78 protein-coding genes, 3 pseudogenes and 1 riboswitch are annotated in these 103,624 nt (G+C 66.8%); of the genes and pseudogenes, 29 read left to right on the top strand and 52 right to left on the bottom strand.

From position 1 onward, the window contains the following. Positions 1 to 374 (top strand): annotated as a pseudogene (locus tag EV292_RS23405) (amino acid decarboxylase); the annotation flags it as partial. Positions 375 to 498: 124 nt separating this feature from the next. Here the strand turns inward: EV292_RS23405 and EV292_RS20050 are convergent. The 4 genes from EV292_RS20050 to EV292_RS20035 are packed head-to-tail and all read right to left on the bottom strand — an operon-like array spanning position 499 to position 3,906. After that, entirely contained in the window at positions 499 to 1,251 is a 753-nt protein-coding gene (locus EV292_RS20050) for a class I SAM-dependent methyltransferase (RefSeq protein WP_132911041.1), read from the bottom strand. Next, the gene (locus EV292_RS20045; RefSeq protein ID WP_132911040.1) at positions 1,248 to 1,907 is read right to left on the bottom strand and encodes a PIG-L family deacetylase; all 660 of its coding nucleotides are present in this window, start codon (positions 1,905 to 1,907) and stop codon (positions 1,248 to 1,250) included. The genes EV292_RS20050 and EV292_RS20045 overlap by 4 nt, the downstream gene beginning before the upstream one ends. After that, on the bottom strand, positions 1,898 to 2,872 hold the full coding sequence (locus EV292_RS20040; protein ID WP_132911039.1) for an acyl-CoA dehydrogenase: 975 nt from the start codon (positions 2,870 to 2,872) through the stop codon (positions 1,898 to 1,900). The genes EV292_RS20045 and EV292_RS20040 overlap by 10 nt, the downstream gene beginning before the upstream one ends. Continuing rightward, entirely contained in the window at positions 2,869 to 3,906 is a 1,038-nt protein-coding gene (locus EV292_RS20035) for a glycosyltransferase (protein ID WP_132911038.1), read from the bottom strand. The genes EV292_RS20040 and EV292_RS20035 overlap by 4 nt, the downstream gene beginning before the upstream one ends. 357 nt (positions 3,907 to 4,263) lie before the next feature. Here EV292_RS20035 and EV292_RS20030 point away from each other — a divergent pair, with 357 nt between their 5' ends. The 3 genes from EV292_RS20030 (at position 4,264) to mgrA (ending at position 8,062) form a co-directional block, all read left to right on the top strand. Then, positions 4,264 to 5,595, top strand: coding sequence for a DUF4062 domain-containing protein (locus tag EV292_RS20030; RefSeq protein WP_132911037.1), 1,332 nt, complete (start codon positions 4,264 to 4,266; stop codon positions 5,593 to 5,595). Then, complete coding sequence (locus EV292_RS20025; protein ID WP_132911036.1) at positions 5,592 to 6,566, top strand: SDR family oxidoreductase; 975 nt, start codon at positions 5,592 to 5,594, stop codon at positions 6,564 to 6,566. The genes EV292_RS20030 and EV292_RS20025 overlap by 4 nt, the downstream gene beginning before the upstream one ends. Before the next feature lie 392 nt (positions 6,567 to 6,958). Continuing rightward, entirely contained in the window at positions 6,959 to 8,062 is a 1,104-nt protein-coding gene (gene mgrA / locus EV292_RS20020) for an L-glyceraldehyde 3-phosphate reductase (protein WP_132911047.1), read from the top strand. Between the two features lie 160 nt (positions 8,063 to 8,222). On the opposite strand, the gene EV292_RS20015 is transcribed toward mgrA, so the two are convergent. Further along, positions 8,223 to 9,350, bottom strand: a complete 1,128-nt coding sequence (locus EV292_RS20015; RefSeq protein ID WP_132911035.1) for an epoxide hydrolase — start codon at positions 9,348 to 9,350, stop codon at positions 8,223 to 8,225. Positions 9,351 to 9,544: 194 nt separating this feature from the next. On the opposite strand from EV292_RS20015, the gene EV292_RS20010 reads away from it, so the two are divergent. Both EV292_RS20010 and EV292_RS20005 read left to right on the top strand, forming a co-directional pair. After that, entirely contained in the window at positions 9,545 to 10,447 is a 903-nt protein-coding gene (locus EV292_RS20010; RefSeq protein ID WP_132911034.1) for a LysR family transcriptional regulator, read from the top strand. A 246-nt stretch (positions 10,448 to 10,693) separates the two neighbouring features. Continuing rightward, a complete protein-coding gene (locus EV292_RS20005; protein ID WP_132911033.1) occupies positions 10,694 to 12,475 on the top strand; it encodes a YbhB/YbcL family Raf kinase inhibitor-like protein in 1,782 nt (593 codons plus the stop codon). A 98-nt stretch (positions 12,476 to 12,573) separates the two neighbouring features. Here EV292_RS20005 and EV292_RS20000 read toward each other — a convergent pair whose 3' ends face one another. From EV292_RS20000 to EV292_RS19985, 4 genes are all read right to left on the bottom strand, one after another. Then, positions 12,574 to 13,602, bottom strand: a complete 1,029-nt coding sequence (locus tag EV292_RS20000; protein ID WP_132911032.1) for a ferritin-like domain-containing protein — start codon at positions 13,600 to 13,602, stop codon at positions 12,574 to 12,576. Between the two features lie 10 nt (positions 13,603 to 13,612). Continuing rightward, positions 13,613 to 14,605, bottom strand: coding sequence for a ferritin-like domain-containing protein (locus EV292_RS19995; protein ID WP_132911031.1), 993 nt, complete (start codon positions 14,603 to 14,605; stop codon positions 13,613 to 13,615). A 1,044-nt stretch (positions 14,606 to 15,649) separates the two neighbouring features. Beyond that, positions 15,650 to 16,585, bottom strand: a complete 936-nt coding sequence (locus EV292_RS19990; RefSeq protein WP_132911030.1) for a hypothetical protein — start codon at positions 16,583 to 16,585, stop codon at positions 15,650 to 15,652. Between the two features lie 1,020 nt (positions 16,586 to 17,605). Continuing rightward, positions 17,606 to 18,238 carry a TetR/AcrR family transcriptional regulator gene (locus EV292_RS19985; protein WP_132911029.1) on the bottom strand — a complete coding sequence of 211 codons (633 nt, stop codon included), beginning with the start codon at positions 18,236 to 18,238 and terminating at the stop codon, positions 17,606 to 17,608. A 106-nt stretch (positions 18,239 to 18,344) separates the two neighbouring features. Here EV292_RS19985 and EV292_RS19980 point away from each other — a divergent pair, with 106 nt between their 5' ends. After that, the gene (locus tag EV292_RS19980) at positions 18,345 to 19,280 is read left to right on the top strand and encodes an alpha/beta hydrolase (protein WP_132911028.1); all 936 of its coding nucleotides are present in this window, start codon (positions 18,345 to 18,347) and stop codon (positions 19,278 to 19,280) included. Positions 19,281 to 19,780: 500 nt separating this feature from the next. Here the strand turns inward: EV292_RS19980 and EV292_RS19975 are convergent, their stop codons facing one another. Next, the gene (locus EV292_RS19975) at positions 19,781 to 20,185 is read right to left on the bottom strand and encodes a helix-turn-helix domain-containing protein (protein WP_279432446.1); all 405 of its coding nucleotides are present in this window, start codon (positions 20,183 to 20,185) and stop codon (positions 19,781 to 19,783) included. Between the two features lie 99 nt (positions 20,186 to 20,284). On the opposite strand from EV292_RS19975, the gene EV292_RS19970 reads away from it, so the two are divergent. Continuing rightward, positions 20,285 to 21,211, top strand: coding sequence for an NmrA/HSCARG family protein (locus EV292_RS19970; RefSeq protein ID WP_132911027.1), 927 nt, complete (start codon positions 20,285 to 20,287; stop codon positions 21,209 to 21,211). Between the two features lie 358 nt (positions 21,212 to 21,569). On the opposite strand, the gene EV292_RS19965 is transcribed toward EV292_RS19970, so the two are convergent. Then, positions 21,570 to 22,181 (bottom strand): TetR/AcrR family transcriptional regulator, encoded by a 612-nt coding sequence (locus EV292_RS19965; protein ID WP_165927207.1) that lies wholly within the window; start codon positions 22,179 to 22,181, stop codon positions 21,570 to 21,572. A 119-nt stretch (positions 22,182 to 22,300) separates the two neighbouring features. Here EV292_RS19965 and EV292_RS19960 point away from each other — a divergent pair, with 119 nt between their 5' ends. Both EV292_RS19960 and EV292_RS22800 read left to right on the top strand, forming a co-directional pair. Continuing rightward, positions 22,301 to 22,834, top strand: a complete 534-nt coding sequence (locus tag EV292_RS19960; protein ID WP_132911025.1) for a nuclear transport factor 2 family protein — start codon at positions 22,301 to 22,303, stop codon at positions 22,832 to 22,834. 521 nt (positions 22,835 to 23,355) lie between these two features. Then, positions 23,356 to 23,493: a hypothetical protein gene (locus EV292_RS22800; RefSeq protein WP_165895571.1), complete on the top strand. Its 138-nt coding sequence runs from the start codon at positions 23,356 to 23,358 to the stop codon at positions 23,491 to 23,493. 163 nt (positions 23,494 to 23,656) lie between these two features. Here EV292_RS22800 and EV292_RS19955 read toward each other — a convergent pair whose 3' ends face one another. Both EV292_RS19955 and EV292_RS19950 read right to left on the bottom strand, forming a co-directional pair. Next, on the bottom strand, positions 23,657 to 25,147 hold the full coding sequence (locus EV292_RS19955; protein ID WP_132911024.1) for a PepSY domain-containing protein: 1,491 nt from the start codon (positions 25,145 to 25,147) through the stop codon (positions 23,657 to 23,659). Between the two features lies 1 nt (position 25,148). Continuing rightward, positions 25,149 to 27,317: a TonB-dependent siderophore receptor gene (locus EV292_RS19950; protein WP_243693882.1), complete on the bottom strand. Its 2,169-nt coding sequence runs from the start codon at positions 27,315 to 27,317 to the stop codon at positions 25,149 to 25,151. Between the two features lie 106 nt (positions 27,318 to 27,423). Beyond that, positions 27,424 to 27,631: riboswitch (cobalamin riboswitch) on the bottom strand. A gap of 111 nt (positions 27,632 to 27,742) precedes the next feature. Here EV292_RS19950 and EV292_RS19945 point away from each other — a divergent pair. From EV292_RS19945 to EV292_RS19935, 3 genes are all read left to right on the top strand, one after another. After that, the gene (locus tag EV292_RS19945; protein WP_243693881.1) at positions 27,743 to 28,180 is read left to right on the top strand and encodes a DUF2946 family protein; all 438 of its coding nucleotides are present in this window, start codon (positions 27,743 to 27,745) and stop codon (positions 28,178 to 28,180) included. 81 nt (positions 28,181 to 28,261) lie between these two features. After that, a complete protein-coding gene (locus EV292_RS19940; RefSeq protein WP_132911022.1) occupies positions 28,262 to 30,607 on the top strand; it encodes a TonB-dependent receptor in 2,346 nt (781 codons plus the stop codon). 368 nt (positions 30,608 to 30,975) lie between these two features. Continuing rightward, a complete protein-coding gene (locus tag EV292_RS19935; protein WP_132911021.1) occupies positions 30,976 to 31,725 on the top strand; it encodes a nuclear transport factor 2 family protein in 750 nt (249 codons plus the stop codon). 350 nt (positions 31,726 to 32,075) lie between these two features. Here EV292_RS19935 and EV292_RS19930 read toward each other — a convergent pair whose 3' ends face one another. The 5 genes from EV292_RS19930 to EV292_RS19910 form a co-directional block, all read right to left on the bottom strand. Continuing rightward, positions 32,076 to 33,098: an IS110 family transposase gene (locus tag EV292_RS19930; protein ID WP_132911020.1), complete on the bottom strand. Its 1,023-nt coding sequence runs from the start codon at positions 33,096 to 33,098 to the stop codon at positions 32,076 to 32,078. Between the two features lie 260 nt (positions 33,099 to 33,358). After that, a complete protein-coding gene (locus EV292_RS19925; RefSeq protein ID WP_165927206.1) occupies positions 33,359 to 34,126 on the bottom strand; it encodes a TorF family putative porin in 768 nt (255 codons plus the stop codon). Then, positions 34,053 to 35,141 (bottom strand): S8 family serine peptidase, encoded by a 1,089-nt coding sequence (locus tag EV292_RS19920; RefSeq protein ID WP_132911018.1) that lies wholly within the window; start codon positions 35,139 to 35,141, stop codon positions 34,053 to 34,055. The genes EV292_RS19925 and EV292_RS19920 overlap by 74 nt, the downstream gene beginning before the upstream one ends. Before the next feature lie 107 nt (positions 35,142 to 35,248). Beyond that, positions 35,249 to 35,887: a zf-HC2 domain-containing protein gene (locus tag EV292_RS19915; RefSeq protein WP_132911017.1), complete on the bottom strand. Its 639-nt coding sequence runs from the start codon at positions 35,885 to 35,887 to the stop codon at positions 35,249 to 35,251. A 12-nt stretch (positions 35,888 to 35,899) separates the two neighbouring features. Next, the gene (locus EV292_RS19910; RefSeq protein WP_132911016.1) at positions 35,900 to 36,481 is read right to left on the bottom strand and encodes a sigma-70 family RNA polymerase sigma factor; all 582 of its coding nucleotides are present in this window, start codon (positions 36,479 to 36,481) and stop codon (positions 35,900 to 35,902) included. A gap of 202 nt (positions 36,482 to 36,683) precedes the next feature. On the opposite strand from EV292_RS19910, the gene EV292_RS23220 reads away from it, so the two are divergent. Then, on the top strand, positions 36,684 to 37,343 hold the full coding sequence (locus EV292_RS23220) for a PEPxxWA-CTERM sorting domain-containing protein (RefSeq protein ID WP_243693879.1): 660 nt from the start codon (positions 36,684 to 36,686) through the stop codon (positions 37,341 to 37,343). 858 nt (positions 37,344 to 38,201) lie between these two features. On the opposite strand, the gene EV292_RS23460 is transcribed toward EV292_RS23220, so the two are convergent. From EV292_RS23460 to EV292_RS19870, 7 genes are all read right to left on the bottom strand, one after another. Next, the gene (locus EV292_RS23460; RefSeq protein WP_347812609.1) at positions 38,202 to 38,426 is read right to left on the bottom strand and encodes a type II toxin-antitoxin system RelE/ParE family toxin; all 225 of its coding nucleotides are present in this window, start codon (positions 38,424 to 38,426) and stop codon (positions 38,202 to 38,204) included. Between the two features lie 274 nt (positions 38,427 to 38,700). After that, positions 38,701 to 39,339, bottom strand: a complete 639-nt coding sequence (locus tag EV292_RS19895) for a glutathione S-transferase family protein (protein ID WP_132911014.1) — start codon at positions 39,337 to 39,339, stop codon at positions 38,701 to 38,703. A 106-nt stretch (positions 39,340 to 39,445) separates the two neighbouring features. Next, entirely contained in the window at positions 39,446 to 39,766 is a 321-nt protein-coding gene (locus EV292_RS19890; protein ID WP_132911013.1) for a YdeI/OmpD-associated family protein, read from the bottom strand. Positions 39,767 to 40,445: 679 nt separating this feature from the next. Further along, positions 40,446 to 42,032: a hydantoinase B/oxoprolinase family protein gene (locus tag EV292_RS19885; RefSeq protein ID WP_207913496.1), complete on the bottom strand. Its 1,587-nt coding sequence runs from the start codon at positions 42,030 to 42,032 to the stop codon at positions 40,446 to 40,448. After that, positions 42,029 to 44,083 (bottom strand): hydantoinase/oxoprolinase family protein, encoded by a 2,055-nt coding sequence (locus EV292_RS19880; RefSeq protein WP_132911012.1) that lies wholly within the window; start codon positions 44,081 to 44,083, stop codon positions 42,029 to 42,031. The genes EV292_RS19885 and EV292_RS19880 overlap by 4 nt, the downstream gene beginning before the upstream one ends. Positions 44,084 to 44,104: 21 nt before the next feature. Continuing rightward, the gene (locus EV292_RS19875; protein WP_132911011.1) at positions 44,105 to 44,944 is read right to left on the bottom strand and encodes a PfkB family carbohydrate kinase; all 840 of its coding nucleotides are present in this window, start codon (positions 44,942 to 44,944) and stop codon (positions 44,105 to 44,107) included. Between the two features lie 12 nt (positions 44,945 to 44,956). After that, complete coding sequence (locus EV292_RS19870) at positions 44,957 to 45,970, bottom strand: SIS domain-containing protein (protein WP_132911010.1); 1,014 nt, start codon at positions 45,968 to 45,970, stop codon at positions 44,957 to 44,959. A gap of 184 nt (positions 45,971 to 46,154) precedes the next feature. Between EV292_RS19870 and EV292_RS19865 the strand changes: the two genes are divergently transcribed. The 4 genes from EV292_RS19865 (at position 46,155) to EV292_RS19850 (ending at position 52,969) form a co-directional block, all read left to right on the top strand. Further along, complete coding sequence (locus tag EV292_RS19865) at positions 46,155 to 46,889, top strand: GntR family transcriptional regulator (protein WP_165927204.1); 735 nt, start codon at positions 46,155 to 46,157, stop codon at positions 46,887 to 46,889. A gap of 287 nt (positions 46,890 to 47,176) precedes the next feature. Beyond that, complete coding sequence (locus EV292_RS19860) at positions 47,177 to 50,038, top strand: TonB-dependent receptor (RefSeq protein WP_132911008.1); 2,862 nt, start codon at positions 47,177 to 47,179, stop codon at positions 50,036 to 50,038. 76 nt (positions 50,039 to 50,114) lie between these two features. After that, on the top strand, positions 50,115 to 51,644 hold the full coding sequence (locus EV292_RS19855) for a gamma-glutamyltransferase (protein ID WP_207913495.1): 1,530 nt from the start codon (positions 50,115 to 50,117) through the stop codon (positions 51,642 to 51,644). Continuing rightward, a complete protein-coding gene (locus EV292_RS19850) occupies positions 51,644 to 52,969 on the top strand; it encodes an MFS transporter (protein WP_132911006.1) in 1,326 nt (441 codons plus the stop codon). Before EV292_RS19855 ends, EV292_RS19850 begins: the two co-directional genes overlap by 1 nt. Positions 52,970 to 53,174: 205 nt before the next feature. Here EV292_RS19850 and EV292_RS19845 read toward each other — a convergent pair whose 3' ends face one another. The 4 genes from EV292_RS19845 to EV292_RS19830 all read right to left on the bottom strand — a co-directional run bounded on the left by EV292_RS19845 (position 53,175) and on the right by EV292_RS19830 (position 60,741). After that, positions 53,175 to 53,774: an FMN-binding negative transcriptional regulator gene (locus tag EV292_RS19845; protein ID WP_132911005.1), complete on the bottom strand. Its 600-nt coding sequence runs from the start codon at positions 53,772 to 53,774 to the stop codon at positions 53,175 to 53,177. 177 nt (positions 53,775 to 53,951) lie between these two features. Further along, complete coding sequence (locus EV292_RS19840; RefSeq protein ID WP_132911004.1) at positions 53,952 to 55,694, bottom strand: amidohydrolase; 1,743 nt, start codon at positions 55,692 to 55,694, stop codon at positions 53,952 to 53,954. A gap of 66 nt (positions 55,695 to 55,760) precedes the next feature. Next, positions 55,761 to 57,863: a TonB-dependent siderophore receptor gene (locus EV292_RS19835; RefSeq protein ID WP_165927203.1), complete on the bottom strand. Its 2,103-nt coding sequence runs from the start codon at positions 57,861 to 57,863 to the stop codon at positions 55,761 to 55,763. A gap of 199 nt (positions 57,864 to 58,062) precedes the next feature. Then, complete coding sequence (locus tag EV292_RS19830; protein WP_132911002.1) at positions 58,063 to 60,741, bottom strand: AAA family ATPase; 2,679 nt, start codon at positions 60,739 to 60,741, stop codon at positions 58,063 to 58,065. A gap of 240 nt (positions 60,742 to 60,981) precedes the next feature. Here EV292_RS19830 and EV292_RS19825 point away from each other — a divergent pair, with 240 nt between their 5' ends. Genes EV292_RS19825 through EV292_RS19815 form a run of 3 tightly spaced genes read left to right on the top strand, consistent with a single transcriptional unit; the run spans position 60,982 to position 64,926 of the window. Next, positions 60,982 to 62,565 carry a hydantoinase/oxoprolinase family protein gene (locus EV292_RS19825; RefSeq protein ID WP_132911001.1) on the top strand — a complete coding sequence of 528 codons (1,584 nt, stop codon included), beginning with the start codon at positions 60,982 to 60,984 and terminating at the stop codon, positions 62,563 to 62,565. Beyond that, on the top strand, positions 62,555 to 63,661 hold the full coding sequence (locus EV292_RS19820) for a DUF917 domain-containing protein (protein WP_132911000.1): 1,107 nt from the start codon (positions 62,555 to 62,557) through the stop codon (positions 63,659 to 63,661). The genes EV292_RS19825 and EV292_RS19820 overlap by 11 nt, the downstream gene beginning before the upstream one ends. Continuing rightward, entirely contained in the window at positions 63,658 to 64,926 is a 1,269-nt protein-coding gene (locus tag EV292_RS19815) for a cytosine permease (RefSeq protein WP_243693877.1), read from the top strand. The genes EV292_RS19820 and EV292_RS19815 overlap by 4 nt, the downstream gene beginning before the upstream one ends. On the opposite strand, the gene EV292_RS19810 is transcribed toward EV292_RS19815, so the two are convergent. The 6 genes from EV292_RS19810 to putA form a co-directional block, all read right to left on the bottom strand. Further along, entirely contained in the window at positions 64,913 to 65,788 is an 876-nt protein-coding gene (locus EV292_RS19810; protein WP_132910999.1) for an alpha/beta hydrolase-fold protein, read from the bottom strand. The two genes, EV292_RS19815 and EV292_RS19810, sit on opposite strands and share 14 nt — an antisense overlap. A gap of 97 nt (positions 65,789 to 65,885) precedes the next feature. Further along, positions 65,886 to 67,220, bottom strand: a complete 1,335-nt coding sequence (locus EV292_RS19805; RefSeq protein WP_132910998.1) for an MFS transporter — start codon at positions 67,218 to 67,220, stop codon at positions 65,886 to 65,888. 46 nt (positions 67,221 to 67,266) lie between these two features. Next, positions 67,267 to 68,004, bottom strand: coding sequence for an IclR family transcriptional regulator (locus EV292_RS19800; protein WP_132910997.1), 738 nt, complete (start codon positions 68,002 to 68,004; stop codon positions 67,267 to 67,269). Between the two features lie 8 nt (positions 68,005 to 68,012). Continuing rightward, positions 68,013 to 68,777, bottom strand: coding sequence for an SDR family NAD(P)-dependent oxidoreductase (locus tag EV292_RS19795; RefSeq protein WP_132910996.1), 765 nt, complete (start codon positions 68,775 to 68,777; stop codon positions 68,013 to 68,015). Between the two features lie 11 nt (positions 68,778 to 68,788). Continuing rightward, entirely contained in the window at positions 68,789 to 70,267 is a 1,479-nt protein-coding gene (locus tag EV292_RS19790) for an aldehyde dehydrogenase (RefSeq protein ID WP_132910995.1), read from the bottom strand. A gap of 68 nt (positions 70,268 to 70,335) precedes the next feature. Then, positions 70,336 to 73,953 (bottom strand): bifunctional proline dehydrogenase/L-glutamate gamma-semialdehyde dehydrogenase PutA, encoded by a 3,618-nt coding sequence (gene putA, locus EV292_RS19785; protein ID WP_132910994.1) that lies wholly within the window; start codon positions 73,951 to 73,953, stop codon positions 70,336 to 70,338. Positions 73,954 to 74,070: 117 nt separating this feature from the next. On the opposite strand from putA, the gene EV292_RS19780 reads away from it, so the two are divergent. Both EV292_RS19780 and EV292_RS19775 read left to right on the top strand, forming a co-directional pair. Continuing rightward, positions 74,071 to 74,544 (top strand): Lrp/AsnC family transcriptional regulator, encoded by a 474-nt coding sequence (locus tag EV292_RS19780; RefSeq protein WP_132910993.1) that lies wholly within the window; start codon positions 74,071 to 74,073, stop codon positions 74,542 to 74,544. Positions 74,545 to 74,720: 176 nt separating this feature from the next. Beyond that, positions 74,721 to 75,314, top strand: coding sequence for a cupin domain-containing protein (locus EV292_RS19775; protein ID WP_165927202.1), 594 nt, complete (start codon positions 74,721 to 74,723; stop codon positions 75,312 to 75,314). Positions 75,315 to 75,321: 7 nt separating this feature from the next. Here EV292_RS19775 and EV292_RS19770 read toward each other — a convergent pair whose 3' ends face one another. After that, positions 75,322 to 75,813 carry a lipocalin-like domain-containing protein gene (locus EV292_RS19770; protein ID WP_132910991.1) on the bottom strand — a complete coding sequence of 164 codons (492 nt, stop codon included), beginning with the start codon at positions 75,811 to 75,813 and terminating at the stop codon, positions 75,322 to 75,324. A 57-nt stretch (positions 75,814 to 75,870) separates the two neighbouring features. Further along, a pseudogene (locus EV292_RS19760) lies at positions 75,871 to 78,240 on the bottom strand (TonB-dependent receptor). 452 nt (positions 78,241 to 78,692) lie between these two features. Here EV292_RS19760 and EV292_RS19755 point away from each other — a divergent pair. Together EV292_RS19755 and EV292_RS19750 are read left to right on the top strand one after the other, a co-directional pair. Then, positions 78,693 to 79,928, top strand: coding sequence for a CoA transferase (locus tag EV292_RS19755; protein ID WP_132910988.1), 1,236 nt, complete (start codon positions 78,693 to 78,695; stop codon positions 79,926 to 79,928). Continuing rightward, on the top strand, positions 79,922 to 81,580 hold the full coding sequence (locus tag EV292_RS19750) for an amidohydrolase (protein WP_132910987.1): 1,659 nt from the start codon (positions 79,922 to 79,924) through the stop codon (positions 81,578 to 81,580). Before EV292_RS19755 ends, EV292_RS19750 begins: the two co-directional genes overlap by 7 nt. Before the next feature lie 42 nt (positions 81,581 to 81,622). Here EV292_RS19750 and EV292_RS19745 read toward each other — a convergent pair whose 3' ends face one another. The 5 genes from EV292_RS19745 to EV292_RS19725 all read right to left on the bottom strand — a co-directional run bounded on the left by EV292_RS19745 (position 81,623) and on the right by EV292_RS19725 (position 87,690). Beyond that, positions 81,623 to 82,963: an amidohydrolase family protein gene (locus tag EV292_RS19745; RefSeq protein ID WP_207913493.1), complete on the bottom strand. Its 1,341-nt coding sequence runs from the start codon at positions 82,961 to 82,963 to the stop codon at positions 81,623 to 81,625. A 44-nt stretch (positions 82,964 to 83,007) separates the two neighbouring features. Continuing rightward, complete coding sequence (locus tag EV292_RS19740; RefSeq protein WP_132910986.1) at positions 83,008 to 84,282, bottom strand: FAD-dependent oxidoreductase; 1,275 nt, start codon at positions 84,280 to 84,282, stop codon at positions 83,008 to 83,010. Between the two features lie 122 nt (positions 84,283 to 84,404). Beyond that, complete coding sequence (locus EV292_RS19735; protein ID WP_132910985.1) at positions 84,405 to 85,517, bottom strand: S-(hydroxymethyl)glutathione dehydrogenase/class III alcohol dehydrogenase; 1,113 nt, start codon at positions 85,515 to 85,517, stop codon at positions 84,405 to 84,407. Positions 85,518 to 85,612: 95 nt separating this feature from the next. Then, positions 85,613 to 86,554 (bottom strand): LysR family transcriptional regulator, encoded by a 942-nt coding sequence (locus tag EV292_RS19730; RefSeq protein ID WP_132910984.1) that lies wholly within the window; start codon positions 86,552 to 86,554, stop codon positions 85,613 to 85,615. 74 nt (positions 86,555 to 86,628) lie between these two features. Beyond that, on the bottom strand, positions 86,629 to 87,690 hold the full coding sequence (locus EV292_RS19725) for an ornithine cyclodeaminase (RefSeq protein WP_132910983.1): 1,062 nt from the start codon (positions 87,688 to 87,690) through the stop codon (positions 86,629 to 86,631). 152 nt (positions 87,691 to 87,842) lie between these two features. On the opposite strand from EV292_RS19725, the gene EV292_RS19720 reads away from it, so the two are divergent. Then, a complete protein-coding gene (locus EV292_RS19720; protein WP_132910982.1) occupies positions 87,843 to 88,280 on the top strand; it encodes an Lrp/AsnC family transcriptional regulator in 438 nt (145 codons plus the stop codon). A 166-nt stretch (positions 88,281 to 88,446) separates the two neighbouring features. Here EV292_RS19720 and EV292_RS22795 read toward each other — a convergent pair whose 3' ends face one another. Together EV292_RS22795 and EV292_RS19710 are read right to left on the bottom strand one after the other, a co-directional pair. Further along, entirely contained in the window at positions 88,447 to 88,623 is a 177-nt protein-coding gene (locus EV292_RS22795) for a hypothetical protein (RefSeq protein WP_165927199.1), read from the bottom strand. A 254-nt stretch (positions 88,624 to 88,877) separates the two neighbouring features. Beyond that, positions 88,878 to 89,495, bottom strand: coding sequence for a hypothetical protein (locus tag EV292_RS19710; protein WP_132910980.1), 618 nt, complete (start codon positions 89,493 to 89,495; stop codon positions 88,878 to 88,880). Positions 89,496 to 89,787: 292 nt separating this feature from the next. On the opposite strand from EV292_RS19710, the gene EV292_RS19705 reads away from it, so the two are divergent. Next, on the top strand, positions 89,788 to 89,970 hold the full coding sequence (locus EV292_RS19705) for a hypothetical protein (RefSeq protein ID WP_132910979.1): 183 nt from the start codon (positions 89,788 to 89,790) through the stop codon (positions 89,968 to 89,970). A gap of 167 nt (positions 89,971 to 90,137) precedes the next feature. Here EV292_RS19705 and EV292_RS22790 read toward each other — a convergent pair whose 3' ends face one another. The 6 genes from EV292_RS22790 to EV292_RS19680 all read right to left on the bottom strand — a co-directional run bounded on the left by EV292_RS22790 (position 90,138) and on the right by EV292_RS19680 (position 98,649). Next, positions 90,138 to 90,293, bottom strand: coding sequence for a DUF6771 family protein (locus tag EV292_RS22790; RefSeq protein ID WP_165927198.1), 156 nt, complete (start codon positions 90,291 to 90,293; stop codon positions 90,138 to 90,140). A gap of 85 nt (positions 90,294 to 90,378) precedes the next feature. Continuing rightward, complete coding sequence (locus EV292_RS19700) at positions 90,379 to 92,388, bottom strand: GGDEF domain-containing protein (RefSeq protein ID WP_132910978.1); 2,010 nt, start codon at positions 92,386 to 92,388, stop codon at positions 90,379 to 90,381. A 603-nt stretch (positions 92,389 to 92,991) separates the two neighbouring features. Beyond that, positions 92,992 to 94,209 carry a TolC family protein gene (locus EV292_RS19695; RefSeq protein ID WP_132910977.1) on the bottom strand — a complete coding sequence of 406 codons (1,218 nt, stop codon included), beginning with the start codon at positions 94,207 to 94,209 and terminating at the stop codon, positions 92,992 to 92,994. Further along, positions 94,206 to 94,505, bottom strand: coding sequence for a DUF3240 family protein (locus EV292_RS19690; RefSeq protein WP_132910976.1), 300 nt, complete (start codon positions 94,503 to 94,505; stop codon positions 94,206 to 94,208). The genes EV292_RS19695 and EV292_RS19690 overlap by 4 nt, the downstream gene beginning before the upstream one ends. Beyond that, complete coding sequence (locus tag EV292_RS19685) at positions 94,502 to 97,570, bottom strand: CusA/CzcA family heavy metal efflux RND transporter (protein ID WP_132910975.1); 3,069 nt, start codon at positions 97,568 to 97,570, stop codon at positions 94,502 to 94,504. Before EV292_RS19685 ends, EV292_RS19690 begins: the two co-directional genes overlap by 4 nt. Next, positions 97,570 to 98,649, bottom strand: coding sequence for an efflux RND transporter periplasmic adaptor subunit (locus EV292_RS19680; protein WP_132910974.1), 1,080 nt, complete (start codon positions 98,647 to 98,649; stop codon positions 97,570 to 97,572). The genes EV292_RS19685 and EV292_RS19680 overlap by 1 nt, the downstream gene beginning before the upstream one ends. A gap of 62 nt (positions 98,650 to 98,711) precedes the next feature. Between EV292_RS19680 and EV292_RS19675 the strand changes: the two genes are divergently transcribed. Further along, positions 98,712 to 99,353 carry a response regulator transcription factor gene (locus EV292_RS19675; protein WP_243693876.1) on the top strand — a complete coding sequence of 214 codons (642 nt, stop codon included), beginning with the start codon at positions 98,712 to 98,714 and terminating at the stop codon, positions 99,351 to 99,353. Continuing rightward, the gene (locus tag EV292_RS19670) at positions 99,350 to 100,684 is read left to right on the top strand and encodes a HAMP domain-containing sensor histidine kinase (RefSeq protein WP_132910972.1); all 1,335 of its coding nucleotides are present in this window, start codon (positions 99,350 to 99,352) and stop codon (positions 100,682 to 100,684) included. Before EV292_RS19675 ends, EV292_RS19670 begins: the two co-directional genes overlap by 4 nt. Positions 100,685 to 101,054: 370 nt before the next feature. Here the strand turns inward: EV292_RS19670 and EV292_RS19665 are convergent. After that, positions 101,055 to 102,089, bottom strand: a pseudogene (locus EV292_RS19665) (IS110 family transposase). A gap of 260 nt (positions 102,090 to 102,349) precedes the next feature. After that, complete coding sequence (locus EV292_RS19660) at positions 102,350 to 102,883, bottom strand: VOC family protein (protein WP_132910971.1); 534 nt, start codon at positions 102,881 to 102,883, stop codon at positions 102,350 to 102,352. Positions 102,884 to 103,624: the final 741 nt, after the last annotated feature.

The following is a 103,624-nucleotide window of genomic DNA, read 5'->3' as shown; positions in this document are numbered from 1 at the left end:
CGCTCGGCACTACCCGCGCCGATCTTCGAGCGTTGGAGCATGCGCTCAGCGATCTCCTCGCCCGTCTCGAGGCCGAGCCTGACTTGCTGCCACCGATGGGATCGATACCGTCGGTCGCGACGCTGTCGGTTGACATGGCCATGCCCGGACCGCGCGCGCTGAACGGCCCGGCGGAGATGGTGCGATATGAAGACGCCGCCGGACGGATCGCAGCGGAGATGATCGTCCCGGCCCCTCCAGGCGTGCCTCGGCTCGTTCCAGGCCAGCGTATCTCGGTCGAGCACGTCGCCTGGTTGGTCGCGCAGCGTGACGCAGGTGCCTTTATCATGGACCCGGTAGATCCGACCGAAGCTACATTGAGAGTTGTTCGCTGACGTGACGCTTCCCGTTAAGCGACCTGATCTGGCATACGACTTCCGGTGGCATCGTCCGCCACGACGACGTAGCGTAAGGCGTTCACCAATAGAGACGAGCAGCAGACGAACGAAACGGCTACAGCTACGCGGGTACACCGCGGTCCATGATCCGGCCGCTCAGCGCTCGAGCTCGGTGCCCGTAACCGGATGCTCGTGCTTCTGCTGAAGCGGCCGACTTCGTACGGGCACCTAGGAGAGCAACTCGGCGGGACGCGCACAGGCGAGCGTCAGGTGCTAGAGGCTGGTCGGAACATCGCCGGTCTCTGAGATTGCAGGACAGCACGACCCAGCGTCTGGTCCGCCGCACAACGCGCACCTGCCAGCGGCGACCTGTAACTCGGAGGAAGGCACGCTGCAGATGCGGGGCATGCTGCGCGAAGTCGGGGTAGTCGACGCGGTGGTGCGCCAGGACCAGCATGCCGCCGGGCCTGAGCGCGGTGGCGACGTCCCGGGCGGTTCGCGCCATGTCGCGTGCGGATAGATAGTAGATGACTTCGGCCACGACGGCGATGTCGTAGCGCAGGCGTGGCAGTGCCGCAGGAACGATCAGCTTCAGCGCACGCGCTCGCCGCCGCCCTTTCAGCGCCCTCGCCACCAGAGTTGTGCCGCTCGCGGTGCCCTCTGTCGCGTCGAGACGTAGGGCGCGTTCAGCGATCGCCGCACTGTTGGAGCCGTTTCCCGCCGCCAGCTCGAGTACGCGCCCCCAGGGGCCTGGCCCCATGGCGTGCAGGATGGCACGACGCTTCAAGGCCTCGTCCCGGTTCGTGAACGTGGACCAGGGATCATCGTCATCGACGAACTTGCGATCGAACCCGTCAAGCGTGATCGGTCTCACTGCCGCACTTCCACAAACATTTCCTGTTGGCGCGTGAAGGCCGCGATCTGGCGACGGGTCATCGCAAAGCCTGCGGGATCGTCCATGATGCGGCCGGCCTGGGTGCGATAGCTGCGCACCGCTGCTCGTTTCGCGAGCCGCTCTTGCGCTGTCAGGAAGAGGCAGCAAGCGCCGGCTGGCTGCCGGCCCGCCGGCCACACGGGGTAAGCGAGGCGGCGCAGATTCGGGCGGCGCAGCGCCGCCACGCACGCCGCGACCGTACGATGGTCGGGATGATCGTCACTCGCCGCCGGCGCTGCGATCAACGCCGAGCCGACATGGCCCAGCGCGCGTGCGAGGCCGCGGCGGGCCGCGAAGATGCGTGTGTGGAGGCGACCGTCGGGAAGATCGAGAAACGTCATGGCCCCCGCAGCCACGCCGATCCGGCGCAGGGCACGACGGCTTTCCCGTCGCCGCTCCGCCACCAGTCGCTGACGTGGCCACCTGTGGCTATTTGGGTGCGAGGCAGCCCCGTCGGTCATTACAACCACCCGAACCGACACACCGCGCCGGCGCAGTCGAGACATCAGCGCATAGGCGCCGATCGCCTCATCGTCGGGATGGGGAGCGATGACCAGCAGACGTCGAGGCGCGCCGACGCGGAGTCTCACAGGCATGGCGTCAGCGTCCCCGTCGCCACTGCGGCGCCAACGATCATCCGCTGCGCGTCAGGCGCGGGCTGGCGCAGGTACATCGCCAAGTCGGTGATCGCTGCCGCGAGCGGATGATTGGCAAAGAGCGATTGCACCCCCACCGCCTGCTGGACGAGTTCAATCGCCGGGCCGCCAGCGGCGTAGACGGCAGCGCGCGCAGCGGCGACCAGCGGCAGGCGCTTCTCCTCTTCAGCGAACCAGCCGGCCGCGGCGGTACGGATAGCGCCGGTCGCCGTCTCGGCCAGACCGTAGAGCGCGGCGAGCCGTCCCGCTTGGTGTGGATCGCCCGCTCGGCCTGCAGCGATTAGATGCGCGGCGCTATGGTCGAGCAGCGCCGCGATACCGCCTGCCTGAACCGCCGCGAAACGCAGCGCGCCGCCGCTGAACCATGGCTCGCGTATGTAGTCGCCTGGCGAGCCGATCATGTCATCCGACGCAACCTTCGCGGCGTTCCATCGCACCACATGAGTCTCTGACCGCTGCATGCCTGCCACTCGCCAGAAGGAGCGATCGATCGACGGAGGGGTGCGGTCCAGATCGAGGAGCAGCAATTGTCGCCTGCCCTCGACATCAACGGTGACCAAGGCGTGGGACAGCAGGCCGGCACCGCTGGCAAAGCTCTTGCCTCCAGTCAACCGCCCACCATCCAGTCGCAGAGGTTCGCCCGTTAGATCCGCGTTCCAGACGCCGAAGGCAGCACCGCTCGCGACCGCCGCGGTCGCGCGGATACGCTGTGCCGTATCGCCGTAGCGGTGGATGATCTGCAACGCGTCGACATGCCCCTCCAGCAGTCGCCCGAGCGGCAGGTCGGCTCGGCCGACGGCGTAGAGAAGGCGCAGCAAACGCAGGAGAGTATCGGCATCTGCGGGATCCGCGAGGCCAGGCAGCAGCGTCGATCGTGCAGCCAGAGCACGGCGCAGGTCGCTCATGCCGCGCGCCGACCGGCGGTTATTGCTGCCAGCTCGAGCTCGGCGATCCCCAACGACACTCGCCGCATCCCACCGGGTGGGGTCGGAACGATCCGCATGGCGAAGGCCTCTGCGTTGGGGCAATCGCGGGCAACGCCGACAAGATGGTCGATCGTCAGTCCGACGGCGACCGACAGCGGAGCGAAGTCGGCCTTAGCAAAGGCGAGACGTGCAATCCCATGATTGCGGTACTGCCAAGCGGCGTCGCGAGGATGGGCCACGTCGATCGTGTCACCATCGCGGTCGAGCGTGCGAAGCGTGCCGGCCAATCCGTGCGCGACGCGGCCGAAGCGGCGATCGGAGGTGTGGACCACACACGCCGCATCGCGTCGCACGCGTAGGCCCGCACGTGCCGCGTCGTCGACCAACCGTCCATCCTCTCCGTTTGCCAGCGGCTCGAACCCGCCGAGGCTGCGGTAGCTGGCGACACGCAGCCCGAGGTTCGCGCCGCTTGCATAATGGTGCGTTGCCTTTCCCTCCCACTCTACCGCGTCGAGCGAGCGCCGCAGCCTATGAAGCGCTTCGTAATAAGCCTCCAGGCGGTCCAGCAACGGGTTCGATCGAGTGACGGTCCGCACTACCTTTCCAGCCACTACGTCAGCCTGGCGCAAGCCCGCCACCATCGCCTGCAACCAGTCGCACGATGGAATGCTATCCGCATCCGTCGTGAGCAGCACGCCCTCACCGATCAGGCTGCGGTCGCCCAGCATCATGGCCCGGTGCCGTGCGCGGCCCGCGTTTGCGTCGGATGCTGCCACCTCCTCAACGATCACGGGCATCGATGCGCGTGCGGCATAGTCGCATGCTAACGCGACGCTGGCGTCATCACAGCTATCGAGCAGCAGGCAGAGCCTAGGAGCAATGCCCACTCGCTCCAGTCGCTCCACAGCTGCAAAAAGCTTCGGCAGCTCCGCAGCTTCGTTACGAGCGGGCACGCAGATCGCGAGCGGCAGCGCCTCTACATGCGAGAACGACCTTGGATTGATCTTGGGCACTTACCTGAATTAGCGGGATCGCAGACGCGTTACGCTGATCTTGATCAGGTTGTAAGGCCGCTTGCTCCGGCGTGCAGCAGAAGCAGCTCGGAGCACAAAACAGCGGCGCTGGACCCCCTCTCAAGCGTGCGATCGAGCTGACTGTAAGAGGGCATCTCGCCTTCCTCGCGCATGACCCAGTTCCGGCCGTTCAGTGTACCGGGAGCGCTTCCCAACTTCGGTCATTCGTTAAGCCGATGGGCCCATGCAGACTGCTAACGGCTGAGCGGGCGACGATATGTTTCCGATCGCCGCAGGGCCGCGTATCACGGTCGCATGAAGATTTTCATCAGCTCTCTCATTTCCGGCTAGGGCCCGATTCGCGCCGCCGCTCGTCGTGCCGTCGAGACGCTGCGGCACACACCGATCATGGCCGAGGACTTCGGCGCCATGCCGAGCTCTCCGCAGGTGGCCTGTCTCCAGGGTGTCCGCCAGTCCGACATCGTCGTGCTTGTGCTCGGCGAGGGCTACGGGCCGGTGCAGCCGGGCTCGGGCCTGTCCGCTACCCACGAGGAATATCGCGAGGCACGCGGCACAAAGCAGGTGCTCGCCTTCGTCCAGCACGGCGTCGCGCCTGAGCCTCGGCAGGCCGAATTCATTGCCGAAGTCCAGGGTTGGGAGGGCGGCCTGTTTCGCGGCGGCTTCGCCGACGCCGAAGAGCTGCAGGGAGGAATAATCCGGGCGCTGCACGACGTGGCCCTTAACGAGGCGTTCGGCAGCGCCGATCCCGACGAACTCGCCGCCCGCGCGTCGTCGGTGCTGCCGGCCGAGAGCCGCAACATGGTCGTTCCTGCCACCGTCGACCTAGTCGTCGCCGCCGGTCTCCGCCAACAGGTTCTGCGACCGGTCGAGATTGAGGCACCGGCGCTCGCTGACCACCTCCTTCAAGCCGCGCTGTTCGGCCCCGACCGGCTGTTCTCCTCCGAACTCGGCAACCAGCGCCGGCTCGACGGCGGCGTGCTGTCGATGGCCCAGGAGGGCGGCGCCGCGCTGAGCCTTGCCGAGGACAGTTCGATTGTCATCCGGCAGCCGCTCGACCAGCCGCTTCAGCGCAATCCCCGCGGCATGGACCTCGGCGCGACGATGGTAGTGATCCAGGAGACGGTCCAGCAGCGCCTCGCCACGGCACTGGGCTTCGCCGAGGCCGTGCTAGACCGGATCGATGCGACCGAGCGCATCACTCACGTCGGCGTCGCCGCGCAGGTGGCCGGCGCTGAGCACCGAGCCTGGCGCACCCGGGCGCAGAACGACACCAGCCCCGGCTCGGTCAGCATGGGCATGGGCGCGCGTGACCGCGGCCCCGTTGTCAAGGTCGTGCGGCGAGCGGCGCTCAGGGTCAATCGCGCCCGGCTCGTTGTGGATCTGCTTGTGCCTCTGAGACGGCATTTTCCGTGGGATGACAACGTCGACCCATGTCTGCAATGGGCGCTTCCGGCCCCCTGCCCTCTCGTGCCGAGAACCCACAAGCGGTCATTGCGCTCTCGAGATCGTTCTCCCACCTTCCGACGCTTGCTCATCCCAACTTTTCCATCTGGAGGTGCCCGCGGCACTCGACTGCCAACCCGGACCGCTCGCCTGAGCGCGCCAGTCGGAACGGCGACGCCCCCGGATCGTCCGGCTCCTGTCGATCGGACGAGGCAGCAGACATGACAGGCAGAACGACAGCGATCCGGGTGGTCATCACCGGAGCATCGAGCGGGATCGGCGCGGCGACCGCTGTCGCCTTCGCCCGGCGCGGGGCGCATCTGGTACTCGCCGCGCGCGGCGTCGCCGGGCTGGAGGATATCGCCGCGCGCTGCCGGGCTTCAGGCGGCGAGGCGCAGGTCCAGATCGTCGACGTGACCGATGCCGACGCCGTCGCGCAGCTGGCCGCCACAGCCCGCGACACGTTGGGCGGGATCGACGTGTGGTTCAGCAACGTTGGGGTCGGCGTCGTCGGCCGCTACGAGGACGTGCCGATCGCCGAGCATGCGCAGGTCGTCACCACCAACCTCGTTGGCCATATGAACGATGCGCATGCGGTGCTACCGATCTTCCTGGCGCAGGATCATGGCATCTTCATCAACATGATCTCGGTCGGCGCATTCGTTTCCACGCCCTATGCGGCGGCCTATGCGGCGAGCAAGTTCGGGCTTCGCGGGTTCAGCGAGGCGCTGCGCGGCGAGATGTCGAAGCACCCGCGGATCCATATCTGCGATGTCTTTCCCACCTTCGTCGATACGCCGGGAATCGATCACGCCGCCAATCACACCGGCGCGAAGCTGTCGCTGCCGCCCGGCTCGCTGGCGCCCGAAACGGTGGCACAGGCGGTGGTGCGGCTCGCTGATCGGCCGCGCAACACCACCGTCGTCGGTGCGCCCGCCCTCGCGCTAAAACTGAACCAGCTCCTAGTCCCCAACCTGTCAGCCGCGCTCATGAACGGCTTCATGGATCGTTGGACGCGCAAGGCCGATCCGGGCGCGGATGGCAGCGGCGCACTGTTTGAGGCCCCCGCCTACCCAGCCGGCATCGATGGCGGACGACGCCATCCGGAGCGGCGCCGCACCGCCGCCGTGCTGGGGATCGGCGTCGCGGAGGTCGCGCTGGTGGCCCTAAGTGCCGGCGCTTGGCGACGCCGGTAGCCGATCCGCCGACGACGCCCGATGGTCGCTACCTGGTGGTGCGCGGGCGCTTGTGGCGCAAAAGCGACCCCGCGCTCCCGCCCGACACGCGGCCGGCGCTGGTCAAGGAATTGATGGCCGCGCGTCGCTCGGTGCAGAGCGCGCTGCGCCGCGACGATCCCGTCGCGCTCCGCGCCGCCCGCGCGCGCGTCGACGCGGCCAAGGTCGCGCTGTGCGAGCGCGGCCCGGTGTGGTGGACCGACGGCGCGCCCGACCTCAACCGCCGCCTAGCACGCAACACCGGCTATGCCGACTGGTACGCACAACTCACTACATCCGCCGCGCCGGGTCGACACGCCCCGGCTGGAACCCGCGTGCCTTCGTGCGTTAACCTGTTAAAAACAGGAGCCTCCATGCCCTTTACCCCGCCCTATGCCGCATCTTTCGACCGCTATGACGGCCGGATGCCCTACCGCCGTACTGGTCGAAGCGGTCTGCGTCTGCCCGCGATCAGCCTCGGCATGTGGCAAATTTTTGGCGGCGCGGACGTGTTCGAGACTGGCCGCGCGATCCTGCGGCGCGCCTTTGACCGCGGCGTCACCCATTTCGATCTCGCCAACAATTACGGCCCGCCTTACGGATCGGCAGAGGAGAATTTCGGGCGCGTACTCGCCGCCGATCTGCGTGGTCACCGTGACGAACTCGTGATCTCGACCAAGGCCGGCTGGGACATGTGGCCCGGCCCGTACGGCGACATCGGCTCGTCGCGGAAATATCTGATCGCCAGTTGCGACCAGAGCCTGAAGCGGATGGGGCTCGACTATGTCGACATCTTCTATTCGCACCGCGTCGATCCGGCGACCCCGCTGGAGGAGACGATGGGTGCCCTGGTCCAGCTCCACCGGCAGGGCAAGGCGCTGTACGTCGGCATCTCCTCCTACGATCCGGGACTGACCCGCAGGGCCGCGCAGATCCTCGCCGAGGAGAGGGTGCCGCTGTTTATCCACCAGCCGAGCTATTCGATCCTCAATCGCTGGATCGAACGCGAGCTGCTTGCCACGCTGGATGACCTCGGCACCGGCTGCATCGCCTTCTCGCCGCTGGCACAAGGCATGCTGACCGACAAATATCTGCACGGCACCCCGCAGGGCGCACGTGCCGGCCGCGGCGGCTCGCTGTCGCAGGGAATGCTGTCCGACCAGAACATGGCGGCGATCCGTACGCTCAACGACATCGCGGCGGGGCGCGGGCAGACGCTGGCACAGATGGCGATCGCATGGGTTCTGCGCGATCCGCGCGTCACCTCCGCGCTGATCGGAGCGCGCACGGTCGAACAGCTCGATGGTTCGCTCGATGCGGTGAAGGCGCTCGACTTCTCGTCCGACGATCTTGCCGCGATCGACAAGGCGGCCGAGGACGGCGGGATCAATCTCTGGGCTGAATCATCCGACATCACCGTCCTGCCCTCAGCGCAGGGAGCGCCCGCCCGCTTCCCCACTGCGCCCCGACTTGAATGAGTGACCGCGAACCAGCACGATCACCTCCACCAGCGCGTCCTTGCATCCGAGCGGCATCGAGGGCGCGCCAGGTAGGCTCGCGACTGTCAGATTGGCGAGCGCCTCCACCTACGAGCTTCAGCAGCCTTGAGCACCTCGTAGGAGAGCGGCGCCCGCGGCGTCATCGAACGTTTTCCACGAAGGCGCGAAGATCGGCCAGCAGCAGATCGGGCTGTTCGAGCGCCGCGAAATGGCCGCCACGTTCCATGTCCGTCCAGGACTCGATCCTGTAGCTGCGTTCGGCGAGCGCGCGCGGCGGAAGCGGGAAGACCGGATCGGGGAACGCCGCCACCCCTGTAGGAACGGTGACGCGCGAGCCGGCCGGGAAAACGTGGGAGCCTTCCAGGACCCGCCCACGATAAAGCCACGTCGACGTGACGAACGATCGTGGCGCCACGTAGAGCATGATGTTGGTGAGAAGTAGATCCTCGTCGAAGGCAGCCCAGAGGTCGGGACGACCGGCGTCGTCGCGAGCAACGTCCGCCCAAACGCCGAACTTCTCGAGTATCCAGGCGGCGACACCGACCGGGCTGTCCGACATGGCGATGCCGAGCGTCTGAGGGCGGGTGCTTTGTTCGAGGAAGTAGCCGCGCTCCTCCCCTGCCAGCTTGCTGACGCGCTCGCCCCAGGCCTTCTCTTCGGCGGTCTCGGGGTCAACGCCGTCTGCCTGCGCTGTCATCATGTTGATGTGGAGCGCGGCGACGCGATCGGGATAGTCGTGAGCCATCCAAGCGCCGACGGCGCTGCCCCAATCGCCGCCCTGAACGATATAGCGCTTACCCGGGAAAAGCTCGCGCATCAGCCTGTCCATCAGCGCGGCCGTGCGTCGCGGCCCGATGGGCGCGTCTGGACGGCCGGAGAACGCGAAGCCGGGCAGCGATGGAACGACAACGTCGTGCCCGTCTTCCGCCAGCGGATCGATCAGCTCCTCAAACTCGATAAACGACCCGGGCCAGCCATGTAGGAGCAGGATCGGGAGCCGCGAGCCGTCTCCGCGCGCCCTGACGAAGTGAAGCGTTTGCCCGTCAACATCGGTGAGATAATGCTGCCGCCGATTGAGTTTTGCTTCTTGAGCGCGCCAATCGAAGGTCTTTATCCAATTATCAACGAGGCGTCGAAGATCAGTAAGGCCTACGCCAGACTTCCAGCCGCCGGCATCGGGAAAATCCTTCCACTCGAAATCTTCGATCTGCCGACGGATCCGAACTAGGCGGTCATCTGATATGGCGATTCTAAATGAACGGGTCATGTTGCATCTCTTCCTCGTGGACCGATCCGTCGCTAAACTATTCCGATATAAGCGCGGCTCGTCGCGCAGCGACGGAATGCCGGGCGGCGCTCGTTCGTTGGTCGGCCAGCCGCGTGGCCGGTACAAACTTAAGCGCTGGAAAGGGTCGAGACTATTGGTGCAATCGTGCATGGTCCGGTAAGCGTGTCTGGACAATGAACCTCGACCTCAACGCTCTCAGTACGCTCGCGGCGGTTGCTCGCGCCCGCAGCTTCAGGGGCGCGGCCGATCAGCTCGGCGTCACCCGCTCGGCGGTTAGCCAAGCCGTCCGCAAGGTGGAAGACGTGCTGGGGGTGGCGTTGCTGCGTCGGACGACGCGCAGTGTCGCGCTGACGGAGGCGGGCGAAGCACTGCTGGATCGCGTCGCGCCGGCGCTCGCCGACATTGAAGCGGCAGCTACGGCCGCAGCTGCCCATGAAGGCAGGCCTGCCGGCCTTCTGCGCCTCGCGGTATCTTCTATCGCGGAAACCTTTCTGTCGGGAGACCTGCTGGCGTCCTTTCGCGCCGCCCACCCGCATGTGCGTCTCGATGTTCTCGTTACCGATGCCAGGTTCGATATCGTGGCACGTGGGTTCGATGCTGGCGTGCGGCTCGGTGAGGTGATCGAACGCGACATGATCGCGGTGCCGGTGAGCGAGGAGCAGCGCCAGATCGTCGTTGCCTCGCCCGCCTACCTGGCAGCGGCCGGAACACCGCTTCACCCGCGCGAGCTGACACAACACCGCTGCATCGGCTGGCGTTCGTCCGAGGGCACGGCTCCCTATCGCTGGGAGTTCAGCGAGCTCGGGCGCGACTTCGCCGTCGAGGTCGAGCCTGAAGTGACGAGCAATGACATGCCGCTAATGGTGAAGATGGCGCTCGCCGGCAGCGGCTTGACCATCGGCATGTCCGAGACATTCGCGCCGTGGCTGCGCAGCGGAGAACTGATTGAGGTGCTAAGGCCGTTCTGTCCGCCACTTCCGGGCTTCTTCCTATACTACCCCAGCCGCAGCCACATGCCGCTCAAATTACGCGCCTTGGTGGATCATGTGGCCGAATGGCGGAACGGGCGAAGATGAACGCAATTTGATCGCGAGTTGCCGGAACGGCTGACACTGGAAGGCTGCGCCGACCTACCGAAGGGCCGGGAACAAGTCGGTAGCCGTCTGCCAGCTGCGCGGCGGAGAGAAACCCGAATGGGTCATTCAGCGGCTCAGAGATCAATCGCGAAAGCAGCCGATCGTTCAGCGGAGTGGATGCTCCCCCGAGTGCGCCCATCGGGGCGACTCGCGCATTGTCTCCCTGAAACAAGGGGATAGCATTTCATGAAGGTCGCACCGCTCGCCGCCGCGCTCCTCCTCGCCGCCGCGCCTGCGCTCGCGCAGAGCAGTCCCGAAGACAATGACAAGCGACCGGTGCAGGCGCATTTCTACGAACTCACACCGCTGAAGCCTGATCTCGATTTTGCCGCATCGCTGAAGCTAGCTCGCGGTTATCGCGCCGCCGTGTGGGCAAGCGACCTCGGCAACACGCGCGTGATGGCAGTGGCGCCGGACGGCTCTGTCTACGTCAGCCGCCGGTCGGAGGCTGACATCGTCAGGCTGGTCGACGCGAACCGGGACGGTCGCGCGGACGGTCCACCGACCGTCATCGTCAATCGCCCCGGCTTGCACGGGCTGACGATCCACGACGGCATGCTCTACTTCATGACGGCCAAGGAGGTGTTCCGCGCGCCGCTCCGTCCCGACGGCGGCATCGGCACCGTGGAGACGCTGATCAACGACCTGCCTGATGCCGGCCAACACCTCAACCGCACGCTCGCGGTTGGCCCCGACAAGATGCTCTACATCAGCACGGGCTCGACCTGTAACGCCTGCGACGAGTCCAGCCAGGAGAATGCGACGCTGATCCGGGCGAGCCTCGACGGCAAGACGCGGCGTATTTGGGCGTCGGGGCTGCGCAACACCATCGGCTTCGGCTGGCACCCCCGCACCGGCGAGCTGTGGGGCTGGGACCAAGGTATCGACTGGCTGGGCAACGACCTTCAGCGCGAGGAGGTGAACAAGATCGAGCGGGGCAAGCGGTACGGCTGGCCCTATGTGTTCGAGGACGGCAAGCGAAACCCGCAGGACGAGCCGCCAGGCGGGCTCACCGCGGCGCAATGGGCGGCAGCGTCGGCGAATCCGGTGCTGATGCACGTCGCACATTCGGCGGGCATGCAGATGGCCTTCCACCCGGGCGGCGGGTTCGGGCCGGACGTCGCAGGCGACGCCTTCGTCGCGCTGCGCGGAAGCTGGAACCGCAAGCCCGCGTCCGGCTATGAGCTGGCTCGCATCCGCTTCGACGCGAACGGCCAGGCGACCCGCGTCGAGACCTTCGTCAGCGGGTTCAAGAGCCGCGACGGCACCGGCCAATTTGGCCGACCGTGCGGCGTGGCGATCATGCGCGACGGCTCGATCCTGCTCTCCGATGACGCCAATGGCGTGATCTACCGTATCACCTACGACGGCGCGCGCGGCCAGGCCGCGCCGCTCACGCCGCCACCCGGCCCGATGCTGAAGCAGGCGGCGCGCGGCAGCAACGTGCCGCTGGCGCTCCAGCGTCCCGAGACCCGGGCGAGGGGCGCGGCACGGCTCACGGTCGGCTCGGCGGGCTTCGTCGCCGATGGCGCGATCCCGCGTGACCACAGCGAATATGGCCTCGGCATCTCCCCCGCGCTGAACTGGTCCGCGGTTCCTGACGCCGTCTCCTATGCGATCCTGGTCGAGGATCCGGACGGCTCGGCCAAGCCGGTCGTTCACTGGGTCGCTTGGAACGTGCCAGCAGGTACCACCCAGCTGCCTTCAGGGCTGCAGGAGCGCGACCGCCTGAGCGGTGGGTCACTCAAAGGCATCATGCAGGGCACGAGCGGGCGCGGCACCGTCGGCTGGTATGGACCACGGCCGCCGAAGGGCGACACACCGCACCACTATCACTTCCAGGTGCTCGCGCTCGACCGGCAGCTTGACCTGCCGATCGGGGCGACGCGCGACCAGTTGCTCGCGGCCGCGGCCGGGCACGTCATCGCGACCGGGGAGCTGATCGGCACGTACAAAGAACCGAAGTGACGAGAGGCTCTGCATCGCGAGCACGCGGCGGACGATAAGTCCGCCGCGTGTACGCCAGCTACCGGCGCGTCCGCTGCTGGTGCGTCGCCAGCTTCTGCTCAGGCATTGGCTTGGCTCGTCCTGATCGCTCCGTTCAGGCCGGCGGGGAAGAAGCCGCCCGACGATACCGCTGCCTTGTTCTGGTAAACGACGTTGAGCACCTGCGCGGCGTTTCGACCCAACACCAGTCCGCCGGCGTTGGTGGGAACGAGGTTGGCGGTGGTGGCGTCGCCGATGTCCTGGTCGTTCTCGGTCGAGCCGTCGAGATCGTCGCGCGTGTTCGAAATGCTCGTGAGGCGCGTATAGATGCTCGGCACGGTCAGCCCACGCCGCCAAAGCTCGGAGCGGATCACGCCGTCGTGGTAGCATTCCGTGGCGAGAATGCCGGCCGACGCCTCCAGGAAGGTCTTGTTCGTGATCAGCCGAGCCGACCCGCGATAGGCCGTCACGCCGACGTCGGTCAGCAGGTACGATCCGATCAGGAAGTTCTCGTCGTTGAGGAAGGGGTCGAAGATCTCGCTCGCGCCGATCACCCCCGCCGCGCGCGCTGCTGCGGTGAAGGCGCCGACCGCCGTGGCGCCGCCGATCGTCACGCTCGCGCTGCCGGAAAGATTGATCGTGGGCTGCGCCACCGCAGCGCTGCCAAGGTTGGCGCGCAGGAAGCCGATATGGCCAAGCTCGTCGAACGCGATCTCGCGCGCATATTGCTGCACCACCGCGTCGGTGAAGGTCACCGCCCGTGCGGCTCCGTCGCCGCTGCCGGTCACCACCGCACCTTGCGTGCCCGCGCCCGTCTGCAGGCTCGCCGCGATGCCCTGACCGGACACGGCGTAGGAATAGTAATTCCCCTCGAGATACTCGAGCTGCAGCGCGAAGTTGAGGACGTCGACGTCGCTCGCGGTCGGCGCCGGCGTCGGTGACACGGAAGGAGCAGGCTCCCCGTCATCGTCGTCGTCACAGCCCGACAGCAGCGCTAGGCCGCCGGTCATCGCCGCCGCACCGCCGCATAGCCGAATGAAGTTGCGGCGCGCGCGACGCTGATGCTCGGCGCGTTCCATGAGGTCGAGAAACTCGGTCTGGTTGCTCATCGCCGCCTCCTCAGTTCGCGCCGGAGCGGCGCAGCGCCGCGTTGGGGTTGTTGGTACCGTTGGGGAAGAAACCGCCCGCCGTGGCGGCCTGACGGGTGAGATAGGCGATGTTGTGCACCTGCTCGGCGGTCCGGCTGAACACGATGCCATTCTGGTCGGTCGGCACGATGTTCGCGGCGAGGCCGAACTGGTTCTGCACCGGTGTGACGCCCTGGTCGTCGTCCGCCACGCGCTGCGGCGGCCCAGCGGACACCGCAGTGCCGTCGAGCGTGTCGCGCGCGTCGGAGATCTGGTCGGTGATCGTCCACACGGCCGGCACCTCGACACCGCGGCGGTAGAGTGCGCCGCGGATGATGCCCGCGTGGAACGCCTCGGCGGCGAGGATCCCGGCTGCCGCGTCGACGATGTCGGGATTGCTCAGCAGCGGCGAGCCGCCCTTGTAGGCGGTCACCCCGACGTCCTCGAAGATATAGGCAGCGATGAGGAAGTTGTCGTCATTGGCATAAGGGTCGAAGATCCCGCCGCTGGCGCTGAGGTCGACCCCGGCAGCGACCGCCGCGGCGGTGAACACATTGGCCGAGAGGTCGATCGCTGGCTGAGCTACGGCGGTCGTGGTCAACGCCTGACGCAACGACGCGACGTGCGCCAGTTCGTCTGCCGCGATCTCGCGCGCATATTGGATCACTGCCCGGTCGCTGAGATTGGCCTTGCGCGCGCCGGTCACCGCGCCCTGTGTCTGCGTGCCGGTGAGCTGGGCCGCGGGCAGGCCCTCGCCGCTATAGGCGTAGCTGTAGAATTGCGCCTCGAGATACTCGAGATTGAGCGCGAAATTGAGGATGTCGGTGTCGCTCGGCGCGCTCTGCGCCTCGGCGCGGCCGGAGAGCGCGAGCCCGGCGGTGCCCAACGCGACCCCTGCGATCGCGGTCCTGAAGAAATCTCGCCTTTGGCCGCGCCGTGCCACGCGCGCGTCCAAAGCATCGATCAGATGCTCACTTCCGGCCATCGCCATCTCTCCTGCCCCGGATCAGCGCGAGGCGACGCACTCCCGCTCAGACGGGCGCCGCCAGTCGATACGCTGAAAACGAGGAAAGGATGCGTGCTATCAATAACTTAGTCGGCCGCGGCCTGAGGTCCCGGGACCCCGGTTCAGCGAAACTGGCGGTTCGCCTCCTCAACAGGCTTGTTCCAGCCGAGCAGATCCGGTCTGGGATCGCCAGGATCTTCCCGTCGACCAAACCGCGCGTGATGAGCGCCTCGACCTAGCTCAAACCGCGCGCGGCGGCGCCAGCTACGAGCACGCATAGTTCAGCGTTCTCATCTAAGTTCCGTCGATCCTTACGCTTGACCACCGAGGGAGACCCAAACCAGCCACTCAGGACCAACTTCCCGCCCTTCAACTGCGGCCATTTGTTCATCTTGGCGTTCGGCTCATACGAGCGTTCCGCGCAACTAGAAGGGCGCTCGAGCGACGAATTGAGTAGCGGAACGGTTCGGTTGGTTTGCCCGGGGGCATGCGCCTCCCCTACTCCGCCCACTGCTGCAGGTGCACAGCCGTGAAAAAGCCGCCAAGTCCTTCGCACATGCGGAATTGAACCGATGCGAGTGTAAACGCTTGCAGAATACGACAGCGATATTGCCATGTACATCGAGGCGCCTACGCTAAGGTGCCGGGCACGACTCGGCGCACCGGGAGGTCGCATTATGAAAGTAGCGAAAATTATCGCAGCGGTTTACGCTGTGTCACTCTGCTCCACGTCGGCTTTCGCCCAGTATAACGATGGCGACGTGTGGTCGAAGGATCGCTGCATGCAGGTCGCTCAGCGCTGCATTGCGCAATTCGGCAGCGGGACGCGAGAAGCCTCAGAGTGCTGGACGCAGGCGGTTGGCGATCACTGTCCCGATGGCGGGAGTGATGCCGATTACCCGAGCCCCTTCCCGGACTGCTGGGCTGGTCCGAGCGCTTGCCATTGGGAGCCGATGCCGTTCTAACTAAACGAGCTGCGCGCTCCTACTTGGGCGCGCAGCTTAGCCCCCACGCACTGGCAAGTCACGCGACGTACCACCACTTGCGGTATCGACGACGCTTGGCGCGATCCTCGAACGAGAGCCCGGTTGGCACAAGCTCTTTGTACCGAGCGATCGCACGCCGAAGCTTTGAAGCCTCGCCAGACCACTCGTTCGAGATGTCGTAGAGTGGCTGGATAAGCTCCACGTAGAGGGTGTGCTTCTCTTCCTGCCACTCGGCAGCCGCGTAGCGGGCAGCGTCATCCTCAAGGGCCCTTTGCTCGTCTCGAAGCGCCTGCTCATGGTCAAGAAGTCGCTGCTCCTCCTCATCCCCAGTGCGGCGACGCCATGCGTCCCGCATCAAGCGGCCCCAGTCCTCACCCCCTGTGCGCACGACGACCTCGCCATCGTCCATGTCGCCGAGGAACTCCTCGTCCTCCTCATCGGCACGCGCCGCAGCCGCCGCAGCAGCGAGCCTACTGTTATGAACCGCCTCCATCTCCAGCGCCTGCTTGGCGACCTGCTCGGTGGCCGTGAGCTGGAGTTGCTTGAACTGGCGATCAAGACCGATAAAAGCCTCGTTGAACAGGCTGGCAAACTCGACGTCTGGCCATTCCTTCAGCTCCATGTTGCGGAGCTTCTCGAAGCGCTGAATGATGTAGCGGTCGAAGCGCTCCAGGGCCTCTTCGCAGGCTTGAACGAGCTGACCGCGACGACCGGCGGACTCGATGTCGCTGGCAATCGCCTCAATCGTCCCATCGATGTCTTTCAGAAAGCGCTCGATGAACTCCGCGAAAGCCGCGTCGCGCTCGACGGCCGCGTTTTCCTGCTGCCGACGTTGATCTGACACCGTCCAGACTGCCACCAGAATCGCGGCAATCGATCCTACCGCCTGCACCCACGCGGGCGCATCGAGGGACGTCGGTCCTACCGAAAGCGAGTACCCAGCCGGGCCGGAGAAAACTACCTTGTCGAGCATGCCAGCCTCCCTTTGACGCGGGAAGTAGCGACGCCTTCGTAAACCGATCTCTAATCCCGCCAGATTGGGTGAAAAAGCTGAAGGTCAGACCTCCGACTGGCTTCATGTTGAATAGGACTCTGTTAGGCAATCTGCGGGCGCTGGATCCAGAAGCGGCCGTTCCCGCCGCCCTGCCCGCATCCCACCTCCGCTCACTCGTTCACGTCGGTGTTCCAAGCGTGCGGCCATTCCGCGTAGCTGTCTGGTTGGCTTACTCTGGCAGGAAAGCGGCTGATCGGGCTTCGGGAAGGCGACCGGCGATACGCCGCGGCGATTGACGTTCCATCTTTGCGAAGGATCCGTTTGGGACCTTTAAGGTCTGGATGCCTTGGTAAGAACCGCGGATAGTGGTACGTCGAAATGGTGAGATGTGGCGTGGCTATAACCCGAGCGGCTCTTCTGGTTTGCACAGCCACCCTCGCCGATGCTTCGATAGCTGAATCAGTCACCACAAGCTCGCCACCGCAGGGCGAAGCGTCCGGTTTCCCAGCACGGCCGTCGACCTACCCGCTTACTCAATCCGACCTGATTGTGCTTCGTCAGGCTCTGAGGCCAAAGGATGAGCGAACACCGAGGCAGCGCTGCTTGGACAAAGAGCGGCGCATCCTGGGCGGACACGTTTCGGATCTCGCTGCAGCCGTTATTGACCTGAAGTGCAGTCATCTGTGACATGCCGCGTGAGGGCGTTTGCGAACGAACGACCTCGTTAAAGCGGCTGGATTGCGTGTCCGGTGGCAAGGTTTGGGCGATCGAAGCCCCTCTCCCGCTCACGCGAGGACCCATTTCCGGTCACCCAAGGCTACTCGTCGGCCACCCAACTCCGGCCATCCATTCAGCTCAACTGCGCTCGTCCCATCGCAGCCCTACGGCTGTGGGAACAGGGCACCAGGAAACGAGCCCGTCCGCAGAGCGAAGGCTGCTGCGGGGTCGACCCTGGGTTTGTAATGAATGAGAACCCACGCAACCGTCTGATAGGGCTAGCTAAGATCGTTCCGGCGCCAGGTTCCTATCGAGCAGCGCGGACCCAACCTCGGCCATCACGAGCAGATCAGCAAGCGGCACGCCGTCGCGGGCGGCGACGGCCATGCCGACGATCACTGCATTCAGGTACAGCGCTCCTATGCGCGTGTCCGCGGTGCTGCCGATCTGACCATCTGCGAGACCTTGATCGAGCCGCGCTTTGATGATGGCCACCGTCGCCATGCGTTGAGCCGTCGCGTGAAGCGCTATCTCCTCGTTATCTCGCGAGGTCGCGATCCCGGCCGTCGAGCGCATGCAGCCGAGCGGATATTCACCCCCGGCAAACAGCCTTGCCGATGCCTCTAGCGTGTTGCGGATCGCCCGGGCGACGTCCCTCTCGCCAGTGAGTGCGTCGCGAACCGGCTGCGAGACCTCTCGCTCGTACCAAGCCAGTGCCTCCTCGTGCAGCCTCTTCTTCGATCCGAAAGCGGCATAGAAGCTCTGGGTAGTGATACCCATCGCCGTCGTGAGCTGGTCGACAGACACGCCCTCGTAGCCGTGCACCCAGAACAGCAGCGCCGCTTTCGCGACGGCCTCGTCGACGTTGAAGCTCCTCGGGCGGCCGCGTCGGCGTGGTAGGCTCTCATTTTCCATAACGATCACTCTTGTATTCGGCTGGCTTGCCGCGTAATTACGGAACGGCCGTTACCGATATAGGTTACGGGTCAGTTCCGTCATCGACTTACCGAGGATCCTAGCCATGGACACGCTCCATCTCGTCGCGCCCGCCTATCGCGATGCCGCTGCCGTCATCCCCGTCTTCGACACGGAAACACAGTCTATCGATCAGATCCGTGAGGGACTGAGCCGCGCTTACGAGCAAGCGTATGGATCGCCGGATCTCGTGGACAAAGAGGAGGTCTTCATCGAGCGCACCGTCGACGAGCCTGTACGCGCACTCCTTTTCCAGCCCCAGGGCAGGCCGGTTCGCGGTGCCATCCTCCACATTCACGGGGGAGGGTGGCTTGCCGGCTCACCCGACATGTTCGCCGCCTTCTGCGCCGACATCTCCGAGCGACACGCGGTCGTCGTACTCTCGGTCGATTACCGCCTCGTTCCTGAAGCGCCGGGTGACGCAGCTCTGGACGACTGCTTCGAAGCGTTGAGCTGGCTGCACGCCCACGCTGTGCAGCTTGGTTTCACGACCGATCGGGTGTCGATCATGGGTGATAGCGCCGGGGGCAACCTGTCCGCGGCCACCGCCCTGCGCGCGCGCGATGCCGGGGTGCCGGTCCGCTCGCAGCTGCTGATCTACCCGGCGTTCGATGATCGAACCGCCGGACCCGACGCGCCGGTGCAGAACCCGTTCGCAGGGGAGTTCGTTCTGACACCGAGATACACCCGTCAGCTGTGGAAGGCGCGGCTGGCTAAGGTAACACCCGAGAGCCTGCCCTATCTCGCGCCGGCTCGTAACGAGCACCTCGCCGGCCTCGCACCGGCCTTCATCGCGATGGGAAGTCTCGATATCCTGATCGACGAGGCGCTCGAGTACGCCGGCAGGCTGATCCGATCGGGCGTGCCGACGGAGCTGCACGTCTATGACGGCGTCTTCCACGGCTTTGACCTGGTGCCGGGGCCTGAGACAAATGCCTTCAGAGCGGATCTGGCCCGGGCGATCGAAAGAGCGCTCATTTGACGAGCAACGACGACCGGGCGGCAGCGGCTGCTCGTGCACACGCTGTTGTCGAACTCTGCATCATCGAAGCAGGGCGCCGCCTCCGGAAGCTTCCGGAGGCGGCTAGCTATCACAGGCTCGATGCAGGTTTCGCACGGTCGCGGACGTTCACGTTAAGGCGCTTTCGACTTCGGCTCAGCGACATCCCAAAAGCAAGCATCCCGAAGAAGAAGGACGTAAGGCTTGATCATACGACCTTCTACATTGGCGCCGCATTTGAACCAACGTCCGCTTACGCCGGGGGCGCATTGCCGGTGAACGGCTACGTTTGGGCGCTAGCGGGCCGGCCGCTTCTGGCAGGAGAGCGGACCAGCCGCTCTCGGGCGAGGGAGCGTGCATCGGCGACGTTGGCTGGCCCGCCTGCTTTCCCGCAAACGATGGCAGAACGGGAAAACCTCAGGACGCTGAGTGCAAGGGCTTGGCCCGTTGCCCGTCAGTCGGCCGAGCATCCGCAGATCGACTCATTGACGGGCTTCGTCGAACGCGCGTCGGCACGCCTCCATAAGCGGCCAGTTTTCTCGGATCCAAGAGGTGAAACTCTCGAGTGCCGGCAACATACCTGATCCCATTTCCGTGAGCTGGTATTCAACGCGGGGCGGAACCTCGGTAAAATAGTGTCGCGTCAGCAGGCCATCGCGTTCCAGGTTTCGAAGCGTCAGGGTGAGCATGCGCTGCGTAATGCCCTCGATGCTGTTCTTCAGGGTTGAGAAACGCGCCCGGTGATCCGGTGCGACCGCCAAGTGCGACATAACGAGGACGGTCCACTTGTCGCCAAGCCGCGCGAGAACACCTGTCGGCGCGCACGGCTTGAAGCCGAGGCGTTCCTCGATTTCCACAGCGTCGCTGGCCATCGTCGCCTTCTTCAAGAGTGTCATCCTTGTGCCTGCGGCTCAGAAATGTGCCGTCTTCCGTGGCCCCTTCATGGGTATATATGAGTAACCCTTGACCAAAATCGAGGGTGTCTCATGTCCCACAATACTGAAACGCTTCTGGTGTTCGGAGCGACCGGTCAGCAAGGCGGATCGGTCGCCAACGCGCTTCTGAGCGCTGGATGGCAGGTTCGGGCGCTGGTTCGCGATCGAGCATCGCCGAAGGCGGCCAGCCTCGCCGAAGCGGGGATCGAGCTTGTGGAGGGAGATTTCGACGACGCCGACGCGATCCGCTCCGCGATGGCTGGCGTTCACGGCGTCTTCAGCGTCCAGCCCAGCTCCGGCCAAGGAGCCCTGTACAATGTGAGCGACGAAGACGAGGTGCGCTACGGCAAGGCGACTGCCGACGCGGCCGTCGAAGCCGGGGTCCAGCACCTCGTCTACAGCTCCGCCTCAGGAGTAGGAGAGCAGCCGATCGGCTTGCCGCACTTCGATACGAAGGCACGCATCGAAGCGCATATACGCTCGCTGCCGGTCACAGCGACCATCGTGCGGCCGGTCGGCTTTATGGACATGCTGGTGATGCCGGGCTTCGGCCTCGACATCGGGCACTTCCTGTCGTTCGCGGAGCCGAAGCAGTCGGTACAGCTGTTGGCGGTGGAGGACATCGGCCGGTTCGTGGCGGCGATTTTTGCGGATCGGCCGCGCTTTGGCGGAACGGTCTTGGAGATCGCCAGCGACTCCATCATCGCAGGCGACATCGCTACCTACTTCACGGAGGCGGCAGGTCGGACGATTACCTATTCGCGCTTCCCCGACGAAGTTCTGGCGAGCAATCCGTTCCTGGCGAAGCTTGTTGAACGGATGACAGACGGCACGCTGGCGGGCAATGCCGATATGGAGGTGCTGCGCGCCATCAACCCGGACATGCGGACGTTTCGCTCGTGGCTCGCTGGAAGTGGCCGAGATGCATTTCGGAAGGCGCTGGGTTCCGCCAGCGCGTGGGACTACACGCAAGCATGATGCCCGCGATGGGTCGCTTGCCGCTGAGGCAGCGGCCTTTCGGCGGGGGTTCACCAGCAGATGTGAGCGAGCCTTCCCGCAAACGAAATCGTATCGTGAAGGTGGCTGTGCTGATCGCGCTGAAAAGCGTCCGGAGCATACCCTTTACCGAAATCTGTTCCCGATTGCTCTTTCCCTGAACCGGCATTCGACGATGGGGAAACGCGAATGATCGCGGTGAACGAGTGGCTGCTTGCGGGCAGACCTATAGCCCACCTAAGCGTCAGGTTTGGGCGGAAAACCCTCTTCCCTCTCGTGCCGAGGATCTATTCGCGGTTACTCAGAGGCTTCTGCTCGCCTCCGCCTTCCGGCCGCTTGTTCATACCTCTCCCCGAGGCTCGCGCTCTGCCGGCTGGTGGACAAAAAGGCCGGACAGCATAACGTCCACAAACGCGTAAGTCTGCTCCTTCCAGTTCTGGCCTTGGCGGACTGTCGCGACCCCAACGATCCCGCGGAGTAGATCGAGCGGCGAGATTGGGACCGATGTGCCTTCGGCAACCTCCAACCGCCGGACAAGGATATCGATCGCGGGTGAGAGCAAGGTCGGAGTTTTGCTGTAGAGCGGCTCCGATCCGCCGATCAGCGTGTCGAGGACACCGGCGATCTCTCGCTTCGTCTCGAGGAAATCGACAAACATTCGCAACCAGGCGCGCAGCCCCTCGCGAGGTGCGCCCGTCTTCGCGATCTCGAATGCCGCCGCCACCAGCGTGTCGATCTCCTGGCGGTACACGGCCTCGATCAGAGCGTTCCTCGTCGGGAAGTGACGATACAGCGTCCCTATGCCTACCTTCGCAGCGCGGGCAATTCGCTCGAGGCTGACATCTGCACCCTCACCGACGAGCGCCTGGTGGGCGGCCGCGAGCAACGCCGCGCGGTTGCGTTCGCCGTCAATACGAGGGCGACGGGTCGTGCGAGGCGGGTCGGATGACATCTGACAAGAGCCCTTGATAAACGGAGGATACCTCCGCATATAGCGCTAGCGGAGCAAGCCTCCGCTTACCACAGAGTCGGGCGCGGTGCGATATCGACCACGTCCAAGGGAGATCCGCGATGGTTGAGAGTACAGCTGAGCAATTGCTCCACGTGCGAAGCGCAGACCTGCAGACCAAGGTCGACTACCTTCTCGATTACACCGCCATAACGGACTTGGTTCAACGATACGGACAGGCGACCGACACGCACGATTTTGACCTGCTGCGCACCTGCTACGGTGCCGAGATCGAGGTCGACCATAGGCCGACGATCGGGATGGGGCGTATGACGGTGTCTGCAGATAGATGGTGCGCCCTGGCCAAGCAGTTCCACGAGCAGCTGGACGGCGACGAGCACATCTTGGTGCCGCAAGGCATCGTCATTGCAGGCGACACCGCGTCATGTCACGTACTTATGCATGCTAGCCACTACTACCGGCCCGCAAACGGTAGCCCATACCAGTCGCTTGTCGGGACCTACGACCTCCGCTTTGCCCGCACCGACGGAGGCTGGAAGATCACGGAGTCGGTGCAAGCTGTGCGATGGGCCGAGGGCAACTGGCAATTCCATGAGGACATTAAACACTCTTTGGGCAGTCCCGACCTGAGCTGATCCGCTGCCACTGTCCTGTCTGCGCGGCCGACATGCGTCTCGCTTCAGCACGTTGAAGGTGTTCGGGCTACTTGCAACGATTGCTGGTAGCCCGAACGATTGAGGCGGCCGTAGAGCAGGCCGTAAGCTGCGCCCGGTGATCGAGCCGGCCTGGTTGCCGGCGAGCAGCACTTCAACTCAGGACGACCCTACCGCCCGGGCAGCTATCCCGCTGAGGCCTTTCGGACGGACCATAATGGAACTACCGTTATCGCGCTGGCACGAAAGGTGCTTACCTGCACCTAAGCTGGCTTGGGCACCTTAGGATCTATACCGCCCTATGTGTCAACAGCGGTCGGTCGCCGCTTCTCTCGACGACCCATTTTCCGACGTTCAGGGCACCGACAACGCTTACCATATGTCGTCGGTCGTTCATGTCGCCATCCAAGACCGTAACCTCGACGGAACAGGTCGGGAACTAATCAACTAATAGGCGGTTTTGTCCTTTGCACCACAAGATGGTGCCTGCTTGGAGCCGAAAGATGGCGAAGAACGAGCACACGAGCGAAAAAGCCGGCAAGGCAGCCTCGAAGGTCCTGAAGGACGGTCGAACCGGCAAGGACTCGAAGACGGCAGCTGGATCCGCACTGTCTCAGCGCCCCGACAAAAAGAAGAAGTGATCGATCGGGTCGGTCGGTATCGGCCCCCACCCGACTAGAACAGGTCTCAGTACGTCGACCCAACACCGGTCATTTAGTAGGCCTTAGTCGCTCCCCGACTTTTGCCATTCGTTCATCTCGCAGGGCGAGGCTCGTACGCCGGCTCTGCGGATCTCCTAAACGACTAGGATGGAGGGGGCGGCACGCTGGGCCTTCGCAGGATTATGATGCGCGACGCGCGTCGCCATCCGAGCAAGACGCCACTTACGGAGGTGACCACCCCGGCGATCGAGAAGAGCCAGATCCAGGCTCGGCGTGCAGGTGGATTGATCACCAACGGGATAGCATCCCAGCGATGCAGCAGATCGTAGGCGACACGGTACACGCGCCCTCGCCGATCGATCCTGCTGAGTACCGCGCCAGTGGCCGGATCCAGGTACAGCCAGGTCCCGCTCGGATCCTGGAAGCGAAGCCGCAGGACCGGCAAGTGCAGCTCGCTGCCGACGTCATACCAGTAGAAGTCGGGCGCGGTCAGCCTGGTCACCCGCGCAGCGGCGCCGTCAGGAACCAGTACCCGCGCCGCCTTCGAAAGGTGGCTGACGTTCGGTAAGGTACGCCCGCCCTCAGCAGCGACGACGAGGCGCCTTTCGGAGCTTCGCCACTCGAGCCAGACCAACCCGGCCGCGCGCACGACGTCCAGACGAACTGCGTGGCGGGGTGCCACCGCGTCCAATCCTGGAACGTCGATCGGCGGCAGCTTCGCCCGCTCATAGCGCAGGATGGCGCCTTCGCCCGGGTCTTCGCCCCGGAAGAAGTGTCCCGGATCGACCGACAGCCACCCACTCACGATCCAGAAGGTCAGCATCACGCCACCTGTGAGGCCCGCGACATGGTGCCATAGCATCCAGCCTCGATAAGGCGTCACGCGCCTGCCCTTGAATCGGCGTTGGCCGAGCCGAACGCGCAGCAGCCCGATCCACATGCCGGTGATCGCGGCAAGCACGCACGGTCCGGCCACCCAAATCACCACCTGCCGCCAGCCCTCCGGATGCTGGCGCAGCGCTGTAGGATAGAGCCAGTGCGGCACCGCGCCGAGCCAGTTCCAGAAGCGCTCGTGCGCGTCGGTGTCGAGCATTACCTCCCCGGTACGGCTCGAGACGTATAGCGCACGACCGTCTGGTCCCTTCAGCGTCGCGCGCCAGAGCGCTCGATGCGGATCATAGCGACTGGCGACGGTCCACTGGTCGCGCTCCACGAACGTTGTGGCGGCCACCTGTGCGTGACCGAAGGCGGTCGCGATACGCGCGGCTTCCGCGCTGCCGACGCCACGGACCAGCGCCGCGGTATCGGCGTCGATCGTCACGAGCTCGCCTGCCCTGCCCGTCATGCGCCACACTGGACGGTTTGCCATCATCTCAAGCCGCATCGCGCGCGGCTGCTCTGGCAAGTTAGCGAGCTGCTCGGCCTCTCGTGGGGGTACGTGCACCTTGGGCCAGTCGATCGGCGGCTGACCCGCCAACGCCTCGCGATCGGTAAGCGCCGGGTACGGGACGTAGAGCATTACCAGCCCGGACAAGAACCACATGAGAAAGAGCAGGCAGCTGGCCACGCCGATCCAACGGTGGATCAGGTACAGCCAGCGCCTGGCCGCTGGCGGCGGGAACGAGCGCGCCATCTCACAGCCGCGCGCGCAGCGCGACATCGAGCGAGCGCGGCCGGCCGAGCAGCCACTGCGCCGTGCCGTAAGTCGAGGTCACGTAACGGGTGTCGAAGAGATTGTAGACGCGCACGTCGGCCGCGAGCGCCGGCGTGATCGCGAACGAGAGGCCGCCGTCGGCGACGGTGTAGGCGGGCACCCGTGCACTGTTGGCCGAGTCGACGAAGCGCGCGCCGACGTGGCGCAGACCCGCCTGCGCGCGAACGCCGCGGCGACTCTGCCAGGTGAGCCACAGGTTGCCGGCGCGCTCGGGCACGTTGGGCGGCGTGTTGCCGGAGAGATCCGCGTTGCCGCTGAGGAAGTCGTCGAAGCGGGTGTCGAGCACCGTCCCGTTCGCCTCGATCAAGAAGCCGGCGGCCAGCGCGAGCGACAGCGCCGCCTCGACCCCCGTCGACGACTGCCGCCCGATCTGCTCGAGCGGACCGTTGGTGACGCGCTGCGCGACCAGGTCGTTCTTCACGATGCGATAGCCGGCGAGTGTCACGTTGACGCGTCCGCCGAGCAGCGCTGCCTTGGCACCCGCCTCGACCTGATCGCCCTTGGCGTTGGTAAAGGCGAACTGCGTCGCGCTGGTGGTGAAGGTGGTCAGCGTGCCGACGGGATCCACGCCGGTGGCATATTGCGCGTAGAGCGAGACGTTGCGGGAGGGCTGGTAGACGGTGCCGACGCGCCAGGTCGCGTCGCGGAACCTCTTCTGGCGCGCGCCGCCCGGAAAGGCGTTAGCCTCGCCCACCGGGGCGCCGGCCGCGTCGTAGAGGATGTTGCTGCGGCGCACCGCGTCCTCCTCGTATCGGAAGCCACCCACCAGCGAGAGCCGGCGCGACAGCCGCAGCCGGTCCTCGCCGAAGATGCTCCACTCGGTCGTGGTGGTGCGATAGCGCGGCAGCGTCGCCGCGCGATCCTCCAGCGTGCCAGGAGCAAAGTCGAACGGGTCGATCGCATCCGCCTGATCCGCGACGGCAAAGTTGTTCGAGTAGCGCAGGTTCACGCGGTTGACCTCGGCGCCGAGCACCAGGTCGTTGGCGAAGTCGCCGCCCAGCGGTGCGCTCAGCTTCACACTGGCCTGGTCGCCGTACTGCGTCATGCCCTGGACGATGCCGAGATTGTCCGACCGCTCGATCACACCGTTCGGCCGACCGGCCGCCGGCGTCCAGGCGTAGCTCTCGAGGTCGTACCAGCTGCGCTTGCTGGCGAGCCGATAGGCGGCGTTGGTGAGCGTCACCGCGTCGCTGACCGCCCACTCGGCGACGAGCGTCTGGCGATCGTCGCGGAAGCGGATGTCGGCGTCGGCGACGTTGTAGTTGCGGCGCCGGTTACGCGGGTCGAGCCGGCCGTCGATCAGCGGCGTGCCCCAGTAGCGCATTGGTGAGACGTCGCCATAGTCGCCGCGCAGCGTGAGGGTGAGCCGCTCGGTCGGCGCGACGCGCAGCGCGCCCGACAGCGCCAGGCTGTGGTTGTCGCCGCGGTCGACCCAACCGTCTGAACGACGGTAGCTCGCGTCCAGGCGGTAGCCGAGCTGCTCGCCCAGCGGACCGCCCGCGCCCGCCGCGACATGCCATGTGTCCTGCCCGCCGTAGCTCAGCTCCGCGTCGTAGCGTGGGGTGTCGCTCGGCGCGCGCGAGACCACGTTGACCGCGGCGCCGAGCGCGCCCTGGCCGTAGAGCACCGAGGCGGGGCCGGTCAGCACCTCGATCCGCTCGACGTTCCAAGGATCGGTCGGGAAGGTGACCGTGCCGGCAACCGGGAAGAGCCGGATGCCGTCGACCAGTTGCAGCACCGAGCCCTGTCCGACGAAGCCGCGTGCGGCGAGTGCGGTGTTGCCGTTCCCGGCGTTGGCTGCGGCGGTGATGCCGGGCGCGCGCGACACCGCCTCGACGACGGTGAGGTCGCCGCGAGCACGGATCGCGTCCCCGTCGACAGTTGCGACGCTGGCGGGCAATTCGAGCGGCGTGAGGCCGAGTCGGCTGCCGGTCGCGCTCGGGCGGTCGAGCGCGCCGTCGCCGCGGCCGACCACGAGAATGTCGTCACGCGGCGGTACGCGATCGTCGTCCCGCGCCAGCGCGCCGGAGGAACAGGTGACGAGCAGCAGCGCGGCGACGTGCGTCGCCGGACGATAAGTGGCGATCATCTTCATAAACCCCGATGAAGGACGGGGCACGCGGACCAGACACCGGCGCGCGCGGACGGGAAGCCCGGCCGCGGCATGCGAGCGACCAGACCGGGCACCCCGCCGGTGGACGTTATGGCGTCGAGGCAGGTCTCCTGGCTCGCGGGTCGGTGCGGATGGTCTGGCCTTCCCGGCCGCGCGAGCGCGACCAGTGACACGGAGCGACCACCTGCTCGCCGCTTACAGTTGCGGGGGCAGCGCCGGCATCGCACCGGCTTCCCGTCTTAGCTCCGGCGCGGCGAGCCGACCGGAGAACCTTGACCCGCATCGCATCGACGAGCCGGGGCGGCGCGTCAAGCTCATATAAAGATATCTTTATATGAGCTGTCAAACAGCGGCGCCTTGGGCGGCGCGTCGGTCACCTGCTATGGTCCTTCTTCAGTGACATGGTTGCCAACCCGAGGTATTCACAGCTCGTGGATGCGATACGGCACCTCCTCGCGCATCGCCGCTCCGCCGTGTTCCTCTGCACGCTGACGTTGCTGCTGAAGCTGCTGGTCCCCTCGGGCTATATGCTCGCTGCCGATCACGGACAGCTGTCGCTCATCGTCTGTTCGGGCGTCGCCGCGCCGCCCTCGGCCGCGACGTCGGCGATGCACGGCGACATGGCCGACCATGATCGCGGATCGGGTCACGGCAAGGCAGAGATGCCCTGCGCCTTCGCGGGCATGACCGGTGCGGCGCTCGCGGCGACCGATCCGCTCCAGCTCGCCGCGCTGATCGCCTTCGTGGTCGCCGGCGGGATGCTCTGGCGTGCGCCCGACAGACCGCGAGCCGTGGCGCGCCTGAGACCGCCGCTACGCGGACCACCAGCCTACCTCTGACCTGCCACTCAGTGCCGTTCGGAACGGCGCTCACCCATCGTGCGCCCGACGGATCAGGTCGGGCGGGTCAGAGGTATTCCCATGCTAACATCCCGCCAGCTTGCGAGCACCGCGGCGTCGTGCCTGCTGCTCGCCACGCCAGCCGAGGCGCGTTCCGGCCCCGCAACATCCGACGATGTTCTTCCGAGCGATGGCAGCGAAGAGGTCATCGTCACCGCCCAGAAGCGGGAGCAGGACGTCCGCGACGTGCCGGCGAGCGTCAGCATCCTGTCCGACGAGACGTTGCGGCGGCTGAACGCGAGCGACTTCTCCCGCGTCGCCGACGCCGTCCCGAGCTTGGCGTTCGCGACCACCGGACCCGGCAATTCGCAGTACATCATCCGCGGGATCGGCGGGGTCGGCTTCGTCCAGTCGCCCACGACAGGCGTCTACCTCGACGAGACGCCGCTGCAGACGCGCGCGTTGCGCGGCTTCTCTCAGCCGGATCCACAGCTCTTCGATGTCGCGCGCGTCGAAGTTCTACGCGGTCCGCAGGGGGTGCTGTTCGGGTCGTCATCCATGGGCGGTCTGGTACGGATCGTGACGAACCAGCCCGACGCGTCCACCGCGGCGGGGCGAGCGACCGCCAGTGTCTCGGCGGTGCGCGACGGGGGGACCAGCTGGGACGCCAAGGGCATGCTGAACCTGCCGCTCGTCGCCGACACGCTCGCGCTCCGCGTGAGCGGGGGTGTCGTGCGGCAGGGAGGGTGGATCGACGATCTTCGTCCGACCACGGGTAACCTGACGGAGAACCAGGGCACCGACCGAGTGAAGAAGGACGTGAACTGGACGCGGACCGGCACGATCCGCGCCGCGCTCCGCTGGACCCCCACCCCCGATCTGGCGATCACGCCCAGCCTCGTCTGGCAGAGTGGTTTCAGCAACGCCGATCGGCCGCATAGCGACGTGACGTTCGGCCGCCGCGCGCGCGTGAAAGCGCGATACGAGGACACGTTCGCCCGCGACCGCTTCGTGATTGGCTCGCTTCTGATCGAGCAGCACGTCGACGCGCTCGGCGGCGCGGACCTTACCGCCAACAGCTCCTATATGGATCGCCGATCGCGGCTCTCCTTCGACGTCACCGCGTTTGATTCCCCGATCGTCGAGGACATCGTCGGATCGGGTCCAGGTGGACGGCTGTTCCCCACCCCTCTGCGCGACAGGGGCTCCACAGCGCAGTTCACGCAGGAAATCCGCCTGATATCGGACGGTGCCGGGCCGCTCCAATACGTCATGGGAGGCGTCTACCGCGACCTGCACCAGCGCTCCGGCCGCACGATCACCGTCTCCGACCTGTTCGGAATTGTCGCGCCGGGGCCGCTCGGCGCGAGCGCACCGCCTGTGATCCAGGACACCGCCGTGGACTTCAGCGAGAGCGAACTCGCCGGCTTCGCGGAGCTGACCTACGCGGTCACGTCAACGCTCAAGATCGCAGCGGGCGCACGCGTCTTCGGTTACCGCCAGCGCGAGGCGAGCAGGCGGTATGGTCTGGGTGGGCCGGCAGGCGGTGACCTCGCCTACGATTACGCGGAGCGCAATCGCGAGACCGGCGTCACGCCCCGCTTCTCCGTGAGCTACGCGCCGGGCGAAACCGCGACGGTGTACGCCAGCTTCGCGCAGGGCTTTCGCACCGGCGGCGTCAACGCGCCGATCACCGACGACATCTGCTCGCCCGCGGAACGGCGCGCCGCGGGCATCCCAGACGTGCCCCCGCCATACGGCAGCGACCGGACGGACAATCTCGAACTCGGCGCCAAGACGAGCTTCCTCGGCGGGCGCCTGCGGATCGACGGCGCCGCGTTCGCGATCGACTGGAAGGACTATCAGCAGGCTTTCCAAAGCGCCTGCGGCGTGAACAACGCGACGACCATCTCCTTCACGGTCAACGCCGGCCGCGTCCGCAGCCGCGGCGGCGAACTCGATGTAACCGCGACGCCGCTCGCCGGCTTGGAGCTTCATGCCGGCGGCTCGTTCACCAACGCCACCTATCGCAACGCCGTACCAAACCTGCTGCTTACCGCGGGATCCCGCGTGCTGGACGTGCCACGCTGGGCCTGGAATGCGCGAGGTAGCTACGACTTCGTGGTCACTGGCGCCCTGCGTGGGACCCTGTTCGCGGCGGCGCGCCACGTGGGTGGCTCGAACAGCGGCTTCGGCGAGGGCGAGGTGCTGCCGCGGCCGGCCTACACCCTCGTCGACGCGACCGCGGGCGTGAGAACCCGCGATGGCATCGGCATCGACCTGTTTGTGACCAACCTGTTCGATGCCGTCCCGGTGTTCGGTCAGGAGTTCACGACGTCGCCGGGCAACACCACGGCGACGAGCTACTTTTCCTATCTGGTCGGTCCGCCACGGACGATTGGAGTGCGAGTGTCATTTGGGATCTAGCCGGGCAAATTCATGAAGCAGGGCGTATGCAGCGCCGTCGCGGAGACCCAGAAGCGGCCATTTCCGGCGCGCTGCCCGCTTCCCAACTCCGGTCCCTCGTTCACGTCGGTGCTCCAGGCATCTTGCCATTCCGCGTAGCTGTTTGGCTGGCTTAGTCTGGCAGGAAAGCGGACGCGTTCTCAACTGAGGGAGAATAGCACCCATTCGGCTCGCGGGGCCTCTCGCTCCGCTGCGTAGCCCATATCGACCATTGGCAGGGATGCGAGCTGAAGGTTGTCGCAAGCAAGGTGAGCGACGCCAACGACGCGCCAATCTTCACCCGTATGGCTCTCCGCGCCGCACGCGACTTGTAGATCGCCGTCCTCGTCATGCGCGAACGCGAGCACTGGCGCTCCGTCAAAAACGTGCTGGCAAACGAAGCAGGCCTTGTGAGGATCGAAGGTATGTCCAGCCAGCGAAATCATCGTGCTATTTTTAGCGGCAGCAGCTTCGTCCACAAGCCGGGCATCACGGACGATCTCACCGGATCGGTTTTGGGCGGCTGGTTATGGGCGAAGCGGGACGTCAGCTCTCGGTGGTGCTTCGCTGAGGTATCTGTCAGTCTCGTCGTCAACGCCTATCGGAGACTCAAGATGCGCCTCGTGCCTGCGTCCACCGTCGGCCTCGTTCTCGTACTGTCGTCACCGTCTCTCGCCCAAACTCAGCCCTTGAAGGGGGCGGAGGCCGCGCTGGCCGCTCTCGACATGCAGCAGAAGGGGATGGTTGCCCGCGCCGACGTCGGCGCGCTGGACGCCTTGTCCGCGCCCGGACTGACGATCAACGCCCCCACCGGTCGCGTCCTCACCCGCGCGCAGTTCCTTGCGATGATGCGCGACGGCCGCATCGGCGCGGAGGATTTCGAGCGCACGATCGAGAGCGTGACCGTCGACGGCGTTGTAGGCGTTGTGATGGGACGCGAGGTCTTCACGCCCACCCCGCAAAGCGAGCTCGGCCGCACCTACGGCGCGGTCCCGCTCGATCGCCGCTACACCAACGTCTACCGCCGGGAGGGCGGCAGATGGCGCTGGTTCGCGCGGCATGCGAACGTCGTGGCAAAGAGGGCGGCCGAAGCCCGCTAGTGGGCGTTGCGACCCCCTGCCCTCTCGCGCCGAGGACCCAAAAGGCGTCATTGAAGCCGCCCTGTGCCGAAGCCGAAACCGGACGCTTGTCGTCTAATCGCGTCGGGCGCAAGGGTCGACTAATCGCGTCGGGCGCAAGGGTTTTCTGAGATGCCGCTGCCGGGAGCATGGTCGTCTTCGCGGTCGGCATGTGCCGCCGCATGATGGGGCTTCGCGGGGCGACCCCTCCGAGGTTCATCACGCATTCTGCTGCCGTTGAGGCAACGGATGCAACAAGCGTCGCGGATTGGGTCGGCCTACGTCCCGGCAGGACGTCTCGCAGCGCCTTGCGACGCGGACGAGCTCGGGTGTCAGGCTGAGGTGCGTGTCTCCTGGAAGGGTTCGCCGGTCACCAGCATCGTGTGCATGATAACGGCCAGCTTGCGCGCAACGGCGACCGCAGCGCGCTTGAAGCCGAGACGCTCGCGGAGCTGCAGCCCCCATTTGCGCAGGTCGCACTCGGATCGGCTCCGCACCAGGAGTACGGTCGCAGCTTCGTAGAGCAGCCCGCGCAAATGGCTGTCGCCCCGCCTCGAGATATGGCCGTCATAGTCGACCTCGCCCGACTGGTAGCGGCGAGTGGTCAACCCGACCCAGGCACCGACAGATCGCGATCGCTTGAAGTTGGTCGGGTTCTCGATGGCGGTGATGAAGGAGGTTGCGGTCACGACGCCGACGCCGGGAATGGACATGAGCAGCTGGCAGGCATCGCTGCGCCGGGCGTCCGCCAGCAGTTTGCGTCCCAGCTCCGCGGCGCGAAGGCGAACGGCGTGCCAAGCCTCGAGTAGCGGCCGAATGATCCGGCCGAGGTCGGCGTTATCCGCGAGCAGAGCCTCAACCTGGCGCTCGAACTTGCTGCCCGACGCCGGCGGGACGACCAGCCCGAACGTCTTCATTAAGCCCCGGATCTGGTTCGACAGCTCGGTGCCGATCCGCACCAGGCGAGTCCGCGCCGCAACCAGCGTGCGCGCGAGCATGCTGTCGAAGCTCTTGACCCGGACCTCCTTGTAGAACCCGACCTCTGCCAGGTGAGCCAGGCCGTCGGCGTCGTTCGCATCCGTCTTGTTCGCCGCCATGTCGAGCGCCGCCTTGGCATGGCGCGCGTCGATGCAGATCGCCGGCAGCCCCTCCGCGCTCAGCGCATGAAAGAACCAGACCGACAGCGGTCCTGTCTCGAACACCACGCGCGCCACCTCTGGGGCGTGCTTGCGGATTAGCGCGGCGAGCAGCTGCGGATCCGAGGCGCATTTGCCGCGCCACACTCGCTTGCCGTCACGCCGGATCGAGACCGCTGTCTCTTTCAACGATACGTCGAGCCCGATATACTCACCCATGGCTGTTCTCCGTTCCGATGTATGGGCCCGGCTGCCAGTCGTGAGCCCGCACCTTCATCTACCGGGGAACAGCCACCTGCCTCCACGTCATCGCTGATCGAGGTAGCTCGCTCCCGCGATTACCCCATGTTCATCGCCGTTTCTGGAAGCCGGACGCGACCCGCAGGATTGACGGATGGCTTGGGGCGCGAGCAAAAAAGACCTATGCCTGAGACTTCGCGCCAAGCCGGGCTTCGCCGGAAAGCCTCAGACCGTTCGACTTAGAAGGCTCTGCTGACCGAAAAAACGAGCGCCCCGCGCCGGCCGGTTCGACGGTTCTCGCTGTAGCGGTCGTAACCCTGACCTGCGCCGATCCAAGTCAGGCTGACTGCCGCGAGCTGATCGGGCCGCCACGTCGCACCAAGCCGCCAATCCACCGTGACCGCTCGCCCGAAACCTTCAATCCGCGGCGGGCGGAGCGCGCCGATATGTCCGCTCAACGTGACTCTACCGCGCTCAACGAGCGTACCTTCGACCTGCACGTAAGAGGCGTTATGGCCCCAACCGTCGTAGCTGGGCGCGTAGAAGAGATGCGCGGACAAACGTCGGCCGACCAAGCCGGCGTAGAGCTCCGCGAAGCTCCTGCCGTATTCGATCGTTGCATAGCGATCATAGGCACGGCGGACCGCGCCGACGTCCACCGACACGGAAGGAGCCACGCGTCGCGCGTAACCGACATACTGGACCGAGCGCAGCACGCGCACGCCCTCGTCGTGGACTCCGCCTGCGGTCACCGACACGCCGCCGTAAAGCCCGCTGGGATCGTCGAGCGACAGCGCTGCGGTGACCACTGGGCGACCATCGCTAGTGCTAACGCCGCGAAACCGGTCGTCGCTGGCGATCACGAGTGAGCCACCAACATCGGCTGCAGCTGGCGTCGCGAGAGCGGCGCCGATTAAGGCGAGCGCGAGCCGCTCAGCAGCGGCGGGTGCTCGACCCAGCCGCGCGGCGGACTGTGGCGCACGCGTCGATCTCGCCGCCGTCCGCACGCCTTGCGACGAGGTCACTGTCGGCGCGGCGAAGCTGCCGGGTGAGTGCGAGCAGGCCACTGACGTGCGCGGCGGCATAGGAGTTGCCGCTCACCAGATCCCATCGTCCCCCCGGTTCGGTCGTCGGCACGTCGCGGCCGGGCGCATTGTACACGCCGGCGCGCTCGCTCGCCACGCCGTCCTGCGCCACGCGCACGACCCCGGGCAGCGACGCGGGAAAGCCGGTGCCGGTTCGTGGATCGACGGCCGCCACGACCGCCGCGCCGCGCCGCTGCGCCAAGGCGACCAGCTTAGCGATCAGCGGATCGCTCGGTCCGCTCAGGCTCATGTTGATCACCCCGGCTCGTCGCTCCGTAGCGTAGAGTAATGCCCGCGCCAGGCTGATCGAGTCGCACACCGTTTCGCCAGGCAGACGCTGCCAACAGGCGCGCAAGCCCATCAGTCGTGCGTCGGGCGCCACGCCGGCAATGCCGAGCCCGTTGTTGGCCCTTGCGGCGATGATACCGGCGACCCCGGTCCCATGCGCCTCCGCAGATGTCGCTGGCGCGCCGACGAAGTCGCGAGTGACCGCTACGCGACCGACCAGATCGGGATGGCGAGCGTCAATCAAGCTGTCGATCACCGCGACGCTGACGCCCGCACCGGTGGCCAGACGGTGAAGGGCGGCGAGCTGCCATGCGCGTGCCGCCGGCTGCGCCGCGAAGAGGCGGTCGTTCGGCTGGGGCGCGGGCGCCGCCTGTGCAGTGAATTCGTTCATCGGCTGCGACCAGGCCACGCCAGAGTGGCGCGCCAGCCGGGCTGCGACCCGATCGAGCGGTTCGCTGCCCGGCACTGCCATGATGACGCAGTCGACGCCGAGCAGCGGCATCGGCCAGGTGTCGAGCAGCGTCAGCCCCTGCTCGCGCGCGAGCCGCGCCGCGAGCCGGTGTCTTGCTCTCGCGGCCGCGGCATCACCGTATCCGCCCGCACCATAGTCGCCGCCTGGACGATAATGTTCGGGCGGCAGGTCGAGCATAACGAGTATGCGGCGCTCACCGGGGACCGGCCGCGACTCATCGGCCGACGCCGAAAGCGGTGCCGCGACCACGGGGGTAAGCAGCAGCAGCAGGGCGGCAGCTCGCCTCACGGCGCAGACCCGCGTTCGATCGGCTCGGCCAACGTGACCGCTGGCTGCGCGCGAAGTCGCGCCAAAGCTGTGCCGTCACCCGGTAGCGCGATCACATAAGCACCGGAGGCGGTAGGCCCATCGACCAGCCGCGCGTCCGCTTCGGCGAGAGAGCGGCGCAGCGCCGCCTCGCTGGTCTCCGGTCGGAACATGACCAAGGCGTTGCCTGCACGTACCTGCGACGCATCACCGAGAGCGCGATAGGCAGGGGCACGCTGCGACGGAAGCGCCACCCAAGTCCCGAGCACCAGCAGTGCGGCAAATTGCGCGCCTGCGATCCAGCGCCAAGTGCGCTGAGAGCCGAGCGCACCGGAGCGCCGGACCCAGGCGCGCGCACGTTGCCGCGGTCTCGGCTCGGCGCGGTCGAGGAGCGCGCTCATGCCAGCCCATCCGTCACCGGCTCTAGGCTCGGCCGTATGCACCGCGGTGGCGAGCGCGCGCTCGCGCGCCAACTCGGCGCGACAGGTCGCACAACCAGCAAGATGGCGCCCGACAAGTTCCTCGTCCGCCGCATCCAGCGTGCCGGTGAGGTGCCACGGCAGCAGCCGCAGCACCGCCCCACAGGCGTCATCGGGCATGGCGATCAGCTGTCCCACCGTCCTCCCTCCTCAATACCAGTCGTCGGGCTCGCCCGACAGTGCCGCGCGCAGGTGGCGGCGCGCATGGAACATGCGGGTCTTCACCGTATCGGGCGGGCAACCCATGATCGCGGCGATCTCGCGATAGCCGAACTCGTGAAAATAGGTCAGCTCCACCACTGCCCGGTGCGTAGGCGACAGCGTGGCCAACGCCGCATCGAGCCCGCGGCGGACGCGGGCCGCCTCCGCACCGACTTCCGGCGCCGCCGTATAATCGATCGCGTCCTGGCGCTCGTCGTCGATTGGCTCGTCGAGCCGGCGCAGCGCCGCCAGTCCCTGACGATAGGCGATGCCGAACAACCAGGTCGAGAAACGGCTCCGCCCGTCGAAGGTATCGAGGCGGCTCCACACCACGAACATCGCGTCGTTAAGCACCTCCTCGATCAAGTGTGGTCGCCGCAACAGCTTGTGCAAGAAGCGCCATAGCCGCGCGTGATAAGCGCGATACAGCATCTCAAACGCGCGACGGTCGCGGTCGCGAACGCGCTCAAGCAAGGTCGCCTCAGCGTCCGCCTCCGCGCTGTCCTGCTGCTCCGCCGTCGCCGCCGTCACCCGATCGCCCTCGTTCGGGAGTGAGTGTCATGATCGCGATGGCAGGTTCAATCGCGATGAAAACTAAATTGCAATGAACCATTCGCCTCGCCGGCGTCACTCACCCCAAGCGACCGTGTCTTCCACGCGGGTGGCGGTCGCCCGTGCTCGCGCCGCATCGGCGTTGTGCGGCACCCGATCAGGGAGAGTGATGATGCGCCATATGTTGATCGCGGCCGCCGCTTTGGTCGCCGCGCCGCAGGCGGCGAGTGCCGCCACGGTAATGGATGCCTCGGGCGATTTCCTGCCGAGCTACACCGCAGGGCCACGCTTGGCAGATCTCGACGTGACCAGCTTCTCGGTCAACTACGACGCCGTGGGCAAGTTCTTCACGCTGGGAGCGACCTTCGCTGGCGCGATCGACGCCATGACCGGCGGACTCTACGTCATCGGCGTCAACACCGGCACCGGCACGATCCGGCCCTTTGCCGCGATCGGTCAGGAGAATGTGATCTTCAACCAGGCGATCGTGCTGCGGAAGGACGGCACCGGCAGCATCGGAGCGAACGCGCTCGACCCGGGTGCGATCAGCATCGCGGGCAACATCATCACGGCACGGGTGGGTGAGTCGCTGCTCCCCTCGACCGGCTACGCCGCGGCTGATTACGGCTTCAACCTGTGGCCGCGGATTGGTCTTGGCAGCAACGATCAAATTACCGATTTCTCGCCCGAAAACGCCAACCTCTCGACACGTGGCCTCCAGCCGGCGGTGCCCGAACCCGCGACGTGGGCGCTGATGATCCTGGGCTTCGGTGTGGTCGGCGCAGCTCTTCGCCGACGCCGGCCGACGAGCAGCTCGGAGGCGGCAATCGTTCCTGCTTGACGAAGGCTAAGGTGCGCCGGTCACATCGACTGAGTGACCGGCGCCGTTCCAAGTGCCTCAGCACGATACTGATACGGCGAAGCGGCCTTCCAAATGGCGGCGTAGCGTCGGCTGAGCGAGTAAGAACCAGGACCCAACACCGGTCACTCAGGTCCACCCGGCGCCCTTCCAACATCGGAAGCTTGTTCATCTCGCCGATCGAGCCAGCGACGTGTTCAAGGCACCTAAAAGCAGCGAGATTGCGGCTTAGAGCACTCTGGCAGCAAGCCTCAGCTTGGGGTAGGCTTACCCAATGACGCTTTCTCTTGTCTATTTCTGGATGTCGGCGGCGATCTCAACTGTTCCGGCGGAAGCGGTTACAGCGCCAAAATGCCCGACCGTCGCGGGTTGGCAGCTAGCGAGGCAGCAGCCTCCACCGCATAAGCCGTACTTCGAGCCAGTTTGGAATACCGCGATACAGCTTCGCTCCGGCGCTTGGCGGTGGAACGGAACCGTGATTTCCGAAGCAAAGACGCTAGACTATTTGCGTCAAACCGCCACCATGACGCCAGTTCCGCTTACCCTTATGTCCTTCTCACCGCATTTCAACTGCGCTGCGAAGAGACGCCTTCAGAGCCGCATCGCCGCAATCACTCATTGTGGACGAGACGAAAAGCCGTGCATGGAGGGTACCGAGGCCGAGTATCGCGCGACACGCCGCCGCTGATAAGCAAAACTGGAGAGCCATGACTAGGGCGCTGAGGCTGCGCCGGACGTTCGAACCTGCCACAGAGATCCTCAGCGCTAGCCCAGCTGCGCGCCCACTGTGTGCTCCTGGCGGCTTCGCCACAGCTCCTCAGCAAGCCCTCGACCAGCCCTTCACAGCAGATCCAGATGCTCGGCGTAATCCATCGCGCCGTGGGGGATCGTCAGAATGGTCACAGCTTCCGGATCGACCCGGTAGAGAACGAGGTAGTCGCCGCGGACAAGGTGGCGGATGCCCTGGCTCAAAGCGCGGCTGAGCCTTCCTTGCGCGCCGAGACCGGGCCAAGCTTCGGCGCTATCGAGGAAGGCGACCGCGGCTTCTACGAAGGCAAAGGAGATGGCCCGAAGCGAAAGGTCGGGACGGACGCACTTCGTGCAGCTATGGCAGCGAGCGCTTGACGGCTGGCGCCTAGCGCGCGTGTTCAGCTACTCGCATCGAAACACTCCCTGACTGCGAACTATCCTGACCAAGGACAGACCGTCCTCTACTATCCCGTGCTGAGACCCAAAAGCAGCCGCCCAAGGCACCTTCCCAGCTTCCCAATATCGGTCGTCGGTTCATCTGAGTAATCCGGTCTTGCTCGACCCTATGCAGATGGCGCACTCGGCGTGGCTAGTCGCCAGTCTGAGCCGCCAGGCCCTCATGCGAGTGGTCAAAGGCGCGCTTGTAAGCATCGCGAGCCGTGGTGCGGGCGAGATAGGCATGTTCGGCATCGCTTAGAACGAACCCGGCATGGTTCGCGCCCAAGTTTAGCGCATAGCTCACCGAAATGTCGGCAGCCGTGAACCGGTCCCCGGCCATGTAGGGCGCTCTAGCGAGTTGCCGCCGCACGAGCAGCAGCCGTCGTTCGGCGCACTCGCGCGCCCAGCGCGCACCCCAATTGTCTCGTTCCGCTTTGGGGGCGATGAAGCCGCTCACCAAGGGGATCATGATCAACGTCGCTAGGCCCGCTTCGCCCAAATGGAGGAACTGCTGGTAGGTCGGGAAGGCCGGATCGTCGGCCGAAGGCTGCAGCGGTGTGGGTCCGTAGCGACCCATCAGATACTCCATGATCGCCACAGACTCCACCATGGTGACGTCCCCGTCTTCTATCGCGGGCAGGAAGTCGCCGGGGTTTACCGCAAGCCACGCCTGATCCTTCTCCGCGGCTAGCATGTCCACCTGCCGCACGCGGTACGGTAGGCCCATTTCCTCCAGAACCCAGGCGGCCCGAATCGATCGCGAGGTCTGTCCACCCCAAACCGTGATCATAGCTTTGAACCTCCGTCGAGAGGTGAACCTGTGGCCCCGCTCTTGCCTGTACCGGCCCAACAAGAAGACTAGCGCAGCATTGAATGCACACACGAACGGCGGGCGATCAGCGTGCGGGCGAGATCCTGCCCTTACGGTCGATTAGAACAGTCTGCTGCCATCGACCCGGCGCTTTGTCGTCTCGATGGATGCAACCCGCCCAGCAGCACGGCCGCTTCTTTCCTTCGACCAGTTCTTCGCGCGTCCGCTCAATCCGGCGCTCGCGAGTCGCCAGCTGCTTGGCATCCTCGACCCAACAGATGAACTCGTTTCGGCCAAGAGGCGTCAAGCCTTCCCACAACGCCAGCACCTCGGGACGCGATCGCAGCGCGGCTTCAAGGTCTCCCGGGACTCGATGCGCGGTACCATGGAGAGAATGGTTATCCACAAGGCCTCCCAACGCTTCCGTATAACCTAATTGCCAGTGGCAGCCGCGCGATGTCCGGCGAGGATGACGTTAGGCCAAAAGGTTGTCTACTCCTGGGCGGCAAGACCCAGGATTAGTCACTAGTAGGGTCCGCAACGCTTCCCTATCCTCGCCGCCCGTCAACGCGCTCTTCTACCTCGCCGTGCGGACGCCCGCTATTGGGCGCTTGCGCGCCCCTTCCCTTCCGAGCGTAGGACCCACTACCGGTCACTCAGGAGCCCCTGCTCGCCTCCCAACTCCGGCCGTTCATTCATCCAGACGCGCGAGACCTTCGAGAGTTCGGGAGAGCGATAAAGTTGCTCTGGGCAGGGAAGGTATGGCGGAAGCCTGGCCGAGCCACCCCCCCTTCTGGCCAGCTTTCTCGACTTCGTGGAAGCTGCAATGCTGAGCCAGCTGCCAGCTCGAGATAGCTCTGCCTGCGACTCCTCCAAAGTGAGCACTGCAAGTTCGCATAGCGGTGCCGAACGCCTGAGGCGGCAACGGACGCTTGCCGCCGCTCGGGAGAGGACACGAAGCGGTCACTCCGCCCCAATTAGCTGTCTAAGTCCGGACACTTATCGATACCGCGGTGGCCAAACGAGTCCTCGGGACGGCAAACCAGGCTTAGGAAGTGACTTCCTCTGAGAAATGATGAGTCCGATTAGCTAGGCGGTGATCGTCGCCCCGGGTCGCCGTAGCCTCCAGCTCCTGGTGTTATTACAGATACTACGTCGCCCTTCTTCATGCGGCCGTTCCCGTGGGAAAAGGCGGAGGGATCACCGGTGAATTCATAAGAACCGGATGCACCGGGCTGCCCGCCCTCAAGTCCCCAAGGCTGGCTCTTCAGGCGCGAGCCGTCCAGCTTGACTAGGCAATCCCGCTCTGCGCGGTACACGCGACGCATGCCCATGCCTCCGCGGAACTCCCCATCCCCGCCGGAGCCGGCGACCAGCTCGTAGCGCAGGAGGGTCAAGGGATATTCGATCTCCAGCGCCTCGGCAGGCAGGTTCGATGTGTTGGTCATGTGCACGTGGACACCGCTGAGGCCGTCCTTGTTGTGGCGCGCACCCGAGCCGCCGCCGATCGTCTCAAGATAGATCCACAGGTCGCCGTTCGGCTTTTCGCCGACGAACGTCGCCGACGCGCAGGCACCATTGCCCGCCGCGGTGACCTGATGCGGCACCGCCTGCGCCAGCGCGCCGTGCACGATATCCGCCACCCGCTGGCACGGTGCGATCCGGCCGTTCACCGCGGCGGGATGGACGCAGTTGAGGATTGATCCTTGCCGCGCCGTCACATGCAGCGGACGGGCGAGGCCGGCGTTGGGCAGGATCGTCGGATCAACCACCGTCTTCACCGCATAGTAGACAGTAGAGAGCAGGGCCGTGAACACCATGTTGAGCCCGGCGCGCACCTGATCGGGACCGTCGAAATCGAGGAACATCTCCTCGCCCTCGACTCGGATCGTGCAGTGGAACTCGAACTCCTCGTCGATCGCCGGGTTGTCGAAGCGATCGCTGAATAGGTACGTTCCGTCTGGGATGGCGGCGATGCCGGCGCGCATCTTGCGCTCGGCATAGTCCATCAGCTCGTCGCCGGCTGAGAGCAGCACGTCACGTCCGTAGCGCCGGCACAGCGCCGTTATACGGTCGATCGCGAGCCGATTGGCCGCCATCTGGGCGCGCAGGTCCGAGATCCGCTCCTTCGGCACCTGGCAGTTCAGGAGGAACAGCTTCTGCAGATCCTCCTGCAGCACGCCCTCGCGGTAGAGCTTCAGGGGCGGGATACGGATCCCCTCCTGGTAGATGTGCGCGTGACCGCGATCCTCGAAGTCGGCGTGATGCGCGGTGTTGGTCGCCCACGCGATCAGCACGTCGCCGTCGAAGATCGGCTCCGCTAGCACGAGGTCGGGCAGGTGCGTCGCGCCGCCCTCATAGGCGTCGTTCGCGAAGAAAACGTCGCCGGGCCGGATATCGCTAGCCGGGTAGCTCTTCAGGATGTGCGGGATGATGCCCAAGAAGCTGCCGAGATGCATCGGAATGTGATCCGCCTGGCACAGCGCGCTTCCCTGGCGGTCGAACAACGCGGTCGAACAGTCGCGTCGTTCCTTGATGTTGGTCGAGTGGCTGGCCTTCACCAGCGCCTCCCCCATCTCCTCGACGATCGACATCATCGCGCTACCGATCACCTCCACCGTGATCGGGTCGACGGCGACGCGCGTCTGCGGGGTCTCGGGAGTGGCGCTCACTTCAGGAACTCCAGGATCAGGTTGCGGTGCGGCTCGACGGTGACCAACATGTCGGGCAGGACGATGGTGGTCGTGTCCATCTGTTCGATGATGGCGGGCCCGGCGAAGCGGTTGCCGGGGTTCAGCTTCGCGCGGTCGTAGATCGGGCAGACGACGAAGCCGCCCACTTCCGGCATCCACACCTCGCGCTCCCCGACCTGCGCGGACGAGACGTCGGCGCCAGCGTCCGGAAAGGCGCGGAACGCCGCCTTGGCGACCAGCCCAGTCGCGCCGACGCGATAGGTGACCAGTTGGATCGGGTCCTCCGACGCGATGAAGCCGTACAGACGGCGGTGCTCCTCCTCGAAGCGCGCCCGGATCGCGGCGATCGCGACCGGGTCGACCGGGCCTTCGGGCATCGCGACCGACACCTCGTAGTTCTGGCCGGCGTAACGCACGTCGACGCTGCGCTCCACCACCCGGTCCGTGGCGGGGATCGCCTCGGCTTCGAACCACGTCTGCGCGCGTTCCTCCAGGGCGGCGAACGCCTCGCCCAGCTTGACCACGCCGTCGTCCGACAGCACCGTCAGGCTGGTGCTGGCGAAATCCGCGCGCAGGTCGGTCTGCAACAGGCCGGTGGCGCACATGATCCCAGGTGTGACCGGCACGAGGATGCGACGCATCTCCAGCTCGCGGGCAAGTCGCGCCGCGTGGAGCGGCCCCGCTCCGCCGAACGCGACCAGCGTATAGTCGCGCGGATCATGGCCGCGCTGCACCGAGATCACGCGGATCGCGCGCGCCATGTTGGCGATAACCACCGAGATGATGCCCTGCGCGGTCGCCATCACATCCATGCCGAGCTGATCGGCAATCCTCCCGATCGCCGCCTTCGCCAGGCCCTGGTCGATCGCCATGCGCCCGCCGAGCAGATGGGTGGGATTGAGCGTCTGGAGCACGACATTGGCATCGGTCACCGTCGGCTCGTCATTGCCCTTGCCGTAGCATACCGGGCCGGGGAAGGCCCCCGCGCTGCGCGGTCCGACTTTCAGCAGGCCGCCGCTGTCCACCGCTGCGATCGAGCCCCCGCCGGCGCCGACCGTATGAATATCGAGCATCGGTGCTTTGATCGGATAGCCGTGCACATCCGCCTCGCCGACCAGCTTGCACACGCCGTCCTTCAGCAGCGCCACATCGCTGCTGGTCCCGCCGACGTCGAAGGTGATGAGATCGAGGATGCCGGTCTGCTTCGCCAGCGCCTGTGCCGCGACCACCCCGGTGCTGGGTCCGGACAGGACCGTGCGGGTCGGCAGTCGCGCCGCCTGTTCGAAGCCTATGACACCGCCATTCGACTGGGTCAGCCGTGGCGCCACCTTCAGCCCCAGCTCGGCGACCCGTGCCGCCAGTCGCTCGATATACTTCTGCATGACTGGGCCTAGATAGGCGTTCACCGTCACGGTCGACATGCGTTCGTACTCGCGGAACTCCGGCGCCACCTCATGCGAGGTGCTGACGAACGCGTCGGGGAACTCCTCCTCTACGATGCGGCGCGCCGCCTGTTCGTGTTGCGGGCGGATGAAGCTGTAGAGGAAGCAGATCGCGACCGCCTTGGCGCCCTGCTCCCGCAGCGTGCGAGCGGCCTCGCGCACCGCCTGCTCGTCAAGCGCAGTCTCGACGCGACCATCGTGGTGGACGCGCTCCGCCACCTCCAGGCGCAGCGCGCGGGCGACGAGAACCGGTTCCTTGTCGGCTTGCAGGTCGTAGAGGTCTGGACGCTTCTGGCGCCCGATCTCGAGCAGGTCGCGGAAGCCGTCCGAGGTGATCAGGCCGGTGGTCACGCCGCGATGCTGGATCAGCGCGTTCGTGCCGACGGTTGTGCCATGGCCGAAGTAGCTGACGTCACCCGCCTGCGCGCCGACGCGCTCGAGCCCCTCGGCGATGCCTTGTGCGATCGCGCGCGACGGATCGTCGGGGGTGGACGAGACCTTCCAGATATGCACTTGGCCGTCGTCTTCGTTGAACAGGCAGACGTCGGTGAAGGTGCCACCGGAATCGACGCCGATACGCCAGACCATGTTATTCCCCTCTGAACAAAATTATTGTCCCGCGGCCGTCACCGCCACGTCTCCAGTCCAGCGTGCGTCATGTCCGTAGCCGCCGTGCCAGGTGCAGACTCGCGCCGCATAGGCCGCCCCCGCGCCAAGCGCGTAGCGGAGCGACGCACCGCTAAGGTAACTCACGAGAAAGCCGGAGATGAAGCCGTCCCCAGCCCCCAGCGTGTCGACCACCTCGGTCGGCAGCGCCGCCTGGACCAGTCGCTGGTCCTTCGTGGCTCCAACCGCGCCTGCGCCGCCCCGCGTAGCCACCACCGCTTCCGGCCCCAGCCGAAGGCAGTGCGTAATCAGCGCGTCGAGCTCCGACGACGGTACGTCGGCCGCCGACAGGAACACGATCCGGACGTGCGGCAAAACCCGTGCGAGCCATTCGACCGACCAGCGATTAGACCCGTCGATCGAAACGGACGGCACGGCGCGGGCCACCAGCGGCAGCACGTCGTCGAGCTGGCTGTAGATGCTGGTATGCACGTGGTCGTACTGCGCCATGTAGGCGAAGTCGGCGTCCTCCCAGCGATAATCGGCTCGCACTCCCGGCTCGGTCCGCAGAAACTGCCGGTCGCCGTCGACATGGCCGATGAAGGCACGCGCGTTTGCACCAGCCCGTGTCCGCAGCCGAGCCACGTCCACGCCCTCCGCCAGCAGCGATGTATGGACGAGCGCGCCACCCTCGTCCTCCCCTACGCAGCCGAGATAGCCGGTCGCTGCTCCCAATCGTGCAGCCATGACCGCGACGTTGACGGCGTTGCCGCCGGGATACTGGAGACCATGATCGACATAGGTGTCGACCGTATTATCACCGAGGCCAAGAATGCGACGCATCGGTTCAGACCCTCAGTATTCGGTCTTCCACATATAGCGTCGCGTTGACAGCGGCTGGCCGCGCAGGTCGGACAGATGCTCCGACAGACGCTTCAACGCGGCTTGGAGAACATAGGGTGCGACGATCGGGCGAATTTTAGGCGCAACGCCAGGCATGGCGAAGTCGCGCGAGTCATAGATCATCACGCGGCGCGCGTTCTTCTCGCAGAATCGCAAAACCCGCTCCATCAGCGGGCGGCTGGGATCCTCGCCCACAATTAGAATGAAAGGGGTTTTCTCATCGGTGATCTCGAACGGACCGTGGAAAAATTCAGCCGCCTCGATCGGGTAGCTGTGCAGCCACAGCATCTCCATCAGAATGCACACGCCGAATACATAGGCAGGGGTGAAGCCTGGGCCGGACGCGACGTGGTAAATGTTCTCGTCCTGATAATAGGTTCGTGCGTCCGCCAGCGCGCGCGCGTCGTTGCCAATCGCGGCCTCCGCGATCGAACGCGGCAACGCGGCGAGCGACGACAAAAGCTCATCGCCCAGCGACCAACCGTCGCGCCCCTTCAGCACGCCGCCGACCACTGCCTGCATCAGCATGAACAGCGCAACGAACGACTCGCTGGTGTCGCCGCCCAAAAACACCTTCGGCGACTTCTGTGCCAGCGGGCTGTCCCCCTTCAGCGTGAAGCCAACCACCTGGCACGGCTTGTCCTTCAGGTAATCGGCCGCCAGCACCGTCTCCGGCGTGGTGCCGGACTTTGAGGCGAGGAAGACGAGCGTTCGTTCGTCCAGCTTGGGCGGATCCTGCGTCACGAACTCGGACGGAAAGTAGCGGCGCACTTCGATCGTCGGGCTGTAGTGCTCGATCCAGTACGCCATTCCCTGCATCGCGCGGTTGGCCGAGCCGTGCGCGACGAAATAGATGCGATCGATCTTGTTGGCGACCTGCTCGCCAAAGGCAAAGGCGTCGGGCAGCTGCGAGACGGCATGTTCCAGCGTGTCGACGACGCCTTCGAGCGTGATCTCCAAAGCCATTACTGGTTCCCCTTGATATCGTCGCAGCTGGACTAGACCAGTTATTAGCTTGGAGTCCACCAGATTTTTATATCGGTACAAAATCGCCGTCAGAGGGCATATACCCGATCAGCAACTGGAGCATGCTACGACGATGGGGACAGCACACTCAACCGACGCGCACGCAGAGGCCGCAGATAGCGCCATGCCGGCCTATCGCCAGATCCAGGCTCATATACAGGACTTGATCGCCGGTCCGGATTATAGCCCGGGCGATCGCATCCCCTCTGAGCGCATGCTGGCCGACCAGCTGGGCCGCAATCGCATGACCGTGCGCAAGGCAATCGAGGGTCTCATCACGATCGGCCTGCTGGAGCGTAACGGCACCAGCGGAACTCGAATCCCTGCTCCGCGCGTGACCCGACCGATCGATGCGTTCGCGTCACAGGGCATTCGTCGGATCATCCAGGCTGGCGGCGGCACGGCGGGCAACAAGCTGCTGCACTTCGAGCAGGCACGCGCTTCCGCCAAGATAGCTGGGCGCCTGAAGCTGGCAGAAGGCGCTGACATCGTTGTATTTCGCCGCCTGTGGACGGCAAACGGCACCCCCGTGTGCATCGAAACGAGCCATCTGCCGCTAGAACTGGTGCCAGATCTGGCCGCGCAGGACCTCATGGCGGGCGAGTCGCTGTACAGCCTGCTGCACAATCGGTTCGGGATCGGCGCCATGCGCGGCGAGCGCGAGATCGGCGTAGCGAACTGCTCGGAGATGGAAGCGCGCTTGCTCGATCTGGCGCAAGGTACCGCCTGCCTGTCGCTGCAACTCTCCGTAACCGACGAGACGGGTCGCCCGATCGAGTTCATGCGATCCGTGAACCACCCGAAGCTGGTCATCTTCAAAACCGCCCAGACTGAGATGCCGCGCACCTCCATCAGTTAACCGGCATCCTCGCCGAGTCGCGATCCTTCATCCAGGTACCTGGTCGACCCGCGTCACGGCGCGGGACTATACCAATCGGGGAAAAAATTACGCTTGCGTGAAAAAGCCCTTGCCAGCTGGTATAGTCCAATAGCAAGTTTGCCGTGGAAATTAAACGCGGCTGGACGAGTTGGTCTAGCACAGACGGTAGAGGAACGGCCGCGCTGCAACCGGCGCGTACCACCGACCACCGCCGTGTGCGCTCGACCCTTCGGAGAAGACCCGCCGAACATCGAGGGGGGCGTCTTATGACTGAACTGAAGTTCCGGTTGATGGCGGCAACGGCGCTGGTCACGGTCGCGCAGCTGCCCGGGACCACAGCGGCACAGGTGGCGGACGCCGTCGCACAGACCGCGGCGCCCGCCGACACCACCGTCGGCGACCAGGCCGCAGACCCCTCTTCCGGGGCTGACCAGAGCGACATCGTCGTCACCGGCAGCCGCATCCGGCGCATCGACGGCGAGACGGCGAGTCCGGTCTTTACCTTTGGCCAGGAGCAGATCCAGGAAAGTGGCTTCGCAACGGTCGGCGACATCGTGCGCCAATTGCCCAACATTGCGGGCGGCGGCATGAGCCCGGCCGACAACAGCTACGGAGGCACTGGCCGGTCGGACATCTCGCTGCGCGGGCTCGGCGCGGACCGCACGCTCCTGCTGATCGACGGTGTTCGCTTCTTCGCGCGTGACGTCAACGCGTTGCCGGCGAACATGATCGAGCGCGTCGAGGTGCTCAAGGACGGTGCGTCGGCCATCTACGGCTCGGATGCGATCGCCGGCGTGGTCAACTTCATCACTAAGCGCAAGGCCAGCGGGGTCGACCTGTCCGCCTATTATGGCATCAGCGACAAGGGCGACGTGCCGTCGTTGAACCTGCAGGGATCGATCGCGCACAGCTTCGATCGGGGAAGCCTGATGGTCGGCGGCACCTACATGAAGCAGCAGCCGATGCTGAATACAGCCCGCGACTGGGCCGACACGCCCTATGCGCTGACCAACGGCAACCTGGTCTTTGCCGGATCGCCCGCTACCCCAACTGGCCGCTTCACCGTTCCGCGCAGCGCGGCGGTAGCCGCCAACCCAGGCCTGAATTGTTCCAATCCCGGCAATGTCGCGGCAAGCGCGGTCTTCGTCACGCGCGCCACCGGCGCGGCCGGCACTAGCGCCGGGGACTTCCGCTGCTTCATTGGCGCCGGTGACGTCAACGACACCTACAACGACCGCGTCGAAACGCAGCTGCTGACCCCGCAAGAACGCTACAGCGTATTCGGCAGCGGCACCTACAAACTGGCCGACAATTTGTCGCTTTATGCCAGTGGCTTCTACACCCATACACTATCCGACTCGACGCTGGCGTCGGACTACTTTCAAACCCAGGCGTATGGCGTCACCATCTCGGGACGTAGCATCTACAATCCGTTCGGCGTCGATATCCCCGACGTGCGCCAACGCCTCGTAAACAACGGCCAGCGCATCCGCACCTACGATCGCGACGACGTGCAGCTCAGCACCGGGCTGAAGGGCAAGATCGGCGACTTCGACTGGGACGTGAACTACAGTTACGCCGACCAGCGGATCCAGGGCACGCGCACCGGAAGCATCTATCTGCCCGCCATCCAGGCGGCGATCGGCCCGTCCTTCGTCGACGCCGGCGGCACCGCGCGCTGCGGCGTACCGGGCGCGACAATCTCCGGCTGCACCCCGATCAACATCTTCAGCGAGATTCCAGTCGGGGCGCTGACCGCGATTTCGCCGGGGCTGCACAGCAACTGGAAGAGCTCGCAGCACGACGTGCTCGCCAACGTCACCGGCACGCTCTTCACCCTGCCGGCAGGCCCGGTCGGGATCGCAGTCGGCGGCGAGTATCGCAAGCTGTCGTCGGAATACGCCCCCGACTACCTGCTCGCCAACAAGCTGATGGACGTGCAGTACGAGACGGCGGTCAAGGGCAGCTACAACGTCAAGGAAGTCTATGGCGAGGTCAACGTTCCTCTGCTGCGCGACGTGCCGCTGATCCAGTCACTCGATGTCAACGCCGGTGTGCGCTACTCGGATTATTCCACGTTCGGCGGCACGACCAACTACAAGGTGGGGGCGCAATACCGTCCAGTCAGCGACTTGCTGATTCGCGGCACCTACGCCCGTGTATTCCGCTCGCCGACGATCGAGGATCTTTATTCGGGCCAGTACGGCGACACCCCGACAATCACCGATCCGTGCAACGCGCCGGCGGCCGGATCCGGCGCCTGCGCCGCCGTACCCGCGGGCTTCATCGGCGACCGCCAGCCCCCGACCACCAACGGCGGCAACCCGAACCTGTCGCCGGAAACGGGCAACACGCTGACCGCCGGCGCGGTGTTCAGCCCGTCGTTCCTGCGCCGCCTGACGCTGTCGGCCGATTACTGGCAATACGACATCAAGGGCGCCATCGGCGCACCGGGCGCGCAGACCGTCCTCGACCTGTGCTACCGGCAGAACATCGCGCAATATTGCGCGCTGGTCAGCCGCAACGGCTTGGGTCAGATCACCAACATCAGCAACCTGCGCGAGAATATCGGCGGCATCCGCACCGCGGGCGTGGACGTGTCCGTGAAGTACAGCCAGCCAACCGACATCGGGACGTTCCGCCTCAGCTTCGACGGCACCTATACCGACAGCTACCGGTCGACTGCGATCTCCGCACAGCCGACCACGGCGATCGACTATGCCGGCTTCTACCGCGACTCCACCGCCGGCGGCGAAGGCAACTTCGCCAAGTTCCGCTCGCTGACGATGGTCAACTTCGACGCCGGCGGGTTCGCGCTGATGGCGCGGCACCGCTTCATTTCGGGCGTCGACGTGCGCAACCTCGACACCGCGGCCGGCACCGCCTGCGCGGGTACCACCGCCAAGACGGCGCAAGCGGCGAGCGGCCCCGTGACGTGCCGCTACGAGATCGGCGCCGCGAACTACGTCGACCTGTCGGCCGGCTACGACTTCGAACAGGGCGTCAGGATGACGATCGGCGTGAACAACCTGCTTGATCGCGGGGTCGACCCGCTGACGCGCGACTTCCGAACCTACGACATCCTCGGACGTTACATGTACGTCCAGGTCTCGGCGCATTTCGGCTGATCTGGTCGTGACAGGCGCTGCCCCCCTCGCCCGCTTCGGCTCCCGCCAACCCGTGGAGGCCGGGCGGGCAATAGTGGTGACGTCGCATCCGCTGGCCACCGAAGCCGCGCTGGACGTGCTGCGCGAGGGCGGCAACGCGGCAGACGCGGCGCTCGCCGCCGCTGCCATGCAGCTGGTGGTGGAGCCTCACATGACGGCGATCACCGGCGGCCTGAGCATGCTCTACCGCGATGCCGCCACGGGCATTGCGCAATATGTGAACGGCAACGTCAACGCGCCGCTCGCCCCGCTGCCGGGTTATGGCGGCGCTGATCTTTCCACCGGCCGGGGCGTGCCCGTGCCCGGCTGGTGGCCCGCCTTCGCCGACATCGCCGCGCGCTGGGGCAAAGCGTCCGTCGCACGCTTGCTCGACGCCGCGATAAAGGTGGCGCGCGACGGGTTTGAGCTGAACCCCTATCTCTACGGCATCGTCTACGCGCATCTCGAGAATCTCGGCACCCACGACCAGGGACGGGAGGTGTTCTGGCCCGACGGGGAGCTGCTCCAGCCGGGTGACACGATCCGGCAGCATCGCGTGGCGCGGACGCTGGAGCGGCTGCGCGACGAAGGCGACGACTACTGGCTCGGCGACTTTGCACGTGCGCACGCCGCGGAGGCGCAGCGCGGCGGCGGCGTCATCACGCAGGACGATTTCCACGCCTATCGACCGATGCTGCAACGGCCACTGACCGGCACCTACCGCCACTTCGAGCTGATCGGGTCGCCGCCGCCGGACGACGGCGGGCTGCAGCTGATCGAGGCGTTCAACATGCTCGAACGGCTCGAGCTCTGGCGGCGCGAGCCCGCCTCGCGCGACTTCGATACGCTCAGGCAGCTGATCCGCGTCCACAACGAGGTCTATTACGCGCCGCCGCGGCAAGGCGATCTGGCGACCGCGCCGGACACGATCGCCATGCTGCTGTCGAAGGATCATGCCGAGCGCCGCCTCGCGCTAATGGGCAACGACGAGCCACGCGCGACAGGCCGCGTGGTGCCGACGCCGGGGACGATCCACATCTCCGTCGTCGACGCCGATCGCAACGTGGCGAGCTGCACCCATTCGCACATGGCGTCCGCCTGGGTGAATCGCCTGTTCGCAGAGGGTTTCCAGCTGTCAGGCGGCGGATCCTTCTTCCAGCGCCTGTTGCCGCAACCTGGATCGCGCGCGACGGTCTATCTCGCGCCGACGATCGTGATGGCACAGGGTCGGCCAGTGATCGTCGCTGGCTCACCGTCGGTATCGCTCGTCGCGTGCATTCTTCAGAACCTGGTGAACATGATGGACTTCGGCATGAGCGTTGCAGAATCGGTGCACGAACCACGGTTCGGGACGCGCCCGCACACCCCCGAGCGCGGGTGGGAGCCCGGAACCACGCTGGAATGCGGCTTCACCCCCGCGATCCAGGAACGCTTCCTCGCCTGGACAAGCGAGCGCCGGCTGTGGAGCAAGCTGATCCATCCGCGCAGCGTGCTGACGGGCAATTTTGAGGGCATTGCCATCGACGGCGCGGACCGGCTGCACTCCTGCGCCGACCCGCGCCGCGTCGGGCTGGCGGCGGGCTTCTGATGACCGCGCCGCTCGCTCCGGCGCCCGGCGACATCGTTCCGGCGTATGACGTGCGCACCTATCGAAAGGCGCTGCTCACCGCGGTGCTGGGCAATGTCGTCGAATGGTACGACAACGCGCTCTACGGGATCCTGGCCGTCTACATGGCACAGGCGTTCTTCCCGGGCTCGAACCCCACCACCGCGCTGCTCGCCACCTACGCCGGGCTGATCGTCGCCTATGCGATCCGGCCCGTCGGCGGCGTGGTGATGGGTCGCCTCAGCGACCTGCGCGGGCACAAGACCGTGCTGATGCTAACGATTAACCTGATGACCTTCGGCACGGTCGCGATCGGCCTGCTGCCGAGCTATGCGACGATCGGGATCGCCGCCCCGATCCTGCTAATCCTGTGCCGTTTGATACAGGGCATCGGGGCCAGCGGCGAGTATACCGTAGCGGCGAACTACATGCTGGAACACGGCCCCCCGAACCGTCGCCAGTATTTGGCTGGGTGGAGCGTTGGCTCGACCTCGCTTGGGCCTCTGCTCGCGTCGGTCGTCGCTCTGGGGTTGAGCGCGTGGTTCGGGCGCGAGGGGTTCGAGGCCGGCGGCTGGCGCATTCCGTTTCTGCTGGCCGGCCCGCTCGGTCTGACCACGCTGTGGATCCGCCGTACCATCCGCGACCTGCCCCGCATTGAACGCGCGTTGGCCGAGGCCGATGGCCACGCCGCCACCGCTGTGCCGTTCACCGAGGCCATCCACCGCCACTGGCGATCGATGACGCAGGTGATCCTGCTCAGCGCCGGTCAACGCGTCGGCACCTTTTGCATTCAGACCTATTTCGTCACCGCACTGATCACGCAGGGGTTCGGCGACGAACGCGCACTGTTCGCCTCGATCCTGTGCTACCTGGTCGGACCGCCGGCCGCGATCGTCGGCGGCTTGCTCGCCGATCGCTTCGGCGGGCGCCTCGTGCTGATCGGCGGCTTCACGCTGTTCAGCCTGCTGACCATCCCTGCATTCGCGTTCCTTGGCACGTCGCTTGGTGCGACCCTGCTGGCGGTGATCGGCTTTACAATCGTCAATAACTTGGTTGGCGCGCCGCTTACCCACGCCTATGTCCTCGCTTTCCCACCCGACGTGCGCGGCACCGCGGCAGCGCTGAACTATAACGTGGGCACAACGCTAATCGGTTCTACAGCGCCGTTGATTGCGACATGGCTGTACGCCGCCACTGGAACAAACGCCTCTTTCTCCTGGTACATGACCGTTATTTGCGTGGCCTCTTTGCTAGTCGCCTGCTTTGGTTATCCAAAGGCGCTCAGGCGCAAAGCTTTTCAGCGTTAGAAGGCGCAGACAACAAGCAGTGAGGTCGACCGAAAAGCGGTCACTCCCGGCGCCCTGTTCGGTTCTCAACTTCGGACGCCCGTTCATCTCCGCGGGCGACACGCGTGACGCGCCGCAAAGCCGTTTTTTTGTCGGGCCGCAGGAGAATAGCAAACGTCGGCCCTTGCTGCTTCATACCATGCAACCTACCACTTCATCGATGCAGCTAGCGGCCTCGCTGATTAAGCATCACCTCTGCAAGAGCGCTGTCTCGCATCGCGGAGACAATCTCCACAAACGTTTCCTCATCTTCATCCTGGCCCAGCTTGAAGCGGCCGGCGGACGAGATCACCTTGGCACGAAACGCGATTACTCGAGACACCAGGTCGCGGTAACGCGCGCCAACGCGATCGACGCTCCAATCAGTTGCTTCTGCCCCTTCCATAAAGGAGACGAGTCGACGGATCGCCGTGTCGCCACTTGCAACTTCGTCCGCGAATTCAATTTCCACGTCGAATTGCGCGAGGCGGTAATTCCATGTCGGGGCCCAACCGGACTTGGAGACCATCTTAGGCGAAATGTAGCCATGCGGTCCCATGAAGCTTACGAGCGCGCGTGGCGTCCGCGTAGCGCGGTCCACATGCGGATTAGCACGGGCGAAATGGCCGATCAGCGCGCGAACCTCGCCTGTCGCATCTACCTCGGCAAGCAGCGGCAGGGGAGTCGAGACAAACCCCTTTTCGTCATGGGTCACGACGAGGCCGAGAACCTCCTGATCGATCACTTTCGCGAGATCACCAGGTCGCCGGGGAGAAAACAGGCTCATTTAGATACCTTTGCCAACCATAGCGACGAGTGTGCGGCGACCATCCCGAGACTGGACGCACGTGATGGACCTCGGCTCGTCCGCACCACCCTGACCGTCGATGGCGTACCGATGCATGGTCGAGGACGGACTGGCGAAGCGGTACGGCGGGCAGACAATCGGGTGTATGTCACGCCGTTACCGCAGCCTATCTAGGCTGCCGTACACCGATTTACCCTTGTACAGCGTCACGAGCACCTTCGTGTCATGAATGCTGCGCACCGGCACCTTGAACAGGTCTCGGTCAAGGATGATCAGATCGGCGCTCTTGCCGGAGACGATCGAGCCGGTCTCGCGGTCGAGATGGTTCACGTACGCCACGTTGATCGTATAGGCGGCCAGAGCCTGCTCCAGCGTCACCGCCTCGCCGGGCTCCAGCGGCGGCTGGTCACTGCCCGGCGCCACGCGGGTCAATGCGACCTCGATGCCTTCGAGCGGGTTGGCCGAGGCTACCGACCAGTCGGCGCCATAGGCCAGCCGGCCGCCGTCCCGCAGCACGCTGCCCGCCGGATAGATGTAGTTCGACCGGACCGCGCCAATGCGCTCCTTAGTCAGCTTCATGTATGGTTCGTCGCAGGCCCATAGCGGCTGAAAGACCGCAGTGACCCCCAGCTTTCCGAAGCGCGGCTGATCGGCGGGATCGATGACGTTCATGTGCGACATCATCGGGCGGGTGTCGCTGCCGGGACGTTGCTGGCGCGCGCTCGCCACCGCATCAAGCGCCTGCCTGACTGCCGCGTCGCCGATGGTATGGAAGTGCGACTGCATGCCCATATTGTCGAGTTCCCTCACCGCCTTCGACAGCGCCGCCGGCGCGATCTGCACTGCGCCCTTCTCCGTCGTGCCCTCATAGGGCGCCAGCATGGCGGCGGTCTGCTGCGGGATCACGCCATCGATGAAGAACTTCACACCGTCGGCGTTTAGTCCGATCGCACGCGCGCGGGACGATAGTTTCCGGATGTCGCTTATCTGCTCCATGCCGCGATTGTTGTCCCAGTGCAGGTCCATGGCGGTGTGCACGGTCAGCTCACCACGAGCGGCGACGGCCTTGTATGCGTCAAGCGCACGGCTGGTGCCACCCTTCTCCCACTCGAGCGCCGCGTCATGCCACGACGTGATTCCCAGACTGTTAAACAGCCGCACGGTATAGGTGATCGCGCCCTGCAGATCCTTGTCGCTCGGCGGCGGCACCAGCGGCTCGACCAGCGCCATCGCCGCTTCCTCCAGCCCACCGACCGGCTCGCCGGTACCCGGATCGCGATCGATGGTCCCGTTCTTCGGGTCCGGCGTATCTTTCGTGATCTTCGCAAGTTCGAGCGCCCTGGAATTGACCCAAAGCGTATGCCCGTCAGATTCGAAGATCAGCGCGCGGGCCGTCGAAATGGCATCCAGCACTTCCTTGCGCGGAATGCCCTTCGGCGGAAACAGCGACTGGTTGAAGCCCGAGCCGAAGATCGTACCCGTGCCAGGCGTACGCGCAATACAGGCCGCGATGATCCGGCGGTAGTCGTCCAGCGAGTTGCCGGCGTGCAGCGAGCAGCGTGCATGGCTCATGCCGCCGAAGATCGGATGCGCATGGGCGTCCCCGAAGGCGGGCATCAGCATTCGGCCGCCCAGATCGGTCACCTTCGTCCGGGCGCCCTTGCGCGCGGCGATCTCGGCACTTGTACCAACCGCGATGATGCGCCCGTCGCGGATCGCCACCGCCTCCGCCCACGGCTTGTCCCTGTCGACAGTATAGACCCGCGCGTTGGTCAGGATCAGGTCCGCGCTCCCGCCCCGTGTCGCGGGCGTCCCGTGAGCCGCCGCTGAAAAGAGCAGCCCGATCGAAACAGCGGTCAGGCATAAGCCGGAAAGACGCAGGATAGGCGGAACGATCATGAAAGCGGTCCTCGAACTCTTCGGAGATGAAAGGAGCGGGTCACGCGACCCAATCGAGATTAAACATCAGAAGCGACGGCGAAGGCTGGCAAGGACGGTTCGATCCTTGCCAAGGTAGCAATATCCTTCGTTGACCGTGCCCGCGGTGTAGCTGCAATTGGTATAGACCCGCTCGTTCAGAATATTCGCACCGTTCACCGACAGCGACCATTTACCATAGGTAAGCTCAGCCATCGCATCGACCAACGTCACCGGATCGATGCGGTAGAGCTGGTCGAAGCTGACCTTGTCGCCCTGATAGCGCACGCCAGCACCCAGCTTCAGGCTCAGATCGCCGCCGAGTTCGACCCGCTTGGAGGTCCAGAGCGACGCCTGATGCTCGGGCAGGTTCTCGCGACGATCACCGCGCTGACGACCATCGACCCGCAGATACTCCGCGCGGGTGTAGCTGTAGGCCGCCGTGAGATCGAAATTTCCGGGCAGGCGCACGTTCGCTTCCGCCTCAATGCCACGTGACCGGGTCGAGCCGCCCTGGATGAAGTTCTGCAATTCGTCAGGGTCGGCGATCAGGACGTTCTCTTCCTTGATGTCATAAGCCGCGAGGGTAAACAGCATACGCGGCGTCGGCTGGAACTTCACGCCGGCCTCGTACTGCCGACCGGTGCGCGGCACGTACGGTACGCCAAAGAAGTTCGATCCGAACACGGGCAGAAATGACTCGGAATAGTTGAAGTACGGGGATACTCCCTTGATGACGTCGGCGATGATGCCGCCGCGGAACGTCCACGCCTTGTTGTCTTCCAGCTGGGTGCTGTTGACGTTCGATTTCACGTTGTCGTGCCGTGCGCCGAACACCAGCGAAATGCGGTCGAACGCACGGATCTGGTCCTGGAAGTAGAAGCCGGTCTGCGAGTTTTTCGTATCGGTCATCCAGCCGACGCCGAAGTCGAACGGAACGCCATAGACCGGATTGTAGAGGTTCAGCCCCGGCGCGGCGCCAAACCCTTCCTGCTTGTCCTCGCGGAACTGGGTATAGTCGAAGCCGGCGAGGATCTGGTGCCGCAGCGGCCCGGTGCCGAAGCTCAACACTAGATTGTTGTCGCTGTTAAGGCCGGTGTACTGCGCCTGGTTCAGGTACCAGGCACGGTTCGCGATAGTCCGTTCTGCATCGGCATAGGCGCCGCCGAACCCAGTGTAGCCGAACACCTCCCGGTAGTCCGTATCCTGCTCGAATGTTCGGTTCCTGCTGCTGAACGTCACATTGTCGTTGAAGCGGTGGGTCACCAGCACCGATAGCGCATAGTGACTCGAAAAGGTGTGATTGAAATCCGGCTCGCCGAGGAAGAAGTCGTCGGAGATGCGGGTCGGGCCGCTGCCGTCGATCGTCTTGCTCGTCGGCAGGTAGGTCTGGCTGCCGAGCTTGTCGCGCTGGTAGAGGCCGATGAACGTCACTTCGGTGTTCGATCCGGGACGCAGTGTCACCGCTGGCATCACCACCAGGCGGTCGTTCTGCTGCGACGGCTGCTGGAGGTTGGCGTCGCGGTACATGCTGACGAGTCGCGCTGACACGCCATCGACGACCGGACCGGTGATGTCGATCTGCGCCTGCTTGTAGTCGTCGGTGCCGTAGATGATCCCCATCTCGCCGCCGAACGTGGTGCGCGGACGCTTGCTGATCGAATTGAGGATGCCGCCGGCGCCGCCACCACCGTACAGCGTCGACGATGGCCCGCGTAGCAATTCGGCACGCTCGACGGTGAAGATCTCCAGACGCCCGCCGTAGACGAAGCCAGGCATGCGATTGAGGCCGTCGAGGTACTGCTCGGCCCCGGTGCCGCGCACCGCCAGAAAATCGCCACGGGTGTCGACGCCGTTCAGCTCGCTGGTCGCACCCGCGCTGTAGCGGATCACGTCCTGCAGGTTCACCGCTGCCCGGTCTTGAAATTCCTGCGCGGTGATCACGCTAATCGACTGCGGGATTTCGGTCACGGGCGTCTCGGTTTTCGTGCCGGACAGCGCGCGCTCGCCCTTTACGACGATGTCGCCATCCGCCGCATCGGCCTCCTTCTGCTCGGCCTGCGCCAGCACCGTGCCGGTCTGCGCCCAGGCCGCGTCCGAGCAACACAGCATCGCGCCCGCCGAAAGCAACGCCAGCCTGGCGTTTCTCATCAGCTTCTCAGAGCCACCATATGTCATTGCCGCCCACCCCTCAGCTATGGCCGGCGCGCATGTCGCCTCCCTTGACGACGGCCGGCTGTCTTCGACCGGCGCATTGAAAAGGCTCGGTCACGAAAGCGTCACGCGCTTTTCAGGGTAAGGGCGGATCGAAGACGGGTAAGACGTTCACGCGTGTGCAGGCGGTCGCCGATCACGGCTGCCCTGGCAGCGCTCCCTGTGCATCGATCAGCCCGCGTTCGCCCGATATTCGCACCGCATCCTGCCGCTTGCTGACGCCGATCTTCCTGAACACCGCCTTCAGCCGGTACTTGACCGTATCGGGCGACATGCCGATCAACCGGGCGATCTCCTTATTTGAGTGACCACGGCTCAGGTGCTGCAATATGGCGGTCTCCGCTTCGTTGAGCGCGTCCGGCGGCGAGATCGGCGCCCGCTGCGTGCAGGCCAGGCGCATCACACCCTTCAGGAACTGCGCGCGAAAACGATCAGGCGAGGCGGCGAGCGCGCCATCGAGCAGCGGCGATACGGCATCGCGGGCGTCGATGAACGGGCGCACGATGCCCTGAAACATCGCCGTGCCGACCGCGTCGTCGAAACAGCCCTGCGCCTTCGCTGACTCGCCGACGAGGCCATGAGCCTGCGCCTTCAGAAGATCGATGTCGATGAGCAGCCGGCCAGCGCCATGCTGGCGTGCCCACCGGCGCATCGCGTCGAGTTCGTCAATCGCGCTATGGCTGGCGCCGGACAGCAGCGCGATACGTATGCGGCACATCGCCGCGGCAACCGCAACGGGGCGGTACAAAGGCGATTCCTCCACCATGCCGTCGGCGAGTGCATCCAGACCGATAGCTTCTGCAAGCGCCCGCACCGCGGCGAACGGGGCGTCGTGGCGGAGCACCAATTCCAGTTCGCACAGCCCGGCAAGCAGATCGAGCTGCCGAAGCCGGCGTCGATAAGCGAGCCGTCTGGCGCGCTCCAGCAACGAGCGTACTATCTCGGTGTCGCCCCGCGCAGCTGCCATGCGCGCCGCCGTGAAATAAGCCGCGGCATAGACATCAACCCAACCGTCCGACTGCTCCATGTGCGGCAGCGCCCATTCCAGCAGCGCTTCCGCCTCGCCGGTGCGATCCTGCTCGAACAACAGCTCCGCCTGCAGCGCCGCGCAATTTGCGGCCAGGTCGGACCGCGCGCCGAAATGCGCCTCGACCTCGCTTTGCGCCGCGGACAGCACCGCCACGGCATCCTTCAGCCGCCCTTGCGACGACCGGATGCGCGCCTCGTGGAAGCGCGTGAACATCTCGCTGTAGGGCGATGCCAGCGCCTGATAATGGCGCCGCGCCGCCAGCGTCGGCTCCATGGCGCGCTCCAGCCACCCGCCCTCGAGATACTTGGCGCCGAGCGATTCATTGACGTTGGCCAGGATGAGGTGGTCGTCGGCCGGCAGCGTACGGAGCAGCGCCTCGCGCGCGAGCAGATCCTCCAGCCGCATCGGCTGGTTCTCATATTCCGCCAGTATGTCGCCAACCACGCGGATTTCGGTCCACAGGTCGGGCGGTGTCTCGCCCTGCTCGGCGCGCATCACCAGCCCGTCGTAGGCGAGCCGCGCCGCATCCATGCGCCCGCATTTCACGTCGAGGTACAGGCTGGCGAGGACCAGCATCGGGCGCTGCTCCACGTCCGCCCGGTCGAGCGTCGCCAGCGCGCGTTCCACCAGCCCGAGATGCCCTTGCGGGATCAGCCGCCATCCTCCGGCGGTCTCCAGGATGTCGGCCACCAGGGCGCCGTCATCCGCGTCGATGGCATGCGAGATGGCTTCGGCAATGTCGCTTTGGCGGGCGAACCAGCGCGCCAGCCGGCGATGAAGGTCGTGGAACTGGACGATGTCACGGCTGGACAGTCGCGCACGCAGATGCTCGGCGAAGAGCTGGTGATAGCGATAGGCGTCGCGCGCGGGCGACAGCGGGGTGAGCGGCACGCCCTGCTGTTCCAGCCGTTCGAGCAGCAAGCCGCCGTCGCGCCGGTCGCAGATCAGGTTCAGCGCCGCGCTGGTCACCTTGTCGAGCAGCGCGGTGCGCAGCACGACCTCCTGCACGTCGTCCGGCAGCGATCGCAGCACCTGTTCCGACAGATAGCCGGCTAGGTCGGAGCCGGCCCCGCCCACCCCGCCGACGAAGCGGCGGCGATCGACGCCGCGCTTCAGCGAGACGAGCGTGAGTTGCAGTGCGATCGGCCATCCCTCGGTACGCTCGACCAGCTTGCGCACCTCCTCGCCGTCCAGCGGCACGCCGTCCGCGCGTGCCAGCATCTCCTCCGCCTCCGGGGTCGAGAATTTCAGGTCGCCGGCTGTGAACTCCAGCAACTGCCCCTCTGCGGCGAGGATCGCCTGCCCGACGCGCGGATAGTCGCGCGACGCGAAGACGAAGTGGCAATTGCGCGGCGCCAGCCGGATAAGCGACTGCAGGAAGTCGAGCGCCTCCGCGCTGTCCGCACGATGCAGGTCGTCGAGAATCAGGACCGCCTGGCGCTGCTCGCGGGCGAGCCGGTTGATGATGGCGGACAGCGCGGCGCGTGCCGGCATCGCCGCCGACGCGACCTCGCCGTCGCCGGGCGCGTCGACATCGACGCTGGCGATCGAATAGGCGACATACTGGGCCAGGCGCTTCGCCTCGGCATCGTCGCGTTCCAGCGTCAGCCATGCGACCAGATGGCCGCGTTCCTCGCAGCGCCGACGCCAGTCGGCGAGCAGGCTGGTCTTGCCATAGCCTGCGGGCGCGTGGACCAGCGTCAGGCGATGAGCGAGCGCCTCGTCCAGCCGATCGAGCAGCGCGTCCCGGCGGATTTGGTAGCCCATCCACAGCGGCGGTGCCACCTTGGTGGGGATCAGTTCGTCGATCGCGGCTACTCCTGCGGCAAGTCTTTCGAGTCGCGACGCTAATCGGTCAGGACGCGCCGAAACAAGGGGATGGTCGCCGTCGGCGCGACTTACCCGCCCGAATGCGCCGCTTACCCATCCGCCCCCGCCGCGCACCCGTCGCGCCCGTTGCAACGCGCCCGTTCGCGCTTCTAGCTCAGTCGACAAGCGGGCATTCGCATGGGGGGCCGAGGACGGGTGCGTATCGGAGTTGATGTCGGCGGCACGAACACCGACGCCGTATTGATGGACGGCGCGACCGTGGTCGCCTGGACCAAGCAGCCCACCACCGGCGACGTCGGCTCCGGCGTGGAGCACGCGATCTCCACCGTGCTGAAGGACGGCGCCGTGTCGCCCGGCGCGATCGCATCGGTGATGATCGGCACCACCCATTTCACCAACGCGCTGGTCGAGCGCAGCCGACTGGACCGCGTCGGCATCCTGCGGCTGGCCAGCCCGGCCGGGGAGGCATTGCCGCCGATGACGGGCTGGCCGACGGCACTGGCGGAGCAGATCGACGCGGTCACCTACCTCCTGCCCGGCGGGTTCGAGGTCGACGGGCGCGAGATCGCCCCGCTGGACGAGCCCGCGATCCGTGCCGCCGCCCGCGAGCTGCGTTCGGCGGGCATCCTGTCGGTCGCGATCACCGCGGTCTTCGCGCCGGTCAACCCGGCGATGGAGGAGCGCGCCGCCGCGATCGTCGCCGACGAACATCCCGCCGCGCGCATCACCGTCTCGCATGCGCTCGGCCGGCTGGGGTTCGTGGAACGCGAGAATGCCGCGATCCTCAACGCCGCGCTCGGCAGCCTGGCGGGCCATGTCGTCACCGCCTTCGGCGCGGCGCTGAAGGAGCTGGGAATCGAGGCGCCGCTGTATATCTCGCAGAACGACGGCACGCTGATCTCGGCCGCGCATGCCGCCGCCTATCCGGTGCTGACGATCGGCTCCGGCCCGACCAACAGCATGCGCGGCGCGGCGTTCCTGACCGGGGTGCGCGATGCGATCGTGCTCGACGTCGGCGGGACCACCACCGACCTGGGCGTGCTCGCCAACGGCTTCCCGCGCGAGTCCGCGGTCGCGGTCGATATCGGCGGCGTGCGGATCAACTTTCGCATGCCCGACATCCTGGCGCTCGGGCTCGGCGGCGGTTCACGCATCCACCTCGATCGCGAGGGCGGCCCGGCCGGCATGAAGATCGGCCCGGACTCGGTCGGCTACCGGATCACGCAGGAGGCGATGCTGTTCGGCGGCGACACGCTCACCGCCAGCGACATCGCCGTCGCGGCCGGTCGCGCGCAGTTCGGCGATCCAGCCGGGTTGCCGGCACTCGCACCATCGGTCGTCGACGGCATCTGGTCCGCCATGCAGTCGATGCTGGAGGAAGCGGTGGACCGGATGAAGACCAGCCGCGACGATGTGGTGGTGCTGGCGGTCGGCGGCGGCAATTTCCTGGTGCCCGACACGCTGCGCGGTGCGACGCGCGTCGTGCGGCCGCCGCATGCCGCGGTCGCCAATGCGGTCGGCGCCGCCATCGCGCAGGTCGGGTCGCTGGTGGACAAGGTGGTGTCGTACGAACGCGAACCGCGCACCGCCACGCTGGAACGGCTGCGCGACGAAGCACGTGCGCAGGCCATCGCCGCGGGCGGCGTCGCCGACAGTGTCGAGATCGTGGAGGTCGACGAAGTGTATCTCAGCTATCTTCCCGGCCGCGCGGCGCAGGTGCGCGTCCGGGCCGTCGCCGATCTCGCCGAACAGCCGGTACTGGTCGACCATGCGCATTGATCGCCAGGCGCTGGTCGATCTCGCCACCGGCGCCGCCTTTCTCGGGTCGGGCGGCGGCGGCGATCCCTATTACTCACGGCTGCTGGGCGAGGCGGAGATCGCGCGGCGCGGTGCGTTCGACCTGATTGCGCTGGACGGACTGGCCGACGACGCGCTGGTCGCGCCGTGCGGCTGGATCGGCGCGCCGACCGTCTCGGCGGAAAAGCTGCCGAACGGGCGCGAGGCGCTGCTGGGCCTGCGCGAGCTCGAACGCCTGCACGGCCGCCCGATCGACGCGGTCATGCCGATCGAGATCGGCGGCGGCAACGGCCTCGCCCCATTGCTGGCGGCGGCCGAGCTGGGTATCCCGGTGGTGGACGCGGACGGCATGGGCCGCGCCTTTCCAGAATCGCAGATGGCGATCTTCAGCATCGACGGCCTGTCCGCCTGTCCCTCCGTCGTGACCTCGGCGAACGGCGCGGTGCGGCTGATCGACACCGGCGACGACAATCTGGAACACGAACGTCAGGCGCGCGAGTTGTCGGTCGAGTTCGGCGGCATCGCCCATATGGTCGAATATCCGCTCACCGGCGCCACCGCCAAGCGGCACGCGATCGGCGGCAGCGTGTCGGCCGCGATCGCGATCGGCGCCGCGGTACGGCTGGCGCGCGCGGCAGGCGACGATCCGTTCCGCGCGCTGGCGCAGGCCTTGCGCGACAGCGGCCTGTATCCATTCGCCGGCGTCCTGTTCGACGGCAAGATCGTCGACGTGGAGCGCGAGACGAGCGGCGGCTTCTCGGTCGGTCGCGTCGTGATCGAGACGTTCGGCGGCGAGGAGCGCATGGAGCTGGTGTTCCAAAACGAGAATCTGATCGCGCGGACGAACGGCACGGTGCGCGCGATGGTGCCCGACCTAATCACCGTCATGGATCGCGAGACCGCGGACAGCATCGTGACCGAGCGGCTGAAGTTCGGCCAGCGCGTGAAGGTAGTCGGCGCCGCCGCCCCGGCAGTGCTGCGGTCGGAACGCGCGCTCGCTCTGGTCGGCCCGGGTGCGTTCGGCTTCGCCGAGGCGTACCGGCCGATCGAGGAACTGAACGGCTGGGATCGCGGATGAGCCACGAAGCCGACGACGCCTACGCGCATTCGCCCGTTCCGGTGGGGGTGACCGTGCCGGGCTGGCGCGTCGGCCTGATCGTGGCGAGCTTCTCGATCGGCCTTCCCGACTTCCTGAACGGCGCGCACAACGCGCTCGCGCTCGGCCTGTCGGGGGCGATCCTCGCCGCGCTCGTCGCCGGTGCGATCCTGTGGCTGGGCGGTTCGATGACCGCGATCGTCAGCGTGCGGACGCGCCTGTCCACCTACCTGCTGGTACGGCGATCGTTCGGCACCGGCGGCGCGGCACTGATCAACACGGTCATCGCGCTGATACACTTCTGCTGGTTCGGCGTGAACGCGTCGTTCTTCGGCGAGGCGATGCAGCAGGCGGCGCAGGCCAACGGCATCGCCGGCAGCTTCACCGGCTTCGTCATCCTCGGTAGCGTGCTGATGATGGCGTCGACCGTGATCGGCTTCCGCGCGCTCGACCGGCTCGCGCTGGTCGCCGTGCCGGTGCTGGCCGCGATCCTGATCGCGGTGGTGGTCGTCACGATCCGTCGCCACGGCTTGGCGACCGCACCCGCCGCCACACCGCCCGAGCCGATGAGCCTGGGCTACGCGATCTCCGCGCTGATCGGCGCCTATATGCTCGCGGTCGCGACCATGCCCGACCTGTCGCGCTACACCAGCACCGCGCGCGGCGCGGTGGCGGGCATGGCGCTGTCCTTCCCGATCGCCACGCCGCTGATGATGACCGCAGCGGCAATCCCGGCGCTGGCGACGGGGGAGGCCAGCGTGATGAAGCTGGTCGGCAGCTATGGCTTCGGCACGCCGATATTGTTCCTGCTGGTCCTGCCCACCTGGACCGTCAACGCGCTGAACCTCTATTCGTCCAGCCTGTCGCTCGGCAGCACCTTTCCGCGCGTGCGCCAGTGGATCTTCACCGTCGCCGGCGGGGTGATCGGGACCGCGCTCGCGCTGCTCGGCATCCTGCAGGCGTTCATTCCGTTCGTGCTGTTCCTGGGCCTCATCATCCCGCCGATCGCCGCGATCTACGTCATCGATCAGTTCACGCGATTCCGCGGGGCCGATCCGGCGCGGTCGCTGCTCGACATGCCCCGCTTCGACTGGCGCGCGATCGCGACATGGCTGATCTCCGTCGCGGTCGGCGCCATGGCCGCCTACCGGGGCTGGACCGTCACCACCGTGCCGGCGCTGGACGCCGCGATCGCCGCGGCGGCGATCTATTGCGCGCTGCGCCGGCCGTCGTTCAGGGCCACGTAAAGGCGAAGCGCAGCGTGGTCGACACCGCGCGGACCGGCACGGTTATATGAACCTCGTCCGCGAACGCCTCCGACCGCGTGCGCAATCCGTAGGCGGAGAGCGGGTCCATGCGGCGGACGAACGCCTCCGCATCCCAGCGCTCCAGGATCGTCTCTTCGCGCTCGCCCCACACGACCAGGAGCCGCGCGACCTTGCGCGTGCGTCCCGCCTGCAACGCGGCGGCGAAGCGGCGCTCCTCCTCCTGCATCTCGCGGTCGTGCCAGAACAGCGACGGGCTGGCGGCGATCACGGCGTGGAACGCATCGGGACGGGTGAAGAGGCTGTGGACGGCGAACAGGCCACCCAGCGAGTGGCCGAACAGCGCCTGCCGGTCGCGGTTGATGGTGTAGCGTCGGTCGACTTCGGTACGCAGCTTGCCAATCAGGAAGTCGAGGAAGCGGTCCCAGCCGCCGTTCGGCGCCTTGCCGAGCGTGGCGTCCCACGGCGGCGGCGGCGGACCGCCGGTCAGGTCGCGGATGCGGCGCAGATCGTATGCCTTGTCTGTCTTGTAGCCGACCCCGACGATGATCGTCTGCGCGGCATCGGTCTTCATATACTCCAGGAGGCGGCGCGTCTCCGCGAAGCTGGCGAACATGGCGTTGCCGTCCAGCACGTAGAGCACCGGATAGCCACCCTCGGGCGCCGGCCCGGCGGGCTTGGAGACGAAGATCTGATAGGGATACCCGTCGTCGCCGCTCAACTCCCACGTCTCGGTATCCGGCAGCACGTAGCCGGTGGTGGACGCCGGCGCGGCACGGCCGAACGCCGGTCCGCCGGCGACGAGGGCCAGCGCCGACGCGGTCGCGAGCATCGATCGAAGCATCGTCGTTCTCCCTGTGTGTCTCAAGATGCGATGTGAACGACATGGCAACGCCGATCGCCACCCCCGTCGCGGGTAGGACCGACGCCCTGCCGGGTAGTCAGGCGGCCGCGCTCCTCGACCGGTCGCCCGCCGGCCGCAGCAGCACCAGCATGGCGGCGGCAAGCAGCGCTGCGGCGCCCATCGCCAGCGACACCGCGAACAGCCCGGCCCCAGCGGAGAACATCGCACCCGCGATCACCGGCCCCAGCGCCGATCCGCCGCGCCCGATGCCAATCACGAAGCCGGTGCCGCTCGCGCGCAACGCTGCCGGAAAGGTCTCGGCCAGGATCGGATAGAGCCCGACCACGCCGGCGTTGACGAAGAAACCGGCCACCGCCGCGGTCACGCCCAGTTGCGTCAGGTCGTCGCTGCCCATGCCGAACATGCCGATCAGCACGAAGCCGACCAGCATCGCGCCGATCACCGCGGGCCGCACCGGCCAGCGCTGCGCCACCAGCCCTATCGCGATCGCGCCGGACATCGTACCGACGTTGGCCATCACCAAGACCCGGCCTGCCTCCGCCTGCGCATGCCCCATGTCGACGACGATCTTCGGCAACCATTTCTGGAGGAAGTAGAACAGCATGATCTGCGCGAAATAGGCGACGGTGAGCGACAGCGTCGCCCGGCGATAGGCGGGCGCGAACAGGCTCGCGATCGACGGGCGCGGTGCGGCAATCGGTTGCGGCGGCAGCGCCGCCAGCGGCGCACGGCCCAGACGCCGCAGCAGCGCGTTCACCCGCTCCAGCGCGCCGGGCGGACGGCGCTCGAGCAGCGACGCGGGCGATTCGGGCAGCAGCAACGTGGCAACCGGCAGCAGCACCACCGTCGCCGTACCGCCGAGCAGGAACACCAAGCGCCAGCTGCCGCTGCCCCCCAGGAGCGTCGACGCGATCGTCCCGCCCAGGATCACGCCGGCCGAATAGCCCGCGATGTTCAGCGACATCGTAAGGCCGCGGCGGCGCGTGCTCGAGAACTCGGCTACCATCGCGCTGGTCGACGACAGCATCCCGCCGATGCCGATGCCGGTCAGCAGCCGCGTCGCCGACAGCACCGCCACCGACCCCGCCGACGCCGCCGCGAACATGCCCGTCGCCATGACCGCCAGGCAGCCGAGGATGGTCGGGCGCCGGCCGAAACGATCGGCGACATTCCCGATCAGCACCGATCCCAGCGACATGCCGAGCAGCTCCATCGACAGAACCACGCCAAGAACCGCGCGGTCGACGCCCCAGTCGGCGGCGATCCCGGGTGCCGCGAAGCTGATCGACAGCACGTCGAAGCCGTCCAGCGCGTTCAGCGCGATGCACAGCGCCACCACGAACACCTGCAACGGGTGCATCGGCCCATGATCCAGGCTGCCCTGCGCCTCCGCTTCTGCCTCGTCGGTCATCGGCCTGCTCCTCCCGTCCCGCGTTCGCGCGCGATCTGCGTTGTCTTCAATCCCGCGCGAGCGTCGCCAGCCTCCCCCGCATCGTCGCCGCCGTCGCCTCGCGTCGGTCCAGGCAGCGCGACACCGGGCCGACCACCACCACCGACAGCCGTCGTGCGCCCGGCAGCGGCAAGGCGACCCCCGCGAGGTCCGGCGTGTATTCGGCATGGCTTTGGTGATAGCCGCGCGCCTCCGCTGCGTGCAGCTCGGCCTCCACCGCCGCCGCATCGGCCGGGCTGGTGGCCGAATATGTCTGGAAGTCGATCCGGCGATACAGCCGCTCGCGCTCGTCCGGCGGCATCTGCGCCAGCAGCGCGCGGCCGGCGGAACTCGCCTGGATCGGCACGCGGTCGCCCACCTGCGCGAAGAAGCGGACCGGGCGGCGCGATTCCTCCACATGGACGAAGGTCGCGTGCGTCCCCGCCGGCGCCGCGATCACCGTGGTCTCGCCGGTCTCCTCCAGCAGCGTACGCGCCAGCCGCTGCACCTCGCCCGGCAGCGGCTCGGCCGCCGCGATCGCCTCCGCCATCGCCAGCCAGCGCGGCGTCGGATAATGGCCCGCGCGCGGTGTCGCCTCGTACAGATAGCCGCGCGCCGCCAGCGTCGCGACGAGGTTGAACGTGCTCGACCGTGGCCAGCCCAGCTCCTCGGCGATCTCCGCCGCACCGGCCGGCCGACCGCGTCGAGCGAAATATTCGAGCAGGTCGAGCACGTTGGCCGCCTGCCGGACGAGGGTGTCGGCCACGGTCCCGCTCAGCGCGCGGTGAAGCCGCCGTCGATCGGCAGCGCGACCCCGGTGACGAAGCTCGCCTCGTCCGACGCCAGCCACAACGCCGCGTCGGCGACCTCGCCCGGTTTCACCAGCCGGCCGAGCGGAACCGCCGCGACCAGCTTGGCCTCGTTGGCGGCCGCCTCCGCGGGATCGCCGCTGCGCCCGGTGAACCCCAGCTTCATCGGCGTGTCGGCAAGCCCAGGGCAGACCACGTTGACGCGGATGTTGTCGGGCGCCAGCGCCAGCGCCAGCGACTTGGCGAGGCCGACGACGCCCCATTTAGCCGCCGAGTAGATCGGGCTCATCATCGATCCCACCAGTCCGGAGATGGAGGCGGTGAAGATGATCGAGCCGCCGCCGCGCGCGCGCATGTGCGGCGCCGCACGGCCGGCACCCAGCGCGGCGGACGTGACGTTCAGCGCGATCGCCTTGTGATAGGCCGGCATGTCGAGGTCCTCGACAGACGCCGGCCCCGGCATCCCGGCATGCGCCCACAGGATGTCGCATCCGCCGAGCGCGGCAGCCGCCTGGTCGATGCTGTCGCGCGCGCCGTCCTCGGTCGCGAGGTCGGCGACCACCGGGGTCACCCGGTCGGCGCCGAACGCGGCGACCAGCGCGTCGAGCGCCTCGGCCGAGATGTCGATCGCGGCGACCCGCGCGCCCTCGCGCACGAAGCGCTCCACGCCGGCGCGCCCCATGCCGGACGCGGCGGCGGTGACGATCGCGAGTTTATTCTCCAGACGCATCGCGCTGCTCCTCACTGCAGATAGGGGTCGGGGAAGGTGCCGGTGGTCGAGATCACCGTGGTCTTGGTCTCGAGATAGGAATCGAGCGCCTCGATCCCGTTCTCGCGCCCCCAGCCGCTCGCCTTCATCCCGCCGTACGGGGTCGACCAGCGGATGTACCGATAGGTGTTGACCCACACCATGCCGGCCTCGATCCGCGCCGCCACGCGATGCGCGCGGCCGACGTCGCCGGTCCACAGCCCAGCGGTGAGGCCATATGGCGTGCCGTTGGCGATCGCGATCGCCTCCTCCTCGCCGTCGAACGGGATCAGCGCGGCGACGGGTCCAAAGATTTCCTCCTGCGCGATCCGCATGTCCGCGCGGACGCCGGCAAAGGCGGTCGGCTGGACGAAATAGCCGTCGCGCAGCCCGTCGTTGTCGACGCGCCCGCCGCCGGTGACCAGCTCCGCGCCCTCGTCGCGGCCAATGTCGATGTAGCGCAGCGTCTTGGCCAGCTGCTCGGCATGCGCCTGCGGCCCCATGTGCGTCGCCGGGTCGAGCGGCATGCCGACGCGGACGCGCGCGGCACGGCGACGGAATTCCTCGACGACGCGGTCGTAGACCGGCCGCTCGACCAGCACGCGGCTGCCAAGCGCGCAGCTCTGCCCGCACAGCGTCCAGGCGGAGCCGGTCGCGGCGTTGAGTGCCTGGTCGACATCGGCGTCGGCGAAGATGATGTGCGGCGCCTTGCCGCCCAGTTCGAAGGAAAAGCGCTTCAGCGTGTCGGCGCCGGTCTTCAGGATCGTCTTGGCGGTTGCCCCCTCCCCGGTGAAGGCGATCTTGTCGACATCGGGATGGGCGACCAGGTGCGCGCCCGCCGTCGGCCCGTCGCCGGGAACGACGTTGACGACGCCGGGCGGGAAACCAGCTTCCTCGAACAGCCGGGCGAGCGCGAGGCTGGACGCGGGCGTCTGCTCCGCCGGTTTCAGCACCACCGTGCAGCCCGCCGCCAGCGCCGGCCCGAGCTTCCACGCCGCCGCCATCAAGGGCACGTTCCACGGCGTGATCGTGCCGACCACCCCGGCGGGCACGCGGCTGGTGAAGGCGTGCACGCTGGCGTCCATCGGGATGGTCCGCCCGTCCAGCTTGTCGGCGAGGCTCGCAAACCAGTGATAATATTGCGCGTGCATCCCGACATCGAGCCGCGATTCCCGGATCGCGCGGCCGTTGTCGCGCGACTCGACCTGCGCCAGCTCCTCGACATGCGCGGCGTACAGGTCGGCGAAGCGGCGCAACAACGCGGCGCGCTCCCACCCCGGCATCCGCCGCCACGGCCCCTCGAACGCGGCCCCTGCCGCGGCGACGGCGCGGTCGATGTCGGCGACGCCGCCGTACGCCACATCGGTCCACGGCTGTCCCGTCGACGGATCGATCGACCCGCGAACGCCGCCATCCAGCGGCGTCACCCACTCGCCGCCGATGAACAGCCTGTCAAACCGACCCTGCGTCATCATCCACTCCGATCTTTATATCGGGACGGATTGGTCCATCAGCCTGGACTGGGAGTCAAGCGGGATCGTCAGACGCGCGTCATGAGGCTGGCATTGCCGCCCGCCGCTGTCGTGTTGATCGAGGTCGACACCTCCTCCACCAGCCAGTCCGGCCGATAGGGAGCGACCTGCGGCAGCAGGATCGCGCCCGGCTGCGCGGCGATCCGGCCGAGCGCGGCGAGCCGACGCTCGGCGGACCCTTCGATCAGCGCGCCGGCGCATGCGCCCTCCTGCCGGGCATCGACCCAGGCGAGCCGGGCGGCGACGGCGGGCGGAAGGTCGTCCAGCGCGCGGCGCAACGCCGGATCGGCGCTGATCGCCGCGCAATTGCCCGTGGCCAGCACCGCGTTCAACTGCTCCAGCAGGCCGGCTTCCGTCTCCGGCAACAGCAGGATGCGGCCGCGCGGCCGATGCCCATAGAGGTTGCGCTCGCCGACCGGCCCGGTCAGCTCGACGTCTTCCGCGCACGGCACCCAGCCAGCGGCGGCTCGCATCGTCGCGGCCAGTGCGGGATCGCGACGGTCAAGCCAGGCAAGGTACGCCGCATGCGCCGGGTCGCTGCCCGCCTTCGCCCCGGCGACCGGCAGCGGTGGCCCGTCGACCAGCCGCCCGAAATAGAGCGGCCCGCCCGCCTTGGGGCCGGTGCCCGACAGCCCGCGGCCGCCGAACGGCTGCACGCCCACCACCGCGCCGATGACGTTGCGATTGACGTAGAGATTGCCCGCATGGACGCGCGGCAGCACCGTGGCGACCGTCTCGTCGAGGCGGGTGTGCAGGCCGAAGGTCAGGCCGTAGCCGGTCGCGTTGATCGCGTCGATCAGCGCCGGCAGGTCGGTCCGGCGATAGCGCACGATGTGCAGCACCGGGCCGAACACCTCGCGCTCCAGATCGGCGATACCGTCCAGCTCCACGATAGTCGGCGCCACGAAGGTGCCGTGCGCGGCGTCTGGCGCCAGCGGCAGCCGGTGGACTGGCCGGCCCCGCGCCTGCATCGCCGCGACGTGCCGCTCGATCCCGTCGCGCGCCTCCGCGGAGATCACCGGGCCGATGTCGACGCGCAGGCGATCGGTGTTGCCGACCGACAGCTCCGCCAGCGCCCCCTTCAGCATCGCCAGCAGCCGGTCGGCGATGTCCTCCTGGAGGCAAAGCACGCGCAGCGCCGAGCACCGCTGCCCCGCACTGTCGAAGGCGGACGCGATCACATCACCCACGACTTGTTCGGCCAGCGCGGAAGAATCGACCACCATCGCATTCTGCCCGCCCGTCTCGGCCACTAGAGGTACCGGCCGGCCGTCCGGTCCCAGCCGGCCGGCGAGTTGCCGCTGGATCAGCCGCGCGACTTCGGTCGATCCGGTGAACATCACCGCCGCGGTCTCGGGCGCCGCAACCAGCACCGCACCCACCGCGCCATCGCCGGGCACCAGATGCAGCACGTCGGCGGGCACGCCCGCTTCGTGGAGGATCGCGACGCCCTGCGCGGCGATCAGCGGGGTTTCCTCGGCCGGCTTGGCCAGCACCGGATTGCCCGCGACCAGCGCCGCCGCCACCTGGCCGGTGAAGATCGCCAGCGGGAAGTTCCACGGGCTGATGCAGGTGATCGGGCCGAGCGGCCGGTGATCGGGGCCGAGAACGCGCCGCGCCTCCGCGGCGTAATAGCGCAGGAAGTCGACCGCCTCGCGCACCTCGGCGCTCGCGTTGGCGACCGACTTGCCCGCCTCGCGCACGATCAGGCCAAGCAGCGCCGGGGTCCGCGCCTCCATCAGGTCGGCCGCGCGCTCCAGGCAGGCGGCACGCGCGTCGACCGGAACCGCCGCCCATCGCGCGGCGGCGGCGGTGGCTTCGGTCGCCAGCGCCGCTGCGCGGGCGGGCGCGATCTCCTCCACCACGCCGACGATGTCGCGGTGATCGGCCGGGTTCGGCACGTCGCGTGCCTGTCCGCCGCCGGTCGGCGCCGCGCGCCACCGTTCGCGCGCGCTCGCCCGCATCGCCTCGCCCAGCGCGGCCAGCACGCCCTCGTCCGCCAGGTCAAGCCCGGCCGAATTGCTGCGCGCGCCGTAGAGATCGCGCGGCAGCAGCACCGCAGGGTGCGGCGCCCCGGGATCGGGCATCGCGCGCACCGTCTCGACCGGATCGGCGGCCAGATCGGACACCGGCACCGCCGGGTCCGCGAGGCGGTTGACGAAGGACGAATTGGCGCCGTTCTCCAGCAGTCGGCGGACCAGATAGGCGAGCAGCGTCTCGTGCGTGCCGACCGGTGCGTAGATGCGGCACGGGCGATCCAGGCCGCCGGCGCCGACCACCGCCTCGTACAGCGGCTCGCCCATGCCGTGCAGGCACTGAAACTCGTAATCCTGCGCGCTGGCGGTGCCGCCGGCCATGTGGAAGATGGCGGCCACCGTCTGCGCATTGTGAGTCGCGAACTGCGGGAACACCCGGTCGCGCGCAACGAGCAGGCGGCGGGCACAGGCGAGATAGGCCACGTCGGTGTGGATCTTGCGCGTGTAGACGGGGAAGTCCGCCTGCCCGTCGACCTGCGCGCGCTTGATCTCGGCGTCCCAATAGGCGCCCTTGACCAGCCGTACCATGATGCGCCGCCCGCTGTCGCGCGCGAGGTCGACGATCCAGTCGATCACCATAGGGCAGCGCCGTCCGTAAGCCTGCACCACGAAGCCGAGGCCGTCCCACCCGGCAAGCTCGGTATCGCGGGCCAGCGCCTCCAGCAGGTCGAGCGAGAGTTCGAGGCGATTGGCCTCCTCCGCGTCGATGTTGAGCCCTATGTCGAAGCGCTTGGCGAGAACGGCGAGGCTCTTCACCCGCGGCAGCAACTCCGCCATCACCCGCTCGGCCTGGCTGCGGGCATAGCGGGGGTGGAGCGCCGACAGCTTGATCGAAATGCCCGGCCCCTCGTACGGCCCGCGCCCATCCGCCGCGCGGCCGATCGCCTGGATTGCGGCGGTATAGTCGGCGAAGTAGCGCGCCGCATCGTCGGCGGTCGTCGCCGCCTCCCCCAGCATGTCGTAGCTGTAGCGGAAGCCGCGCGCCTCCAGCGGCCGCGCGCGTTGCAGCGCCTCCGCGATCGTTTCTCCGGTCACGAAGCGCTCGCCCATCATCCGCATCGCGGTGTCGATGCCGCGGCGGATCACCGGCGCGCCGGCACGCGCCACCACGCGGGTCAGCGCCGCCCCCAGCCCGCGCTGGTCGGTCACCGCGCTCAGCCTCCCGGTGACCGCCAGCCCCCAGGTCGCGGCGTTGACGAACAGCGAGCGGCCGTCGCCGACATGCGCACGCCAGTCGCCCGGCGCGATCTTGTCGCGGATCAGCGCGTCGCGCGTTGCGGCATCGGGGATGCGGAGCAGCGCTTCGGCAAGGCACATCAGCGCCACGCCCTCGTCGCTCGACAGCGCATATTCGCGCACCAACGCCGCGATGCCGTCCTCCGGCCCGCGCGCGCGCAGCGTCTCGACCAGCACCGTCGCGGTATCCCGTACCGCTCGCGCGGTGTCGGCGGGCAGCGTCGCCGCGTCCAGCAGCGGCGGCAGGCACGTCCGCTCCGGCAGGCGGGTCGCGGCGGTGATCGCCAAGCGCGAGGGACGAGGCGCGGCTATCGGCGGTGCAAAGGCGGCGAACGGCAGTGGTGCGGACGACATGGCGGGCGGCTCCTCGCTGGCTTGGCCCCTATTAGCAAAGCGGCTAACGGAGCCACGTTCCGAAAACCGCAGCCATGCGGTTTGATCGGATCGAAAATAAGCGGCTAGGCAGTACGGATGAGCAAGGAAGGCCGGTTGCACGACGATATCGACGCGATCGACAGGCGCATCATGCAGGCGCTGCGCGAGGACGGCCGAATGCCGATCAGCGAACTGTCGCAGCGGGTCGGCCTGTCGAAAAGCCCGTGCCAGACGCGGCTGAAGCGACTGGTGGAGCGCGGCGTCATCCGCGGCTTCCATGCGTCGATCGATCCGGTGGCGCTTGGCCTGGACTATGTCGCCTTCACCGAAGTAAAGCTGTCCGACACGCGCGAGGCGGCGCTGGACGCGTTCCGCCAAGCGGTGCTGCAGATCGCGGAGGTCGAGGAATGCCATATGCTGGCCGCGTCCTTCGATTACCTGCTGAAGGTGCGGACGTCCGACATCCGCCGCTACCGCGCGGTGCTGGGCGAGAAGATCTCCAGCCTGCCGCACGTCGCCAGCACCTCCACCTTCGTGGTGATGGAGACGTTGCGCGACGCGCAGGGCTGAGCCGGCCCGACGGCACAACCGTTGCGGACACCCCGCACGGTATCGCTTTATGCATGCGGCGACATTGCATCGCGCGTCGCGGCCGCTCCATGATGATCGGGTCCGGGCCTGGGCGCACGATGGCATCGCGCCCGATCCGTGTCGCGCGGCGCCGTGAGCCGCCAGGAGAGATCGAGATGGCGAACGGGCGATCCGACGACGAGCCGGCCCCGGAGGTCACCCGCCGCGGTGCACTGACCGCGACCGGCATCTGCCTGGCGATGCTCAGCCAGAAGGCGATGGCCGCGGATGTGCTGACCCCGGAGAAGGTCGCGACCTTCGTCAAGGATTCGGAGACCAACGAACAGATCGAGGTAGTCGGCATCCATGAGGGCAAGGGCAAGGGGAGGATTAAGTTCTTCCGCTTCAACTATGCCGCCGCGCCGACCTATTTCCTCGTCTACGACCTCGAACCCGGAGCCAGCGAGGGCGGGCACGTCCATTACCTCGACAATCGCAACAACGAAGGCTCGTTCGACGAATTTTACTACATCATCAGCGGCACCGGGCAGATGGAGATCGACGGCAAGGTCGTGCCCATCACCGCCGGGGATCATGTCCACACACCGCTGGAGGTCCACCACGGGATCGAGAACACCCATGCCAGCGAGAACCTGCGCGTGTTCCTGACCTACATCAAGCGCGGAGCGGAAGCCTATCCGATCAAGCGCGCGCCCAAGCCCGCCGACGTCACCGTGAAACCATCGACGGCAGCGCCGCCGCTGCCGTAGCGCGCGGCTACTGCGCCCGGTGCAGCGTCCGTACCGCGGTGAACGTCCGGCCCGCGACCGTGTAGCGCGCCCATACCCGGAGCGTGGACCCGCGGATCGCGAAGTCGCGGCGCTGCACGGTGCCGACATAGGCGGGAACGTTGCCGCCCTGCACCTCGGCGATCCAGCGCGGCCCGCCGGGATCGTAGCGGTAGCGGCCGAAATACGAGAGATACCAGTTCGGCACGATGTCGCGATACGGCCCCGCCGTCGCCACGTCGTCGACTGCCGGCCGGCGCATCATGCCGAACGCGAAATGGCCGTTGGCGGTGAAGACGAACTGGCCGACCGGGCGTGACCCGAACGGCATCAGGACCGGGCCGCCGTCCGGCGTGTCGGTCAGCCGGTCGAGAATCCAGGTGCCGACCAGCGGGTTCGGTGCCGACGCCTCCGGCGCGGCGGCGCCGGCGCCAAGTGCCGCCAGCAAAGCGGCGCCCCATCGCAGAACTTGTCCGGGCATCGGCCTTCCCTCCCATGGCCGGCGCCGCCGTGGAGCGGGAGACGCCGGCGGTGGCGATCAGCGACGATAGCTGAGCGTCAGGCCCACCGTCCGCGGTCGCAGCGTCCGCGTCTGATGGATCAGGTTGTTGGTATAGCCGTAGTTCAGCCGCGCGATCGCCGGCGCCTCGTCCAGCAGGTTGTTGATGAACAGCGACACGTCGATATCGCCGGTTCGCACGCCCGCCCGCATTGTGACGTAGTTCTGCGTCGGCAGCGGGATGGCGGACGGCGAATAGGAGCTGGTCACCGGATCGCGCAACGCGATCGGGTTCGTCTCGCGCGCGCTGTACTGATAGTCGACGCGCGCATATCCGTCGATGTCGCTGTTGACCGGCGCGTCATATTGCACCGCCGCCGCGACCTGCCACGGGCTGATGCCGGCGGTGCCGACCGAATTGCCTTTGTTGACGATCACCGCGCGGACGCCCGCCGCGTTGGGCGAGGACAGCAGCGTCTCGTCATAGGTCGACTTGTTGTACCCGACCGCGAGCTGGAACAGCAGGCCTTGCATCGGCCGGATCTCCGCATCCACGTCGAAGCCCCGGCTGGTCGCCTCGCCGACGTTGGCGACGAAGCTGCTGCCGCAGCCGCGCAGCTGCACCGTTTGCTGGATGTTGCTCCAGTCGATCTTCTACACGCTGGCATTGACGCTCAGCTTGTTGCCGAACAGCCTGTTCTTCGACCCGAGCTCGTAGCTCCACACCGTGTCGCTGTCGAAGGTCTCGGGCGACGCCGAATAGCCGATCGCGGCTAGGTCCACGTTGCAGCGATCGGTCAGCGCGGCATTGGCCCCGCCGGCGCGGAAACCCTTCGCCGCGGTCAGGTACAGCCGGTTGGAGCCGTTGAACTCATATTCCAGCCCGACCTTGGGCGTGAACGGGCTTTCTTCCTGCACGCCGCCGCTCTCGCGGCGCAGGACGCCGGTGTACGGCCCCTCGGCGATCTGCCGGAAGTCGAACTTGGTGTGCGAATAACGTGCGCCCAGGATCACCTTGACGTGCTCGATCGGCGTGACCGTCGCCTCGCCGAAGCCCGCCACCTGGCTTTCCTTCGACAGCAGCGTGTTGCGGGTGGAGAACTGCCCGTCCACCAGCGCGGAGGTCACCGGGAACACGGCCTCCAGCCGGCGCCCGGTCACCCCCTCGACGAAGCGGCGGAAGTCGGCCGCGCTGCGTTCGGGCAGGAACTGCTGCGCGGTCTGGTCCTGCTTCTGGTAGAAGGCGCCGACAACCCAGGTGATCCAGCCCGGATCCTGCGACGCGATGCGCAGCTCGTTGCTCCACACCTTCTGCTCGTTGGTGAAGATCGTCTGGTTGGTATATTCCGGATAGCCGGGAATGCCGCGCTCCGGCGTGGTGCGCGAACCGAGCAGCGTCGGCAGGAAGTCCGAATAGTCGCGCTGAATGTTGTTGGTCTGGTGGTAATAGGACGTGTTGGCGGTGATGCTCAACGGCCCGGCGTCATAGACCGCGTTCAGCGCAGGCAATCGGATGGTGGCGCGAAACGGCGCATTGGCGTTGGAATTGTTGATGAACACGCCGTCCTTCGGATCGGACACATACTCGGTATAGGCCTGCTGGTCGTTCTGGTAGGTGCGTTGATAATAGATCGACGGCGTGAGGGTCAGCCGCTCGACCGGCACGAGCGACAGCGCGGCACGCAGTGCGGTGGTGTCCTGCCAATCGGAGTTCTTGTCGCGCAGCTGCCCGGTGGTGCGCTGGACGTGGTCGACATAGCCGCCGTCGCGGCGCTGCCATGCCGACAGGCGGATGCCGATGCGATCGGCGATAATCGGCGTGCCGACCGCGACCCCGACCTCGAACGACGGGTCGCCGCTCTTGGTCGTCGCCACCTCGGCGCGCCCATAGACGCTCGTCGCGGTCAGGCTGGGCTGCGGGGTGATGAAGCGGACGGTGCCGCCCGCCGACCCGGCGCCGAACAGCGTCCCTTGCGGCCCGCGCAGTACCTCCACGCGCTCCAGGTCGAACACCGCCGGGTAGATGGTGGTGGGCGAGAAGCCGATCGAGCGCGCGGCGATCGGCGTGTCGTCGATGTAGACGCCGGTGGTGGCCGCACCGCTCGGCGACTGGATGCCGCGGATCGAGATCTGCGACACGCCGCTGATGTCGCGGCGGAACTGCACCCCCGGTGTGAAGCGGAGCACGTCGTCCACCTGCCGCGCGCCGCGCGCGTCCAGCGCCTTCTGGTCGAACGCAGCGATGCTGAGCGGTACCTTGTTGACGGTGCTCACCTGCCGGGTGGCGGTGACGACGATATCGCCCGGCGCGGTGCCGGTGTCCTCGGCCGTCGCGACGGGCGGGCCGGCGGTCGCCGCGGTCGAGTCCGCCGGGGTTTCCTGCGCCGCCGCACCGGACGAGGCGGCCATCAGCGACAGCCAGGCGACCCCCGCGAGGCAGCCCCGAAGATGATATCCGCGGAACCGGTGTCGCACCGGGTTACGGCCAAGCACGGACATGGCCATTCCATCACCTGTATTCATCACAGCCCCCTCTTCTTCGCAAAGCATCGTCGCTTCGAGAGATTCCTTTCTGCGGAAACCGGCCGGATGTTTGTTGTCGCCACCGGGTAAATCGTCTGATCGACGGGGTAGTCTTGTTTTTCGACCGGGTAGCTGGAGGCTATCAGCTGGTGTGCGGATCACATATAACGCGCCGGCTATATGGCGATAACTTGCCCCGTCTCGCGCTTCATCATCGGCGCAACGCATCATTTTATACCGGGAATGGTATTGAAGTGTGCCCGCCATGCCCGAAAGGATGGCCGGGGCGGGAGGAGGCGTGACGTGACAGGTAGCGGTCGAAGGGGCAGCGGTCGGACATGATCCCGCTGCTAAAGGGCGTCCGGATCATCGAGATCGGCGCCGTCGTGCTCGGGCCCTACGCCGGGCAGATCCTCGCGGATCTGGGCGCGGACGTCATCAAGGTGGAACCGCTGACCGGTGACGTGGCGCGCGCTTCGTATCCGCAGGGCGCGGGCGCCGGCGCGCTGTTCGTCAACAACAATCGCAACAAGCGCGCCTTGGCGATCGACCTGAAGAGCGAGGAGGGACATGCGGCGCTGATGCGTATGATCGCCGGCGCCGACGTGCTGCTGCACAACATCCGCGCCGACGCCGCCGCGCGCCTCCGGCTGTCGTTCGCGGATGCGCGCGCGGCGAATGCGAACATCATCTATTGCGCTGCGGCAGGCTTCGGCAGCGGCGGGCGCTATCGCGAGCGCCCGGCGTTCGACGACATCATCCAGGCCGCGAGCGGGCTGGCGGGACTGGCGATGGAGACGCCGTCGGGCTCGGGCGAGGCCGAGCCGCGCTTCGTGCCGACCATCCTGGCTGACAAGGTCGCCGCGCTGCACGTCGTCTACGCCATTCTGGCCGCGCTGGTGGCGCGCGGGCGCGGAACCGCCGGCGCGGTCGATATCGAGGTGCCGATGTTCGAGGCGATGGCCGCATTCCTGCTGAACGAACATCTCGCGGCGGCGACGTTCCGGACCGACGGCGATCTGCACTATCCGCGCATGCTGTCGGAGGACCGACGCCCGTTCCGCACCGCCGACGCCTGGATCGCGGTGCTGCCCTATACCGGGGCGCAATGGCGCCGTTTCCTGAACGAGATCGGCCGCAACGACGTGGCCACGCAACCGTGGTTCGCCGACGCGGCGATGCGGCAGGCGCGGCTGGACGAGCTGTACGCGATTGTCGCCGCGGCGATGCCGGCGCGTAGCACGGCGGCGTGGCTGGCCGCCCTGCGCGCACGCGACATTCCGTGTTCGGAGGTGAACCGCCTGTCCGACCTGCTCGACGACGCGCATCTGGCCGATGTCGATTTCTTCGGGGTCGACCCGACCTACCCGGACGATATCGTGCGAAAGGTGCCGCAGCCGGTCCGCTTCGGCGGCCTGCCCGTCGAGCCCGACACGCCGCCACCCGCGCTCGGGCACGACAGCCGCCAAGTCCTGGCCGACGCCGGGCTGGCCGACGATGCCATCGAGTCACTGATCGCGCGCGGGATCGTCGTCACGCCCGCCCCGGCCCTGGAGGAGAGTGGACTATGCTGATCCGTCGTCGCGAGGTGATGGCCGGCGGGCTGATGCTGGCGGCCACCGGGCGCGCCTGGGCAGCGACCGCCCCGCTTGACGTGGCGCTGGTCGGCGGCACCGTGTGGACCGGTGATCCGCGCGCGCCGCGCACCGACGCGATCGGCATCGTCGGCGATCGCATCGCCTGCATCGGTGCGGGCGCGGTCCGCGCGCGCACCACCGCGCAGACGCGGGTCGTGCGGCTCGACGGCGCGTTCGTCGTCCCCGGCTTCATCGACAACCACGTCCACTTCCTGAAAGGCGCGCTGGCGCTCGCGCAGCCCGACCTGCTCCAGGCGCGCAACCGGACCGAGTTCGCGGCGCTGATCGGCAAGGCCGCGCGCGCCAATCCCGGACAATGGATCACCGGGCAAAGCTGGGACGAGGAGCGGATGGGTGGCGCGCTGCCGACCCGCGCATGGATCGATGCGGTCACGCCCGACACGCCGGTGGCAGTGCCGCGGACCGACTTGCACATGCTGCTGCTCAACACGGTCGCGCTGCGCGCCGCGGGGATCGACCGCAACACGCCCGATCCCGCCGGCGGCGTGATCGTGCGCGATGCGGATGGCGAGTCCACCGGCATCCTGAAGGACAATGCCAAGGACTTGGTGCTGCGCATCATCCCGCGCCCGACGGCGGCGCAGGACGATGCCGCGATGCGGCAGGCGATCGCTTTGGGGCATGCGCATGGCGTCGCGCAGGTGCATATCCCGGAGATCGACTGGCGCGCGCACGAGGCGCTGCGCCGCGCGCCGATCGCGCGCGAACTCGGCATGCGCTTCTACTCGATGGTGCCGTTGCCGGACTGGCGCCGCATCGCCGACACGGTGGCGCAGGAGGGGCGCGGCGACGAATGGGTGCGCTGGGGCGGCGTGAAGGGGCTGGCGGACGGCTCGCTCGGCTCGCGCACCGCCCTGTTCCACGCGCCCTACACCGACGCGCCGGGCACCAGCGGCGTGCGCATCCTGTCGCTCGACGAACTGCGCGACTACGTGCGCGACGCGGATGCGGCGAAGCTGCAGGTGGCGGTCCACGCGATCGGCGACCTCGCCAACGACGACGTGCTCGACGTCTTTCAGCATACCGTCGCCACCAACGGCCGGCGCGATCGCCGCTTCCGCATCGAGCATGCGCAGCACGTCCGCCCCGCCGCGATCCCGCGTTTCCGGCGGCAGAACGTCATCGCTTCCGTCCAGCCCTACCACGCCATCGACGACGGCCGCTGGGCGGTGAAGCGGATTGGCGCGGCGCGGCTGGCGGGCACCTATGCCTTCGGGTCGCTGATCCGCAGCGGTGCCCATGTTACCTTCGGCTCGGACTGGCCGGTCGCGCCGCTCGATCCGATCGCCGGCATCCACGGCGCGGTGACGCGCGAGACGATCGACGGCGCCAATCCACAGGGATGGCTGCCGGACGAGAAGGTGACGGTGGATCAGGCGCTGACCGCCTATACCGTCGCCAACGCCTATGCCGGGTTCCAGGAAAACGACACCGGCAAGGTCGCGACCGGCTTCCTCGCCGACCTGACGGTGATCGACCGCGACCTCACCCGCATCCCCGCCGATGACATCCAGCATGCGCGGATACGGGCGACATGGGTGGGCGGGCGCGAACGCTACGCTGCATGACCGCCCACCGCATCGCACGCGCATCGGCGGCGCGCGATGCGGTCAGCCGGGCAGCAGGTTCTTGTGGACGACGCCGTCCTTGACGATGACCAGCAGGTTGCGCTCGTAATCCTCCAGCACGCGCAGGTCGTCGAGCGGATTGCCGCGCACCAGTAGCAGGTCCGCCCAGGCGCCTTCCGCGACCACGCCCAGCCGTGCCGCGCGATACGGATCGCGCCTGCCGCTGCGCGCGAACAACGCGCAATTGCCCGACGTCGCGATCCGCAGCACCTCCGCGTTCGAGAAGATCGTGCCTAGTCGCGGCAGCATGGTGTTCTCGGTGCGCGAGGTCGCGGTGCGGGAGAACAGGTCGGTGCCGAACGCCACCCGCACCCCGTGCTTCTTGGCCAGCCGCACGCTGACCTGCCAGCCGCCGGCGCTGATCGACTCGCTCGCCTTCGCCTGCTGCTCGGCGGTCAGCACGTTGTCGCCACTCTCGAACGGCTGGGTGGAGAGCCACGCCCCCTTCTCGGCCATCAGCGCGGCCGCCGCATCGTCGATCGAATGGCCGTGCTCGATCGAGAGCACGCCCGCCTCCAGGCAGCGCCGCACCGCGGCGGCGCTGTACGCATGGGCGCAGGCATAGGTGCCCCAGTCGGTCGCCGCGGCGACGATCGCGCGCATCTCCTCGGGCGTGTATTGCACCACGTCGATCGGGTCGTGCGCGCTGGTGACGCCGCCGCCCGCCATGATCTTGACCTGGCTCGCCCCGCGCTTCAGCTGCCAGCGCGTCGCGGCGAGCACCGCGGGAACGCCGTCGGCGACCGCGGTGAGGCCGTCCGCCTGATAGCCGCCCGCCGTCCCGCCCAGTGCCGGCGGCACGATGTCGGCCGGGGACGGATCGCCGTGGCCCGAGGTCTGCGAGATCGCGGCGCCGCTGGGATAGCAGCGCGGTCCGGGCATCAGCCCGCGATCGATCGCGGCCTTGATCCCGAACACCGATCCGGCGGTGTCGCGCACCGTGGTGAAGCCACGCAGCAGCTGGCGTTCGGCGTCCCTGAAGACCAGCGCCATCGCCACCGCATCGCCGGCCCCCATCCAGGGCACGCCCTGTACCGCCGACATGTGCCAATGGGCGTCGGTCAGGCCCGGCATCAGCGTCTGGCCGGCGCAGTCGATCACCGTCGCGTCAGCCTCCGCCGGGATGTCCCCAGTGGCGATCGCGTTGATCCGGTCGCCGGTGATCCGAACGTTGCGCGGCACGCGCGTGCTCCCGGTGCCGTCGAAGACCTGCGCGTTGCGCAACAGGATCGTCCGCGCTTCCGGCGGCAGTGGGGCAGCGGCAAGGAGCGGCATCGCGCCGAGCCCGAGCATCATCGCGCGGCGGCTGGTCGTCACGGTCATGCCTGCTCCTTCGTCGCGTCCGTCATCGCCCGCCGCGCCTCCGCTCAGTCGGCCCGCTGCCGGATCTCGCCCTCGCCCGCGTGCGGGCGGTGGGAGGCGAGCAAGAAGCGATCCTCCGCCTTGCCCCCGCCGGCCATCAACGCGGCGAGATAGCGGCCGAGCGACGGGCCGTGCTTGAAACCGTGGCCGCTGCCACCGCCCGCGATCCACACGTTGGGCGCGTCGGGATGCCGATCGATGATGAGGTTGCCGTTGTCGGTGTTTTCATATTGGCAGACGCGCGCCTCCGCGAGCGGACGGTCGGCCAGGTCCGGGAAGCGCCGCCGAAGGTAGCCGCGCACGTCGGCCAGCCCCTGGTCAGTGACGCGGCGGTCGGCGGTGTCGGGGTCAATCACCGGTCCGCTGAGGTCGAGCGCCACCTTGAACCCGCGCGCCTCGATGTCGGGGAAGCCGTAGTGCAGGTCGTTGCTGCTGACATCGACGAAGGCGGGCATCTGTGGCGCGGCGAAGCGTTCGTCGCCGCGCTCGGGCACGAAGAAGAACACTTCCTTGCGGATCGGCACGATGCGCGCGCCGACCACCGTCGGGAACAGCTTGGGCAGCCAGGGTCCGCACGCGAAGACGAAGCGGTCGGCGGCCAGCCGCTCCCCCTGCCGCGACGACACCGCGTCGAGCCGGCCGCGCACCGCCGGCGGCGCTACCGCGACCTCGCGATAGCTGCCGCCGCGCGCAACGAAGTCGTGGACGAGCATCTGCACCGACCGGCGCGCCATCAGCGCACCCATGGTGGGTTGCAGCACGCCCACCGCGATCCCGTCGAAGTTCATCTGCGGCCAGCGCCGCGACAGCTGCGCCTGTGAGAGCGTGTCGATCGGGATGCCCAGCGAGCGCTGGAGCGCGACGCTGCGCCCGATCACCGGATCGCCCCTGGGATAGATGTAGAGCGCGCCCGTTTCGTGGAACAGCGATCCCTCGTGCCGCGCCGACAGCGCCTTCCACTCGGCCAGCGATTCCCACGCCCAGCGCGTGTAGAGCGGGTCGGCGCGGTATTCGGTACGGATCAGCCGCGTCTCGCCGCCCGACGACGATTGCGCATGCGCCGGCGCCCAAGCGTCGACAAGCAGCACGCGCGCGCCCGACGCCTGGAGCTGCCACGCCGTCCAGGCGCCGAAGACCCCGGCACCGACGATGATCGCGTCCCAGCCACCACCCTCACCTTCGCCGCCGCGGCGTTGGGCCGGTGCCGCGAGCGATGCCGCGGCCGGCGCCGCCGCGGCACCGGCCAGGAACCCGCGGCGGCTGACGTCGAGAGCAGGCATGCGAACTTCCCCCTTGGCGACCCGTCGACCTTCGGTCTCGCCGCACGATCACGATCGCACCGCACCGTGTCGCCGTATAAGTCGATGATGCAGGCGGTATGGCTGGAAGGCCGCTGCGGCCATCAGTAGAGGACGACCGACCGGATGCTCTCGCCGCGGTGCATCAGGTCAAACCCGGTGTTGATCTCGTCCAGGGTCAGCGTGTGGGTGATCATCGGATCGATCGCGACACGGCCGTTCATGTACCAGTCGACGATCTTCGGCACGTCGGTGCGCCCTCGCGCGCCGCCGAACGCGGTTCCCTTCCATACCCGACCGGTGACGAGCTGGAACGGCCGGGTCGCGATCTCCTTGCCCGCCTCGGCCACGCCGATGACGATCGACTCGCCCCAGCCGCGATGACACGCCTCCAGCGCCGTGCGCATCACCTCCGTATTGCCGGTCGCGTCGAAGCTGTAGTCGGCGCCGCCGTCGGTCACCGCCAGCACCGCAGCGATCGTCTCCTCGCGGCTCAAGCCCTTGGAGTTGAGGAAATGCGTCATGCCAAACCGGCGGCCCCATTCCTCGCGGTCGGGGTTGATGTCAACGCCGACGATCACCGCGGCGCCGGCCAGCTTCGCGCCCTGGATCACGTTCAGCCCGATGCCACCCAGGCCGAAGACCACGACGCTCTCGCCCACCTGAACCTTCGCGGTGTTCACCACCGCGCCTACCCCCGTGGTGACGCCGCAACCGATGTAGCAGGCGGTCCTGAACGGCGCGTCGGCGCGGATCTTCGCGACCGCGATCTCGGGCAGCACGGTGAAGTTCGAAAAGGTCGAACAGCCCATGTAATGGAAGATCGGCTGCCCCTTGTAGCTGAACCGCGTCGTGCCGTCGGGCATCAACCCCTTGCCCTGCGTCGCGCGGATCGCGGTACACAGGTTGGTCTTGCCGCTGAGGCACGATTTACACTGGCGGCATTCGGGCGTGTACAACGGGATGACGTGGTCGCCCGGCACGACGCTGGTGACGCCCGCCCCCATGTCGCGCACGATCCCCGCGCCCTCGTGCCCCAGCACGCTGGGGAATAGCCCCTCGTTGTCCAGCCCGTCGAGCGTGTACGCATCGGTGTGGCAGATGCCGCTCGCCATGATCTCCACCAGCACCTCGCCCGCCTTCGGCCCCTCCAGATCGAGCTCGACGATCTCCAGCGGCTTCTTCGCCTCGAACGCGACGGCGGCACGGGTCTTCATGGGGAGGCTCTCCGGCGAAAAGGCCCCGGCCATGCGGCCGATCGCGGCAGGCGCAAAGGCATATGACTATTCACACCGCGGGGATGGCGGCGCCGTCAGCGGCCGCGCTGGCCGTGCAGGTCGAAGGCAATATCGAGCTCGCGGGCCTCGCGCTCGATCTCGCGCATCAGCGCGCGGGTGTGCTGCATCATCGACCGCGCCGGATCGACGATCAGCCCGATCGGCCGCTCGACGCTGGGCCCGGCGAGCGGACGCCACGTCACGCCGGGCGGCAGCGCCTGGGCGATCGCTAGTCGGGTCTGCACGCTGACCCCCAGCGACGCCGCTACGAAGGCGAGTGCGGTGGTCTGGTACTTGCAATTGAACAGCTGCGGCACGTCGCGCGTGATACCGGCAGTCTCCAGCGCGCGATCGATCAGCGCGCGAAGTCCCGTGTCGGTCGACATCGCGACCAGCGGACGGTTGCGCAGCATCGTCCAGTCGAGCACGTCATATTGCGCAAGCGGATCGTCGACGCGGAACGCCAGCACCAGCGTGTCGTCCAGCACTCGGCGGAAGTTCAGCGCGCGCCCCTCGCGCGGCGGCGGCGCCAGCCCGATCTCCACCTCGCCGTTCTCGACCATCATGTGGACCGGGATCGTCACATCCTCCCACACGTCGACCGAAATGCCCGGATGCGCCTGGACGAAGCGACGCAGCGCGCCGGGCAGCAGCGTCGCCGCCACCGACGGCAGCGTCGCCAGCCTGATCCGGCCGAGATACCCGTCCACATAGGACTGGAACTCGGTAAAGGAGCGCTCATACTCCTTCATCAGGCGCATCGCGATCGGACGGAGCTGCTCGCCCGCGGCGGTGAGCCGGACGTAGCGTGTGTCGCGATCGAACAGCCGCACGCCCAGCCGCGTCTCGATCTGCTGGATGGTGCGGCTGAACGCCGGCTGCGACACCCCGAGCTCGGCCGCGGCCTCGCTGAAGCTCGCGCGCGCCTCCAGAACCAGAAACGCCTCGATCTGCGGCAAGGTCAGGTAGGTCTGCATCAACGACGCCGGAGCATAGCGGCGGCCGGACCCGCGTCAAATGCCGCCGCCGATCCTGCCGCCGGTCCCACCACCTAGGCCGCCAGCGCGGGAGCAGCGCGCTGGAGCATGCCAAACAGGTCGCGCGGATCGTCGGGATCGGCGAGGATGTCGAGCGCGTGGAAGAAGTCGCTGCCCTGCAGCTTGTCGTGGACGTAGCGCAGCGCGGAGAAGTCCTCGGTGGCGAAACCGACGCTGTCGAACAGCGTGATTTGCCGCGCGTCGGACCGCCCCGTCGCTTCCCCCTGCACCACGCGCCAGAGCTCGGTGACCGGGTAGCTGGCCGGCATCTGCTGGATCTCGCCCTCGATCCGCGTCTGCGGCTCGAACTCGACGAAAGTGGTCGCGCGCGCCAGGATATCACCGTGCAACTCGGTCTTGCCGGGGCAGTCGCCGCCGATGGCGTTGATGTGGATGCCGGCGCCGACCATGTTGTCGGTCAGGATGGTCGCATAGGCCTTGTCGGCGGTGCAGGTGGTGACGATCTGCGCGCCCTCGATCGTCTCCTGCGCACTGGTGCAGGATGTGACGCGCAGGCCGCTGCGCGCGAGGTTCAGCGCGACCTTGCGCGTCGCGGCCGGATCGATGTCGTACAGCCGCACCTCCTCGATCCCGACCACCGCGCGCATCGCAAGCGCCTGGAACTCCGCCTGCGCGCCGTTGCCGATCATCGCCATCACGCGCGCGTCCGGCGGCGCCAGGTGGCGCGCGGCCATCGCGGAGGTCGCCGCCGTCCGCAGCGCGGTCAGCAGCGTCATCTCCGACAGCAGCAGCGGATAGCCGGTGTCGACACGCGCGAGCAGGCCGAAGGCGGCGACCGTCTGGAAGCCGCGCGCGGTGTTGCTTGGGTGGCCGTTGACGTACTTGAACGAGTATATCGCACCATCGGAGGTCGGCATCAGCTCGATTACGCCGTCGTGCGAATGCGACGCCAGCCGCGGCGCCTTCTCGAACACGTCCCAGCGGCGATAGTCCGCCTCAATTTCGTCGGTCAGGTCGCGTAGCACCTGGTCGACCCCGATATGGTGCACCAGCCGCATCATGTTCTCGACGCTGACGAACGGGACGAAGGCGAGCGGGGAGGCGGCAGGCGGCATAACGATCCCTTCCGAGTTTACGGTCGCCGCCGAGGCTATTCGCCGCCAATCTTGACCGAAATGGCAATTATGCGCAGACAGTGCGCAAGGACTGATCATTCTGCCTCATCGGGCTGATCAACTTGACCAGTGCGGGATCTAAGGCGGCAGCGATGACGGTGGCGAAGTTCATCCCTGACGATCTCGACCGTCGCATCATCTCGCACCTGCGCGTGGATGGTCGCGCCTCGCTCGCGAAGCTGGCGACGGCGCTGAACGTCGCGCGCGGCACGGTGCAGAACCGGCTGGACCGCTTGCTCGAAACAGGCACGCTGCTAGGCTTCACCGTCCGCGTGCGCGAGGACTACGAGGATCGGTCGGTGCGCGCGGTGATGCTGATCGAGGTCATCGGCAAGTCCACCACACAGGTCATCCACCGGCTGCGCGGCATCTCCGAGATTCGCACCCTGCACACGACCAACGGCAACTGGGACTTGGTCGCCGACATTCAGGTCGCAAACCTGTCCGACTTCGACCGCGTTCTGCGTGAGGTACGGATGATCGACGGCGTATCGAACAGCGAGACAAGCCTGCTGCTGAGCACGGTTTGATTTGCTACCTCGGCGTTCTAGCAGGATACGCCTCAAAGCTGCCCGAGCGGAGTGACACATGCACGGTACGCGGACCCAGAACCTTTCGCTCCAACGCCACTCCGCGCTTCCCGACTCCTGCCGCTCGTTCATCACGCCGCTCGAGCCTCGCGCTCGCTTCGTGCAGCTATTCGGCTGGCCTGATTGGCAGGATCACGGCCGCCACAAGGGAATTGATCGTGGTGAGCTCCTGCTCGCGGCGTCGAGCGCCCGCTCGACCTACACGGAAATTGAAAGCGGCGAGTGCAACCAGGCCGGGTAGCAGGAAGATGACGTTCGCCAGGAAGCTCAGCGTCAGCGGCATGCCCTACTTCTTCGGCGCAGCGGTGCCCGGCTGAAGGTGTAACGGTCGTTGGCTGCGTCGCGAACGACTTGGCCCTTACCGGTAGCCTCGCGCCACTCGGTCCCAAGCCTTATCAGCTCGGAGTAGCCACCAACCTTAAGCGCGGCTTCACCCGCCCGGCGCTGTTCACCAATGGTCATGATCGTCGCCATGGCATTGATGTAAGAGGTCTTTGCTCTCGTATAGCCAATCCCATCCGGCGATCAGCGATGCGGTCAACCGCCGGTAAGGCGAAGCACCTTTCGAGGCTGGTCGCCGGCTAGGAGCGCCCAAAGCTGTTCTCGACTGCGTACCACGATTGAAGCAGACTCGGGCAGTCCGTCCATGCCGGCGTTCCAAAGGTCGCCGGCAGCCCCGGTAAACGGGCCCGACTCTCGCTCGAGGCTCCCGAGATGAGCCTGGTCACGAGCTAATCCGTAGAAGTCGATCGTGGGGACTAATGGCGCGACGCCGTTGTCTTTGAAGGTCGCGGCAGTCGGCATCGTGTAGGGCAACGGCTTGTTCAGCAAGCGAGCCGCCTCGTAGAATTGATGAGCTGCCGCGGCGCTACAGTGGAACCGAAGTGCCTGAGCCATGACCTGGTATTCAGCGTCGGTTCGCTCCTCCTCCGCATAGCGCTGCGAGAGGCCATGGCCGAGATTGAGGTGAAACTGGTCGCCCGCGGCACGGTCAAGGTTGTAGTAGACGAGGAGCGCTTTGGCTGCCGAGAGGATCTGCCGGAAGGCTTCCGTGGCGAGCCCGATCTCTGCTGCAGAAGGCGACTTCGTCCGATCGTCGTCCGAGGAGCGTCGCAAGGTACGGAGGAACCTAGAGGTAAGGCTTTCTCGAGTCATCGCTGTTTTCCAAGAGTGCCGGATCCGACTATGCTCGGGCAGCGGCTCAGGCGAAAGTGCTGTCTTTCGCGGTTCGCGAGATTTCGTGAACCGGCATCGAACCATCGAGCCTCCGAGCATTCCATTATGATCATTCCAGGCCGCCGAACGCACTCCCGACCCCAGACGCCGTTACGCGTCGGGCCTCACTTGCGTTCGAACATCAGCCTGCCGTTATACGTTCGCGCATCTTGCGTGCCCTACGCTGCCGTGGTCATGCCTAAACGCATCCAACGATCGAGGGAGCTGCGGCATGCAGGTGAACGCAGAGGGTGAAGACACTGAGTCAGAGCGCGCCGAAGTTCATTTCCTCGCCGCGCTGCTAGACGAGCTGATGCGCAAGGTGCTTAGTGCCGGCGTGCTGACGCAAGCGGAATTGAACGAGGTTGAGGCCGCCGCTGCTAAGAGAGTCGGCGGGGTACCACGAGCTTGGTAGTGTCACTAGTAGCAACCGGCCTCAGTGGGCGCTTGCTACCCCTACCCTCTCGTGCCGAGGACCCAACAGCAGTCACTCAGAAGGCCCGGATCGCTTCCTAACTCTCGCCGTTCGTTCATGTCGATGCGTCGCATAAGCTGACACCAAGGGCACCTGTACCCTATCCGTTAGTCACCATCTCGGATTGCTGCGGCGACCATCGCGGCAAGCGCTTCCTCAGCCCTCTGCCTCAAGGCAGGGTTGGTGGAAGACAAATCGCGACGGATCCACTCGGGCGCTCGGCTCACGACAGAGGCAATCAACGCCAGCTGTTCCGCGGTCATGCCGTCTCCTTCGTTTGTTCTCGTGCTCGCTGACTTATAGGCCGGCCCGCGGCTCGTCGCCGCGCATTGCGGACAGTGGTAACGTTTAGCAGGTAAGCCGGCCGGGCTCTGCGGATCTGCGCACGCGCGTGTCCGTTTCGTTCGGCTCTTCGGGACTCGCACTTGTCGGTGTGAGGCCGATCCTCGCCTTCTGGCTTTCCGGCGACGTCAGCGCGGTCACGTCCTCAATCTCGAACCTGTCTCGTCCCAGCTCCTTGGCCCTGTATAGCGCCCGATCCGCCCTCGCGATGACCGCCTGAAGCGGCTCTCCGTCGGTCGAGGACGTGACACCCGCGCTGAAGCGCACTTGCACCCCCGACGCCTTCGCCTCGACCTGCTCGGGAAGTCTGCTGCGGATCCCCTCGAGAACCCGCAGCGCGTGGGCTGCAGACCGATGCCGAAAGACCATGACGAACTCTTCGCCTCCCCACCGTGCGACCACGTCGTCCTTGCCAGCGATGGAGGCGAGCAGCGCGGCGAAGTGCTTGAGCACCTCGTCGCCGACATTGTGACCGTACCTGTCGTTGATAGCCTTGAAGTGGTCCACGTCGAGCAGAGCCACCGTGGAAGCGGCGCCAAAACCCTCTCTGGAGAGCAGGTTGCGCTCGCGCCCGGTCAGGCATCGGCGGTTCAGCAAGCCGGTGAGCGGATCCGTATCTGCGACACGCGACAGCTTTCGCCTGTGGCTGACGCCCATGACGAGCATCGTTCCCGCCATGACGAGGCCGGCTGCCGCCGACCAGGCGAGTTGCCGGTAGCGCTGAGCCTGCTCGCTCTCGCGTTCACGCGCGAAGCGAAGGCTGCGGGCGAGCTCCTCCGCGCGTGCTGCCGACCTGTCCGCCTCAAAGCTCGCGCGCAGCACAGCGGTCTGCCTTGACCGCTCGTAGTTGGATCTCCTTTCGTCCAGACGTACGGACCGCTCGAGGTCACGGTAGGCACCTTCCGTCCTGCCCATGGCTCGGTTCACGTCCGCGCGAAGACGGTAGGCCTGCGGTGCCGAGGCGAAGGAGGAGAGCCGGTCCTCGTCCTCGAGCAGGTGATCGAGCAGTTCGAGCGCGCGCGCGTACCGCCCCGACATCCATCCCATCTTCGCCCTGAGAAGCTGCACCTGCGCACCGGCCGGCTCCTTCCACGCATCGAAGACGGCCTGAGCTTGACGGCACAGCGGTTCCGCAGCGCGCAGACGCCGAAGCTCGATTAACGCGGCGCAAGTCTGCAGGTCGATATAGGCGGAGCCAACCGGATCGCTCGCCCGAGGGGATCGCACCCTGGATCGGTCAAAGTCGGCGAGCGCAGCCGCGTACGCTCCTCGCGTGAGGTTGAACAAGCCCCTGAAGTACAGATCGTTGGCCAGGGCAACCTTCCGATCGTGCGTCGTGTCCCAGGCAATCACCTCCTCGATGAGGGCGATCGCCTGGTGATGGTCGCCTGCCGCGTTCAACACCCTGGCCAACTTCTCGGTAGCGATGACGTGTGGCAGCTCGCGGCCTGGGCCCTTTGTGAGCCGGTAGGCCGAGGCGAGGAGAGACACTGCCCGCTCCGGCGCTCCCGATAAACGCCAAGCCTCTCCGCGAGCGATCTGGAGGCAGGCGATCGACACGATGTCGGGAGCCTTACGATCTAGGGCGGATGAGAGCGACGAGGCGATGTGATCTACATCCTCAAGCTTCAGGCCGTTCATCGCGGCGCGGGTCAGCAGCTCGATACGAAGCGGCAGGTCAACGAACGATGCGGCTTTGGTCACCTGATCGACGGTGCTCCTCGCCTCGGCAGGCTGTGAGAGCGTGTCGTACGCCTCCGCCCGTGCGGCCATGCGCCAGCCCCAGGCGAGATCGCCGCCGGTCCGCAGCGGATCGCCGTTGGTCGAGAGAAGGAGCGCGGGTGGGTCGCGCCCCGCGTCATCCGCCAGCGCCTGCAGATCGGGCGTCGGCGCGCGCATACATCCGGCCTGCGCCTCTCCCAGCCCGAGGACGCAGGTCAGAGGAAGAAGCACGGTGATCGCCGACCGCCGCCAGAACCAGCCGTGATCCTCAAGAAGACGAAGACTCGCCCGCATCCGCCGATCCTCGAGCGTAGTCGCCTGATCTAGCCTGGGCGAACTAAGGTTTGGTGAACCCCGCGTATCCTATCCCTAGCGGCTGTCCGCCGCCAGATCGAGGCGGCTGCCCTGCTCTGCTCGACCACGAAGTAATCACAATCCGGACGACCTGCTTGGCTACGCGTCGAGAGCGTGCACGTCGACGGTGGCGTCGGCGTTTTGATGGGACGCGAGGTTTTCACGCCCACCCCGCAAAGCGAGCTCGGCCGCACCTACTGCGCGGTCCCGCTCGATCGCCGCTACACCAACGTCTACCGCGGGGGGCGGCGGCAGATGGCGCTGGTTCGCGCGGCATGCGAACGTCATGGCGAAGAGGGCAGCGGGGCCCCGCTAATGGGCGCTGCGGCCCTCTACCCTCTCGTGCCGAGGACCCAGAAGCGGTCACTCAGAGGTCCCCGCCCGCCTCCCAGATCCGGCCGTTCGTTCACCAGTAAAGATCCTCGCGCTTATCACACGATCCTTCACGGAAGCGACGCATTTGGGTGAAGAGCCATACTGACGGATCGCGAAGAACGCGGAGACGTCGATAGGTCAATGAGTGCGGAAGCTCCTTCTAACGCTCTACTCGATCCACAACGCATGCGCGTCGATCCGCATCTTCGTCACCGCACTGGCGGCAGCGGTGCGGGCGTCGATCTCGGCCGCACGGGCCTCATAGGCGAGGCGGTCGGCGTAGAGGCGGTCGGCGAGGTCGATGACGCCGACGTCTTGACCGCGTGCGGTCTTCGACGCGGCTGCGTCCGTGCGGACGACAGCGTCGCGCGCGGCGCGCCAGGCGGCGAGGCGGGCGCGAGTCTCGGCGAGGTCGCCGGCGGAATGGGCCTCCACCTCGCGGCGGACGGTGGCCGCCTCGTAGGTGGCGGCGAGCGCGGTGCTTGCTGCCTCCTCCGCCAGCCCGCGCCGGTGGCTGCCGCCGAAGGGCAACGAGATGAACACGCCCATACCCTTCTCCTGCCCGCTGCGTTCTTGAAAGCTCCGCAAGCCGAGCGTGGGATCGGGCAGGCGATCGAGCTTTGCACGGCGAGCAAGCGCGGTCTGCCGCTCCGAGTCGCGGTCGGCGGCCGTGATGTCGTGGCTCTTGATCACAGCATCCGCCGCGAGGGCCGCCAGCTTGGTTTCGTATGGTTCGCCCACTTCGAAATCGGGCGCGTCGATCGGCAGCGCGAGTTCGGGGAAGGTCGCCGCGAGTTCCGCGCGCGCGCGATCACGCGTGGCGAGCGCGTCACCCACGCGCAGCGCCGCCGACGCAACCGCCGCCGCAGCTTGGTCCGCGTCGAGCACCGCGGCATCGCGCAGCTCCACGCGGCGGTCGATCGCGCGCGCGGCCTGTTCGAGGTTCACATGCGTCGCCACCGCATTGCGATGCTTCGCGCTCGCCCCGAGCCAGCGATACCACAGCTCCGCCAGCGCCAACGCCGCCTGATGCCGCGCGTCCTCGGCGCGGTTGATCGCCACCTCGACGCCGAGCGCGCCCGCCTTGCGATCGAGCGCCGCCTTGCCCGGCAGGCGCAGCGCGCGGCTGAGCGTCGCGTCATATTCGCGATAGTCGCGCCCCTCCATGTCCACGCGGCGGTTGGAGAGCGTGCCCTGCAACGTCACCTCATACGGCCCGGCGCGCAGCGCATCTCCCGCCCCGCGCGCGGCATCGACGCGCGCATCGGCGGCGGTGACGGCGGGGTAGGCCTCCAGCGCGGCGCGCACCTCGGCATCGGGTGGCAAGTCCTGTGCGAGTGCCGGCAACGGCGTCGCGAGCGCCAGAATGAGAACCGCGCGCTTCATGCCAACCGTCCCATCTCGCGCACCGGCAGCGTCATCCAGCGCACGGGAAGCCGCCGACGCGACGCCTCCACCGTGGCGACCAGCGCCGGTACATCATCCTCCGCCACGACCAGCTCGATCGCGACGCGGCGCAGCGCGCCCGTCACCCGCTCGGCCGTGCCGGCATCCGCGAAGTCCAACCCCCGCACGATCTCATCGCGCACATGGATCGGCGCGCTGGATATCGCGCGCAGCGCCTCCACGATCGGCTCGGCATCCGCCGCCGCGCCGGCGAAGCTCAGCAGCACATGGCTCATGCCGCCTGCTCCTTCCGGCTCTCGCCAAACCGCTCGTAGAGCAACGGCAGCAGCACCAACGTCAGCAGTGTCGAGGACACCAGCCCGCCGATCACCACGATCGCCAATGGCTTCTGGATCTCGGACCCCGGCCCGGTCGCGAACAGCAAGGGCACCAGCCCGAACGCCGTGATCGACGCGGTCATCAACACCGGCCGCAGCCGCCGCTCCGCCCCCAGCCGCACCGCATCGGCGAGCGGCACACCCTCCTCGCGGAGCTGGCGGAAGTAGCTCACCAGCACCAGCCCGTTGAGCACCGCGATCCCGAGCAGTGCGATGAACCCCACCGACGCCGGCACCGAGAGGAAATCGCCCGAGATCCACAGTGACACGATCCCGCCCACCGCCGCGAAGGGAATGTTGGCAAGGATCAGCAGCGCCCCGCGCAGCGACTTCAGCGTCGCGAACAGCACGAAGAAGATCATCAGCAGCGCGATCGGGACCACCAGCATCAGCCGCGCGGCGGCGCGCTGCTGGTTCTCGAACTGCCCACCCCAGACGAGGCGATAGCCGTCCGGCAGCTTGACCTCCGCCTCGACCTTCGCCTTCGCCTCCTCGACGAAGCCGACGAGATCGCGCCCGGAGACGAACGCCTGCACCAGCGCATAGCGCCCGCCGCTCTCATGGCTCAGCATCACCGGCCCCTGCGTCTCGGTGACGCGCGCCAGATCGCTCACCCGCGCGACCGTGCCGCTGGGCGTCACCATCTGCAGATCACGGAAGCGCGCCGGATCCTCGCGCACCGCATCGCCGCCCTTGATCAGCACCGGAATGCGCTTCTGCGCCTCGATCACCGTGCCCGCGGGCAAGCCCTCGACCTGCGCGCGCAGCATGTCTTGGAAACTGTCCACCGGCATCCCGAACCGTCCGGCGGCAGCGCGATCCACATCGAGCTGGAGATAGTCCACCGACGAGTTCGCCGCCGTCACCACCTCGGATGCGCCGCGCACCCCGCGTAGGATACCCTCGATCCGCCCCGCCAGCGACGAGAGCGTCGCCAGATCCGGCCCGAAGATCTTGATCGCCAGATCGCCGCGCGATCCCGTCAGCATCTCGGAGACGCGCATCTCGATCGGCTGGGTGAACACCGGCTCGATCCCCGGCATCCCCTCCATCACCGTGCGGATGCCGTCGACGATATCCTCCTTCGTGCCGCGCCACGCCTCGCGCGGTTTCAGCGCCATGAACATGTCGGTCTCGTTGAGCCCCATCGCGTCGAGCCCGATCTCGTCCACACCGTTGCGCGCGACGATCCGCTCCACCTCGGGCACGGCGGCGATGATCGCATCCTCCACCTTGCCGTCCAGCGCGAGCGTGCGGGCGAGGCCGATCGAGGGCAGCTTGGCGGTCTGCATCACCACCGCGCCCTCATCCATCACCGGCATGAACGTCTTGCCGACCGCGCCATAGGCCAGCACCGCCAGCACCAGCCCCGCGCCGGCCACGCCATAGACCAGGGGCTTCCGCGCGAAGGCTCCCGCCAGCAGCCGGTGATAGCGCGGCGCGAGCATCCGCATGATCCACGGCTCGCGATGCTGCCCCGATGTCAGTCCGAACGAGGCGAGCACCGGCACCAATGTCAGCGCCAGCAGCAGGGCCGCCGCGAGCGAGAACATGATGGTCAGCGCCACCGGCGCGAAAAGCTTTCCCTCCAGCCCCTGCAACGACAGCAACGGCACGAAGACGAGCGCGATGATCAGCAGCCCGGCGGACACCGGCACCACCACCTCGGCGGTGGCGCGAAACACCACGTTGAGCCGCGGCACGCCCTCATCCCTGGCGTGCGCGAGGCGATCGACGACATTCTCCACCACCACGACCGCGCCATCGACCAGCATGCCGATCGCGATCGCCAGGCCGCCGAGGCTCATCAGGTTTGCCGACATGCCCATGTAGCGCATCGCGAGAAAGGTGATCAGCGCCGCCATCGGCAGCGTAGCCGCCACGATCGCCGCCGCGCGCCAGTCGCCGAGGAAGATCACGAGCAGGATCACCACCAGCACGATCGCCTCGATCAGCGCCTCCTGCACCGTGCCGACGGCATGCTCGATCAGATCGGAGCGATTGTAGAACACATCGATCGTTGCGCTTTTGGGAAGGCCTGGCTTCAGCTCCTCCAGTCGCGCCTCGACGCCCTCCACCACCTTGCGCGCATCCGCGCCGCGCAGCGCGAGGACGAGGCCTTCGACCGCCTCCCTGCCGTTGCGCGTCAGCCCGCCGTAGCGCGTCTGGCTGCCCGCGCCGATCATCGCGATATCGCCCAGCCGCACGATGCGATCGTTGCGCGCGACCACCACCATCTGCCGCAGATCGTCCGCATCGCGGATCGCGCCGACCGCGCGGACGATCAGCGCCTCGTCACCGCGCGAGAGGCGGCCTGCGCCATCGTTGCGATTGCCGCGCTCCACCGCTTCGGCCACGGCCGCGATCGTGAGTCCCGCCGCTGCCATGCGCACCGGATCGGGTCGCACTTCGTAGGTGCGCACATGCCCGCCGAGCACGTTGACGTCGGCGACGCCGGGCACGGTGCGCAGCGCCGGCCGGATCGTCCAGTCGAGCAGCTCGCGCTTCTCGGCGAGCGTCAGCGGCCCCTCGATAGTGAACATGAACACTTCGGAAAGCGGGGTGGAGATCGGCGCGAGGCCGCCGCTGACGCTCTCGGGCATGTCCTTCATCACGCCCGCCAGCCGTTCCGTCACCTGCTGCCGCGCCCAATAGATGTCGGTGCCTTCGTCGAAATCGATCGTGACGTCGGCGATCGCGTATTTCGCGGTCGAGCGCAGCACGGACTGACGCGGCAGGCCGAGCATCTCCAGCTCGATTGGCGCGATGATTCGCGTCTCGACTTCCTCCGGCGTCATGCCGGGGGCCTTGAGGATGATCTTCACCTGCGTCTGCGCGATGTCCGGATAGGCATCGACCGGCAGGGTGGAAAACGCCCAGGCTCCTAGCGCCGCCGTCACGATCGACAGCGCCAGCACGAGCAGGCGATAGGAGAGCGACCAAGCGGCGAGAGCACGTAACATCAGTCTGCTGCCAGCGCCTTGAGCTCGCTCGTCCCGGAGACGGCGACTTGTTCTCCGGCCTTCACGCCCGTGGTGAGGACGTTGCGATCCCCCGCCGCGCCGGCGCTGGTGACCGCACGTCGTACGATACCCTTGGGCGTCCGCACGAACGCGACCGGCCTGCCCTCGATGATGACGACCGCCGCGGCCGGCACCGAGACTGCCGCGCCATCGGCGGGCTTCAGCAGCGTCGCGGTGGTCGCGCGACCGGCGACGAGGCCCGGCGCAGCGGGGATCTTCGCCCGCAGCAGCGCGGAACGCGATTCGGCTTCCACCGTCGATCCGACGCTGGTGACGGTACCGGCGACACCTTCCAGCATCACCGTCATCCCCGGCCTGATCGTGCCGATCAGTCGCTCGGGCAGCTGGGCTGTGAGTTCGTAACGACCCGCCGCGTCGATCACGTAAGGCGCGCTCGCGCCGTCGACCGGCATGCCGGTCTGCACGCTCGCCTTGGTGATCGTGCCCGCGATCGGCGCGGTCAGCGTATAGCTGCCGCCGCTGCGCCCGGCGTTGATCAGCGCCAGCGCACGGCGCTGCTCGCCCAGTTCCGCCTCCGCCTCGCGCCGCGCCGCCGCGGCTTCGTCGGCGCGGCTGCCGGCGATCACGCCCTCGCGCGCGAGCTGGTCGAGCCGACGCGCGTTGAGCAGCGACACGTTGGCGCGCGCCGATGCCTGTTCCATCCCCGCCTGCATCGTCAGCACGTCGCGGCTGGCGACCACCGCGAGCGGCTGGCCGGCGCGGACCTGTTGGCCCTCGACCACCATCGTCCGAGTCACCACGCCCGGGATCGTCGCCGCCACTGCGACGCGCGCGTTGGGCGGCGGCGCGATCGTCGCGGGCACTTCGGCAACCGGCACGTCGATGGCGGCCTCGGCCTTGGCGAACTGAATGTCGAGCCGCGCGATCTGCTCGGCGCTCAGCGCGATGGTACCGGGTGCCGCCGTGAGCGTGGGGGCCGGAGCCGGCTCCTCGCCGCGCGAACAGCCTGCGATCAGCCCTGCGATCAGCAGCGGCAGCGGAAGGAGGTTCTTCGTCACACCAGCCCCTCTATCTGGCGAACCTGCCAAAATGCTGTCACTGGACCGCGATGCGCATCCTGATGGTCGAGGACGAAGCGGAACTGGCGCGGCGCACGATCGCAGGCCTGAGGCGCGCCGGCATCACCGGCGAATGGCTGGCGAGCGCAGAGGACGCCGCCGGCTTCGTTGAGGATGGATTCAACGCGCTGATCGTCGATCTCGGCCTGCCCGGCATGGGCGGGCTCGATCTCGTTCGCCTGCTGCGACGGCGCGGCGTTACGGTGCCGATCCTGATCCTCACCGCGCGCGGCAGCTGGGAGGAGAAAGTGGAGGGGCTGAACGCGGGCGCGGACGATTTTCTCGTCAAGCCGGTCCGCGCCGAGGAACTGATCGCCCGCCTGCACGCGCTCGCCCGCCGCGCGGCCGGCCACCATGTCGCGCGGCTGGCCGAGGGGGCGCTCGCGCTCGACACCGGCACGCGCGAGGCGTGGCTGGACGGCGCACCGATCGAGCTGACGCGCAACGAGTTCCGCCTGCTCCGCGCTTTCCTGCTGGAGCCGGGCCGCACCCTCTCGCGCTATGCGATCCTCGACCGTCTCTATGCGCTGGAGGCGGAGCGCGATCCCAATACGGTGGAGGTGCTGGTCGGCCGCATCCGCCGCAAGATCGGCCGCGACCGCATCGCGACGGTGCGCGGCTTCGGCTACCGACTTCTGCCATGACCACCCGCGCGCACAGCCTGCGCTTCCGCTTCGCCATCGCCTCGCTGCTATGGGTAGGGCTGGGGACGTTGGTGGCGGGTTTTGTGATCAGCGGACTGTACGGCCGCCACGTCACCCACACGTTCGTCAGCGATCTGACCAACCATCTCGATGAATTGGCGAGCCTCACCGATCCAGGCCCGAACGGCCGCCCGGTACTAGACCGCCCGCTCTCTGACCCGCGCTTCCAGCACCCCCGCTCAGGATTTTACTGGCAGGTGGAGCGAGGCGGGAAACCGATGCTCACCTCCGCCTCGCTAGCCGGCCATCACTTGATCGCCCCGCGCAACGAAGCCCCCGATGTGCCGACCTGGACCCGCGACCATCAGGAACGCCTCCTGCGCATCGACCGCCACGGCCCCGACGAACTCCTGTTCTCGATCACCGCCTCAGGCCGTGTGCTCGACGCGGAGCTGCGCGCCTTCGACAGCGACTTGGCCATCTCGCTTGGCGCCTTCGCCGCACTGATGCTGATCGGCGCGGCGCTGCAGGTCCGCTACGGGCTCCGCCCCACCCAGCGCCTCGCCGACTGGATCGACGACCTCCGCCGCGGCGACCGCGACCGCCTCCCGGATGCCGTGCCGAGCGAATTCGCCGGCATCGTCGGCCGGCTCAATGAACTGATCGAGGCGCAAGCGGTGCTGGTGGCAAGGGCGAGAGTGGAGGCCGGTAATCTTGGCCACAACCTGCGCACGCCCCTGGCGTTGGTAACTGGAGAAGCGGAACAGCTATCGGAATCCGGCCAGGAGGGGTCCGCCAGCTTCATCCTAGATCAATGCGACCGCATGCAACGCCAGATCGACTATCAGATGAAACGCGCCGCGGCCGCCGGCGGCCGCGGCACCGGCATCGTCGCCGACCTCGCCGCCTTCACCGCCCAGATCGTCGAAGCGATGCGCCGCCTGCATGCCGATCGCGCGGTGGAAATCGTGCACAACGTGCCGCCCGGGGTTATGGTCGCCTGCGACCCCGGCGACCTCGCCGAGATCCTCTCTAATCTCATCGATAACGCCTGCAAATGGGCCACCAACTGGGTCAAGATCGCTGCAAACCGCACCGCAACCCATCTCGTCATCACCATCACCGACGACGGTCCAGGCATCCCGGATGCCGAGCGCCAACGCGTCCTCGACGTCGGCGTCCGTCTCGACGAGACCAAGCCAGGTACCGGCCTGGGACTTACTGTATCCCGCGATATCGTGGGTCTGTACGGAGGCACGATGGACCTAAGCCCCAATAACAAGGCCAGCGGATTGAAAGCGATGATTCGCTTGCCGATCTCGCCGCCGTAAACGAAGCCAAACCGAAAATCGTCAGGAGGTTCGCCGAAGCATGAGGACCCATAATCGGTCACTCAGGCGCCCCAGCCCGCCTCCCAACTCCGGTCGCTCTCTGTGGATGGCTCCCGCGTTGCAAGGGTAATTTGACGTGTCGACGTAGGGTCGGGTGCAGCTCTCTGTTCGGCCTGTTTGTGCAGCCGGTGAGGACTGCTGGCCCTGATGGAGTCCGCGAGCTGAGTCCCATCTCGTTCAACAGGCTATGATGCCTTGAGCGTCCGTTGGGTTGTCTCTGCTCCCGGTCTGACCGGTTCGCCATTACATCGCATCGCTCTCACAACCTCGTGAAGCTGGTCTCCTTGGTTTGGTCGTTCCAGCTAAGTCGTTATGCCGCAAGCCTGGGTTGGTGCCCGGCCCGGTACGTCTCGCCGCGCGCCATGATGGCCCAGACAACCCGGGCGGTCTGGTTCGCCATGGCGACTGTTGCCACGCGTGTCGGCTTGCGCGCGAGGAGGGCCACGAGCCGCGGGTCGGCAGTCTCCGGCTTGCGCCTCACGCCTTTGATGAGCGACGTCATGCCCACGACGAGCAGCGTTCGAAGGTATTTGTCGCCCATCTTGGTGATGCGCCCAAGCCGCTCTTTGCCGCCACTTGAATGCTGCCGCGGCGTCAGGCCCAACCAGGCGGCGAACTCTCGCCCTGAGCGGAACTGGCTCGCATCAGTGACCGACGCGGCAAGCGCCGTTGCCCCGATCGGACCGATGCCGGGAATCGACATGAGACGGCGAGCCATATCGTTCGCCCGCTGCCAGGCAAGGAGATCCAGATCGATCTTTCGAAGCTGCGCATGGGTGTCGAGCGCCTGCTGTGACAATCATCCGACGACCCTTGCCGCCTCGCTCGGCACCGCCGGCGCCTCGCCGTCGACGATCTTGCGCGCCATCTCCAACGCCAAACGAACGCCTTGGGGAATGTTGATGCCGAACTCCGCCAGCAGCGCTCGCACCATGTTGACGAGTTGCGTACGCTGCTTGACCAGCAGGTCGCGCGCCCGATGCATCGACAAGGCCGCCTGCTGCTCCGGCGACTTCACCGGCACGAACCGCATCGTCGGACGCGTCACCGCCTCGCAGATCGCCTCCGCATCAGCTGCGTCTGTCTTGCCGCGCTTCACATAGGGTTTGACATAGGCCGGCGGCATCTGTCGCACTTCGTGACCCAGCTTCATCAGCTCGCGCGCCCAATAATGCGCTGTCCCGCACGCCTCCATGCCGACAAGACAAGGCGGTAGCTTCTCAAAGAATGGCAGAACCTGCGCTCGTCGCAGCGTCTTGCGGACGACCACGCGGCCCTCCGCATCTACGCCGTGAACCTGAAAGACGTTCTTGGCCAGATCAAGGCCGATCGTGCTAATCTCCATGACGGGTGGCTCCCATATGCTCGTGAATGCCTGACAGCCTTCACACCTTGGCACCGCGATGCCGTGAGCGGGAGCCATCCACCCCATTCGTTCACCTCGCCGCTCGAGCCTTTCGGGTTCCGCGCCGCTGTCCGGCTGGCCTGATTTTGCCATGTCTGTGAACCGGCCGTTTCGGAGTGCGTCGGCCTGCGTAGGAGCTCGTAGGTCGCCCACCGGCTCCATCGGAAGGGATGGTGAAACGGGATCGCTTTCGCGGCCCATTAACGACCTTGCGGCTGCATGAGCTCGATCGTGATATGATCCGGACCTGAAACGTAGGTCACCAAAGTTCCCTTGCGTGGACCACCCGCGATCGGCAGCGGCCCACCCTTGGCCTTCCATCCTGCTGCCTCGACGCGGGCAATGGCGGCATGAATGTCCTTCACGGTTAGAGCCAGATGGGCCGCTCCGATCGATCCGGCGCTGTCGGGCACCACCCCGTTCTGATGCCCTTTCGAATATTGTAGCAGTTCGACCACGTAGCCGTCCGGTGCCTTGACGATCGCGGTTTTCACAAGCGGATCATCGACACCCGTCACCTGATGGAGGAAGTCGCCTCCCATCTCCGACTGCCGCTCGAGCGTGAAGCCGAGCGCTCCCGTCCAGAAGCGAATGGCATCTTCCAGCGATGATACAGCGAAGCCGGTGTGATCCACGGCAATCACGTTTGCGGCGTCCGTCATCTCTGTACTCTCAAAGAGCCGCGCTTGCGGGGTCAGGGCCTGCGCGCCGGCTGCAACGGAGACCAGCAGCATGCGAACAATCTCGATGGCGACGCTTTAGCGCTCAGGGCTTTCCCTGAGAAGGATCGTCGAAGGGACGCCATCCTCGAACGATCGCACTTAAACGAGTGACCGTGACCGCGCCCAAGATTCCCGGCCTGAATGACAGAGTGTGGGCGCTTGCGGCTCCCTCCCCGCTCGCGGCGGAGACCCATTACCGGTCATTTAGGGCCACCTGCCGCCCTCCCAACTACGGACGTTTGTTAATCTTGCCGCTCGAGCCTTCCGAGCGTTGCGGCAGCCGTCCGGTTGGCCTGCTTAAGGCATTTGGGCTAGTGGCTACCGCTCTTCTTCCCGGGCCCGAACTCGACCCGCACGCCCACTCCTCCGCCCTTAACAACACCCAAGGTCACTCCTGGTGTGAGGTTTAGACGAAGCGGGGTGCTCAGGATGCTCCTGGGCTCGGGGAGGTTCGGCAGGGGACGCAGGCGAAACTGCTCCTGATCAGCTCGGCCGCAGACGACTACCTCGTCGCTCGCGGTTTGCGGGCATCGTCGACGCCGCCTTAAGGCTGTCGGGAACCTGAAGAGGGCCGGCAGGCGTGGCCGCAGTCGAAGGCGCTGGGCCGACCATCTCTGTAGCGACTTGCTGTGCATCCATCACGCGTCGTCTCCTGATTTGGCCCCCTAATTGACCTGACAGGGCCTCGCTCTTGGATAAGAGTGAGGCATATGACTGAGCTTACGACCAGGCGTTACAACGACGGTGAGGTCC

This window comes from Sphingomonas sp. BK235 (assembly GCF_004345855.1).
Classification (GTDB): Bacteria; Pseudomonadota; Alphaproteobacteria; order Sphingomonadales; family Sphingomonadaceae; genus Sphingomonas.
Note: the sequence above shows the minus strand (reverse complement) of the source record. Positions and strands in the feature narration are given on the sequence as shown.

Coding starts and splice junctions, on each gene's coding strand:
- EV292_RS20045 (WP_132911040.1), bottom strand. CDS start 1,907: ATGCCTGTGAGACTCCGCGTCGGCGCGCCTCGACGTCTGCTGGTCATC.
- EV292_RS20040 (WP_132911039.1), bottom strand. CDS start 2,872: ATGAGCGACCTGCGCCGTGCTCTGGCTGCACGATCGACGCTGCTGCCT.
- EV292_RS20025 (WP_132911036.1), top strand. CDS start 5,592: ATGACAGGCAGAACGACAGCGATCCGGGTGGTCATCACCGGAGCATCG.
- mgrA (WP_132911047.1), top strand. CDS start 6,959: ATGCCCTTTACCCCGCCCTATGCCGCATCTTTCGACCGCTATGACGGC.
- EV292_RS20015 (WP_132911035.1), bottom strand. CDS start 9,350: ATGACCCGTTCATTTAGAATCGCCATATCAGATGACCGCCTAGTTCGG.
- EV292_RS20010 (WP_132911034.1), top strand. CDS start 9,545: ATGAACCTCGACCTCAACGCTCTCAGTACGCTCGCGGCGGTTGCTCGC.
- EV292_RS20005 (WP_132911033.1), top strand. CDS start 10,694: ATGAAGGTCGCACCGCTCGCCGCCGCGCTCCTCCTCGCCGCCGCGCCT.
- EV292_RS20000 (WP_132911032.1), bottom strand. CDS start 13,602: ATGAGCAACCAGACCGAGTTTCTCGACCTCATGGAACGCGCCGAGCAT.
- EV292_RS19995 (WP_132911031.1), bottom strand. CDS start 14,605: ATGGCCGGAAGTGAGCATCTGATCGATGCTTTGGACGCGCGCGTGGCA.
- EV292_RS19990 (WP_132911030.1), bottom strand. CDS start 16,585: ATGCTCGACAAGGTAGTTTTCTCCGGCCCGGCTGGGTACTCGCTTTCG.
- EV292_RS19985 (WP_132911029.1), bottom strand. CDS start 18,238: ATGGAAAATGAGAGCCTACCACGCCGACGCGGCCGCCCGAGGAGCTTC.
- EV292_RS19980 (WP_132911028.1), top strand. CDS start 18,345: ATGGACACGCTCCATCTCGTCGCGCCCGCCTATCGCGATGCCGCTGCC.
- EV292_RS19970 (WP_132911027.1), top strand. CDS start 20,285: ATGTCCCACAATACTGAAACGCTTCTGGTGTTCGGAGCGACCGGTCAG.
- EV292_RS19965 (WP_165927207.1), bottom strand. CDS start 22,181: ATGTCATCCGACCCGCCTCGCACGACCCGTCGCCCTCGTATTGACGGC.
- EV292_RS19960 (WP_132911025.1), top strand. CDS start 22,301: ATGGTTGAGAGTACAGCTGAGCAATTGCTCCACGTGCGAAGCGCAGAC.
- EV292_RS22800 (WP_165895571.1), top strand. CDS start 23,356: ATGGCGAAGAACGAGCACACGAGCGAAAAAGCCGGCAAGGCAGCCTCG.
- EV292_RS19955 (WP_132911024.1), bottom strand. CDS start 25,147: ATGGCGCGCTCGTTCCCGCCGCCAGCGGCCAGGCGCTGGCTGTACCTG.
- EV292_RS19950 (WP_243693882.1), bottom strand. CDS start 27,317: ATGATCGCCACTTATCGTCCGGCGACGCACGTCGCCGCGCTGCTGCTC.
- EV292_RS19945 (WP_243693881.1), top strand. CDS start 27,743: ATGGTTGCCAACCCGAGGTATTCACAGCTCGTGGATGCGATACGGCAC.
- EV292_RS19940 (WP_132911022.1), top strand. CDS start 28,262: ATGCTAACATCCCGCCAGCTTGCGAGCACCGCGGCGTCGTGCCTGCTG.
- EV292_RS19935 (WP_132911021.1), top strand. CDS start 30,976: ATGCGCGAACGCGAGCACTGGCGCTCCGTCAAAAACGTGCTGGCAAAC.
- EV292_RS19930 (WP_132911020.1), bottom strand. CDS start 33,098: ATGGGTGAGTATATCGGGCTCGACGTATCGTTGAAAGAGACAGCGGTC.
- EV292_RS19920 (WP_132911018.1), bottom strand. CDS start 35,141: ATGCTCGACCTGCCGCCCGAACATTATCGTCCAGGCGGCGACTATGGT.
- EV292_RS23220 (WP_243693879.1), top strand. CDS start 36,684: ATGTTGATCGCGGCCGCCGCTTTGGTCGCCGCGCCGCAGGCGGCGAGT.
- EV292_RS19895 (WP_132911014.1), bottom strand. CDS start 39,339: ATGATCACGGTTTGGGGTGGACAGACCTCGCGATCGATTCGGGCCGCC.
- EV292_RS19880 (WP_132911012.1), bottom strand. CDS start 44,083: ATGGTCTGGCGTATCGGCGTCGATTCCGGTGGCACCTTCACCGACGTC.
- EV292_RS19875 (WP_132911011.1), bottom strand. CDS start 44,944: ATGCGTCGCATTCTTGGCCTCGGTGATAATACGGTCGACACCTATGTC.
- EV292_RS19870 (WP_132911010.1), bottom strand. CDS start 45,970: ATGGCTTTGGAGATCACGCTCGAAGGCGTCGTCGACACGCTGGAACAT.
- EV292_RS19865 (WP_165927204.1), top strand. CDS start 46,155: ATGCCGGCCTATCGCCAGATCCAGGCTCATATACAGGACTTGATCGCC.
- EV292_RS19860 (WP_132911008.1), top strand. CDS start 47,177: ATGACTGAACTGAAGTTCCGGTTGATGGCGGCAACGGCGCTGGTCACG.
- EV292_RS19850 (WP_132911006.1), top strand. CDS start 51,644: ATGACCGCGCCGCTCGCTCCGGCGCCCGGCGACATCGTTCCGGCGTAT.
- EV292_RS19845 (WP_132911005.1), bottom strand. CDS start 53,774: ATGAGCCTGTTTTCTCCCCGGCGACCTGGTGATCTCGCGAAAGTGATC.
- EV292_RS19840 (WP_132911004.1), bottom strand. CDS start 55,694: ATGATCGTTCCGCCTATCCTGCGTCTTTCCGGCTTATGCCTGACCGCT.
- EV292_RS19835 (WP_165927203.1), bottom strand. CDS start 57,863: ATGAGAAACGCCAGGCTGGCGTTGCTTTCGGCGGGCGCGATGCTGTGT.
- EV292_RS19820 (WP_132911000.1), top strand. CDS start 62,555: ATGCGCATTGATCGCCAGGCGCTGGTCGATCTCGCCACCGGCGCCGCC.
- EV292_RS19815 (WP_243693877.1), top strand. CDS start 63,658: ATGAGCCACGAAGCCGACGACGCCTACGCGCATTCGCCCGTTCCGGTG.
- EV292_RS19810 (WP_132910999.1), bottom strand. CDS start 65,788: ATGCTTCGATCGATGCTCGCGACCGCGTCGGCGCTGGCCCTCGTCGCC.
- EV292_RS19805 (WP_132910998.1), bottom strand. CDS start 67,220: ATGACCGACGAGGCAGAAGCGGAGGCGCAGGGCAGCCTGGATCATGGG.
- EV292_RS19795 (WP_132910996.1), bottom strand. CDS start 68,777: ATGCGTCTGGAGAATAAACTCGCGATCGTCACCGCCGCCGCGTCCGGC.
- EV292_RS19790 (WP_132910995.1), bottom strand. CDS start 70,267: ATGACGCAGGGTCGGTTTGACAGGCTGTTCATCGGCGGCGAGTGGGTG.
- putA (WP_132910994.1), bottom strand. CDS start 73,953: ATGTCGTCCGCACCACTGCCGTTCGCCGCCTTTGCACCGCCGATAGCC.
- EV292_RS19780 (WP_132910993.1), top strand. CDS start 74,071: ATGAGCAAGGAAGGCCGGTTGCACGACGATATCGACGCGATCGACAGG.
- EV292_RS19775 (WP_165927202.1), top strand. CDS start 74,721: ATGGCGAACGGGCGATCCGACGACGAGCCGGCCCCGGAGGTCACCCGC.
- EV292_RS19770 (WP_132910991.1), bottom strand. CDS start 75,813: ATGCCCGGACAAGTTCTGCGATGGGGCGCCGCTTTGCTGGCGGCACTT.
- EV292_RS19755 (WP_132910988.1), top strand. CDS start 78,693: ATGATCCCGCTGCTAAAGGGCGTCCGGATCATCGAGATCGGCGCCGTC.
- EV292_RS19750 (WP_132910987.1), top strand. CDS start 79,922: ATGCTGATCCGTCGTCGCGAGGTGATGGCCGGCGGGCTGATGCTGGCG.
- EV292_RS19745 (WP_207913493.1), bottom strand. CDS start 82,963: ATGACCGTGACGACCAGCCGCCGCGCGATGATGCTCGGGCTCGGCGCG.
- EV292_RS19740 (WP_132910986.1), bottom strand. CDS start 84,282: ATGCCTGCTCTCGACGTCAGCCGCCGCGGGTTCCTGGCCGGTGCCGCG.
- EV292_RS19735 (WP_132910985.1), bottom strand. CDS start 85,517: ATGAAGACCCGTGCCGCCGTCGCGTTCGAGGCGAAGAAGCCGCTGGAG.
- EV292_RS19730 (WP_132910984.1), bottom strand. CDS start 86,554: ATGCAGACCTACCTGACCTTGCCGCAGATCGAGGCGTTTCTGGTTCTG.
- EV292_RS19725 (WP_132910983.1), bottom strand. CDS start 87,690: ATGCCGCCTGCCGCCTCCCCGCTCGCCTTCGTCCCGTTCGTCAGCGTC.
- EV292_RS19720 (WP_132910982.1), top strand. CDS start 87,843: ATGACGGTGGCGAAGTTCATCCCTGACGATCTCGACCGTCGCATCATC.
- EV292_RS22795 (WP_165927199.1), bottom strand. CDS start 88,623: ATGCCGCTGACGCTGAGCTTCCTGGCGAACGTCATCTTCCTGCTACCC.
- EV292_RS19710 (WP_132910980.1), bottom strand. CDS start 89,495: ATGACTCGAGAAAGCCTTACCTCTAGGTTCCTCCGTACCTTGCGACGC.
- EV292_RS19705 (WP_132910979.1), top strand. CDS start 89,788: ATGCAGGTGAACGCAGAGGGTGAAGACACTGAGTCAGAGCGCGCCGAA.
- EV292_RS22790 (WP_165927198.1), bottom strand. CDS start 90,293: ATGACCGCGGAACAGCTGGCGTTGATTGCCTCTGTCGTGAGCCGAGCG.
- EV292_RS19700 (WP_132910978.1), bottom strand. CDS start 92,388: ATGCGGGCGAGTCTTCGTCTTCTTGAGGATCACGGCTGGTTCTGGCGG.
- EV292_RS19695 (WP_132910977.1), bottom strand. CDS start 94,209: ATGAAGCGCGCGGTTCTCATTCTGGCGCTCGCGACGCCGTTGCCGGCA.
- EV292_RS19690 (WP_132910976.1), bottom strand. CDS start 94,505: ATGAGCCATGTGCTGCTGAGCTTCGCCGGCGCGGCGGCGGATGCCGAG.
- EV292_RS19685 (WP_132910975.1), bottom strand. CDS start 97,570: ATGTTACGTGCTCTCGCCGCTTGGTCGCTCTCCTATCGCCTGCTCGTG.
- EV292_RS19675 (WP_243693876.1), top strand. CDS start 98,712: ATGGTCGAGGACGAAGCGGAACTGGCGCGGCGCACGATCGCAGGCCTG.
- EV292_RS19670 (WP_132910972.1), top strand. CDS start 99,350: ATGACCACCCGCGCGCACAGCCTGCGCTTCCGCTTCGCCATCGCCTCG.
- EV292_RS19660 (WP_132910971.1), bottom strand. CDS start 102,883: ATGCTGCTGGTCTCCGTTGCAGCCGGCGCGCAGGCCCTGACCCCGCAA.